Annotated in this window: 106 protein-coding genes, 1 tRNA gene and 6 pseudogenes (2 of these 113 running past the window's edge); 71 read left to right on the top strand and 42 right to left on the bottom strand. The window is 59.6% G+C overall.

The window, feature by feature from the left end:
- Positions 1–315 carry the end of a hypothetical protein gene (locus OKW35_RS31470; protein ID WP_184058069.1) on the top strand. Its footprint begins 462 nt before the window's first position, so 315 of the gene's 777 nt are visible here — the last part of the coding sequence; the start codon falls outside the window, past its left edge; the stop codon is at positions 313–315.
- 212 nt (positions 316–527) lie between these two features.
- Positions 528–746 carry a hypothetical protein gene (locus tag OKW35_RS31465; RefSeq protein ID WP_429356001.1) on the top strand — a complete coding sequence of 73 codons (219 nt, stop codon included), beginning with the start codon at positions 528–530 and terminating at the stop codon, positions 744–746.
- Positions 747–891: 145 nt separating this feature from the next.
- On the opposite strand, the gene OKW35_RS31460 is transcribed toward OKW35_RS31465, so the two are convergent.
- The 3 genes from OKW35_RS31460 to OKW35_RS31450 form a co-directional block, all read right to left on the bottom strand.
- A complete protein-coding gene (locus OKW35_RS31460; RefSeq protein WP_429554133.1) occupies positions 892–1,296 on the bottom strand; it encodes a RidA family protein in 405 nt (134 codons plus the stop codon).
- Between the two features lie 82 nt (positions 1,297–1,378).
- A complete protein-coding gene (locus OKW35_RS31455; RefSeq protein ID WP_090805429.1) occupies positions 1,379–1,609 on the bottom strand; it encodes a hypothetical protein in 231 nt (76 codons plus the stop codon).
- A gap of 214 nt (positions 1,610–1,823) precedes the next feature.
- The gene (locus tag OKW35_RS31450) at positions 1,824–3,044 is read right to left on the bottom strand and encodes a Bcr/CflA family multidrug efflux MFS transporter (RefSeq protein ID WP_429554132.1); all 1,221 of its coding nucleotides are present in this window, start codon (positions 3,042–3,044) and stop codon (positions 1,824–1,826) included.
- Positions 3,045–3,326: 282 nt separating this feature from the next.
- Between OKW35_RS31450 and OKW35_RS31445 the strand changes: the two genes are divergently transcribed.
- The 4 genes from OKW35_RS31445 (at position 3,327) to OKW35_RS31430 (ending at position 7,108) form a co-directional block, all read left to right on the top strand.
- Positions 3,327–3,818 carry a hypothetical protein gene (locus tag OKW35_RS31445; protein WP_184058075.1) on the top strand — a complete coding sequence of 164 codons (492 nt, stop codon included), beginning with the start codon at positions 3,327–3,329 and terminating at the stop codon, positions 3,816–3,818.
- Between the two features lie 140 nt (positions 3,819–3,958).
- A complete protein-coding gene (hemL, locus tag OKW35_RS31440) occupies positions 3,959–5,242 on the top strand; it encodes a glutamate-1-semialdehyde 2,1-aminomutase (RefSeq protein WP_429554131.1) in 1,284 nt (427 codons plus the stop codon).
- Positions 5,243–5,305: 63 nt separating this feature from the next.
- Positions 5,306–6,457, top strand: a complete 1,152-nt coding sequence (ribD, locus tag OKW35_RS31435; RefSeq protein ID WP_187617179.1) for a bifunctional diaminohydroxyphosphoribosylaminopyrimidine deaminase/5-amino-6-(5-phosphoribosylamino)uracil reductase RibD — start codon at positions 5,306–5,308, stop codon at positions 6,455–6,457.
- Between the two features lie 15 nt (positions 6,458–6,472).
- A complete protein-coding gene (locus tag OKW35_RS31430; protein WP_429554130.1) occupies positions 6,473–7,108 on the top strand; it encodes a riboflavin synthase in 636 nt (211 codons plus the stop codon).
- 166 nt (positions 7,109–7,274) lie between these two features.
- Here the strand turns inward: OKW35_RS31430 and OKW35_RS31425 are convergent.
- From OKW35_RS31425 to OKW35_RS31390, 8 genes and pseudogenes are all read right to left on the bottom strand, one after another.
- Positions 7,275–7,523 (bottom strand): annotated as a pseudogene (locus tag OKW35_RS31425) (hypothetical protein); the annotation flags it as partial.
- A 94-nt stretch (positions 7,524–7,617) separates the two neighbouring features.
- On the bottom strand, positions 7,618–8,553 hold the full coding sequence (gene catA, locus OKW35_RS31420; protein ID WP_429554129.1) for a catechol 1,2-dioxygenase: 936 nt from the start codon (positions 8,551–8,553) through the stop codon (positions 7,618–7,620).
- A gap of 78 nt (positions 8,554–8,631) precedes the next feature.
- Positions 8,632–8,922, bottom strand: coding sequence for a muconolactone Delta-isomerase (gene catC / locus OKW35_RS31415; protein ID WP_090801477.1), 291 nt, complete (start codon positions 8,920–8,922; stop codon positions 8,632–8,634).
- A 27-nt stretch (positions 8,923–8,949) separates the two neighbouring features.
- Complete coding sequence (locus OKW35_RS31410; RefSeq protein WP_429554128.1) at positions 8,950–10,086, bottom strand: muconate/chloromuconate family cycloisomerase; 1,137 nt, start codon at positions 10,084–10,086, stop codon at positions 8,950–8,952.
- Positions 10,087–10,391: 305 nt separating this feature from the next.
- Positions 10,392–12,062 (bottom strand): GMC family oxidoreductase, encoded by a 1,671-nt coding sequence (locus OKW35_RS31405; protein WP_429554127.1) that lies wholly within the window; start codon positions 12,060–12,062, stop codon positions 10,392–10,394.
- Complete coding sequence (locus tag OKW35_RS31400; RefSeq protein ID WP_184053248.1) at positions 12,025–12,690, bottom strand: gluconate 2-dehydrogenase subunit 3 family protein; 666 nt, start codon at positions 12,688–12,690, stop codon at positions 12,025–12,027. The genes OKW35_RS31405 and OKW35_RS31400 overlap by 38 nt, the downstream gene beginning before the upstream one ends.
- Positions 12,687–13,724: a hypothetical protein gene (locus tag OKW35_RS31395; protein ID WP_429356010.1), complete on the bottom strand. Its 1,038-nt coding sequence runs from the start codon at positions 13,722–13,724 to the stop codon at positions 12,687–12,689. Before OKW35_RS31395 ends, OKW35_RS31400 begins: the two co-directional genes overlap by 4 nt.
- 28 nt (positions 13,725–13,752) lie before the next feature.
- A complete protein-coding gene (locus tag OKW35_RS31390; RefSeq protein ID WP_429554126.1) occupies positions 13,753–14,874 on the bottom strand; it encodes an enolase C-terminal domain-like protein in 1,122 nt (373 codons plus the stop codon).
- Positions 14,875–15,203: 329 nt separating this feature from the next.
- Here OKW35_RS31390 and ribBA point away from each other — a divergent pair, with 329 nt between their 5' ends.
- The 4 genes from ribBA to OKW35_RS31370 all read left to right on the top strand — a co-directional run bounded on the left by ribBA (position 15,204) and on the right by OKW35_RS31370 (position 18,685).
- Positions 15,204–16,337, top strand: coding sequence for a bifunctional 3,4-dihydroxy-2-butanone-4-phosphate synthase/GTP cyclohydrolase II (ribBA, locus tag OKW35_RS31385; RefSeq protein ID WP_184058094.1), 1,134 nt, complete (start codon positions 15,204–15,206; stop codon positions 16,335–16,337).
- A gap of 48 nt (positions 16,338–16,385) precedes the next feature.
- Positions 16,386–16,898 (top strand): 6,7-dimethyl-8-ribityllumazine synthase, encoded by a 513-nt coding sequence (ribH, locus tag OKW35_RS31380; protein ID WP_184058095.1) that lies wholly within the window; start codon positions 16,386–16,388, stop codon positions 16,896–16,898.
- Positions 16,895–17,329, top strand: coding sequence for a transcription antitermination factor NusB (nusB, locus tag OKW35_RS31375; protein ID WP_187614105.1), 435 nt, complete (start codon positions 16,895–16,897; stop codon positions 17,327–17,329). Before ribH ends, nusB begins: the two co-directional genes overlap by 4 nt.
- A 159-nt stretch (positions 17,330–17,488) precedes the next feature.
- Positions 17,489–18,685, top strand: coding sequence for a pyridoxal phosphate-dependent aminotransferase (locus OKW35_RS31370; protein ID WP_429404727.1), 1,197 nt, complete (start codon positions 17,489–17,491; stop codon positions 18,683–18,685).
- 95 nt (positions 18,686–18,780) lie between these two features.
- Here OKW35_RS31370 and OKW35_RS31365 read toward each other — a convergent pair whose 3' ends face one another.
- Entirely contained in the window at positions 18,781–19,995 is a 1,215-nt protein-coding gene (locus tag OKW35_RS31365; protein WP_184058099.1) for a transglycosylase SLT domain-containing protein, read from the bottom strand.
- A gap of 615 nt (positions 19,996–20,610) precedes the next feature.
- Between OKW35_RS31365 and OKW35_RS31360 the strand changes: the two genes are divergently transcribed.
- Both OKW35_RS31360 and OKW35_RS31355 read left to right on the top strand, forming a co-directional pair.
- A complete protein-coding gene (locus tag OKW35_RS31360) occupies positions 20,611–22,185 on the top strand; it encodes a UbiD family decarboxylase (protein WP_429554125.1) in 1,575 nt (524 codons plus the stop codon).
- A gap of 46 nt (positions 22,186–22,231) precedes the next feature.
- The gene (locus OKW35_RS31355) at positions 22,232–22,912 is read left to right on the top strand and encodes a LysE family translocator (protein WP_184058102.1); all 681 of its coding nucleotides are present in this window, start codon (positions 22,232–22,234) and stop codon (positions 22,910–22,912) included.
- A gap of 70 nt (positions 22,913–22,982) precedes the next feature.
- On the opposite strand, the gene OKW35_RS31350 is transcribed toward OKW35_RS31355, so the two are convergent.
- From OKW35_RS31350 to OKW35_RS31340, 3 genes are all read right to left on the bottom strand, one after another.
- Entirely contained in the window at positions 22,983–23,948 is a 966-nt protein-coding gene (locus OKW35_RS31350; RefSeq protein ID WP_429554124.1) for a threo-3-hydroxy-L-aspartate ammonia-lyase, read from the bottom strand.
- A gap of 206 nt (positions 23,949–24,154) precedes the next feature.
- On the bottom strand, positions 24,155–24,466 hold the full coding sequence (locus OKW35_RS31345; protein ID WP_184058106.1) for a hypothetical protein: 312 nt from the start codon (positions 24,464–24,466) through the stop codon (positions 24,155–24,157).
- Positions 24,467–24,853: 387 nt separating this feature from the next.
- The gene (locus OKW35_RS31340) at positions 24,854–25,015 is read right to left on the bottom strand and encodes a hypothetical protein (protein ID WP_167368604.1); all 162 of its coding nucleotides are present in this window, start codon (positions 25,013–25,015) and stop codon (positions 24,854–24,856) included.
- Positions 25,016–25,291: 276 nt separating this feature from the next.
- Between OKW35_RS31340 and OKW35_RS31335 the strand changes: the two genes are divergently transcribed.
- From OKW35_RS31335 to OKW35_RS31325, 3 genes are all read left to right on the top strand, one after another.
- Positions 25,292–26,227, top strand: coding sequence for a Rossmann-like and DUF2520 domain-containing protein (locus OKW35_RS31335; protein WP_184058108.1), 936 nt, complete (start codon positions 25,292–25,294; stop codon positions 26,225–26,227).
- 85 nt (positions 26,228–26,312) lie between these two features.
- Positions 26,313–26,633, top strand: a complete 321-nt coding sequence (locus OKW35_RS31330; RefSeq protein WP_184058111.1) for an EthD family reductase — start codon at positions 26,313–26,315, stop codon at positions 26,631–26,633.
- A gap of 157 nt (positions 26,634–26,790) precedes the next feature.
- Positions 26,791–27,354, top strand: coding sequence for a YggT family protein (locus OKW35_RS31325; RefSeq protein ID WP_184058113.1), 564 nt, complete (start codon positions 26,791–26,793; stop codon positions 27,352–27,354).
- 58 nt (positions 27,355–27,412) lie between these two features.
- Here OKW35_RS31325 and OKW35_RS31320 read toward each other — a convergent pair whose 3' ends face one another.
- The gene (locus OKW35_RS31320) at positions 27,413–28,999 is read right to left on the bottom strand and encodes a methyl-accepting chemotaxis protein (protein ID WP_429554123.1); all 1,587 of its coding nucleotides are present in this window, start codon (positions 28,997–28,999) and stop codon (positions 27,413–27,415) included.
- A gap of 224 nt (positions 29,000–29,223) precedes the next feature.
- On the opposite strand from OKW35_RS31320, the gene OKW35_RS31315 reads away from it, so the two are divergent.
- Both OKW35_RS31315 and trmB read left to right on the top strand, forming a co-directional pair.
- Positions 29,224–29,297, top strand: a tRNA-Gly gene (locus OKW35_RS31315).
- Between the two features lie 126 nt (positions 29,298–29,423).
- Positions 29,424–30,230 (top strand): tRNA (guanosine(46)-N7)-methyltransferase TrmB, encoded by an 807-nt coding sequence (trmB, locus tag OKW35_RS31310; protein ID WP_429554122.1) that lies wholly within the window; start codon positions 29,424–29,426, stop codon positions 30,228–30,230.
- Between the two features lie 71 nt (positions 30,231–30,301).
- Here trmB and OKW35_RS31305 read toward each other — a convergent pair whose 3' ends face one another.
- The 3 genes from OKW35_RS31305 to OKW35_RS31295 all read right to left on the bottom strand — a co-directional run bounded on the left by OKW35_RS31305 (position 30,302) and on the right by OKW35_RS31295 (position 32,209).
- Positions 30,302–31,138 (bottom strand): undecaprenyl-diphosphate phosphatase, encoded by an 837-nt coding sequence (locus OKW35_RS31305; protein WP_184058119.1) that lies wholly within the window; start codon positions 31,136–31,138, stop codon positions 30,302–30,304.
- A 90-nt stretch (positions 31,139–31,228) separates the two neighbouring features.
- Positions 31,229–31,822, bottom strand: coding sequence for a DUF1439 domain-containing protein (locus OKW35_RS31300; protein ID WP_429554121.1), 594 nt, complete (start codon positions 31,820–31,822; stop codon positions 31,229–31,231).
- An 84-nt stretch (positions 31,823–31,906) separates the two neighbouring features.
- Positions 31,907–32,209 (bottom strand): YkgJ family cysteine cluster protein, encoded by a 303-nt coding sequence (locus OKW35_RS31295; RefSeq protein ID WP_429404707.1) that lies wholly within the window; start codon positions 32,207–32,209, stop codon positions 31,907–31,909.
- 178 nt (positions 32,210–32,387) lie between these two features.
- On the opposite strand from OKW35_RS31295, the gene hemN reads away from it, so the two are divergent.
- Together hemN and OKW35_RS31285 are read left to right on the top strand one after the other, a co-directional pair.
- The gene (hemN, locus tag OKW35_RS31290) at positions 32,388–33,773 is read left to right on the top strand and encodes an oxygen-independent coproporphyrinogen III oxidase (protein ID WP_429554120.1); all 1,386 of its coding nucleotides are present in this window, start codon (positions 32,388–32,390) and stop codon (positions 33,771–33,773) included.
- A gap of 2,751 nt (positions 33,774–36,524) precedes the next feature.
- Positions 36,525–37,298 carry a reverse transcriptase domain-containing protein gene (locus OKW35_RS31285; RefSeq protein ID WP_429554119.1) on the top strand — a complete coding sequence of 258 codons (774 nt, stop codon included), beginning with the start codon at positions 36,525–36,527 and terminating at the stop codon, positions 37,296–37,298.
- 170 nt (positions 37,299–37,468) lie between these two features.
- Here OKW35_RS31285 and OKW35_RS31280 read toward each other — a convergent pair whose 3' ends face one another.
- Entirely contained in the window at positions 37,469–38,914 is a 1,446-nt protein-coding gene (locus tag OKW35_RS31280; protein WP_429554118.1) for a hypothetical protein, read from the bottom strand.
- 280 nt (positions 38,915–39,194) lie between these two features.
- On the opposite strand from OKW35_RS31280, the gene OKW35_RS31275 reads away from it, so the two are divergent.
- Together OKW35_RS31275 and OKW35_RS31270 are read left to right on the top strand one after the other, a co-directional pair.
- The gene (locus tag OKW35_RS31275) at positions 39,195–40,922 is read left to right on the top strand and encodes an SIR2 family protein (protein ID WP_429554117.1); all 1,728 of its coding nucleotides are present in this window, start codon (positions 39,195–39,197) and stop codon (positions 40,920–40,922) included.
- Positions 40,923–40,924: 2 nt separating this feature from the next.
- Positions 40,925–42,370 (top strand): argonaute/piwi family protein, encoded by a 1,446-nt coding sequence (locus tag OKW35_RS31270; protein WP_429554116.1) that lies wholly within the window; start codon positions 40,925–40,927, stop codon positions 42,368–42,370.
- Positions 42,371–42,928: 558 nt separating this feature from the next.
- Here OKW35_RS31270 and OKW35_RS31265 read toward each other — a convergent pair.
- Genes OKW35_RS31265 through OKW35_RS31255 form a run of 3 tightly spaced genes read right to left on the bottom strand, consistent with a single transcriptional unit; the run spans position 42,929 to position 47,910 of the window.
- Positions 42,929–44,419 carry a phospholipase D-like domain-containing protein gene (locus tag OKW35_RS31265; RefSeq protein WP_429554115.1) on the bottom strand — a complete coding sequence of 497 codons (1,491 nt, stop codon included), beginning with the start codon at positions 44,417–44,419 and terminating at the stop codon, positions 42,929–42,931.
- Positions 44,416–45,849 carry a DEAD/DEAH box helicase gene (locus OKW35_RS31260; RefSeq protein WP_429554114.1) on the bottom strand — a complete coding sequence of 478 codons (1,434 nt, stop codon included), beginning with the start codon at positions 45,847–45,849 and terminating at the stop codon, positions 44,416–44,418. Before OKW35_RS31260 ends, OKW35_RS31265 begins: the two co-directional genes overlap by 4 nt.
- A gap of 39 nt (positions 45,850–45,888) precedes the next feature.
- Entirely contained in the window at positions 45,889–47,910 is a 2,022-nt protein-coding gene (locus OKW35_RS31255; protein WP_429554113.1) for a protein kinase domain-containing protein, read from the bottom strand.
- Positions 47,911–48,579: 669 nt separating this feature from the next.
- Between OKW35_RS31255 and OKW35_RS31250 the strand changes: the two genes are divergently transcribed.
- Entirely contained in the window at positions 48,580–49,218 is a 639-nt protein-coding gene (locus tag OKW35_RS31250; protein WP_429554112.1) for a sel1 repeat family protein, read from the top strand.
- 64 nt (positions 49,219–49,282) lie between these two features.
- On the opposite strand, the gene OKW35_RS31245 is transcribed toward OKW35_RS31250, so the two are convergent.
- The 6 genes and pseudogenes from OKW35_RS31245 to imuA form a co-directional block, all read right to left on the bottom strand.
- Entirely contained in the window at positions 49,283–50,185 is a 903-nt protein-coding gene (locus tag OKW35_RS31245; RefSeq protein ID WP_429554111.1) for an H-NS family nucleoid-associated regulatory protein, read from the bottom strand.
- 306 nt (positions 50,186–50,491) lie between these two features.
- Positions 50,492–51,061 (bottom strand): annotated as a pseudogene (locus tag OKW35_RS31240) (SOS response-associated peptidase family protein); the annotation flags it as partial.
- Between the two features lie 264 nt (positions 51,062–51,325).
- Positions 51,326–51,910, bottom strand: coding sequence for a GFA family protein (locus tag OKW35_RS31235; RefSeq protein ID WP_429554110.1), 585 nt, complete (start codon positions 51,908–51,910; stop codon positions 51,326–51,328).
- A 156-nt stretch (positions 51,911–52,066) separates the two neighbouring features.
- Positions 52,067–53,029: an SOS response-associated peptidase family protein gene (locus OKW35_RS31230; protein ID WP_429554109.1), complete on the bottom strand. Its 963-nt coding sequence runs from the start codon at positions 53,027–53,029 to the stop codon at positions 52,067–52,069.
- Positions 53,030–53,114: 85 nt separating this feature from the next.
- Positions 53,115–53,819 (bottom strand): annotated as a pseudogene (locus tag OKW35_RS31225) (Y-family DNA polymerase); the annotation flags it as partial.
- Positions 53,749–54,456 (bottom strand): translesion DNA synthesis-associated protein ImuA, encoded by a 708-nt coding sequence (gene imuA / locus OKW35_RS31220; protein ID WP_429554108.1) that lies wholly within the window; start codon positions 54,454–54,456, stop codon positions 53,749–53,751. The pseudogene OKW35_RS31225 and the gene imuA, both read right to left, overlap by 71 nt.
- 178 nt (positions 54,457–54,634) lie before the next feature.
- Here imuA and OKW35_RS31215 point away from each other — a divergent pair, with 178 nt between their 5' ends.
- From OKW35_RS31215 to OKW35_RS31180, 8 genes are all read left to right on the top strand, one after another.
- Positions 54,635–54,844: a hypothetical protein gene (locus OKW35_RS31215; protein ID WP_134138565.1), complete on the top strand. Its 210-nt coding sequence runs from the start codon at positions 54,635–54,637 to the stop codon at positions 54,842–54,844.
- Between the two features lie 72 nt (positions 54,845–54,916).
- Complete coding sequence (locus OKW35_RS31210) at positions 54,917–55,135, top strand: hypothetical protein (RefSeq protein WP_429554107.1); 219 nt, start codon at positions 54,917–54,919, stop codon at positions 55,133–55,135.
- A 307-nt stretch (positions 55,136–55,442) separates the two neighbouring features.
- Positions 55,443–56,348, top strand: coding sequence for a LysR substrate-binding domain-containing protein (locus OKW35_RS31205; protein ID WP_429554106.1), 906 nt, complete (start codon positions 55,443–55,445; stop codon positions 56,346–56,348).
- A gap of 115 nt (positions 56,349–56,463) precedes the next feature.
- Positions 56,464–57,657 (top strand): CaiB/BaiF CoA transferase family protein, encoded by a 1,194-nt coding sequence (locus tag OKW35_RS31200; RefSeq protein WP_429554105.1) that lies wholly within the window; start codon positions 56,464–56,466, stop codon positions 57,655–57,657.
- A gap of 13 nt (positions 57,658–57,670) precedes the next feature.
- The gene (locus tag OKW35_RS31195; protein ID WP_429554104.1) at positions 57,671–58,636 is read left to right on the top strand and encodes a hydroxymethylglutaryl-CoA lyase; all 966 of its coding nucleotides are present in this window, start codon (positions 57,671–57,673) and stop codon (positions 58,634–58,636) included.
- A 1-nt stretch (position 58,637) separates the two neighbouring features.
- On the top strand, positions 58,638–59,021 hold the full coding sequence (locus OKW35_RS31190) for a VOC family protein (RefSeq protein WP_429554103.1): 384 nt from the start codon (positions 58,638–58,640) through the stop codon (positions 59,019–59,021).
- 131 nt (positions 59,022–59,152) lie between these two features.
- Positions 59,153–60,469, top strand: a complete 1,317-nt coding sequence (locus OKW35_RS31185; RefSeq protein WP_429554102.1) for a dicarboxylate/amino acid:cation symporter — start codon at positions 59,153–59,155, stop codon at positions 60,467–60,469.
- 96 nt (positions 60,470–60,565) lie between these two features.
- Positions 60,566–61,546 carry a D-2-hydroxyacid dehydrogenase gene (locus OKW35_RS31180; protein WP_429554101.1) on the top strand — a complete coding sequence of 327 codons (981 nt, stop codon included), beginning with the start codon at positions 60,566–60,568 and terminating at the stop codon, positions 61,544–61,546.
- Positions 61,547–61,781: 235 nt separating this feature from the next.
- Here the strand turns inward: OKW35_RS31180 and OKW35_RS31175 are convergent, their stop codons facing one another.
- Positions 61,782–63,044 carry a putative Na+/H+ antiporter gene (locus OKW35_RS31175; protein ID WP_429554100.1) on the bottom strand — a complete coding sequence of 421 codons (1,263 nt, stop codon included), beginning with the start codon at positions 63,042–63,044 and terminating at the stop codon, positions 61,782–61,784.
- A 213-nt stretch (positions 63,045–63,257) separates the two neighbouring features.
- Here OKW35_RS31175 and OKW35_RS31170 point away from each other — a divergent pair, with 213 nt between their 5' ends.
- From OKW35_RS31170 to tnpC, 4 genes are read left to right on the top strand one after another with little or no spacing between them, the layout of a single operon-like run.
- Complete coding sequence (locus tag OKW35_RS31170) at positions 63,258–63,635, top strand: RDD family protein (protein ID WP_429554099.1); 378 nt, start codon at positions 63,258–63,260, stop codon at positions 63,633–63,635.
- A 41-nt stretch (positions 63,636–63,676) separates the two neighbouring features.
- Positions 63,677–64,210, top strand: a complete 534-nt coding sequence (locus OKW35_RS31165) for a transposase (RefSeq protein WP_429551151.1) — start codon at positions 63,677–63,679, stop codon at positions 64,208–64,210.
- Positions 64,186–64,542 carry an IS66 family insertion sequence element accessory protein TnpB gene (gene tnpB / locus OKW35_RS31160; protein ID WP_167368694.1) on the top strand — a complete coding sequence of 119 codons (357 nt, stop codon included), beginning with the start codon at positions 64,186–64,188 and terminating at the stop codon, positions 64,540–64,542. Before OKW35_RS31165 ends, tnpB begins: the two co-directional genes overlap by 25 nt.
- A gap of 30 nt (positions 64,543–64,572) precedes the next feature.
- The gene (gene tnpC, locus OKW35_RS31155; protein WP_429552617.1) at positions 64,573–66,153 is read left to right on the top strand and encodes an IS66 family transposase; all 1,581 of its coding nucleotides are present in this window, start codon (positions 64,573–64,575) and stop codon (positions 66,151–66,153) included.
- Positions 66,154–66,794: 641 nt separating this feature from the next.
- Here tnpC and OKW35_RS31150 read toward each other — a convergent pair.
- Entirely contained in the window at positions 66,795–67,001 is a 207-nt protein-coding gene (locus OKW35_RS31150; RefSeq protein WP_429554098.1) for a hypothetical protein, read from the bottom strand.
- Positions 67,002–67,281: 280 nt separating this feature from the next.
- Between OKW35_RS31150 and OKW35_RS31145 the strand changes: the two genes are divergently transcribed.
- The 10 genes from OKW35_RS31145 (at position 67,282) to glk (ending at position 79,607) form a co-directional block, all read left to right on the top strand.
- Positions 67,282–68,949 (top strand): GMC oxidoreductase, encoded by a 1,668-nt coding sequence (locus OKW35_RS31145; RefSeq protein WP_429554097.1) that lies wholly within the window; start codon positions 67,282–67,284, stop codon positions 68,947–68,949.
- A gap of 130 nt (positions 68,950–69,079) precedes the next feature.
- A complete protein-coding gene (locus OKW35_RS31140) occupies positions 69,080–70,294 on the top strand; it encodes an ROK family transcriptional regulator (RefSeq protein ID WP_429554096.1) in 1,215 nt (404 codons plus the stop codon).
- A 458-nt stretch (positions 70,295–70,752) separates the two neighbouring features.
- Complete coding sequence (locus tag OKW35_RS31135) at positions 70,753–71,880, top strand: porin (RefSeq protein WP_429554095.1); 1,128 nt, start codon at positions 70,753–70,755, stop codon at positions 71,878–71,880.
- A 155-nt stretch (positions 71,881–72,035) separates the two neighbouring features.
- The gene (locus OKW35_RS31130) at positions 72,036–73,322 is read left to right on the top strand and encodes an MFS transporter (protein ID WP_429554094.1); all 1,287 of its coding nucleotides are present in this window, start codon (positions 72,036–72,038) and stop codon (positions 73,320–73,322) included.
- Positions 73,323–73,426: 104 nt separating this feature from the next.
- Positions 73,427–73,894 (top strand): C-glycoside deglycosidase beta subunit domain-containing protein, encoded by a 468-nt coding sequence (locus OKW35_RS31125; RefSeq protein WP_429554093.1) that lies wholly within the window; start codon positions 73,427–73,429, stop codon positions 73,892–73,894.
- Positions 73,895–75,019: a sugar phosphate isomerase/epimerase family protein gene (locus tag OKW35_RS31120; RefSeq protein WP_429554092.1), complete on the top strand. Its 1,125-nt coding sequence runs from the start codon at positions 73,895–73,897 to the stop codon at positions 75,017–75,019.
- Positions 75,016–76,245 carry a lactonase family protein gene (locus tag OKW35_RS31115; RefSeq protein ID WP_429554091.1) on the top strand — a complete coding sequence of 410 codons (1,230 nt, stop codon included), beginning with the start codon at positions 75,016–75,018 and terminating at the stop codon, positions 76,243–76,245. The genes OKW35_RS31120 and OKW35_RS31115 overlap by 4 nt, the downstream gene beginning before the upstream one ends.
- A gap of 25 nt (positions 76,246–76,270) precedes the next feature.
- A complete protein-coding gene (locus OKW35_RS31110; protein ID WP_429554090.1) occupies positions 76,271–77,431 on the top strand; it encodes a Gfo/Idh/MocA family protein in 1,161 nt (386 codons plus the stop codon).
- A gap of 65 nt (positions 77,432–77,496) precedes the next feature.
- Entirely contained in the window at positions 77,497–78,510 is a 1,014-nt protein-coding gene (locus tag OKW35_RS31105; protein ID WP_429554089.1) for a sugar phosphate isomerase/epimerase family protein, read from the top strand.
- 80 nt (positions 78,511–78,590) lie between these two features.
- Positions 78,591–79,607: a glucokinase gene (glk, locus tag OKW35_RS31100; RefSeq protein WP_429554088.1), complete on the top strand. Its 1,017-nt coding sequence runs from the start codon at positions 78,591–78,593 to the stop codon at positions 79,605–79,607.
- Between the two features lie 72 nt (positions 79,608–79,679).
- Here glk and OKW35_RS31095 read toward each other — a convergent pair whose 3' ends face one another.
- The gene (locus tag OKW35_RS31095) at positions 79,680–80,567 is read right to left on the bottom strand and encodes a LysR substrate-binding domain-containing protein (RefSeq protein ID WP_429554087.1); all 888 of its coding nucleotides are present in this window, start codon (positions 80,565–80,567) and stop codon (positions 79,680–79,682) included.
- Positions 80,568–81,058: 491 nt separating this feature from the next.
- Here OKW35_RS31095 and OKW35_RS31090 point away from each other — a divergent pair, with 491 nt between their 5' ends.
- The 9 genes from OKW35_RS31090 (at position 81,059) to OKW35_RS31050 (ending at position 90,211) form a co-directional block, all read left to right on the top strand.
- On the top strand, positions 81,059–82,036 hold the full coding sequence (locus tag OKW35_RS31090; RefSeq protein WP_429554086.1) for a PDR/VanB family oxidoreductase: 978 nt from the start codon (positions 81,059–81,061) through the stop codon (positions 82,034–82,036).
- Between the two features lie 23 nt (positions 82,037–82,059).
- Complete coding sequence (locus tag OKW35_RS31085; RefSeq protein ID WP_429554085.1) at positions 82,060–83,232, top strand: Rieske 2Fe-2S domain-containing protein; 1,173 nt, start codon at positions 82,060–82,062, stop codon at positions 83,230–83,232.
- Between the two features lie 161 nt (positions 83,233–83,393).
- The gene (locus OKW35_RS31080; protein WP_429554084.1) at positions 83,394–84,779 is read left to right on the top strand and encodes an MFS transporter; all 1,386 of its coding nucleotides are present in this window, start codon (positions 83,394–83,396) and stop codon (positions 84,777–84,779) included.
- Positions 84,780–84,798: 19 nt separating this feature from the next.
- Positions 84,799–85,113 carry a 2Fe-2S iron-sulfur cluster-binding protein gene (locus tag OKW35_RS31075; RefSeq protein WP_429554083.1) on the top strand — a complete coding sequence of 105 codons (315 nt, stop codon included), beginning with the start codon at positions 84,799–84,801 and terminating at the stop codon, positions 85,111–85,113.
- Positions 85,114–85,125: 12 nt separating this feature from the next.
- Positions 85,126–86,301 (top strand): LysR family transcriptional regulator, encoded by a 1,176-nt coding sequence (locus OKW35_RS31070; RefSeq protein ID WP_429554082.1) that lies wholly within the window; start codon positions 85,126–85,128, stop codon positions 86,299–86,301.
- Positions 86,302–86,427: 126 nt separating this feature from the next.
- A complete protein-coding gene (gene fdhA, locus OKW35_RS31065) occupies positions 86,428–87,630 on the top strand; it encodes a formaldehyde dehydrogenase, glutathione-independent (RefSeq protein ID WP_429554081.1) in 1,203 nt (400 codons plus the stop codon).
- Between the two features lie 40 nt (positions 87,631–87,670).
- Positions 87,671–88,774, top strand: coding sequence for a porin (locus OKW35_RS31060; protein ID WP_429554080.1), 1,104 nt, complete (start codon positions 87,671–87,673; stop codon positions 88,772–88,774).
- A gap of 103 nt (positions 88,775–88,877) precedes the next feature.
- Entirely contained in the window at positions 88,878–89,972 is a 1,095-nt protein-coding gene (locus OKW35_RS31055) for an IS630 family transposase (protein ID WP_184069115.1), read from the top strand.
- Positions 89,969–90,211, top strand: a complete 243-nt coding sequence (locus OKW35_RS31050) for a DUF6429 family protein (protein WP_090812276.1) — start codon at positions 89,969–89,971, stop codon at positions 90,209–90,211. The genes OKW35_RS31055 and OKW35_RS31050 overlap by 4 nt, the downstream gene beginning before the upstream one ends.
- Positions 90,212–90,394: 183 nt before the next feature.
- Here OKW35_RS31050 and OKW35_RS31045 read toward each other — a convergent pair whose 3' ends face one another.
- From OKW35_RS31045 to OKW35_RS31030, 4 genes and pseudogenes are all read right to left on the bottom strand, one after another.
- A complete protein-coding gene (locus OKW35_RS31045) occupies positions 90,395–91,099 on the bottom strand; it encodes a substrate-binding domain-containing protein (protein WP_429554079.1) in 705 nt (234 codons plus the stop codon).
- A gap of 11 nt (positions 91,100–91,110) precedes the next feature.
- The gene (gene ligK / locus OKW35_RS31040; RefSeq protein WP_429554078.1) at positions 91,111–91,794 is read right to left on the bottom strand and encodes a 4-carboxy-4-hydroxy-2-oxoadipate aldolase/oxaloacetate decarboxylase; all 684 of its coding nucleotides are present in this window, start codon (positions 91,792–91,794) and stop codon (positions 91,111–91,113) included.
- Positions 91,795–91,796: 2 nt separating this feature from the next.
- Positions 91,797–92,822, bottom strand: coding sequence for an amidohydrolase family protein (locus OKW35_RS31035; RefSeq protein ID WP_429554077.1), 1,026 nt, complete (start codon positions 92,820–92,822; stop codon positions 91,797–91,799).
- 66 nt (positions 92,823–92,888) lie between these two features.
- A pseudogene (locus tag OKW35_RS31030) lies at positions 92,889–94,191 on the bottom strand (gallate dioxygenase).
- Between the two features lie 633 nt (positions 94,192–94,824).
- On the opposite strand from OKW35_RS31030, the gene OKW35_RS31025 reads away from it, so the two are divergent.
- Positions 94,825–95,040, top strand: a complete 216-nt coding sequence (locus OKW35_RS31025; RefSeq protein WP_429554076.1) for a hypothetical protein — start codon at positions 94,825–94,827, stop codon at positions 95,038–95,040.
- 308 nt (positions 95,041–95,348) lie between these two features.
- Positions 95,349–95,822 (top strand): hypothetical protein, encoded by a 474-nt coding sequence (locus tag OKW35_RS31020; RefSeq protein ID WP_429554075.1) that lies wholly within the window; start codon positions 95,349–95,351, stop codon positions 95,820–95,822.
- Positions 95,823–96,748: 926 nt separating this feature from the next.
- Here OKW35_RS31020 and fghA read toward each other — a convergent pair.
- The 4 genes from fghA to OKW35_RS31000 all read right to left on the bottom strand — a co-directional run bounded on the left by fghA (position 96,749) and on the right by OKW35_RS31000 (position 99,815).
- Positions 96,749–97,579: an S-formylglutathione hydrolase gene (gene fghA, locus OKW35_RS31015; RefSeq protein ID WP_429554074.1), complete on the bottom strand. Its 831-nt coding sequence runs from the start codon at positions 97,577–97,579 to the stop codon at positions 96,749–96,751.
- Between the two features lie 47 nt (positions 97,580–97,626).
- Positions 97,627–98,202, bottom strand: coding sequence for an S-(hydroxymethyl)glutathione synthase (gene gfa, locus OKW35_RS31010; RefSeq protein ID WP_429554073.1), 576 nt, complete (start codon positions 98,200–98,202; stop codon positions 97,627–97,629).
- Positions 98,203–98,271: 69 nt separating this feature from the next.
- Positions 98,272–99,381, bottom strand: a complete 1,110-nt coding sequence (locus OKW35_RS31005; RefSeq protein ID WP_429554072.1) for an S-(hydroxymethyl)glutathione dehydrogenase/class III alcohol dehydrogenase — start codon at positions 99,379–99,381, stop codon at positions 98,272–98,274.
- A gap of 137 nt (positions 99,382–99,518) precedes the next feature.
- Positions 99,519–99,815: a metal-sensing transcriptional repressor gene (locus OKW35_RS31000; protein WP_429554071.1), complete on the bottom strand. Its 297-nt coding sequence runs from the start codon at positions 99,813–99,815 to the stop codon at positions 99,519–99,521.
- A 129-nt stretch (positions 99,816–99,944) separates the two neighbouring features.
- Here OKW35_RS31000 and OKW35_RS30995 point away from each other — a divergent pair, with 129 nt between their 5' ends.
- Together OKW35_RS30995 and OKW35_RS30990 are read left to right on the top strand one after the other, a co-directional pair.
- Positions 99,945–100,808, top strand: coding sequence for a fumarylacetoacetate hydrolase family protein (locus OKW35_RS30995; protein ID WP_429554070.1), 864 nt, complete (start codon positions 99,945–99,947; stop codon positions 100,806–100,808).
- A gap of 23 nt (positions 100,809–100,831) precedes the next feature.
- Positions 100,832–100,960: pseudogene (locus OKW35_RS30990) on the top strand (GlxA family transcriptional regulator); the annotation flags it as partial.
- Between the two features lie 13 nt (positions 100,961–100,973).
- Here OKW35_RS30990 and OKW35_RS30985 read toward each other — a convergent pair.
- A pseudogene (locus tag OKW35_RS30985) lies at positions 100,974–101,492 on the bottom strand (alpha/beta hydrolase-fold protein); the annotation flags it as partial.
- A gap of 532 nt (positions 101,493–102,024) precedes the next feature.
- Between OKW35_RS30985 and OKW35_RS30980 the strand changes: the two are divergent.
- The 13 genes from OKW35_RS30980 to OKW35_RS30920 all read left to right on the top strand — a co-directional run bounded on the left by OKW35_RS30980 (position 102,025) and on the right by OKW35_RS30920 (position 113,095).
- Complete coding sequence (locus OKW35_RS30980; protein WP_429554069.1) at positions 102,025–102,486, top strand: nuclear transport factor 2 family protein; 462 nt, start codon at positions 102,025–102,027, stop codon at positions 102,484–102,486.
- Positions 102,487–102,512: 26 nt separating this feature from the next.
- The gene (locus OKW35_RS30975) at positions 102,513–103,496 is read left to right on the top strand and encodes a hypothetical protein (protein WP_429554068.1); all 984 of its coding nucleotides are present in this window, start codon (positions 102,513–102,515) and stop codon (positions 103,494–103,496) included.
- Between the two features lie 30 nt (positions 103,497–103,526).
- The gene (locus tag OKW35_RS30970; protein ID WP_429554067.1) at positions 103,527–104,234 is read left to right on the top strand and encodes an alpha/beta fold hydrolase; all 708 of its coding nucleotides are present in this window, start codon (positions 103,527–103,529) and stop codon (positions 104,232–104,234) included.
- A 60-nt stretch (positions 104,235–104,294) separates the two neighbouring features.
- Positions 104,295–105,353, top strand: coding sequence for a Rieske 2Fe-2S domain-containing protein (locus OKW35_RS30965; protein WP_429554066.1), 1,059 nt, complete (start codon positions 104,295–104,297; stop codon positions 105,351–105,353).
- A 124-nt stretch (positions 105,354–105,477) separates the two neighbouring features.
- Positions 105,478–105,714, top strand: coding sequence for a hypothetical protein (locus tag OKW35_RS30960; RefSeq protein ID WP_429554065.1), 237 nt, complete (start codon positions 105,478–105,480; stop codon positions 105,712–105,714).
- Positions 105,715–105,789: 75 nt separating this feature from the next.
- Positions 105,790–106,833: a Rieske 2Fe-2S domain-containing protein gene (locus OKW35_RS30955; protein WP_429554064.1), complete on the top strand. Its 1,044-nt coding sequence runs from the start codon at positions 105,790–105,792 to the stop codon at positions 106,831–106,833.
- Between the two features lie 21 nt (positions 106,834–106,854).
- Positions 106,855–107,778 (top strand): 3-keto-5-aminohexanoate cleavage protein, encoded by a 924-nt coding sequence (locus OKW35_RS30950; protein ID WP_429554063.1) that lies wholly within the window; start codon positions 106,855–106,857, stop codon positions 107,776–107,778.
- Positions 107,779–107,830: 52 nt separating this feature from the next.
- Positions 107,831–108,799 carry a PDR/VanB family oxidoreductase gene (locus OKW35_RS30945; RefSeq protein WP_429554062.1) on the top strand — a complete coding sequence of 323 codons (969 nt, stop codon included), beginning with the start codon at positions 107,831–107,833 and terminating at the stop codon, positions 108,797–108,799.
- Positions 108,800–109,047: 248 nt separating this feature from the next.
- Complete coding sequence (locus OKW35_RS30940) at positions 109,048–110,223, top strand: OmpP1/FadL family transporter (RefSeq protein ID WP_429554061.1); 1,176 nt, start codon at positions 109,048–109,050, stop codon at positions 110,221–110,223.
- Positions 110,224–110,261: 38 nt separating this feature from the next.
- Positions 110,262–111,047, top strand: coding sequence for an HpcH/HpaI aldolase family protein (locus OKW35_RS30935; protein ID WP_429554060.1), 786 nt, complete (start codon positions 110,262–110,264; stop codon positions 111,045–111,047).
- A gap of 15 nt (positions 111,048–111,062) precedes the next feature.
- On the top strand, positions 111,063–111,959 hold the full coding sequence (locus tag OKW35_RS30930; RefSeq protein ID WP_429554059.1) for a hypothetical protein: 897 nt from the start codon (positions 111,063–111,065) through the stop codon (positions 111,957–111,959).
- A gap of 104 nt (positions 111,960–112,063) precedes the next feature.
- Positions 112,064–112,696 (top strand): NAD(P)H-dependent oxidoreductase, encoded by a 633-nt coding sequence (locus tag OKW35_RS30925; protein ID WP_429554058.1) that lies wholly within the window; start codon positions 112,064–112,066, stop codon positions 112,694–112,696.
- A gap of 108 nt (positions 112,697–112,804) precedes the next feature.
- Positions 112,805–113,095: a cupin domain-containing protein gene (locus OKW35_RS30920; RefSeq protein WP_429555106.1), complete on the top strand. Its 291-nt coding sequence runs from the start codon at positions 112,805–112,807 to the stop codon at positions 113,093–113,095.
- 158 nt (positions 113,096–113,253) lie between these two features.
- On the opposite strand, the gene OKW35_RS30915 is transcribed toward OKW35_RS30920, so the two are convergent.
- On the bottom strand, positions 113,254–113,931 hold the full coding sequence (locus OKW35_RS30915) for a TetR/AcrR family transcriptional regulator (protein ID WP_429554057.1): 678 nt from the start codon (positions 113,929–113,931) through the stop codon (positions 113,254–113,256).
- Between the two features lie 60 nt (positions 113,932–113,991).
- Here OKW35_RS30915 and OKW35_RS30910 point away from each other — a divergent pair, with 60 nt between their 5' ends.
- On the top strand, positions 113,992–114,001 hold the 5' portion of the coding sequence (locus OKW35_RS30910; RefSeq protein ID WP_429554056.1) for an enoyl-CoA hydratase-related protein. The gene runs 329 nt beyond the window's last position; the window shows 10 of its 339 coding nt (coding positions 1–10); it begins with the start codon at positions 113,992–113,994; its stop codon lies beyond the right edge, outside the window.

The following is a 114,001-nucleotide window of genomic DNA, read 5'->3' as shown; positions in this document are numbered from 1 at the left end:
CAAACCCGGTTGAACGCTGCGCGGGCAGCCAGGGCTGGCGATAGAGGCTCATCAACGCTGCTCGGCGACGCGCAGCCGTTTGAGTATGTGCCTGATGCGTTGAGCGGCGATGTGGTTGAACTCGCCGAGAGCACGAACAACCCAAACTACGCGGCGAAGATGCTGGGGTATGACCGCAAGACCTTCGGCAGGATGATCCATATGATGAAAGAAGACAATCGAATGCGCGGGGACGACAACGTTATTTGGCACGACGATGGGAATGTCGAGTTCAGAGGCGCGATCATCGACAACATGCATAGCTGGGCACCCTGAGAGAAACAGAGATGGCACCCGAACACAAACTCGCCCACGCAGCGTTCACGATCTATCAGGACACCGAGCCGCCCGAATTCTGGACGAACTATTTTGGCGTATCACCATCTCGCGCGGGAGCCAAAGGGCAGCCCAGGTTAATGCCGTCCGGCATGATGAGCAGCATTCCTTGGCGGCAAGGCACATGGATCGTTTCGAGCGCGGAGGCAATAATGAGCGACGATCTGACGCCTCATCTTCGCTATCTGGTGGGCCACCTCGGGCTACCCCGTGCCGATTTGCGAGAACTCATCGAGCGCACTTGCGCGCAGATGCGCTTCTTCTGCTATTGGGACAACGAGAGCGGCGACCGCGTGCCTGACGTGCCCGACGATATTCGCACCATGATGGAAGCCATGGGCGGCACGGTCGAGATCGATGAATATCGATAGAGCCTCGCTCGAATGCACAAGCCGATGCTCGGGAATTGGCTTTTTTTGCAACCCTGCAAGGCACAGCGCGAGTGTTATGGGCCGCACTTCTGAATTAATCCTCTATGCTGCAAACAGGCACGGCCCCCGTACCCACCATCACGACCTAAACCACCGCCACCGCCTCAACCTCGATCTTGAACCCATAGTGCAACTGCGGCACCGGCACGACCGCGCGCGCCGGCCTTGCCTCGCCGGCCCAGCCCGCATAGATCTGATTGAAGCTCGCCCAATGTTCGACATCGACGACATACACGCGCACCTGCACCAGTTCCGCGACGCTGCTGCCGACGCTTTCGAGCGCCGCCTTCACATTGGCCAGAACCTGTTCGGCCTGCGCGTCGAACGACGCATCGGCGAGCTTTTCGCCTTGCGCGTTGATCGGCAACTGCCCGGACACGAAGACGAAGCCATTCGCGACCGCGACATGACTGTAATGGCCGCCCGGTTTCGCCAGCGCGGCCGGATTGTCGGTATGGGGCAAACGTGAGGCGTGCGTGCTATCGGTCATCGACCACTCCAGAAGTGAAAATCTCGGAGCGATTCATCGCCGTGCTTCATTCAGCACGAACCCGCGCACGACGCAACACGCATCACGCGTCCGCCATCTCGAGCTTTTCGCGCGCATCCGCGCAACGACGATTCAGATCGCGATGCATCAACTGGCTATCGAGCAGAGCCGATACATCCGTCAAACCGTGATCAAAGCGCAAGACGTATTCGATGTCGGTGTAATCGTAATAAGCGCCGCTGTCGGCCAGCCGTTGCGCTTCGGCGAATGCGGCAAATTGCCGTTCGCCGTTCATCAGGTCTTTGATCGCCATGAGTGCCGCTCCGAGGAACAGTGACTTCATCATAGCAATGCAAACCGCGACGCACGGTGGTGCGCGCGCAACACCAGGTGTTTTCCGGAGACGCGTCCGATGAACCCACGCGTCGGCCGATGCCCACAGCCGCAATAGCACGATCGTCATCCAGTTTTCACGCCGTTTTCACAGCGCTCGCGCAGCGCTCACCCTCGATATCCGGACAACACGCTCACACAGCCGCAACCGGCGACTTCGTCCCGTGCCAACGCATCACGAGCATGCGTCCGACAAAGCACAGACAGCCCGCCACGCCGACCACGATACCCATGCCCTTCGGCGTGCCGTCCTGCCACAGTCCGACCGCGAGGCTCGACAGTGCGCCGAGCGCGAGCTGCACCGCGCCGAACACGGCCGCCGCGGCGCCCGCGTTGGCGGGATAGCGATGCATCAGATCGGTCGTGCAGTTGGCGGACAACACGCCCACCACGCTGACGACGAAGAAAAGCCCGAACACGATCGACCATAAGCCGCCCCACCCCGTCAGCGACACGACGGACACGAACAGCGACGCGACGAAGCTCACGGTCGCCGCGAACGAGATGATCGGCACCGGCCCGAGCCGGCCGACGAGCCGCGTGTTCAGGTAATTGCCGACGATGATGCCGACGATGTTCAGCGCGAACAGGAAGCCGTAGTGCTGCGCGGACACGTGGAAATACTCGATGTATACGAACGGCGTCGCCGTGATGTAGGCGAACATCGACGCGAACGCCATGCCGCCGCACAACATGTGTCCCCAAGCGACCGGATCGCGCAGCAGCGTGCCATACGCGCCGAACGACTTCAGCAGCGCCGACTGCGCCCGCATCTCGCGCGGCCACGTCTCCGGCACCTTCAGGAATGCGGTCACCGCGCACACGGAACCGAACAGCGTCAGCGCGACGAACACGGCGCGCCAGCCGCCCAGCAGCAGCAACTGTCCGCCGATCAGCGGCGCGAGCAGTGGACCGATCGCCGTGACGATCGCGATCATCGACAGGACGCGCGCCGCGTCGCCCGGCTCGTGCGCGTCGCGCGCGATCGCGCGAGCCAGCACCGACGCCGCGCCCGCGCCCAACGCCTGCACGAAGCGGAAACCGACCAGCGAGCCGATCGAGATCGACAGCGAGCAGGCGATGCTCGCGAGCGCATACATGATGATGCCGCCAAGCAGGATCGGCCGACGGCCATACGTATCGGACAGCGGACCGTACAGCAGCATGCCGATCGAAAAGCCGAACATGAAGCTCGTGAGCGTCGATTGCGCGGCGCCCGTGCCGACCGCGAAGGCCTGCGCGATGGTCGGCAGGCTCGGCAGATACATGTCGATGGAAATCGGCCCGCACGCGGCCAGCGCGCCGAGCAACAGGATCAGCCGGCCATCGGGCCGGCGTCTGACGACGTGAGACATGGGAAATCCGGATGGAACGCCGCGCCGGCATCGGCAGCGGAACGGGTGAAGCGGGAACGGCCATCAGTTGACCGGCTCGATTGTACGCGACGGTTAATCCGCTGACGACGCTCGTGGCCCGCTGCGTGGACGTTGCGCGACAGCGCCGCGCGGCGCAATCCGCTTCGATCGGTTAAGCTGCCGCCAGCATGCCCAACGCGCTTCCGTATGCGCAGCTTGACGGCCCGACATAAAAGATCGACGTCGCGCAACGCCCTTCCCCTGATCCCGTTCGAACCCGCGATGACCGCCTTCCTGCTCATCTGGAGCCCCAAAAAATGGCCGTGGCCCGAGTTGCCCGACATCGCGAAACGCGTGGCGGCCGGCGACGCGGTGGCCGACGTGTGGGGCTGCGGCTTTGCGCGCGGCATCCTGCCCGGCGATCGCGTGTTCCTGCATCGCGTCGCGCAGGAGCCGAAGGGCATCTTCGGTTCGGGCTACGTGACGCGCGCGCCCTACGAAGTCCCCGACGCGTCGACCAAACGTGGCTACCGGCTGTGCATCGATTTCGTCTACGACTGGCTCGTCGATGCGCATCACGCGCCGGTCATCACGCGCGATCAGCTGCGTGTGCATCCGTTCTCGGTGCAGACGTGGGATGCGCAAAGCTCGGGCACGATCATCAAGCCGATCGCCGAAGGCGCGCTGGAGAAGCGCTGGGCCGAATTGACCGGCAGGCGCAAGCCGCCGACGATACCCGCACCGGGCAGCCAGGCGAAACACGCGCCGCCGTGACCGCCCGCCCGCACAGCCCGCCGGCGCCGACTCCGGTACAATTTCTCGATCCACCCCAGCATCGCGCGAAGGGTCCGCGGGAATCGTCCGAGGCCCTTTGCGCCGCTGCGCAACCCCTGCTCCCTATTCCAGCCATCGCCATGTCCAGAAACGAAACCCTCTTCGAACGCGCGCAACGCACGATCCCCGGCGGCGTGAATTCGCCGGTGCGCGCTTTCCGTTCCGTCGGCGGCACACCGCGTTTCATCGAGCGCGCGCAAGGCCCGTACTTCTGGGACGCGGACGGCCAGCGCTATACCGACTACATCGGCTCGTGGGGCCCCATGATCCTCGGCCACGTTCATCCCGAAGTGCTGGAAGCCGTGCAGGGCGCGCTCGTGAATGGCTTTTCGTTCGGCGCGCCGACCGAGTCGGAAGTCGAGATCGCCGAGGAAATCTGCAAGCTGGTGCCGTCGATCGAACAGGTGCGCATGGTGTCGAGCGGCACCGAGGCGACGATGAGCGCGCTGCGTCTCGCGCGCGGCTTCACGAACCGCAGCCGCATCGTCAAGTTCGAAGGCTGCTATCACGGCCACGCGGACAGCCTGCTCGTGAAGGCCGGCTCGGGCCTCCTGACCTTCGGCAATCCGACCTCGGCGGGCGTGCCGGTCGATATCGCGAAGCACACCACCGTGCTCGAATACAACAACGTCGCCGAGCTCGAAGAAGCGTTCAAGGCGTTCGGCAACGAGATCGCCTCGGTGATCGTCGAGCCGGTCGCTGGCAACATGAACCTCGTGCGCGCGACCCCTGAATTCCTGCAGGCGCTGCGGCGCCTGTGCACCGAGTACGGCGCGGTGCTGATTTTCGACGAAGTGATGTGCGGCTTCCGCGTCGCGCTCGGCGGCGCGCAGCAACTCTACGGCATCACGCCGGACCTCACCTGCCTCGGCAAGGTAATCGGCGGCGGCATGCCGGCGGCGGCGTTCGGCGGCCGGCGCGACATCATGGCTCACCTCGCGCCGCTCGGCGGCGTCTATCAGGCGGGCACGCTGTCGGGCAATCCGATCGCGGTCGCGGCCGGCCTGAAGACGCTGCAGCTGATCCAGGCGCCCGGCTTCTACGACACGCTCGCCGTGCGCACCACGCGTCTCGCGCAAGGGCTCGCGCGGGCGGCACGCGAAGCGGACGTGCCGTTCGCGGCCGATGCGCTCGGCGGCATGTTCGGCATCTACTTTCGCGAATCGATCCCGACGAGCTTCGCCGACGTCACGAAGAGCGATGTGCCGCGCTTCAACGCGTTCTTCCACAAGATGCTCGACGCGGGCGTGTACTTCGCGCCGTCCGCGTATGAGGCCGGCTTCGTGTCGAGCGCGCACGACGACGCGACGATCGACGCGACGATCGACGCCGCGCGCGGCGCGTTCGCAGCGTTGAAAGGCTGAAGCCGGGCCCGAAGCAAAGGCCGCAACTCGCACGACCCAGACACCGCACCACAACGGACACCGATGTTCTCGCAAACCGATTTCGTCCACATGGAACGCGCGCTCGCGCTCGCGAAGCGCGGCATGTATACGGCCGACCCGAATCCGCGGGTCGGTTGCGTGCTCGTCAGAAACGGCGAGGTGATCGGCGAAGGCTTCACGCAGCCGGCCGGCCAGGATCACGCCGAAATTCGCGCGCTGAAGGACGCACGCTCGCGCGGCCACGACCTGCGCGGCGCGACCGCCTACGTGACGCTCGAACCGTGCAGCCATTTCGGCCGCACGCCGCCGTGCGCGAACGCGCTGATCGAAGCGCAGATCGGCCGCGTGATCGCGGCGATGGAAGATCCCAACCCGCAGGTCTCCGGCCGCGGTCTCGCGATGCTGCGCGAAGCCGGTATCGAAGTACGCTGCGGGCTGCTCGCGAACGAAGCGCGGGAGCTGAACATCGGCTTCGTGTCGCGCATGACGCGCGGCCGTCCGTGGGTGCGCATGAAAGTGGCGGCGTCGCTCGATGGCCGCACCGGCTTGCCGTCGGGTGAGAGCCAGTGGATCACGAGCGCGGCCGCGCGGGCCGACGGTCATGCGTGGCGTGCGCGCGCGTCGGCGATCCTGACCGGCATCGGCACTGTGCGCGAGGACAATCCGCGCATGACCGTGCGCGCGGTCGATACGCCGCGCCAACCGCACCGCGTGCTGATCGACAGCCAGCTCGACGTGCCGCTCGACGCGCAGATCCTGGCCGGCGCGCCGACGCTGATCTTCTGCGGCGAGCTCGACGCGCGTCTCGAAGAACGCGCGAGCGCGCTGCGCGAGCGCGGCGCCGAGATCGTGCCGCTGCCGAACGCGTTCGGCAAGGTGGATCTCCCGCGCATGCTGAGCGTGCTTGGCGAGCGTCACGTCAACGAGCTGCACGTCGAAGCCGGCTACAAGCTGAACGGTTCGCTGCTGCGCGAAGGCTGCGTCGATGAACTGCTGGTCTATCTCGCGCCGAGCCTGCTCGGCGTGGACTCGATGAGCATGTTCAATCTGGACGCGCCCGACCAGCTCGAAGACCGCGTGAAGCTGAATTTCCACACGGTCGAGCGGATCGGCGACGATCTGCGGATCCTCGCGCGTTTCGCGCCGACAGCCTTACCCGGGACCGACACCGTGTCTCCCACCGTTTCGAAATGATCAAGGACTAGCACGATGTTTACAGGAATCGTCGCGGCAGTGGGCCGCATCGAATCAGTCAAGCCGCTCGGCACGGGCGGCGACGCGGGCGTGCGCCTGAACGTCGAGGCGGGCGGGCTCGACCTCGCCGATGTGCAGCTCGGCGACAGCATCACGATCCAGGGCGCCTGCATGACGGTGGTCGCGAAGACCGCTCATTCGTTCGAGGTCGACGTGTCGCGCGAGAGCCTGAACCGCACGGCCGGTCTCGGCGAAACCGGCGAGGTCAATCTCGAGAAAGCGCTGCGCGCGCATGACCGGCTCGGTGGACATATCGTGTCCGGACACGTCGACGGGCTCGGTATCGTCACGCGTTTCGCGCCAGTCGGCGAATCGCACGAGCTGCGCATTCTCGCGCCGCGCGACATCGGTCGTTATCTCGCGTACAAGGGATCGATTACGGTCAATGGCGTGAGCCTGACCGTGAACTCCGTCGTTGATCGCGACGACGGCTGCGAGTTTTCGATCAATCTGATTCCGCATACCGTGCAGGTGACGGCGCTCAAGCATCTGCACGACGGGGTACAAGTGAATCTGGAGATCGATCTGATTGCGCGGTATGTGGAGCGGATGCTCGGGGCGCCGCGCGATGGCGATCCGTCCTCGACGTAACCCGGACACTTCCCTCGATACCGTTACGCGATACCTGGAGCGCATGCTCGGTGCGTATCGGGACAGCGATCGATCTGCGCAGCAAGCCGGTTTGGGCGAGGCGAATCCGGGGCCGTGACCCAGCGCGCGTGCACGATCCGAAGCTGACAAACACAAGTGCGGTGATGTGCTCCTGCAGCGCGCGACGCGGCGCGCTCTTGTTGCACAGACACTTGACGAGTCCGCCGTCGACTTCGTCTTCCTCGTACTCGTCGCTACGCGTGACGACCGGCAGCAAAGGCTTGTTCCGGTGCAATTCGCGGCCGAGCTCGTCGATCTCCTGCACCTGGCCGGGCGACGTGGAGCTGGTGAGCCACAACACACCATCGGCGCTATCGGTGAAGCGCTGCGTCAACGCGGCGTTGTCCGGCGTCACAACTCCTCGACGCTTCAGGGATTCGGCCGGCAAGACCCCCGGCCGTTGGCAACGAAAGACGGCGGCCGTGTCGCCACGGCGCCGCCTCGTGCGATTACGCTTCGGCCGAAGCGCGCAGACGATGGACGAGCTGGTTGTCCTTACCCTGGACCAGCGGCGTGATCGTGAAGTTGAACTCGATCTCCTTGTACGTATCGGCCTTCAGGCCCAGCGCCGCGCCACCGCTTTTCTCGACGACCGGCGGAATCAGCTCTTCGCGCGTTGCATACGCGAAGTCGTCCCAGATCAGCGGATCGCCTTCGATGTTGAACTGCGTGGTCAGCTTGCGATGGCCGTCGCTGCTGACGAAGAAGTGCACGTGCGCCGGACGGTTGCCGTGACGGCCCAGCACGTCCAGCAGCTGCTGCGTCGAGCCGTGCGGCGGGCAGCCGTAGCCTACCGGCATCAGCGTGCGGACCTCGTACTTGCCGTCGGCGCCGGTCTTCACCGCGCCGCGCAGGTTGAAGTCGCTCTGCGCGCCGGTCGGATCGAAGTGCGAGTAGAAGCCCTTCGAGTTCGCGTGCCAGCACTCGACGACCGCGCCGGCGACCGGCTTGCCGTCCAGATCCTTGACCGTGCCGCGAATCACGAGCGGGCCCGCGTCTTCGTCCGGGTTGATGTCGATCTTCGAGACGCCCTCGCGCACCGTCGCGCCGGCGACGTACAGCGGGCCTTCGATCGTACGCGGCGTGCCGCCTTCGAGACCGATCTTCTTGTCCTCGGCGTCCATGCGGACGTCGAGATACTTCTCGAGACCGAGGCCGGCCGCGAGCAGCGCCGCTTCGCCGTCCTGACCGAGCTTGTTCAGATAGTTGACGCCGGCCCAGACTTCGTCGGGCGTGATGTCGAGGTCATCGATTGCCTTGAACAGGTCGCCCAGCAGACGGAAAACGATCTGCTGGAAACGCGCGTTGCCATTCCCGGCATCGACGTTGGAAGCGGCTTTCAGCAGATCCTGCACTTCTTTGGTTTCAAATACGTTGACGCTCACGATGACTGTCTCCAGTTGGTATAGGGGGAAAAGATGGCTTTGGATGCGCTCGCCGTCAAAAGCGCCTGGCCCCTGGGCTCAGATGTCGCCGTCCCGAATCGACGACGGGTGACGACACAGAGGCGTCACCGAAATCTTCATGTACGGGAACAGAGGCAAGCCGGACAGAATGTCGTGAAGTTCGGCATTGCTCTCTACATCGAAGATGCTGTAATTCGCGTACTCGCCAACGAGGCGCCAGATATGACGCCACTTGCCGCTACGCTGGAGCTCCTGCGAGTAAGCCTTCTCGCGGGTCTTGATTTCGTTCGCCACTTCGGCCGGCATGTCGACCGGCAGGTGCACGTCCATTCGCACATGGAAAAGCATCGTTGAATCCTCTTGATCAAAATCCGTTTAGCGGGTGACCTTCATCAGCCCGTCTCGCGTGAATCGCTTGACCTTCGCCTCGTCGAGTTCGATGCCGAGACCCGGGCCGTTCGGCACGGTCAGTTCGAAGTCGCTGTAGTCGAGCGGCGTGGTCAGAATTTCTTCGGTGATCAGCAACGGCCCGAACAGCTCAGTGCCCCATTGCAGATTCGCGAAGCTCGCGAACAGATGCGCCGACGCCACCGTGCTGAACGCGCCTTCGAGCATCGTGCCGCCGTACAGCTCGATGCCGGCGGCATCCGCGATCGCGGCCACGCGCTGCGCGGCGAACAGGCCCCCGCTCTGCTCGATCTTGATCGCGAACACATCGGCGCCGCCGTTCTTCGCGATCTCGAACGCGCTGTCCGGGCCTTGCAGGACTTCGTCGGCCATCAGCGCGACCGGGAAGCGGCGCATCAGTCGCGCGAGCGCCGCGGCGGACGCGACCGGCTGCTCGACCAGATCGCAGCCCGCGTCGGCCAGCGCCGGAATCGCCCGGGCGGCCTGGGTCTCGCTCCACGCCATGTTCACGTCGACGCGCACCGCGGCGCGCTCGCCGACCGCTTTCTTGATCTCGGCGACGTGCTTGATGTCGGTCTTCAGTTCCTTCGCGCCGATCTTCAGCTTGAAGACCTTGTGGCGGCGCACGTCGAGCATGTGCTCGGCTTCGGCGATGTCCTTGGCGGTATCGCCCGACGCGAGCGTCCACGCAACCGGCAGGCGCTCACGGCGACGGCCGCCGAGCAGTTCGCTCACCGGCACGCCGAGACGTTTGCCTTGCGCGTCGAGCAGCGCGGTTTCGAGCGCGCTCTTCGAGAAATGATTGACCTTGACCAGCTTGCCGAGGTGCGCCATCAGCGCCTGGATCTGCGTCGCGTCCTTGCCGATCATCGCCGGGGCGAAGTAGGCGTCGATCGCGAGCTTCATTGCTTCGGGGCTTTCCGGGCCGTAGGCCATGCCGGCGATCGTGGTGCCTTCGCCAATCCCGACGATGCCGTCGCTGCAGTAGACCTTGACCAGCATCAGCGTCTGCCCGTGCATCGTGGCGACCGACAGCTTGTGAGGACGGATCGTCGGCAGATCGACGAGGCGGGTTTCGATACGTTCGATGGTCGCGTGGGGCATGGCGGCTGCGGCGGGAAGTGAGTTCATTGGATGTTTTTATACCCTTCGCTCGTTTGGCCCGTCCAATACTTTTCCTGTCCTTTTTCATACCTGCAGGGTATGGTGAGGCCAGCAAGCCCGGCCTTTCTATGGATTTTGCATTGCACCATGCAGGTGGGGCATCGAAAAAGAGGCCGTTTTTGCGCCTCAAACATGACTTGGGTCAATGTTCGATGCATGGAGAGCATGTTGTGTAACCATCCGGATCGCGCAGTGAGTACTCCATCGTTTCGGACTGCGGTTCATGCGCGCGGGCAACACTGCCCCTACAACTCGCCGCGCGCGGCTAGCGCGGCGATGCGCTCGGCGGTGCGACACGCGATCGCCTGAATCGTCAGCGACGGATTCACGCCGCCCACGGTCGGAAACACCGAGCCGTCGCACACCCACAGGTTGCGGATGTCCCAACTGCGGCAGTCCGCGTCGACGACGCTCGTCGACGGATCGTCACCCATGCGCGCGGTGCCGTTCAGGTGGCAGGTGTCGTCGGTCTCGCGCCAGATCTCCTTGCCGCCGGCGGCCGCGAGCGCCTGCTCCATGAAGTCGAGCGAATGCGCGATGAGCCGCTTGTCGTTGTCGCACCATGAATAGGTGACGCGCGCGATCGGCAGCCCGTACTGGTCTTTCTCGTCGGCAAGCGTCACGCGGTTGCGCTCCTGCGGCAGCATCTCGCCGACGATCTTCAGCCCCGCCTGGTGGTTGTACTTGAGCATCTCCGCGCCGAGCGCGTCGCCCCACAAGCCGCGGCCATTCTGCACCGCGACCCATCCGTTCGGCAGCGGCCCCTGGCTCATGTAGCAGTAGCCGCCGAAAAAATCTTTGCCCTTGTCTTCGTAGTTCCAGTGCTCGGTGAGCGCGAGCGACGGCGGCCCCTTGTACCAGCGGATGTCTTCATCGAAGGTGCCGTAGACGGCCTGATTCGACTGCGCCATCAGGTTTTTGCCTACGAGTCCCGAACTGTTCGCGAGTCCGTCGGGAAAGCGGCTGTTGGCCGACATCAGCAACAGGCGCGGCGTTTCGATCGCGTAGCCGGCCACCACCACGTGCTTCGCGCGCTGGAAACGCCAGCGTCCTTCGCGCAGATATTCGACGCCGGTGGCGAGCCCCGCGTCGTTGGTGACGACGCGGCCGACCATCGCCAGATCGCGCACCTCGGCGCCGGCTCGCAGCGCACGCGGGATCCACGTGACGAGCGCGCTTTGCTTCGCGTTGGTCGCGCAGCCGGACACGCAAAAGCCGCGGTACACGCACGGATGCGCGCGGCCACGGGGCGCGGAGAGGGTCGCGAGCGGCGTCGGGCTCCAGCCGATGCCGAGCGCCTCGGCGCCGCGCGCGAGCACCAGCGCCGCCGCGTTCAGCTCATGCGCGCGATACGGATAGCGCGGCCGCTTCGGCCCCCACGGATAGTTCACCGGTCCGGAGATTTTCAGCGCGTCCTCGACCTCGCCGTAGTAGTGCCACATCTCGCGCCAGTCGAGCGGCCAGTCGGCGCCATAGCCGAGCACGCTGCGCGACTTGAACCACTCGGGCCGAAAGCGCAGCGACACCATCGCGAAATGGACCGTGCTGCCGCCCACCGCCTTGCCGCTGTTGTTGTTGCCGAGCTTCAGCGGATTGTCGCCGTCGCAGATGCGCTCGTCGGTCCAGAACAGTTTTTCCTGATGCGCTTCGTCAGACGCGAACTCTTCGAGCGGACGCCACCATGCGCCGGCATCGAACGCGACGACCTTGAAGCCTTTTTCCGCAAGCCGGCACGCAAGCGTGCCACCGCCGGCGCCGGTGCCGACGATCGCGAAATCGACCTCCTCGCCGTCAGGGTACGTGCGCATCGGCACCCAACCGCCGCGCTGGAACACGTCGGGTGCGCGGCCGTCCTTGCCGCGCGGCCGCTGCCGCGCGTCATCGGACACGGCGATTCTCCTTCGCGGCCTGCTCATGGGTGTCGGGCGTCGCTTCAACCGCCTCCCACGGATCGCGGCGATTCAGGTACATGCGCACATAGCCGCGCGGATTCGCCGGGCCGCCGAAGCCGATCTCGCTCCACGCGTGCGGGTGCGAGTAGTAGAGCCCGCAAATGTCGTGCAGCACGCGCTCGCCGAAGAATAGCTTCGACGGCATGCCGCGCCACGCGGGGTTCGTCAGTTCGCCGCGCTGCATCTCGCCGAGCAGCGCGATCTGCGTGTCCTCCGCGAGGCTCGCGAACGGCAGGCCGCCGCGCTCGCGGCACTCGGCATCGAGCGCGGCGAGGCCGATGCGCCAGGCGTCGCGCATCGGCGGCAAACGGGCGTCGCGGTAGCCGTCGTTGCCATTGCCGGCGAGCCGCGCGTCGAGCAGCGCGGCAAGCGGTACCACCGGTTGCGCATTCGCTTGCGGCACGATGCGGGCGCACAGCGACGTGACCGCGAGCCATTCGACCGCGTTGAAAAAGCGCGGCTCGAGTGGTGTCGCGAGGCGTTCGGCGATCACCGCGCGGGTGTGCGCGTCCCACGACGGCGTCGTGCGTTTGTCGAGCACGTCGTAGCCGGGATAGCGGGTGGCTCGGGTCGAGCGTGGTCGGTTGGTCATTTTTCAGTCTCCCGCAAACGCAGTGCGGCGAGCCCGGCGAGCGCCAGCGCGGAAAAGCTCGGCGGCGCGGGCAGCGGCGGCCCGTCGAACAGATTCTGGCTCCAGTTGCGCCAGCCGCCCTGACGACGCGCGATCCCCCGCGCGTGAAAACCCGCGCCGACAAAGCCGAGCACGGTCGTGATGCGTAACCAGAGCCGCGTGTACCAGCGCTCGCGCGGAGCGGACAGCGCGGCATGCGCGAGCAGCGCGGCGGTGATGGGCGGAATGCTGACCGGCGCGTACATCGCGCGATGCTGAAACGCGCCACGAAAATGCAGCAGCGCGGCCTCGCCCACCGTGCCGACGAGACCCGCCGCGACCAGCAGACCGAGCGCCTGACCGGCCGGCATGCCGAGCAGTTGCGGGTCGTCTGCGGGCTCGTCGCGCAAGCGTTCGGCGACGGCACCGAGCGCGCCTGACAGCAGCAACGCGCTGGGCGCGCCGAGCGGTGCCGCGTGAAACAGGTTGTTCCAGCTCCAGCCGCCCGGCCGCTTCATCACGTTGTAGAAATGGAAGCCCGTGCCGGCGATGCCCGTCGCCGCCGCGGCCAGATAGATCGCATGGCGCGCGCGATGCGTCTGGCCGCGACGATCCGCGCCACCATGCAGGCCCGCGGCGAGCGACAGACTCGCGCTGACGAGTGGCGTGAACATCGCGGGGTTGTCGAACGAGCCGCGGTAGTGCTCCATCGCGCTGTCGGCGAGCACGGACAGCGCGAGCAGCGCGGAGCTGTGGTTGAAGGTGCGGGCCGCTTCGACGTGTGCCTCCACCTCGGCGGTGGGTTCGCTCGCGTGCACGCGCGCCGGCGCGCGCTGATGGCTGCGGGCGGCACACGTCGGGAACGTCACGGATGCCCGACGCTCGTGGTGTTGCGGGCCGCTCTCACGCCGTTCGCGATGCGACTCAGGTCTTCCCGCGCCGCGCGCGGCCAACGCCGCGACGGCCGTCACCGCCGCCGCCGTGTACAGCAATCCGGGTACGCGTGAAGAGCCCATCGATATCGCTTCCTTGTCGTGGCCTGCTTTATTTGATGAGGTAGCGCTCGGCGTCACCATGCTTGAACTCGAGCCCGCAACCGGGCCGCGACAGGTCCGGCTCCATCTGGCCGTCGCGCAACCGCGGCGCACCGTCGAACAGCATGGCTTCGATCCGGGCGTGGTCATGGAACCACTCCTGATGGCGCAACCGCGGCGCCGCGCACGCGACGTGCAGATGCAACGCCGGTGCGCAATGCGCGGACAGCGGCACGTGATACGCGTCGCACAGCGCGGCGGCCTGCAGAAAGCCGGTGATGCCGCCGCAACGGCTCGCGTCGGCCTGCAGTACGTCGACGGCGCCCGCCGCGAGCAGGTGGCGGAAGTCGTCGAGCGTGTAGCCGTATTCGCCGGCGGCGATCTCCATGCCGGCCGGCACGCGCTCGCGTACGCCGCGCAGGCCCGCTTCGTCGTCCGAAGACACGGGCTCCTCGAACCAGCTCACCTCCTGCTCGGCGAAACGTTGCGCGTAGTACAGCGCCCGTTGCGGCGTGAACGCGCCGTTCGCGTCGACGAACAGGCCCGCGCCGCCGATCGCCGCGCGCGCCGCCGCGACGCGCGCCGGGTCCTTGTCCGGCTCGCTGCCGATTTTCATCTTTACCCACCGGCAGCCGTCCTGCGCGACCCAGCCGGCGAACTGCTGCTGCAAGCGCTGGTTCGTATACGTGGTGAAGCCGCCGCTGCCGTACGCCGGCACGGCCGGGCGCAACGCGCCGAGTAGCCCGACGAGCGGCACGCCGAGCAGCTTCGCCTTCAGGTCCCACAGCGCGCAGTCGATTGCCGAAATGGCTGTCGCGGCCAGTCCCGCGCGGCCGAGATTGCGCACCTGGCGTTGCAACCGTTGCCAATGCGCGCCGACGTCCAATCCGTCGTGATTCAGCACGCAGGCGGCGAGCGCGCCCTGGATCAGCGCGACGATGCAGGCATCGCTGTACGTGTAGCCGATGCCGGTGTCGCCGCCCGCGTCGACCTCGACGACGACCAGCGTGGTCGCGTCCCACGCGAACGTGCCGTCGGCCTCCGGCGCGTCGGTCGGAATGCGGTACGCGCTCGCACGCAGCGCGCTCACGGGCGCTTGCGACGAGCCCCCGCTCGTGGCGCCGCGCTTCATCGACGCGCTCCTTGCGCGCGCGCGTGACGCCCTTCATTGATGCAACAGCCGACGGTCCCCGACATTCCGGTCTCCAGGTGGTAGTGAGACGAAAGCTGCCTGCTGCGTCGCAAGTACCGTTCCGCACTATTGCAATCCGTAAAGCGGGCCGCGCAGGAGCACACTTCGCGTTGCCGCCAACGCCACTCGCGCGCTCGCCCACCGTTTCGACGAGCATGGCAACCCCGCCCGGCTCGTCACAGTCGGCCAAACGGTCTATGTCGTCTGGCGGAGGCGACTTGGGCTCGCGCGTGGCGTAAAATACGCGCTTTCCCGAAAAACTCGCCAACATGACGCTCGCCTCCACCCAAGAGATCATTGCCGAACTGAAAGCCGGCCGGATGGTGATCCTCGTCGACGAAGAAGACCGCGAGAACGAGGGCGACCTCGTGATCGCCGCCGAGTTTGTCACTCCGGAAGCGATCAATTTCATGGCTCGCTACGGCCGCGGCCTGATCTGCCTGACGCTGACCCAGGATCGCTGCCAGCAGCTGAACCTGCCGCTGATGACCTACCGCAACGGCACGCAGTACGGCACCGCGTTCACGGTCAGCATCGAAGCGGCCGAAGGCGTGACGACCGGCATCTCGGCGGCCGACCGGGCCCGCACGATCGCGGCCGCGGTCGCGCCGGACGCCAAGGCCGAGCACATCGTGCAGCCGGGCCATATCTTCCCGATCATGGCGCAGCCGGGCGGCGTGCTGGTGCGCGCCGGCCATACCGAGGCCGGCTGCGACTTCACGAGGCTCGCGGGCCTCACGCCTGCCGCGGTGATCTGCGAAGTGATCAAGGACGACGGCACGATGGCGCGTCTGCCGGACCTGCTCGAGTTCGGCAAGGAGCACGGCCTGAAGACCGGCACGATCGCCGATCTGATTCACTATCGCAGCCGCACCGAGTCGATCGTCGAGCGTGTTTGCGAACGTACGATGCAAACCGCGCACGGCGCGTTCCGCGCGGTCATGTATCTCGATCAGCCGAGCGGCCAGCCGCACATCGCGCTGGTGCGCGGCACGCCGATGCCCGATCGCGACACGCCGGTGCGCGTGCACGAGCCGCTGTCGGTGCTGGATCTGCTCGAAGTCGGCGAATCCACCCATTCGTGGACGCTAGACGCGGCCATCAAAGAAATCGCAGAACGCGATCTCGGCGTGGTCGTACTGCTGAACTGCGGCGACTCGAAAGACCATCTGATCGACGTCTTCAAGGCGTTCGACTCGAAGGAAAAAGCGGACGCGCTGAAGCGCCGGCCGGTCGACTTCAAGACCTACGGCATCGGCGCGCAGATTCTGCGCGAACTCGGCGTCGGCAAGATGCAGGTGCTGTCGAACCCACGCAAGCTCGGCAGCATGTCGGGTTATGGTCTCGAAGTCACGGGCTTCATTCCGATGCCCGGCAGCAAAACGCAAGCCCCGCAACTCTGATCCGGCCACTCACGCGCCTCGCGCCCACTCAAACACTACGGAATTCATATGGAAATCGGACAATACCAACCGAATCTCGACGGCGACGGACTGCGCATCGGCATCGTCCAGGCGCGCTTTAACGAACCTGTCTGCAACGGCCTCGCCGACTCCTGCATCGAAGAACTCGAACGCCTCGGCGTGACCGGCCAGGACGTGCTGCTCGTCACGGTGCCGGGCGCGCTGGAAATCCCGCTCGCGCTGCAAAAGCTCGCGGAAAGCGCGCAATTCGACGCGCTGATCGCGCTCGGCGCGGTGATCCGCGGCGAGACCTACCACTTCGAGCTGGTTTCGAACGAAAGCGGCGCGGGCATCACGCGCATCGGCCTCGACTTCGGCATTCCGGTCGCGAACGCGGTGCTGACCACCGAGAACGACGAGCAAGCCGTCGCGCGCATGACAGAGAAGGGTCGCGACGCCGCGCGCGTGGCTGTCGAAATGGCGAACCTCGCGGTCGCGCTCGAGCAGCTCGGCGGCGATGACGACGAAGATGAAGACGAAGACGACGAGGAAGAGGCATGAAGAGCGCACGCCGACGCTCCCGCGAACTGGCCACGCAGGGGCTTTACCAGTGGCTGCTGTCGGGCTCGCCCGGCGATGAGATCGACGCGCAACTACGCGGCGCGCAAGGTTACGACAAGGCCGATCACGAGCACCTGGACGCGATCCTGCATGGCGTGATGCGCGACTCCGAAGCACTTTCCGCCGCGATCGCGCCGTGCCTCGACCGTCCGATCGATCAACTGTCGCCGGTCGAACGCGCGGTGCTGCTGGTCGCCGCGTTCGAACTGAAGAATCACGTCGACATTCCGTATCGCGTGGTCATCAACGAAGCGGTCGAGCTGACCAAGACGTTCGGCGGCTCGGACGGCTACAAGTACGTGAACGGCGTACTCGACAAGCTCTCGGCGCAACTGCGCGCCACCGAGACGCAGGCGGCTCGCAAGAGCTGAGCGCGGCGCCGGTGGGGCCATGCCGCGCATCGGCTCCCTGCCACGTCGCGCTGCACAGGGCGAAGCACCTCGATCGCCCGCAAGGACGGCGCTGCGCGCATCGATGAACGCATCATTTGATGGGTAGGCGCCGTCCTGCTTCTGAACTGGACTGACCGTATGAACTCCGTGACCGAACCTCTCGTGCGGCTTGCCGCGCGCGTCGATGCCATCCAGCCTTTCTACGTGATGGAACTGGCCAAGGAGGCCGTGCTGCTCGAACGCGCGGGGCGCGACATCATTCACATGGGCATCGGCGAGCCGGATTTCACGGCGCCCGAGCCGGTCATCGAGGCGGCCGCGAGCGCGCTGCGCCGCGGCGTCACGCAGTACACCAGCGCGCTCGGCGTGCACGCGCTGCGCGATGCGATTTCCGCGCATTACGCCGAGTTCTACGGCATCGACGTCGATCCGGCGCGGATCGTGGTGACCGCGGGCGCATCGGCCGCGCTCTTGCTGGCGTGCGCGGCGCTCGTCGATCGCGACGACGAAGTATTGATGCCCGACCCGTGCTATCCGTGCAACCGCCATTTCGTGATCGCCGCCGAAGGCAAGCCGGTGATGGTGCCGAGCGGGCCGGCCGAGCGCTTCCAGCTGACCGCCGCCGACGTCGAACGCCTGTGGGGCGAGCGCACCCGCGGCGTGCTGCTCGCGTCGCCGTCGAATCCGACCGGCACGTCGATCGAGCCGGCCGAACTCGAGCGCATCGTCAAGGCCGTGCGCGCGCGCGGCGGCTTCACGATCGTCGACGAGATCTACCAGGGCCTCAGCTACGACGCCAAGCCGGTGTCGGCGCTGTCGTTCGGCGACGACGTGGTCACCGTCAACAGCTTCTCGAAGTACTTCAACATGACCGGCTGGCGCCTCGGCTGGCTCGTCGTGCCGCCCGCGATGGTCAGCGCGTTCGAAAAGCTCGCGCAGAATCTGTTCATCTGCGCGTCGGCGCTCGCGCAGCACGCGGCGCTCGCCTGTTTCGAGCCGGCGACGATCGCGATCTACGAAGCGCGGCGCCTCGAATTCAAGCGACGCCGCGACTTCATCGCGCCGGCGCTCGAATCGCTCGGCTTCTCCGTGCCGGTGATGCCGGACGGCGCGTTCTACGTGTACGCGGACTGCCGTGGCGTCGCGCATCCGGCGGCCGGCGACAGCGCGGCGCTCACGAAGGCGATGCTGCACGATGCCGGGGTCGTGCTGGTGCCGGGCATGGACTTCGGCACGCACGCGCCGAAGGACTACATCCGGCTGTCGTATGCGACCGCGTATCCAAAGCTCGAAGAGGCGGTCGAGCGGCTGGCAAAGCTGTTCGGGCGGCATTGACGCATCGGGATTGATTCGGCAGCAACCGGCCTGCCAGACGCAAAAAAGGACACCCGAGGGTGTCCTTGTTTTCATGCGGCACGGCAACGTCTAACTCAAGCCCCAAGCTCCGACGCCGACGCCACGTGGCGCGTCGTCGAATTGGCGTTCGCGTCGTCCTGATCGGCCGGCTGCGTGTGCACCGCCGACGTCGCCGGGCTCAGCGCGTGACCGCCTTGCAGCGTCACCTGAACGCGCTTGCCGTTGCCACCACTCGTCGCCGCGGCTGGCGCCGGCGTGGCCGACGCGGTCAGCACCGGAGCTTGCGGCGCATTGATCGGCACCTTACGGCCGCGCGCGACGTCGCGCAGACGACCGCGCTCGGCCATCACCTTCGCGCCGTACCCGCCGTCATCCGGCGTGGTCGAGCCGACGTACAGACGCAGGCCGCCCGGCAGCGAGCCGCCACGCGCGATGCAATCCTTCAGCACGAGCGCGCCGACCTTGATGTTCGCGAGCGGTTCGAGCGCCGCGCGTTGGCCGCCGAAATACTGGAATTTGTCCGAATGCACCTTCGACATCACCTGCATCAGGCCCTGCGCGCCGACGCCGCTCTCGGCGTACGGATTGAAGCCCGATTCGATCGCCATCACTGACAGCAGCAGCAGCGGATCGAGGCCGACTTCGCGGCCGGTGTCGAACGCGGCTTTGACGAGCTCGCCGACGGGCTCCTGAGCGACGCGATAACGCCGCGCGAGGTACGACGCGACCAGGTCCTGCTCGTGGCTCGACACGAGCACGCGGTCATCGCGTGCATCGGCGGACACGCGCTGCTGCGGAATCAGACGTGCGAGCGCGCTGACGCCCTGCATCGTGCGCGGATCGAGGCCGTTGAGCGCGGCGGCGCTCGTGCCCGACGTGCCGGCGCCGTCGAACGCGCCGTCGAAGCCGGTGGTGGCCGCGGTGAGGGTCATGCTGCCGTCGTTCGAGCCATCGGTGGGACTCGGCGTGGTCAGCGTGTTCGGCGAATTGGCCGACAGCGATTCGTCGGAGGATGCGTCGGCGTTTCTGGTCGGTCCGATGGCGGGCAGCGGATTGCCTTGCAGCAGGCGGGCGGGGCCCGCTTGCACGGCGGCGGAAATGACCGGCATCAGACGCGCGGCGAGCGCGCCGCGCCAGGTCGGCATCAGCCACAGTGCGAGAGCCAGCACCACGGCGATCCCGCCGACAATGCTGAACAGGTGATGACTCAGTCGCGTCCCGCTGCGCAGCGCACCGCGCACAACCTGCGCAATACGCTCATCGGGACGCCACGATAACCAGGCGTTCATTCAGATCTCCCATCTTGCATGATCCGCGAACTCCGCCGGGACAAATCAGGCGGTACGGCGCGCTCGCAGAGTCAAGACATCGCGTGCTCTCTGGTTGGGCAGCAGCGACGTCGGGAAAACGGCAACATATACCGTTTTGGGAGCCATCTCAAAAACAGCCCACACATACTCGATGTGTATCGGGCTTGGCTCCCACGCGAAAAACCAGCGTTGGTGGACGCTGGTGAGGGACTTCAATAATGCCGTTCTACCCTGCAGGGAAGCAAAACGGTGACGCGTTGCGTCTGAGGACCGGGGGCGACGGTAAAAAGGTTAACGCCCTGCAACCAATGTGGACGGATTCTATGCACGGTTTTATAGATCGTCAACACTATAGAATTCAAGAATGATAACTTTTCGTAATTATGAACAGTGTTCAGTCACCCGAGAACCGCGCTCAATGCGCGTTTCGGGCGATCCGACCCTGGCTGTTTGGACTAGACCATTTGGTTGATCTACGTGCGGTGGCTAACGCAGGTAAAATCGACAATCGTTTTTTGCGTCAGATAGGTACCAACGCCGTTCCTCCTGCCTCCCCGTCCTATGCGCCGTGCATGCGGCCCTGAACCGTCACAGATGAAATACAAAGACTTACGCGATTTCATCGGCCGCCTCGAGGCGATCGGTGAATTGCGCCGAATTTCGCAAAAAGTGTCGCCGAATCTCGAAATGACCGAACTTTGCGACCGTGTGCTCCGCGCGGGCGGCCCGGCTCTGTTGTTCGAGAACACCGAGCGGCACGCGTTCCCGGTGCTCGGCAATCTGTTCGGCACGCCGCGTCGCGTCGCGCTTGGCATGGGCATCGATGCCGAAGCGGGCGCGGGCGACCAGGCGGCGCTCGAATCGCTGCGCGATGTCGGTCGGCTACTCTCCGCGTTGAAGGAACCCGAGCCGCCGAAAGGGCTCAACGACGCCGGCAAGCTGCTGTCGCTAGCGAAGGCCGTGTGGGACATGGCGCCGAAGACGGTCAACGCACCGCCCTGCCAGGAAATCGTCTGGGAAGGCAATGACGTCGACCTTGCCAAATTGCCCATTCAGACCTGCTGGCCCGGCGATGCCGGGCCGTTGATCACTTGGGGTCTGACCGTCACGAAAGGGCCGAACAAGAGTCGACAAAACCTGGGTATCTATCGCCAGCAACTGATCGGGCGTAACAAGCTGATCATGCGCTGGCTGGCGCATCGCGGCGGCGCGCTCGATTTTCGTGAGTTCGCGCTTAAAAATCCCGGCAAGCCGTATCCGGTGGCCGTCGTGCTCGGTGCGGACCCGGCGACGATTCTCGGCGCGGTCACGCCGGTGCCCGACACGCTGTCCGAATACCAGTTCGCCGGCCTGCTGCGCGGCGGGCGCACCGAGCTCGCGAAATGCGTCACACCGGGCGTCGACGGTCTGCAGGTCCCCGCGCGCGCCGAGATCGTGCTCGAGGGCTTCATCTATCCGCAGGAAGGCGCACCCTCGCCCGCCCCGGCCGGCGCACCGCCGCGTCCGTCGAAAGGTGCGTCGGCCACGTACGAACACGCGCTCGAAGGCCCGTATGGCGATCACACCGGCTACTACAACGAACAGGAGTGGTTCCCGGTCTTCACGGTCGAGCGCATCACGATGCGCCGCGACGCGATCTATCACTCCACCTACACCGGCAGACCGCCCGACGAGCCGGCGGTGCTCGGCGTCGCGCTGAACGAAGTGTTCGTACCGCTGCTGCAGAAGCAGTTCACCGAGATCACGGACTTCTATCTGCCGCCCGAAGGCTGCAGTTACCGCATGGCGATCGTGCAAATGAAGAAGAGCTACCCCGGCCACGCGAAACGCGTGATGTTCGGCGTGTGGAGCTTCCTGCGGCAGTTCATGTATACGAAGTTCATCGTCGTCGTCGATGAGGACGTCAATATCCGGGACTGGAAGGAAGTGATCTGGGCGATCACCACGCGAGTGGACCCGACGCGCGACACGGTGCTCGTCGACCGCACGCCGATCGACTATCTCGATTTCGCGTCGCCGGTAGCCGGCCTCGGCTCGAAGATGGGGCTCGACGCAACCAACAAGTGGCCGGGCGAAACCGACCGCGAATGGGGCCGCCCGATCGTGATGGACGACGCGGTCAAACAGCGCATCGATAGCTTGTGGAACGAGTTGGGCCTCGGCCTGTAACGCGCGCGGGACAACACAATCAATAACGGATGGAGCGCTCGCGCGGATGCACGCTTTTTCAATGATGTCGGACGGCTTTTTTCTGTCCTTGTCGCTGTGCCTCGATATCGGTCTCGTCAACGTCGCGATCATTTCGCTGACGCTGTCGCACGGCTTCCGGCCGGGCTTCTGGCTCGGCCTCGGCTCGTGCGTCGGCGATCTCATTTACGCGACGCTCGCGCTCGCGGGCATGGCCGCGCTGCTGCAGTTCGAATCGGTGCGCTGGGTCGTATGGATCGGCGGCGCGGCGATCCTCCTGTTTCTCACCTGGAAGATGGCGTGTGAAGCGATGTTCCCGGCCACGGCGCAAGCTGTTGCCGGCGAAGGCGACGCGGCTGCGCCGCATCAGTCGGCATGGCGCGGGTTTGTGCGCGGCGTGCTGCTCGCGGTGTCGTCGCCGTCGGCGATCCTGTGGTTCGCAGCGGTCGGCGGCGCGCTGATCGCGAAGGCCGGCGCAACGAGCCCGACAACCGCGCTGATCTTCCTCGGCGGATTCTTTCTGGGCGGCCTGTGCTGGACGCTTTTCATCTGCGGGCTCGGCAGCCAGGGCCGCAAGCGCGCGGGCGCCGGTCTGCTGCGCGCGTGTCACGTTCTGTCGGCGCTGCTGTTCGCCTATTTCTCGTACAGCGTGATCGTCAACGGGTATCGCGACCTGATCGTGCAGAGCACCGCGCAAGTGGCAAGCTGAAGCGGCTCGCGAACAAAAAACGGCTCGCATCGGCGAGCCGTTTTTCTTCATGCGACTCGACGTGAGCCGCTCATGCGAGGTACTGCGCGAGCTTCGGCAGATCGACATTGCCACCGCTCACCACCACGCCGACGCGCTTGCCGTTCACCGGCACGACGCCGTTCAGCACCGCCGCCGCCGCGAGACAACCAGTCGGTTCGACGACGATCTTCATGCGCTGCGCGAAAAAGCGCATCGTCTCGATCAGTTGCGCATCGCTGACCGTTTCGATTCGCGCGACCAGCCGGCGGATGACCGCGAACGTGTAGTGGCCCAGATGCGTCGAGGCGGCGCCATCGGCAATCGTGCGCGGCGCGTCGATATGAACGATCTCGCCGCGTGCGAGCGACTGCTGGCCGTCGTTGCCCGCCTCGGGCTCGATGCCGATCACCGTGCAGGCCGGGCTCAGCGCGGCCGCCGACAATGCGCTGCCGCTGATCAACCCGCCACCGCCAAGGCACACGAACAACATGTCGAGCGGGCCGGTTTCGTCGATCAGTTCTTTGACCGCGGTGCCCTGGCCGGCGATCACGTGCGGATGATCGTACGGCGGGATCAGCGTCATGCCGCGCTCTTCGGCGAGCCGGCGGCCGATTTCCTCGCGATTTTCCTTGTAGCGGTCGTAGCTGATCACTTCGCCGCCGTAGCCTTTGGTCGCGGCGACCTTGGCCTCGGGTGCGTCGTGCGGCATCACGATCGTCGCGTGAATGCCGGCGAGGCGCGCCGACAGCGCGATCGCCTGCGCGTGATTGCCCGACGAATAGGTCAGCACGCCCGCCTTGCGCTGCTCCGCGTCGAAATGCGAAATCGCGTTGTACGCGCCGCGGAACTTGAACGCGCCCATGCGCTGGAAGTTTTCGCACTTGAAGAACACCGACGCGCCAGTGCGCTCGTCGAACGTGCTCGATGTCAGAACGGGGGTGCGGTGCGCGACGCCTTCGAGACGCGTGGCGGCGTCGAGGACGTCATCGAAGGTGGGAGCGGGAAGCGCTTGCATCGGCGAAACTCTCCTGGAGCGGTGGCGAAGCAGCCATTCTCCCAGCTTCCTCGATGCTTTGGAACGGCGCTCGCGCGAGCGCGCGACACCAGCCAGGAACGCTGCGGAAAGCAAAAACCAGCGACACAAAAAGAAACGACGTAACCCGGCACAAGCCGGCGTTACGCCGTCGACGTTCCCACGCGCGTCAAGCGCGCCCGCACTTCTTAATGACGATAGTACGAGTGCCCATAGCCGCGATAGTAGCCACGGTAGCCGTGGTAGTAGCCACGATAGTAAGGGCGGCCATAGCCGTAATAGCCTCCGACCACCACCGGAGCCGGTGCGAACACAACCGGCGGCGCGTACACCGGCGCAGGCGGCGGGGCGTAATAGACAGGCGGCGGCGCCGCATAGACCGGATAGGCCGGCGCGATCGGCACCCCAAGGCCGATACCGACGGAAACACCTGCCTCAGCGGCCCCGGCAAGTCCCAAGCCGAGTGCGGCTGCAACGACAAACGGAACGATCTTTTTCACTTCTATTCTCCTAGCGCGGCCTGCCAAGGTCGCCGACTGCGCATGCCTCGCATGCTGTGAAATCAATGTATCTAAAAAGCCCCAGCCGAAATGTTCGCATTTGTTGCAAATTGCAAGGGCGAGCCGAAGCGTTTTGCCGAGCGCGGCGCGAGCGCGCCTACGCGCCGCCGCGACCTGAGCGAAACCAGCCGGGAATCAAGGGGTTGCACGCGGGCGACGGGCCGCGCGTCACAAGTCTGATCGAGCGCGGGGGTTTGAGTTCGCGCATCGGTAATCTTTAATTACAAATTCGCTTCAATCCTGACAGCCGGAAGAAAATTCCCAACAAAAAATGCCCGGCTCAATTGCTCGAGGCCGGGCATTTTGTCACCTGCGAAGACCGCGCGACTAGCCGACCTTCACGTACACGAATTCGCGGGACACGTTGGGCGGCACGTATGCGCCGCTGATCCGCACGCGCGGCGTAAGGCGCTTTTTCTGATCCCACCAGCGACGGCGCTGGGCGCGCGTCAGGAACCGCAAGTGCTTTCGGTAAGAAAAAATACTCATCTCGACCCTCCCGAATTTCTGACTGCGAACGAAGTACGGAAAATACGACCGCCAAACCGGCTCATCGACCACTGTTCCTGTCACGTACGATTGTGAGCAGTTTTCACAACCGTGGGCGTCACGCCACCCGATGACCGACCGTTGGCGCCATATCGCCCGCAAACTTATCCGACGACCGCTGTCGAACCGTGGAAGGGGCCGGATCGCGGCCGCGCTTCGCCGGATGCGAGATACTGCTGCTTTCCCGTTCACACGATCCGTCTGGAGCAGGTGACCATGTCCCAGTCTTCCTTGCCGCGCGTCGGCTTCATCGGCGCGGGGCGGCTCGCGCGTTGTCTCGCGCTCGCGTTTGCGCGCGCCGGCTATCCGGTCACCGCGGTGGCGAGCCGCTCGGCCGATTCCGCGCGCCGGCTCGCCGCCCAGATCGCACACTGCGCGGCCACTGACGACCCGCAACAGGCCGTCGACGCCGCCGATATCGTTTTTTTAGCCGTTCCTGACGACAGCATCGGTACGACAGCGCACACACTCCGCTTTGGAGGCGATGCGGCAAGCCACCCCGGCAAAGCGCTCGTGCACTGCAGCGGCGCCTCGCCGGTCGAACTGCTCGCGCCAGCGCGCGATCAGGGCGCGGCGATCGGCGGCTTTCATCCGTTGTATCTATTTAGCGGCGAGCTCGCCGATCTCGAGCGTATCGTGGGCTGCTCGGTGACGATCGAAGCCGACGGCGAACTGAAGGAGACGCTGACCGCGCTCGCGCTCGCGCTGCGCTGCCATCCGCTGTCGATTCCGCCGGGCGGCCGCATGCTGTATCACGCCGCCGCGCACTACGCGGCGAGCTTCGCGCTCTGCAGCCTCGCCGAATGCGTGGCGTTGTGGCGCACGCTCGGCTTCGCCGAAGACGACGCGCTGCGCGCGCTGCTGCCGATGCTCGCGGGCACGATCGAAACCGCGCGCGACAAGGGCCTGCCGAACGCGCTCGCGGGGCCGGTATCGCGCGGCGACACGGGTGTCGTCGAGAAGCAGCTAGCGCTGCTCGAAGGCCTCGGCGGCGACCATGCCGCGCTGTATGGTCTGCTGACGCGCCGCGCGGTCAACCTCGCCCGACGTCGCGCAACGCCGGCCGCGACGATTGAAGCGATCTCCGAAGCTGTGGAAGAATCGCTGGGCCGCTCGCTGAATCAGGCCGCGGCAGGTGCAAGCGTCAAGTAAGCCGTGATAATGTGACGTCCGGCACGCCGGGCGAACCACGCGACGACCCGCGCCGCGCTTCGGGACCAACAGACGAGAACGCACAATGATCAAGGTCAGCATCCTCTACCCGTACCGGGAAAACGGCCGTTTCGACATGGACTACTACTGCGCGACCCATATGCCGCTCGCGGCGAAGCTGTTCGCGCCGGCGCTGAAAGGCTGGTCGGTCGACGCGGGCCTGAACGCCGGGCCGCCCGGCACGCCACCGCCTTACGTGGCCGCGGGACACTTCCTGTTCGATAGCGCGGACGACTTCTATAAAGTGTTCAAGCCCGCGTCCGAGCAACTATTAGCGGATATCCCGAACTACACCGACGGCGGCAACGGCACAATCCTGATCAGCGAGGTCCGGATTTCCGTGTGATGCCGGACAGACAGCCATCGGGAGGCGGCGCGCAATGACGTCGAACCTCCGGTTGGCTAACCGGGTAAATCCAGAAAACCGCCGGCACGCACCGATCGGGCGACGCCGGCAGCCCGCGGCCGGTCGGCGGCCGTCATCAGAAGCATAAGGACACGAGATGTTTGGCGATATCGCCCGTTTTCTGCTCAATACCGTTTTCACGCTGTTTGGCGCCGCGCTGCTGTTGCGCGCGTGGCTGCAGGTTGTGCGCCTGCCGCCGTACAACCCGGTCTCGAACGCCGTGCTGCAGGCGACCAACTGGATCGTGCTGCCGCTACGGCACATCCTGCCGAGCACGCGCAACATCGACTGGGCGAGCGTGGTCGCGACGCTGATCGCCGCGATCATCTACGTCGTCCTGATGATCGTGCTGACGGGCGCGGATCCGCTGACGCTCGTGCCGACGCTGCTGATCGTCGCGGTGCTCACCGCGATCAAGTGGGCGCTCAATCTGATCATCTGGATGACGATCCTGATGGCGCTGCTGTCGTGGCTCAATCCTCGTTCGCCCGCGATGCCGATTCTGTATCAGCTGACCGCGCCGTTTCTGAATCCGTTGCGTCGCGTGCTGCCGAAATTCGGCGGTATCGATCTGTCGCCGATCCTGCTGTTCGTGATCGTGCAGGTGCTGCAGATGGTCGTCACGCGCGCGGCGGTTCAGCTGACTTATTTTGTGATCTGAGCTGATTGCGCGGGAAAGTTGGGCTGACGCGCGGCGGCCGCTTGAGTCGGCGCGGCTTCTACACGGGTGCCGCGAAACCGCGGCTCTCCCCCGTCCGGAACACCGACACCGTCTGCTTCATCTTGCGCGCCTGCGTCTCGAGCGATTGCGCGGCCGCCGCGGCCTGTTCGACGAGCGCCGCGTTCCGCTGCGTGGTCTCGTCCATCTGCGTGACGGCCTGGCCGACCTGGTGAATGCTGCGGTTCTGCTCTTCGGAGGCCGTTGCGATCTCACTGACGATATCCGACACGCGATGAATCGCGGCCTTGATATCCGCCATCGTCGTGCTGACTTCGGCTGCCTGCTGCGTGCCGCCTTCGATGATCGCGACCGACGTCGTGATCATCTCCTTGATCTCCTTGGCCGCGCTCGCCGAGCGCTGCGCGAGGTTGCGCACCTCGCTCGCGACCACCACCGCGAAACCGCGCCCCTGCTCGCCCGCGCGCGCGGCCTCGACCGCCGCGTTCAACGCGAGAATATTGGTTTGGAACGCAATGCCCTCGATCACGCCGGTGATCTCCGAGATTTTCGTCGAACTGCCGCTGATATCACCGATGGTGCGCACCATGCCCTCGACAGCAGTGTTGCCGGTGTTGGCGACCTGTGCAGCCTCAGTCGCGAGCGCGCTCGCGTTGCGCGCGTTGTCGCTGTTGCGGGTGACGGTCTGCGTCAATTCCGACATGCTCGCCGCGGTCTGTTCGAGCGAAGCGGCCTGCTCTTCGGTGCGAGCGGACAGATCGATGTTGCCGCTCGCGATCTGCTGCGAAGCGATGCTGACCGACTCGGCGCTTTCGCGAATCGAACCGATCGTCGCCGCGAGACGCTCCTGCATGTGCGCGACCGCGCGCAAGATGCTGCCGTCGTCGGCGGCGCCGGTGTGCAGTCGCTGGCTCAAGTCGCCGCCCGCGATCTGCTCGACGACCTTCGCGACTTCGGCCGGTTCGCCGCCGATCTGCCGCACGACCGCGCGCGTCACCAGCAGCCCCAGGCCGATCGCAACCGCGACGCCGACGACCGCGCAGCTCACGATCCACCACGTCACCGAGCGAACCATCTCGACGCCGTTCGCGACACGCTGCCTGGCCAACTCGTCCCGCACATCGGACAGCTTGATCATCAGCGTGCGCAGCTTGACGTGCAGCGGGTCGGTGGTCGATTTGAGCTCGGCGAGCGCGCCGCTCTGATCGCCCTGATCGGCCAGCGCCATCACCTTCGCGACCGAACTCATATAGGCCGGATAGGCGGCGTCGAAGTCGCTCAGCAATTGCTTCTGCGCGTCGGTGGTCGCATGCTTGCGCTCGTAGTCGAATGCCGACAGGATCGCCGCTTCACCGCCGTGATTCAGGCGCACCGTATCGGCGCGGCCTGCCGGCTCCGGATTCAGGATGTACGAATAGAGGCGCCGGAAGTGCGAAGCCGCCTGCCACGCGGCGGTGCCGTCGTCGCGCACAGGCACGAATTCGCGGTCGTACATTTCGGTTTGCATCGTCGCGACTTCGCGCACCTTCAGCACACCGACCGTGCCGACGATGGCCGTTACGAACGCGCACAGCATCAAGGAGCCGACAAGCTTCTGGCTCAGTTTCAGATTGGAAAGCCACTGCATCTTGGGAAGATCTCTTGATCGGGATGGGAAGCGCCGGGTTCGTGCCGGCTTGCGGGTGCGCAAGCGCACGGTGTTGGGCAGTATTCGGATTAACGGCAGGCGCAGACAAAGTCTGAAGGCTCGCGCCGTTCGAACCGCAGAAGCGAAAAGACGGGTCGGCTGCTCGTGCGCGCGAGCCATACCCCTGCCCAAACGGCCCAAAAGCCTGTAAAATCGCGAGTTCTGCGGGCGTCGTATAATGGTAATACCCTAGCTTCCCAAGCTAGAGCCGTGGGTTCGATTCCCATCGCCCGCTCCACTTTCCCGCTGAGTGTTCAGCGGAATCCAGCAAGAGCCGCCTCCCTGAAGGCGGCTTTTTTGTAGTGGCAACGGCCCGGCACAGCGCGCAAGCCGCGCAGCCCTCACCCTTGCAGCAGCATCGACGATGATCCACGATCCAAACGACTCCGGTCTCCCGGACGACGCCCCGACCCCCACGAGCGCAGCCGATCAGCCCGCCGGCAACGAGACGAACGACGTCGACGGCACGCCGGGTGCAACGCCGGCAGACACGCTTCATCACCGCCGCATCCGCAGCTTCGTCACGCGCGCGGGTCGCGTGTCGACCGGCCAGCGCCGCGCGCTCGATGAGTTCGGCCCGCGCTTCGTCGTGCCCTATGCACCACAACAACCCGACTGGACCGGCGTGTTCGGCCGCGAAGCGCCGCGCGTGCTGGAGATCGGCTTCGGCATGGGCGCCACCACCGCGGAGATCGCCGCGCACCGTCCCGACGACGACTTCTTGGGCGTCGAAGTCCACGAGCCCGGTGTCGGCGCGTTGCTGAAGCTGATCGGCGAGCAGTCGCTGACGAACATCCGCATCATCCAGCACGACGCGGTCGAAGTGCTCGAGCACATGGTCGCGCCCGACAGCCTCGACGGCGTGCACATCTTTTTCCCCGACCCGTGGCACAAGGCGCGCCATCACAAGCGCCGGCTGATCCAGCCGAAGTTCGTCGCGCTGCTCGTGTCGCGTCTGAAGCCGGATGCGTATCTGCATTGCGCGACCGACTGGCAGAACTACGCCGAACAGATGCTCGAAGTGCTCGGCGCCGATCCGCTGCTCGAAAACACCGCCGACACCTACGCGCCGCGGCCCGACTATCGTCCGGTGACGAAGTTCGAACGACGTGGCCTGCGGCTCGGCCACGGCGTGTGGGACCTCGTGTTCCGCAAGCGCGGCGCCGCGTAACGCGACGAGACGGCAAGCCAACGAAAAAAGGTCCGCACATACGCGGACCTTTTTTCATCGCACGGCAAATCTCAATCGGCCCAGCTCAACCCGCCGCTATAACCGATCAGCAGGATCAGCAGGCCAAAGCCGATCCGATACCACGCGAACACCGTGAAGTCGTGCGACGCGACATAGCGCAGCAGCCAGCGGATGCAGACGAACGCACTGACGAACGCGGCCGCGAAGCCGAGCGCGAAGCTGCCGAGCGCATCGGTGGTGAGCAGGTGCCAGTCCTTGTACAGCTCGTAGGCCGTCGCGCCGAAGATGATCGGAATCGCGAGAAAGAATGAAAACTCGGTCGCGGCGCGGCGCTCGATGCCGAACAGCATGCCGCCGATGATCGTCGAGCCCGAGCGCGAGGTCCCCGGAATCAGCGCGAAGCACTGTGCGAGGCCGACTTTCAACGCATCGAGCGGGCTCAGATCGTCGATGCTGCGCACCCGCACCGCCGCGTCGCCGCGCGCGCGCTGACGCGCCTCCGCCCACAGGATCACGACGCCGCCCGCGACCAGCGCAAACGCGACCGGCACCGGTGAAAACAGCGCCTCCTTGATCGACTTCTCGAACAGCAGGCCGAGCACGACTGCCGGAATCGTCGCAATGATCACGTTCAGCGCGAAGCGGCGTGCCTCGGGCCGGCTCGGCAGCCCCACGATCACGTTGCCGATGCGGCGGCGAAACTCCCAGCACACGGCGAGAATCGCGCCGAGCTGGATCACGACATCGAAGGTCTTCGCGTGCTCGTCGGAGAAATCCAGCAGACTGCCGACGACGATCAGATGCCCGGTGCTCGACACCGGCAAGAACTCCGTCAAACCCTCGACCACGCCGAGAATCAGCGCCTTGCAAGCCAGTAACCAGTCCATCCGTGCCCCTTATCGCGGTAGGTTGTCGCAACGAAATGGGCCCGCACGGTCATGACTGGCATGCGCGGCCCACGTGGCCGCGCGTGCCAGTCATCTTTCGACGATCTGCACGCGTATGCCGTTTGTAAGGATCGTGATTGTACCGGGTTCGTAGTTGACGCCGGCAAATTGCAGTTGCTCGGGCTTGAACGTGTAGATCGGATAGTTGGTCAGCAATTGGGTCGCGAGCAGCGCCGCGGCCGCATTGATCTGCTGCGTGTAGATCTGCGCCTCGCCGCTCACGCTGACGTTGTCGACACTCGGCGACTTGAGGATCACCGAACGGCTCGCCGCGTCATATGCAAGTTCACTCGACAGCGTGAACACGCCATCGACCGGCTGCTGCAGGAACGGACTCGCGAAACGCGCGTCGAGCTTCACCTGCACGCGGTTCGCATCGGGCAGCATGCCCACCACCGGATTGCTCAGCGCGACATCGAACACCTGCGACACCGTGCGCTGATACGGGAACTTGCGCTGCACGGCCTCCTGCACCTGCTTCTGCGAGAACGTGTAGTGCGACGGCATGAACGGAAACGTCGGGCTCGCGCAAGCCGCGAGCGACACAGTGATGCCAAGCGCGCTGCAGCCGGTCAGCGCAGCGCGCAGAAAGCGGCGCCGGGCCGGCGCTGCGGGTCGAGTCATGCGAAATCTCCTGTGGAAGCCCTTGCGGACATCGGCTTGCGTTGACGGGTGTGGTCAGCGACGGCGTTTACCGCATGCCGCGCGTCATGGATGGGATGCCGGTTGTGTTTGCGCCTCGAGTAGCGTGAGCCACGCGAGCGCTTCGCCGCGATTCGCGCCGCACATCTCGAGTTGCGGCTGCAGACCCGAGCAGCATGCGGGCCGCTCCGGCCGGCCGAAGATCGCGCAGCGCAGATCGTCGCCGAGTTGCACGCAGCGCACGCCCGCCGGCTTGCCGTTCGGCATGCCTGGAATCGGGCTCGAAATCGACGGCGCGATACAACACGCGCCGCAAACGGGACGGCACGCGTGAGCGTCCACCCGTGCACTGTTCAACCTTTGATCCACGTCATCTTTCCTGAACTCACACCTTGGCAACGTGTTGCCAGACCCGCATTGTGCCACTGCCTGTCTGTGCGACCTCTTTACACAATCGGGTCCCATGGGCACGCACGTAAACTCGAAGCTGCTGACTGACCATGACACGCGGCACGCTGCGAGAGCCGCCCACCGTCCGACACTGCTCATGTCCCAAACCGACACCCTGTTCCGCCCCGACCTGCTCGCGCGCTACAGCGCGAACGGTCCCCGGTATACGTCCTATCCGACCGCGCCGCAGTTCCGCGAATCGTTCGACACCGCCGACTATCACCGCGCCGCCGCCGACCCGGGTGCCGCGTCGACCGATCTGTCTCTGTACTTCCACATTCCGTTTTGCGACACCGTGTGCTTCTACTGCGGCTGCAACAAGGTCGTGACGAGAAATCGCGCGCATGCGCGGCCGTACCTTGAGCGGCTCAAACGCGAAATCGGCTTGCAGGCGGCGTGTTTCGATACACAGCGGCCCGTGTCGCAATTGCATTGGGGCGGCGGCACGCCGACGTTTTTGTCGCATGACGAGATGGCCGAGCTGATGGCCGCGACGCGCGAGCACTTCAAACTTCTGCCCGACGATCGAGCCGAATATTCGATCGAGGTCGATCCGCGCGAGGCGTCGCCCGATACGGTCGCGCTTCTGCGCCGCCTCGGCTTCAACCGGCTGAGCCTGGGCGTGCAGGACTTCGATCCGCGCGTGCAGCAGGCGATCAATCGCATCCAGCCGTTCGAGATGACCGCATCGGTGATGCAGGCGGCGCGCCCGTACGGTTTTCATTCGATCGGCGTCGATCTGATTTACGGGCTGCCGCATCAAACCGTCGTGAGCTTCAGCCGCACGCTCGACACGATGCTCGAACTGGCGCCGGACCGGCTGTCGGTGTTCGCGTATGCGCACATGCCGCAGCTCTTCAAGATGCAGCGCCAGATGGATCCCGCGACGCTGCCGTCGAGCGAGGAGCGGCTGGCTCTGCTGCAACGGATCGTCGAACGGCTGACTGAAGCGGGCTATGTGTACATCGGCATGGATCACTTCGCGCTGCCCACCGACGAGCTCGCTCGCGCGCAGGCGCAGCGCACGCTGCATCGCAATTTCCAGGGCTATAGCACGCGGGCCGAGTGCGATCTGATCGGTTTTGGCGCCTCGTCGATCGGCAAGGTCGGCGACGTGTACGCGCAGAACGCGCGAGAGCTGCCCGCTTACACCGACTCGATCGATGCGGGCCGGCTCGCGATCGCGCGCGGCATCCGCCTGTCCGCCGACGACCGTCTGCGGCGCGACGTGATCACGCAGCTGATGTGCAACCTCGAACTGCGCTTCGACGAATTCGAAGCGGCGTACGGCATCCACTTCGCCGACACGTTCGCGCCGGAACTCGCGCGTCTGCGTTCATTCGAGGACGACGGGCTGATCTCGCTCGGCGCACGCAAGCTCGAAGTGCGAATGGCCGGCCGCATGCTCGTGCGCAATCTCGCGATGGTATTCGACCGCTATCTGGGCGAGCAGACGCTCACACGATTCTCGCGCACGGTCTGAGCACTGCTCGCCGCGAACGCGCTGTGGCGGGTGAAGGCAATCAACTTGCCCGTCTACCGATTTTCGGCCATAATCTGCGTCTTCCTCGCGCGCTGAACTCCCGATGCGCGCGCTGCAGTATCTGCCCAGGTGGTGAAATTGGTAGACTCGGTTTAGATACTTGTTCCCTACCGGTTAGTTGGGCAACCCGCGCCGATAGGCGATTTGCTAGAGCTTTGAAACCGGTAGCCCTACCGGTGGCGTTGTTCGAAGCACCAAGACAATTGGTCCGGAAGAAGTTGTTTTTAGTAGTATTCACTGGTATTGTCGCCAGCGAATTTGCGTCGCCCGGGTGGTGAAATTGGTAGACGCAGGGGACTCAGACCAAATTTGAGCCCTCTTGAAGAAATTCTTGAGGTGAAGCCCGTCAAACTCGGCGAAGGCCCTGGATGAAAAATCCGAGCTAATACCGAGCCAAGCTCCAGCGTGAAAGCGTCGGAGAAGGTGTAGAGAGCAGACGGCGGGCACCTAAAGCAGGATAACAACTGCCACGGTGAAGGCGTGCTCCAGACCACGAACAGAGGCAACTCTGGCGGCGAAAGCCGAAGTGGTAAGAAAATCCCCCGCCGCAAGGCGTGCCGGTTCGATTCCGGCCCCGGGCACCATCAGCTATATGCGACGAAGCCGCCTTATGGGCGGCTTTTTGCATTGGAGCCTTCGACGGGTTTAGCCGCATGAATGGCACAACGAGCAAGAAACTGGACAAACGAGCGTAAATACGGCGCTTAATTCTCGGCCCCTAGTAGACTAGGCGGTCCTTGGTCATCTGCTGCGCAACCGGCAAGGTACAGTATCAAAAACAGATTGTTCCGCACTCACTCGCCCGAGAGCGCCAAGTTCCGATGGTCTATCGCAACGTGCCTCAAACGAAGCACGAACCTCCAGATTCGCTCTTCAACACTCGTCCTCCGAGCATCGCTCAATGCGGCAATCCTGTATCGACCACCTTCGATGAAGGCGTGAAGTTCAAACTCGCCGGTCGGCTCGCTTCCAAACTCTTTCAAGCCGACATTCTGACCCGTACCTCCTGCTGCCGGACTCTTCTCCCGCAACCGGAACGAGTATCGCAAATCTAGGATTTGGACCGGGACGAGGTCGGATTGGCCAGAGGCTGCTGGCACGTAGTGCCCTGCGGCCCCTAGCGTTTCGAATAGCGCGTTGATTAACAAAAGACCACGAGCGGCGTATCGACCCGAAGTTTCGATTGTCGCAACCGTACCTGCGGAGTAAGCCGGCCAGCCCCGACCGTCTCTGGAAGCAGATGTCGCGTGCGCAGCAATTTGCTGCGTCACGGGCAGACATTCCGACAGTGAAATCGGCTTCGAGATGGGCGCGTAACGAACAAATCCATCATCGAGCATCTGGTTGACAGGTGCGAGAACATCGGAAGGTAGGTTCGTGACACATTTTTTAGTAAGTCGTCGCCTGTGATAGACCAAAGGCCCAGACGTCGACGGTAAATCCTTGCGTTGAACATTCTGGCCGGCCCTCACCCGCGCCCAGTAGCCTAGTGCCGGCGTCGGGACACCAAGCCGGTCACATATCTTCAGCAGGCCCGAATCGGATAATCCGTACCTCGGTGCGACTTTAACGACCGGCTCAGCCCACACCTCTTCGTACAGCTTTCTACGATGGATTGTCTGCAGTTCCGCCACCATGTCACCCTCCGCTCGCTTCTAGCACCCATGATAGTTCGCAGGTTCGAGTCATCAAGAACGCAAGTATTAACGCTTAGTTAATCGCGAAGTACGATTAATATGCGCACCCACATCATAAAAGAACAAACACGCAATTTCGATGGAAGATACGAATAGTCCAACCTATCGAAATATTTTACCGCGGACATTTGTTGCTTTCTGTAATCCTCACAGACAGCCTCATGTACCAACACAATGTTTCGAGTGTTCGCATTCGGCCCGAGATATTGGTTTGAATTCTTAACCTTTAGCGTCTAAGCTAAATGGACCGAGTTCGGTGCTCATCCGGATGATTGCGGAGAGGTATTGTGAACACGCCGAGCATTTCTAAAACTTATATGGAGATGTCTACGATGGGTACAAATCGCGACAATCGACGTGCGCTTGCCACACGATTTGGGCACGCAAACTTCGTGATGACTTTGTACTATCTAAAAAAAGGTACGCTTGCTGGCCCACAGCGTCCGGGAGTGACTCGCAGGCGTAAGGGCTGCTCCGTGAAGGGCAACGCCTCGACCAGACGGACATCTTAACCACGCGTCTCCCCTCGCCGGACTATGGTCTGACTCGGTCAGCGGTGCGCGCGAGTCACGGTACGTGCAAAAAGCTGCCCCTTGTAAAGCGAGTGGTGGACGCACTGGGGCGACCGTGTTTCTACTTTCAGCTCATTTTTGCCGGTCCTCCTTTTCAATACTGTCAAATCTACTTGCACCGCACTTTATATTTTGGTACTGTGCTTTTTCCCGGCGATAGGCGCTCTGGCGGCGCCTATCCTCCATTGCGTCACTATGTGATATCGCGATATAGCATTGCGGAATATTTCCTATATGCATATCAGTTTTGATTTGTGGTCAATGCGCAAAGCGCTAGACAAGCCGGGATAGAATGGAGAAAGCTGCTATGAAAAATCTTACTTTCGTTCAGCGTCTAGTTCTTGTTCTGATTCCCTTTGCGACCGAACTCGTTCGGCTCGCAGAGTTAATCTACAAGAACGTGACCATTAATTATAGAAATCATGGAACCTCGATGGGATTCCAAGTTTGAGCTGAAACCCGGGAAATGGGTGTTTGTTCCCAACGGTGACACACTACAACTTGGAGCGAAAATCAAAGACGAACTAAGTCAACGCTGGAAGGCGCCCGCGTACTACTACCATCTTCGTCAGGGTGGCCACGTTGCAGCGTTGAAGGCCCACCTTGGGCAGACCTGTTTTATTCACGTCGACATCGAGAACTTCTTTCAGCGTATAAACCGCAGCCGGGTAACTCGTGTCCTGAAAGGGATGTACAGCTACGCAGAGGCTCGAGATATTGCGAATCTCTCGACGGTCCGATTGCCTGAGGATGCGCCAAAGCGCTACATACTGCCGTATGGATTTGTTCAATCCACTTTGCTTGCAAGCATCTGCCTGCGTAAAAGTGCACTCGGCAATTACCTGAAACAGCTCTCTGCGACTGACGGCATAGAGGTAAGCGTTTATGTTGATGACATAATCATCTCTCTGAACGACGAAGCGCTGGCGGCAAATATTTTCGCTGACGTTAAGCGCATGGCCGAGAAGAGCGGTTTCGATTTAAATCCAAGGAAACAGCAAGGACCGGCTGACAAAATCAGCGCTTTCAATATCGAGTTGTCTCAGAATTCTCTGCACGTACTGCCTGACAGGTGGCACGCGTTTCTCGGCGCGATGCGTGGAGACGGGAATCCCCATCGACACCAAGCCATCCTCGGCTATGTCGACTCCGTGAACCCGGCTCAAGCCAATCAGCTCCAGGCCGAGATGCTCTGATACCTCGCGGGGATACTCCCCCCGGAGGGGCCGCGCGGCCGCGCAAGGCGTGGTCCCGCAGCCCCAGGTCGCCGGGATTTTCCGCATCGGATTAGGCGCGGCACCTTGGCAGACCGTGCCCGCGCCTCGAACAAGTTCAGCTAGTTCATGAGGCAAACGAGCCAATCCAATCAGGTTCCACCGGGAGCACGTGGCGGCTGCCAGCCTGCAACGGGCCCGACGTGGACATTTATGCCTTGCGTGAACTCCTTCTGCCGGTCAGGTGGGCCAAGATAGAGAATCGCGGTGCAGCTCTTCGCTAGCTCCCGATAGATTTCGGGGTCGGTCGCGCAGCTGAACAGCAGGCCGACATGTATTTCCGTGCCGCCACCTCTGGCTAGTACTTTCATCTGGAGCGCTTGCTCATCCGGTTCGCCCATTTCTACGTCCCATCCGGCATCTCTGAGCGGTCGAACCAGGTCTTTGATGCATTCATCGGTGAGATGAGCCTTGCGCAGGAGCGAACCATCGTCGGTGGGCCTCGGCGGAACTATCTGACCGTACTTCTGGTAGTTCTGCTGTTCAAGCATTCGTAGCGCCAACTGTCCCTGCGCCTGGAGTTGCGCCTGCTGCCAGAGTAGAACGCTGTCGTTGTTCATCTCCGGCAGTAACAGCGGGACGCTATTGCTTTCATCGTGCCAAGACTCAATGACGCCGAACGTGGCGAGCGCAACGACCAGGCGTCGGAAGTTTCCGTCGTTTGCCCAATCGGTCGAAGTCCCGTGGGCGAACAGGTGGCGATTGAGCCAGGTCACACCCTCGTACTTGTCGGTATTGCGAAAGAACACGTCCTTCAGCCATTGACGGAAGGTCTCAAAGATGAAAACTCGCTCGTCTTGACCATACAGATACTCCGTCGTCGTGTACTCGTCGGGCACCCAGTTGCGGTCGAAGCGAATGCGTGCCGCGAGCCCGCAGGCTCGGTCGATTACGCGGTCTATCTGTTCCGCCACATGCAAATTTCCGTTTTCCACTGAGATGCGCTGGAGCGCGCCCTCCATAACTGGAATGAGCGCAGCGATACTCGATGCACGGTGTCCGGCATAAAAGGCAAGATATGCTTCTCGAACAATCGGGTAAAACGGGGCGAGGGTACGCGACTTCGAGATGAATTGCGCGATGCAGACGGCCTGAAATGCGAGTGTGTAAATCGTGGAGGTGTGATAGTCGAACTGTTTTATGGCTTCCTCTTTCGAGCGGTGTTCAACAGCCACCAACAGGGGGAGGATTCGTCCTCGGGGCACCCAGAGAGGCTCGAACCATTCCGCTTTCGACCAAATCGCCGCGATACGCTCATGGGCTCTTCTGCTTTCGACCCAGGCAGGGTCATCGGTCGCCGAGACAGTCGGGAAATATGCTGTTTTGCCTCCGACGGTTAGCACGACCGCTGGGATGGGCCTGAACGCGCCAACCGGCTTTTCGACCACTTCCTGGGCATCAAGCCCGGCATCTTTCGCCCACAGTGCAATCGTTTCGGCATTGAGGGCGCTCAAATGCGAAAGCTTGAGGGCACGGCACCAAAGCCCTTTGAATTTCTTGGGCAGCATCGCATCGGCGTCTGTACTTTTTTCGGGCATGTTGTCGTCCGTTTAGTTCGCTTTTCGCGCAGCACTTTTATGGTACGTGACCTGTGAGGTCGCCCGCAGTGCTTTCGGTTTCGCTACAATCGTCCGATACGTACCCGTGAATTTCCGGGCGCGCGCTGGATATAAGCACAACTATTCGGGGGGCCGTTTGACAATTCAAACAGTTTCGGCCGCGCAGTTCGCGAGGATGTTCTGTCTGCGGCCGATGCAATACGCATGGTTCCTGGGGGCGGGCGCTTCTGCGTCGGCTGGCATCCCGACAGGCTACGCGATGATTACCGACTTCAAGAAGCGGATTTTTTGTGAGCTGTCTGGAGTAAAGCTTAAGGACGTCGATGCTGACGACCCGCTTTGGACCGAACGCATCAACTCGTACCTCGCCTCGCATTCGAATTTGCCGCCCGCCGGTGACCCGCTGGAATACGCCGCTGCTTTCGAAGCTGTTTACCCAACGCCGGATGACCGTCGCAACTACATCGCGGCCGCGGTTGAGAAGGGCACTCCGTCTTACGCGCATCGTGTTCTCGCTTCATTGATTACGACGCACCGGGTTCCCTGCATCTTTTCGCCGAACTTCGACCATCTGGTTGAAACGGCCGCGATGCAGACGGACCAGCTGGTCCCAGCTAGCGGGCGTGCGAATATCACGGTCGCTGGAATCGACAATGTCGGCCGCGCAACGCTGGCGTTGCGCGAGAGCCGCCCGCTTTTGGCCAAGATTCACGGGGACTACTTGTCGGTGCATATCAAGAACACCAATGAGGAGTTGCGACATCAGGACGAGCAGATGCGGCAGTTGCTTACCTCTGCGTGTGGTCGTTACGGACTTGTCATCGTCGGATACAGCGGGCGAGACGACTCCGTCATGGTTGCGTTGAGCATCGCGATTACGCAGCCGAACGCATTCCCCGGCGGCATCCATTGGGTGACCCGCTCCGCAAAAGATTGTCTGCCAGCGGTTCAACAGTTTCTCCAGGCGGCGGACGCCGCTGGGGTACGCACGTCTCTAGTCGAGTGTCACACTTTCGACGAACTCGCCGCTGATATCCTGGACAACTTGACGTTACCAGCAGAACTCAAGCGACACGTCGGCGAATTCAGCGCTCCGCAGGTTTTGCGCCCTGTCCCACTTCCTACGCAGGAGCACGCGCGGTACCCCGTTCTTCGCTGCGCAGCGCTTCCCGTTCTTTCGATGCCGACTATTGCTCGCCGAATCACAACAGAGAAGCCACTTTCCAGCGAAGAGGCGCGAACGCTCGCTCGTAATGTCAGTCCGTGGCTGATTGTCGCGAGCAGCGGTCGGGACCTCGCAGCCTTCGGTGAAGATGCTGCGCTTCGTGAGGCCTTTGCCTCGGTGGGTGGTCACGTTGCCGGCACGATTGCTCTGTCGCCGGAAACCGATAGCTGGGCGTTGGGATTGCTCTACGACGCCCTCACCCGGGCGGTGTGTCGGCGAAGGCCCCTCAAATCCAGGATGCGGCGCCAAGGGCACGCTGTTATTCCGCATGGCGATTCGGAGAAAGAGACACCGGAGGCGCGCACCCGACGCGTCGAGCGTCAGGCGAAGCTGAAACGGGCATATGCCGATTCGTTGTACGGGAAGACCTCGCACGGGTACCCGTTCTATGAAGGCGTCGTTCTTCGCCTTGAGCCGGTGGCGGACCGCTGGTGGTTGGCATTTGAGCCGACGACCTTCGTTGATGTGCCCCGTGACATTAATGAAGAACATGACGATGATGGAGTGGACGGCTTTGACCGAAAACGTTGGGTTGACCCGACCGTGGACTGGCGCCGCGAGCGCTGGGCGACGCGATATAACAACAAGTGGGACGCAATTATTGAAGCTTGGGCCAACATGTTGGCTGGTTCCGACAATACTGTCTTGCACGCGACTGGCGTAAATGACGGTGAGGGCGTTGATGCTCTTTTTAAACTCCCACCTGTGACCGCCTGGAGTCGGCCGGCGCACGACGCGCCGTACTTCCATCGGGGGCGCTGAAGATGGACTATCTGTCTTCCAGGATGCCGCCGTTCTCGCTGCTCGCAGAGCCGGAACTCACATTCAACAGCGAGAACACAGCGCTCGAGGTTAATCCATTACGGGGACTGAGTCGGTTTGGAGCGTACAACAGTTCCTCGTTTGCGGCCTACACGCCTGAGCTGCGCGTTGCAATCGTCGCTCCTGCTGAGGGCTGGAGCAAGATTCGTGGACTGGTCGAGACCATTCGCGCCAGTCATGCGCCAGGAGACCGGCCCAATTACGTTCCACCGTTTCCGGGGTTTGAAAAACTCTTCGATGTTCCAATTGTTGCGGCGCCGAAGGGTGTGCACATCAAGTGGCCCGACGACCTGATGGCGTTGGGCCGAGGTGGCGCACCCCACGAGCGACTCCTCGCAGCGATGTCCGCCGCCATGTTGCATTTGGATACAATGCACGACCAGTTTGATGTGGTCATGGTGCACCTACCGGATAAATGGCAAGTCGCCTTCACCGCGGCCGGCTTCGACGCACACGATGCGTTGAAGGCGTTGGGTGCGCAATATGCCATACCGACGCAGGTAGTGAACGACCGGGTCTTTGCGTTCAAATTCAAGGCGTCCCTCGCGTGGCGCCTCTCCATCGCGCTTTTCGTAAAGGCGGGTGGTGTGCCATGGAAGCTTGCCCCGCTAAACGGGGTACCCGACGGCACGGCTTATGTGGGGCTGGCATACGCGCTCCGAGGGGACCCGCGAGCGGCTCAATTCGTGACGTGCTGCTCTCAGGTATTCGACGCCGATGGCGGCGGTATGCAGTTCGTCGCCTTCGAAGCGCGTGACCCTGTTGCTGACCCACGTGAGGCACGCAGCAATCCGTTTCTCAGTCGCAGCGACATGCGCGCGGTGATGGCCCGCAGTCTCAACCTCTACCTCAAACGCAATGGTGGACGTCTGCCGCAGCGCCTTGTGATTCACAAAACGACGTCGTTTAAGGAAGAAGAGCTGCGAGGCGTGTTCGACGCACTGTCTACCGTGAAGGAAGTTGAATGCCTGGAAATTGGCAGCAGGGGCGCGTGGCGCGGAGTCTGGCTAGTTGATGGCCGCAGGCTGGGAGTGCGTAGCGAAGCAGATAAGGCTCCGGTTCCTCGTGGCGCGCTGCTTCAGCGGACGGGGAACTCTGCTCTCGTATGGGTCGCTGGTAACGCACCGACGGCGGGACTAGGTAATCCGCTTTTCTTCCAAGGCGGAAAGAGCATTCCGAAACCGCTCAGCATCATTCGTCATGCCGGTAGCGGGCCGCTCGAAATATCGGCACTCGAGACAGTTGGGCTCACCAAGATGGACTGGAATAACGACGCCCTGTATGACCCCGTTCCAGTAACGATTCGCTATTCGCAGAAGCTCGCGCGAACCATTGCGAACGTCCCTGGACTGCCGGGAAATCACTACCCCTATCGCATGTTCATGTGATTCTGGACGCACCGGGCCAAGAGATTTGGCCTGGTGCGTCCAGTAGCTTCGGTACGGTTATCTCACGGAATCCAGATGTCATTCCCGCGGACGACCAGTATCGAGTACCAGACCCGCTTGCCTCGTGCATTGTGGCCAAACTGGCCAAGAGCTAAAGGCCGTGCGACGCTATGCTTTCGGCAGCATTATGGCTACTCCCTGCAAAACGGCAGCGACGGCAGCGGCTTGGGCTGCAAAGGAGTTCAACACCCTGCCATGCCGTTGTGGCAGTTATATCGATAATTTTTCCACTCTTGGCTCTTTGGATTGGTCCGCGGCCGCCGTGGAATGTTAGGTACGTTACGCCTTGCGGAAACGCTCCATCGTAGTCCGATTCAACGGTAGCGATAGACGCCCACCACCAAAATAAGGCTGCCACAAAGGCCGCCAGCGCGCTAGCGTAGGTCACAATTGAGGTAACGGATTCCATTCTCATAGTGTTAGGTCGGGCAGCCACGCATGCTGGCCGCGACAGCGCATCATCAAGGAGATGCGCGTTGCTCAAAAATGCGGTAGATACTAATGTGCTGGATGGTCGTAACCTTGCTGCAGAAGTTCGATTCCATCTAAAAACAGCTTTTCGACGTGTTCCGGCTCAGTCACCATAAAACCAAGTTCATCGCGAGCGCGGTCATCGGGACTTCCCTTGAACGAGAGCCAGTTGAAGCTGGAAACAATCGCAAAGCGCTGGTCCGACACAAGATGCTTTCGATGTGTGTTTCCGACGAAGTACACCTTGAAGTTTGCGTAAGCCTTGGCCAGCCTCTCAAAATCTCGCCTTGTCGAGTCAGAAATTGGCACCTTCCCGCGTGCCGCGTCCTTCGGCTTTTTGTTTCCTTCGTCCTCCGCCAGTCCATATCCTATATGTACCTTGACTCCCTTTTTGAGCAGCCTTTCCAGTGACTCTCTGAACGGCTTATCCACAACTTGAGCCCTAACCCATGGAGAAATGATAAGTAGACGCTCCGAGGTTTCAGACAACGCCTTCTCAAGCATTTTAGGGTGCTCATGGCATCGAATGAATCGTTGCGTTAAGTCGCGAAGCCGCGACTGCGCCTTCGTCGCTTGGTCAACCTTGAAATCAATCGACGCCTCTGGCGGTGCTGCCTCAAGCTCTTGCGAAGAGGCGATTTCCTGCTCTAGCTCGGCGAGTTCGGCCATCTGCGCCGCGGAGTCTGTGTCTGGGAACACTGCGGCGAGATTTTCAACCTGCGCTGATTCGGATACATGCCGCGAGCCAATAAGCTCCGGCCCTCCCAGTCGACTGAATGCTAACTCGTAGCCCTCGTCGAAAAAGTCGCTGCTGCCGTCGAATCTATCCTCGAACACAAACGCAACTTGAACGTCGTTACCCGAAACAGCTCGGTAGTAGAGCGCGAGGCACGGAATGAAGTTGAGTTCCGCTCGCTCGATACGCTGAATACCCAGCAGATTAGGGACAGCCTCATCCCGACGTGGAAAGCGTTTAAGGATTTTGTCTACTTCGCTCAGGGATACTTCAGAAACTTCGGGTTTTCTGGCTCCGCAAAGAGGTAACTCTAATCTTCCGGATTCACGAATCTCAGCCGGCTTCCAAAGTGATGACGTCGGCGCAAATATCACTTTTTTAAGAACTGGGTCGTATGCCAATCGCACCATCCGTTCTTCGGGAACGATGGATATCAGCTCTGCAAGTGCGATGCGTCCCTTAGACGTGAGTGAAACTGACGCCGACACGGAGGATGTCGCCCTTGAATACTGAACGTATTCCTTGGCGTTCAAGGCTGCCAGCGTTCCGGTCAGGAGCTGCGAGGGCAGTCCTAAAAACTGTGAAATCTCGCCGGTGTTTGTAAGCCCAGCAGAGATGGCTCGCAGATAGCCCTCTTCGATGGGATTGAGCGGCTTCTTGGCCAGCGTCAGGACGCGAGCATTGAGCCTAAACACTGGTGCTGCGGCTTCCTTGAAGGTCGCCAGCACGTATCCCGGCCGCGCATAAGCAGCCGATTGAAGAATGTCCTCAAGCTTTTTCACTTTGTTGCCTCTTCGACCACGCAGTCCTGGGGATGCGCGCTCATATGTTCGAGAACAGCTTTCAAGGGATTTCTACGAGCATCGGCGCCTCGACAGAAAGCGTCGTCGCCGACTATCGCGACGTAGTCTTTGCCGCGCGACAGGGCAACATTGATTCGCTCGAGGTCTTTCAAAAAGCCTAAACCGTTCACTTCGGAACGCGTCACCGAGAATATAACCACGTCGGCCTCCCGCCCCTGGAACGCGTCGACGACATTGACGTAAATCTCGGAGAAGCTGGACCATTCCTTCTTGCGACGCTCAATCGCCGTTCGAAGTCTACGTCTCTGCTCGCCGTATCCGGTAAGCACAGCCACTGAGATGTTCTTTTTCTTGTCCGAACCTTTCGAGATTGAGAAATCAAACCTCGCCAACAGCTTTACGATAATCTGAATCTCGAGCTCATTGTAATGAGATGACCCAACGGTGTGAGATGCCCGATTTTGAAATTTGCTGGTCGTAAACCACGTGACCGGGCGACGCATCGCCGCTGCAAGATAATTGGGCGCATCCTTCCGACCACTTTGCAGTCCGTCATCGTAGAAGCACGCTGAAATCATGTTCCCGATTGCCGGGACCATACGATGTTGCGTCGCCAGCACTTTGCGCAGACCCTCGGTCAAACCGTTGCTCAAGTGGTCGAAGAGAGTGGCCTTCTGGTCTTCGGGAGTAAGCTTGTATTTTTCAAGCAGACCTTTGGCACTCAGCTCGGGGTCTTGAAACGGTGATAGCTGCTTGTTGTCGCCAACCAAGATGGTTCGGCGCGCTCGAGCCATTGGAACTAAAACCTCGGTGGGTGTAGCAATCGACGCTTCATCGACGATACAGAGGTCATATACAATTTCATTCCGTCCAGGTATTGCCATGACGCCGAGGCATGTTCCGGCAACAACTTGGGATGCGGAAATCACTGCTGCCCGAAATTCTGGAGCTCGTCCAAATCTACTCTCCCAGTCGGCATGCGCGGCGAGCAGTTTGCGGAGTTGAGCAGTCGCGTGGTCCCCGGGATTTGCGTACGCATCCGCCCACTCGCGGAGTTCCTTTGCGGCGCACTTTGAAAGATGCGACACGGCGCTTGCGTCAGATTCAAGCTGGCGAATCGCGGACACAGTCTCCTGAACGTCCTTGGTCAAGGCACGCTCCTCAGCCAGCAGGCTAGACATCTCCTGCTCAATCTCGACCAGTTCGTCCGGCTCCAATGCGCGTCGCTTGTCTTCAGAAAGCGCTGACTGAAGGTCGCTAAGGCGATGCATGACTACTTCATGGCGCTCAAGGAAGCCGGCACGTCGCTCCAACGCCATAGCGAGCCGGATGTCCTCCAAGCGTAACTGACGGGTCGCGGCCCAACTTTCAATGAACTGTTTTCCTGCGGCTATCGCACTTCGTCGCATCCCTGGCATCTTTCGGTCAATCAACAGACGCTTAGCAGACTAAGATATTCTGTCATCGTCGTCGTGTCCTATCCGGACCGCTCTAACGGAGTCCTCACTCAGTTTTGAAATTCGCTCTAACGAGTTATCCAACGCGACGTGCGTTTGCGAAGTTAAAAGAATCCGTGCACTCGGCTGTCGACGCAACGTCTGGAGGACCATCTCAGAAATGAGCGTGGTCTTACCGGTCCCGGGTGGTCCCTGAATCACCATCAATGCCGGCTCAGCGAGAGCAAGCCGAATCGCGTCCTTCTTATCGTCGTCGATTTCCGATTGGATGAAGTCGACATCGACTGGAACGCACGCAGGCACAGTTTCGGGTTCAACGATATAGTCGCCGAGAGATGCGTTGACAGCTCTGCCATAACGCACTGCGTCTAACGCGGTTTTCTGCTTGTCAAGAGCCGCGTCGGCTTTCGCAGTGTCAACGACCAGGTGGCCGTGTTCGGGAAGTTCATCAGGCGCAACCTTGTTTCTGTCGCTGATACGTACCACCAACGTGTCTTGAGCCACCGACACAATCTGGCCGAAGAAGTCTCCCGATTCTGGAAGGACAATTTTTACGTCAGCTTCTTCGAGCCCTTGGTCAGCCAGCGTTGAAGACAAGTCGAATTGGAGCACAAACGCGGAAAGAAGCTCGACGCCCGAATAGTAGATGCGACGCTCGCGCATGCGCTCAAGCTCTGTCTTCGCGGAAAGAAGGTCAAGCCACGTCCTGTACATACGGTGCTTTCTTTGCTGCAAAAGAACAACCTTTTGTTCAGCATCGAACTCATCGAGCTTCTCGATGAGTGTAGCGATGTTATGCTCAGAAAGATGCGCAGCAGCGCCTGCCGCGACCAACCGGAAAGGACACTGCAATGTTTCTTCTCGATACTTCTCGCTTTGGAATGCCGTCATGCCTACGGCAGCCGTCAGCACTAGCTTTTGCTCGTTATCAGATATCGCTGCGATATAACGATATTTTTCTCCGATGAGTCTCAATGCACCTTTCCCTGAAGCCGCAGGCCGACCCTCAGTACCGGCTATCGCCGGTTGACGTCCGCAGCTCGCATTCGCGAGCTCTGATTCGATGAAACGAACACACTCTGCATCGCTCCGCAGTCCTATGTCGAACTCGAGGACGGAATTAACCTTCTTCGTCAAACTAATCAACACAGTTCCCGGCTTCTCCTCCACGCGCCGTGGCTCCAGTCTGCCGAACTCAATCAGAAGACTTGCGGCGTCGGAAGGCCGTTCTGCCGGATTTTCCAGCGCAAGGCAGCGCTTCAACAGCACCCGAACAGGCTCCGGGACACTAATCGTGTCTGCAGCAGCGACTAATGCAGCGTGAGTGGAGCAAGGCGTAGTGCAGAGAGAGAAAACGCTCAAGGCTGCGAAGCCGAACACGTCGCGGCTGTATGTAAATGAGCCATCATCGAGTTCGGGTGGGGCAAAAGGCATTGAGGCGTACTGAGCCAAGGTGATGCCTGGCTCAAGAAAATCCCTTATCTTCGAAATCCCAAAGTCGCAAACCCGAACCGTTCCGTCGAGGTGGATTAAGATATTTGACGGCTTAATATCGCGATGTGCTGTTGCGCGGGTGTGGGCAAAGGCAAGAGCTTCCAACACTGGTCGCCCGATGGATGCGAAATAGTTTCCCCACTCGTCGTAGCGCTTCCTGTCCAAGACAGACGAGAGTTCGTTCTCTACCCATTCCATCGCGATAAAATGTTCACCGGTCTCGTCATCGACACCACAGTCGAAAATATTCACGATGTTGGGATGTCGGAGGTCCCGCAGAGCCTGCGTCTCGCGCCGAAATGACTCCTCGACCACCTCGTCTGTCGGGTCTGCCCTGAAAATTTTAACGGCGACATGAGACTCGGACTGGGTATCGTATGCCTTGAATACCGAGGCTAGTCCGCCACGGCGTGGAGCGCCCTTGATTACATACCGTCCATTCGACAAAAACCTGGGGCTGGCGCCCGCAAGGGATATTGTCGACCTAAAGGTTGTCCCGTTTGAAGTGTCGCCGCTCATTAGCTGTGCCCTTTTTATCAGCGTTGGATTTTTCACTGAACACGACTTATATTGTTGCAGAATCGGGCGGTCTCGCGAAATGGAACCGACATTTTATTTTCGCTGCCACGTTTCGAGAATCAATGTTTTGAGCGATTCTTGGCATGTGCATTTCTGGCAAGTCGAGCCCAGCGGCCGCGCTTGAGCAGATTGACGCTATTTCGATGCGTCTGGAAAAGCGTTCGAAATATCCGTTTCCGTCCATCGGGCGACGCGGTTCTCGGTCTCAATCAGACTGACCAGATAACTTCATCAAAGATTCGAAGTCAAGACACCCGTGCCTTTTCAGAGAAAGGTGAGGGACGGAATTCGGTTTCGCTTATCGGTCTGCGCCAGTGGTCGGCTAGTGATTTCCCAACGGCTGCGACCGCAGACATGGCTGTCGGCGCGGCCCCGTTCACCCTACCAAACTTTGTCCTGCCCTTAGCATCAGCCAACCACCCCGGCGCCCGGCCACGGCCGCCCCACGTCGCACGCGACTTGGGGTCACGACAAAGCGCCGGCTGCGGACCTCTGGGTTGACCAGCGTTGCCCGGGCAAGTCGGGGCCTCGCCCGGCCTGCGGCGTCAGTCGACAGTAGCGGTGAGGTATCATCGCTCCCGTCACTCACCAAAAGGACGCGCAAATCTGATGTCCGTAGATTCCAGCTGGTTTAGCCAGATTGAACTCGAGTGGGCACAACTTCGCCAAGGTGACCCGTCACTCGACGTGGAACGATTCTTCCGCCACGTTGTGTCGGCAAACAAGGTGGGCTTCCTTTCCCTTGAATCTGTCGCGGCCATTGCGAATGGGCTGCTCACAAGCCCGTTGTCGGGCGCGCCTTTGCTCGGCCGGCGGCTGCTTGAACGGGTTGGCCCTGACCGGCATCCTTCCCTCCGGGTCGCGCTTGCACTGTCTCTTGTCACGGAGACAGGTGGGCCCGCGAATTACGAAAGCGGACACGTCATTCTGGGCGATGTCCTCAAGGACGATTTGGCGAGCGAGCCGCTGCGCGGCATGGCGGCAGCGGCTCTTGCGGACAGCGCGAGGCTTGGTCGTGGCATGGACGCCGACCTTGAGATGGCCAAGGACATGTATGCCACGGCCTTGGAGCTTGGACACCGGTCGGCCGCGTATAACTTGGGCTTGTATTGGGAGGGACGCTGGGGTACGAGTGCTCCCGGCGACGTCGTCCCCGACAGCACAAAGGCGGCACAGGCCTACAAGCGCGGTGGTTCGAACGCAAAATGCGCCGCCCGCTTGGGCGCATTGCGGACCCGTTCGAGGTAAACCACGCCAATCGCGCGTGCCGACGCAAAAAAAACGAGCTCTGTGTGCTCGCTTACACGGTCGATTAAGCAGCCGCGGCTTCCGGCGCAGCCGCGACATTCGTCGTCGTGCCCACCTTTTTGGCGCCAACCAGTTTCTTCGCCGGCGCCTTCTTCGCTACCGCCGCCTTTATCGCGGGTTTCTTCGCGACGACTTTCGGCTTGCTCGCAGCGCCAGAATCTGCAACTCCGCTAACGCTAGCAATCAGAAACTTTGCCCGGTCTTTCGCACCGGCTAGCCACGCCGGAGCCGGACCGCGTCCGCTCCAGGTCGCGCCGGACTTTGGGTCGCGATACTTAGCCGGTTGCGGACCTTTCGGCTGACCCTTGGTAGAGGTCGCACCAATCGCCTTCGGGGTCTTCTTCACCGCAGTCTTTGCCTTGCTCGTCCCACCCGCGTTCGCCGCAACTGTCGCTTCAGCACCACTTGCAATCAGGAACTTACTCCTGTCTTTGGCTTCAGCAATCCACGCCGGCGCACGGCCGCGTCCACTCCACGTCGCGCCTGACTTTGGGTTCTGGTACATCGCTGGTTGCGGCCCACGGACAAAGTTGCCAGCCGCCTTCGCCTTGCTGGCAGGAGCCGGCTTCGCCGTCGCTGTACTTCCGTCAACCAAGAATTTGTCTCGGTTCTTCGCGGCGGCAATCCAGCTTGGTGCCCGACCGTGTCCGGTCCAGGTTGCACTACTCTTCGGGTCGCGATACTTGACCACAGCAACACTGCCTTTGCTCATGGTCTTAACAACTGCCTTCGTGGCGCGCCGCTTGCTGCCAACGTGCGCGTAAATGTCAGCGGCGGTCAGGCCGTGCTTCGCCATCAACTCGCGAATCTTTTCGATGACGCCCGACGATTGCTTTGCAATCAGCGCATCCGCTTGGGCCTGCAATTTTTTAACCTTCGCCTGCATTGCTTCCAAAGTCGTTGCCATCAAGTGGCCTCCTCATAAATGTGGTCGCAATATGCCACGGTCGCGCTAGAAAAGGCTAGTGCATTGACTAAAGCGGTGTATCACCAAAAATCACAACACCGCGTCGCCGCCCTCCCGGCTCTTCAATGGGGCCCGCTCACGGCTTGTCCTTGCCGCGAACATTGCCTGGTGGTTCTCCGGTACTTCCACCGCTCCTCCTTCGGCGTTGGAAGAGAGCGCCGAATCCAACCGCGACAAGCAAGGCCGTCATCAGGCCGGCGCAGGCACCTCTGGTTCGCCGGGGTACGATGTCTGCGTAGACAATCGCTATGCCGCAAGTCGGTGCTCGTAGAATGGCCGGTCCCGGTCATCAAGAATTCCGTACATCGCCACCAGGTTCTTCGGGTCTGGGTTGACCCATGCATCTATGTTTTCCGGCTTGATAGGAATGATGCACCGGTCATGTCCTGCGGCGGCTACCTCTGGAGGAGGTTCACCCGTTTTGGCGGCAAATGAAAGCAGGTCTGGCTGCCCCGGCACGCTCCATCGTGACCACAGACACGCGACATGCATCAGCTCGCCGTTGCTCGGACGAAACTCGAGAACGACATTTTCATCCCGCTCGTGAGTCTCCAGTAACGTGCCTTCGAACTTCGCCTTGCTCACATTTTCGTAGAAAACTTCGGCAAGAAGGACGGCATGCGTGCGTCCAAAGCATGGCGCCCAGAAACCTTCGAGGCTATCCCGGCGCGCATTGTAGGTGCCAGGATACTTCACATCGTACGACGCCGGCTTGCCCGCAATCCGACATTGATAGCGCATCGGTTTGACGACGACTCGCCCGTTCTCCATGACCATGGCGGGGGGCATAGTGGCCGGAAATATGCGCGAGTTTCTCGGCTACGGCTCTGCGCGCCGGCTGACCACCGACACAAGTCGATTTACACGCTCGTAAATCAGTGTAAGTCTCCTCCACATGGTCTGACCTCCTACGAGGCGCATTCTTTCTGTATGAGAGACGGCACTCTCATACAGCCACTGCCTGTCGATGGTCTGGATGCCTGATTGGGTTATCACGAATCGACGATGTTGCAAATCGCCGGACCTTCAGGACCACCGCGGCCGAGAATGCTGACGCTTCATTGGACTCAATCAACCGGCCTACCGTTGCGCAGCGAGCAGCGCATCCTCGATTGCGTCGGGCTCCATCATGAGCGCATTGACACCCATGCGTGGCTCACGTCCGTCCATCGCTCGCCAATGCGTGACACAGCCGCACCGGCGGCATCGATTAAAGGTCAGCGTGCGCCCGTTGCACATACCAATGTAACTTTCGGTCTCGCCGTTGTCGACGGCGAACGACACATCCTGTTCGTCGTAGTATGCCCACAGCGCACCGTATCTCCAGCACGTGGCACATCCGCACCGGTCGAGTTCCGTAGGTGCGGCGTCGACAGCAAAGTGAACGGCACCACAATTGCAGGAAGCACCAATCGGCACATGTACAAGTTCCTCGGGGTTATCGGACAACCAGTTCAAAAGATTCTTTCGACACTGCACCCCTAGAGCGGGCGCAGTTCTATCCTTGTCAAGAATGCGATTTATATGTTCGCGAGCGTGGCCTATGGGAAGTTCTTTAAAGAATGCATCAATTGCTTCTACGTCCAATTCCCCTTCCGCCCTCGCGCAGTAAATTTGAAATTCCAAGAAGGTCCGCTGCTTCACCAATTCTTCATAGCTACTCATTTTGCTACCTCCAACATCGCAAGTTGCGCCACCCCGGATACCAAAATTAGCGTAATAGCCCCTGCAGCCGAATGGAGAACTTAGTCTCTAAAATTCCCTTCGTTGAGCCGCTGCACCGCCCGGTCATTGCAGTATTCACACACGATGCTCCTCGTCTCAAGCTGCGAGTTTGTGCTCGTAGTAGGGACGCACCTTCTCGTCGAGTATCGCGTACTGCGCAGCAACGTCTTCTGGATTGGGGTTGAGCCACGCATCGACGTTCTCCGGCTTGATGGGAATGATGCACCGGTCATGCCCTGCTGCGGCTATCTCCGGAGGAGGTTCGTCCGTAATGGCGGCAAACGAAAGGAGGTCGGGCTGGCCCGGCGCGCTCCATCGTGACCAAAGACAGGCCACATGCATCAGCTCGCCGTTGCTTGGACGGAATTCGAGAACGACATTTTCGTCGCGCTCGTGAGTCTCCAGTAACGTGCCTTCGAACTTCGCCTTGCTCACATTTTCGTAGAAAACTTCAACAAGAAGGACGGCATGCGTACGTCCAAAGCATGGTGCCCAGAAACCTTCAAGACTATCCCGGCGCGCATTGTAAGTCCCGGGGTATTTGGTGTCGTAAAACGCGGGCTTTCCAGCAATCCGGCACTGGTAACGCATGGGTTTCACGACCCGTTGGCCATTTTCCATAACCATCACGGGTGCGTAGTTGCCCGGAAAAATGCGCGAGTCCCGCGGTTGCAGGTCGGTTCGTTGCAAGTCTTCAAGTTTTCCCTTGGTCCATGCAATTTTGTCGGTGGCGATTCGCTGGCTTTCAGTCGCTGCTTTGGTGATTTTTGTCTGCAACGTCCGTTCGGCGTCGGCTAGTCGCTTGCGCTGTTTGAACAGGTCCTGCTCCAGTGTCGTCGCCTGCGCCGATTTGAACCGGGCAATGAGAGCGTTGATTTCGCGCTCCGCATCATCCTGTGGTTCGGAAAAGGCATCTTCCATGGCTTTTGGTATCTTCGCTCTGCTGATGCCTTCGGCGCGCTCAAAAAACAGACGGGCGAACTCGTGAATGTCCATTAGGGCGCCAAAGGCGCGCACGAATTTCCGGTAGTCCGCCAGAACCTGGGCTGAGTAGCACATGAATGCCTCCGTTTTGTCCTTTCATGATACGCATTTGCATCCGCTCAGCAGAAGTTCCTGCTCGCGGTCATGAGGCCGCCCAGTAGGTGAACGTCGGCGGCAACTCAAGCCAGTCGAACAGTTCGGGCGCCGTGCCGAAGGCCCGGTCGAGAGAATCCAGAAGGTGCTCGCCACACCGGCGTTGCAGCCCTGCGCGAGGCAGGCGCCGTATGTCGGCGATGGTCTCGCAGCCAAGGCCATTGAACCAGTCGAAAAAGCGACGGACCTCAGGGACCGCGACCATCGGCAGTGCGGAAAGACGATGGTCAAGCGACGCGAGTTTCAATACCCGACGATTCCCGTACTTCGCGAGCAACCAGGCGCCCTGGCCCGTCGGGGCCGCGCTGATGCGCGCGGTGAAACCGAGAGCACCAAGGACGGCTTTCGCTTCACGACTCAATGCAAGCAAGCCACCGAAGAGGCGCAAACTCGCGCCGACCTCGACCACGACTGTGGCCTCATCGAGCAGTGCAACCTCAGGCGAAAAGCGCATCAGTGCGATGCCAACCTCGCGCTGCGCGGCGCCTTCGCGACCCATGTCGCGCTCGTGCATTTCCGTTTCGGGCGACAAAGTAAGCACCCCGCCGCGCTTCATCCCAAGACGCACACCTGCCGTGCGGGCGGTAGCGTCCGCAATAATGACCTTGTCTTTCTCGAGCACGGCGCTGCCGTGAGCAGGCTCAGGTGACCACTTCGGTCTGAAGACCTCGAGCGGCAACTTCGGCAGATGAACGGCGAAAAAGACGCGCATGTCGTGAAATCAGAACAGGGGTTGGTTGAAGGGGAATCGACAAGGGCTCTGCGCGTGAAGGCCCTCGTCGTTTCACAATGTCCACAGTCAGGCCATCGGCTGATGGTCTGAGTGCTAGCCGCAACAACGCAGGTGACGCATCCTGCGCAGAGGCCAGTGGCCGCACCATGATGAAAAGCGTTTCCGATGACTGGGCAGCGAGGTGCAGACGTCGAAGCGATGAAGCCTGTGCGTACTGCGTCCAGAAAATCAGCGCGCCGCAACTGCCGGCACGAAGAATCTGCTCCGCCGACCACAATGCATCCGCGGTTTTCGGCGTCTTTACGCGAAGCACCTGGTCCAGAGAAAGCCCGATGTAACTCAACCCCAGTCCGTCAGGGGTATGAGGCGGCTGCACGAACGCGACCGGTCGATGTCCAGCCGCGCTGAGCGCCGGACGCAGCAGCCGGAGTTCGCCTACGCCGGCCTGCTGGACGAGCAGGTCGACTAGCGCGCCAACTGGCCATCCACCACCCGGCAGTTCCGCTGACAGCGCCGGATACCCAGTCTCGACGACCCTGCCGCGACTACGGGCGAGCTGCGACGCCCGCCACAGCGATGGGTGTATTTCCTCAGCAAGCACGGTAGCGGTAGACATTGGCAGCACAAAAACCTGTATATTTATACAGTATCGTACACGCAAATCCATGCGAGTGAACTGACACTTTTTTGCGGTTGAACGATGGACGTGCCCAGAAACAGTCCGACAATGCAGCAGATGCGTTCGCTCGGAGGCGGATGTTGGCCGCGTGCTTTATCCAGAGGGAGACTTCAACATGAGAGCAGACGAATGGGTTCGGGAAGCCGAACGGGAATCAAAGCTTGTGGACGCCCTGTTCAAAGCGCGTCATCTGATTTCGATGCATAACGGCATGACCGTACGATGCGACGGTGAGGAATGGCCGCTTGATTTCGGCCAAGAGCTGAAGGTGATTGACGCTACGTTGAAGATGGCAGGAATCGACACTGCACGGCTCAAGCAGTAGATACTTGTCGAGCCGCTCGAGTTTAGGCAATCATTGATGAGAAGCGGACGGAGGACCGACAAGGGTCGACAGATGCAGACTGACAAATACCGTGGATACACCCTGTGGGGGCATGCCATCCTTCAGCAGGACGACATCTTGCGACCGGAGTGCTTCGCCAGCAGCGGCACAATTATGCGCGACTCGAAGGTCGTGGCGGCGTCTGGGGTGCTCGACGCATTCGATACTGATGAAGAGGCAGAATCAGCAGGTCTTGCGTGGTGTCGCGCGTGGATTGACAACCACGGCTAGCGCGAAAGAAGCGGAACTCGGTCCCTTGCGCGGAGTGCCGGCGCCGCGGCCAGCACGACGCGACGTTCTGCCGTGCGAGGTGAAAAGTTAGTTTTGAACCACAATGGGCGCCAGAGAACGAACTTCCTTGTCGGCCAAAGTCCTTCGTTGCATCGTCGTAGACGGCTCGGTATGGTTTCTGAGGCTTCTCGCTGAGCCACTCTTCTTGGGTGCGGTTCCATACCTCGAATAAGACCAGCGACCGTAGGTCAGAGTGTGAGGACTACAATGCGCTTTCCCTCGGCTACCTCACGCGGTTCGCCTGACCATGTCGAACTACTTCCATTACGACCTGCAATCGCTGCGGCTCTTCATTGTGGTCGCCGAGCTCGGGAGCCTTACGAAGGCGGCTGAACGTACAAACCTTACGTTAGGAGCGGTGAGTAAGCGGGTTGCCGACTTGGAGCGAAGCACCGGGTGCTCCCTTCTGGTCAGGCAACCTCGGGGAGTGGAACTAACGGGTGCGGGCAAAGGCCTCTTGGCGCATGCACGGCACGTCGTTGAACGCGTCAATCGCATGGCCACAGAGATGAGCGATTACGCGACGGGAGTCCGAGGACATGTACGAATGTGGGCGAACACATCCGCTATTGTGCAGTTCCTCCCACGCGACGTTCGAATGTTTCTCACTGACAACCCTAGCGTCAAGATTTCGCTTGAAGAGCGCCTGAGCGGCGACATCATCGCAGCAGTGCGTGGCGGCGAGGCTGACATCGGCATCTTTGCCGACAATGTTCCAGCTCTGGGTATCGAGAAGGCTGTCTACCGACGCGACAAGCTGGTGCTTCTCGTACCGAATAATCATCCCCTTGCAGCTCAGCAAAGTGTCTGGTTCGTCGACACTCTCGACTATGAGTACGTCGGCCTCAACGAAGGCAGTTCACTGCTGGCCCGACTGCTAGCCGCTGCATTCTCCGCTGAGCGAACGCTTAAGGTACGTATTCAGGTCAGCAGCTTCGACGGGATATGCCGCATGATTGAGCAAGGGTTGGGCATCGGCGTTCTGCCGGAGGCCGCAGTTCGCAACGAAATCCTAGCCGCCGGACTACGCCAAGTTCATCTTTTAGACGATTGGGCGGACAGAACGCTGTTCATCGGTGCTCGCTCGGTCGACGCTCTGTCGCCCGAAGCTACCCGCCTTTTCAACTTCATGGCCGGGCGCACCGACGCGTAGTGCGCGCCGACCCTTTCCAAACCGGAAAGGGTGCTTGAAAATTCATCGATTTTCAGTTCACGCGGATTGTCCCACAGTGAAGCATCGGTTATACGACGCTTCACAGGAGACAACCGTGACGAAAAAGCCGCTTGAAGGCATTCGCGTGCTGGAGATGGGCCAGCTCATCGCTGGCCCTTTTGCAGGAAAGATGCTCGCCGAATTCGGCGCTCATGTAACCAAGATTGAGCCGCCGGGAACCGGTGACCCACTGCGCAAATGGCGTCTGCTGCATGAGGGAACGTCCGTCTGGTGGGCTGCACAGTCCCGCAATAAAGAGTCCTTGGCACTCGACCTGCGCTCGCCGGAAGGGCAAGACGTCGCTCGCAAGCTCATCGCCGTGAGCGACGTTCTCATCGAGAACTTCCGCCCTGGAACGCTCGAAGGCTGGGGGATGAGCTGGGACGAACTCCATGCTCTCAACCCGCGTCTGGTCATGCTTCGGGTATCCGGCTACGGCCAAACTGGTCCCTACCGTGACCGACCGGGGTTTGGCGTTGTGGCAGAAGCAATGGGAGGCCTGCGCCACCTCAGCGGTGAATCGGGTCGCACGCCCGTTCGTGTCGGGGTGTCCATCGGCGACTCTCTTTCGGCGCTGCATGGCGTAATCGGCATCCTCTTGGCATTGCGTCATCGCGACCAGAACGGTGGTGAAGGGCAAATGATTGATGTGGCTCTCTACGAGTCAGTCTTCAACATGATGGAGAGCCTCCTGCCCGAATTCTCCGCATTCGGTGCAGTACGCCAGCCGGCCGGTAGCAGCTTGCCGGGTATCGCTCCGTCCAACGCGTATCGCTGTGCCGACGGCAAGTATGCGCTCATCGCCGGTAATGGCGACAGCATTTTCCGGCGCCTGATGGAACTCATCGGACGTCGCGACCTCGCAGACGACCCCGCACTTGCCCAGAACGATGGTCGAGTGAAGCAAGTGGAGCGAATCGACGTGGCTATTGGCGAATGGACCAGTCGGCAGCCGCTCGACGATGTTCTCGCCGCCCTTAACGAGGCGCGAATTCCTGCCGGCAAGATTTACGACGTCGCCGACATCGCGGCGGACCCGCACTACCAAGCACGAGACATGATTCTCGAGACCAAATTGCCCGATGGGACGCCGGTCAAGGTTCCCGGAATCGTTCCCAAACTCAGTGCGACTCCCGGAACGGTTGACTCTCCTGCGCCAATGCTCGGCGAGCATACGGACGCCGTGTTGGAGCGAGTTGGCATTGACCAAGTGACGCGAGACGCATGGCGCTCGCGAGGCATTATCTAAAAGGACAGCCGCGATGAATGGCAAACGTGTTTATATCCAAGAGGTCGCTACTCGCGACGGCTTTCAGAATGAAGCGCAGTTCGTTGACACCGACGCAAAAATTGCGCTGATTGACCGGTTGAGCGCATGCGGCTACGCCAAGATTGAGGTCACCTCCTTTACATCGCCAAAGGCGATACCCGCACTGCGTGACGCTGAGGCCGTCATGCATGGCATCAAACACCATGAAGGCGTGATTTACACGGTGCTCGTTCCGAACATCCGAGGCGCCGAGCGAGCTCTTTCGTGTGGCGTGGACGAAGTCAACCTCGTCATGTCGGTAAGCGAAAACCATAACCGCACGAATCTGCGCATGAGTCGCGAGCAGTCGTTCGCCCAGCTTCGTGACGTAATCGGCGTTGTGAAGCAGACGAACGTAGCAATTAACGTCTCGCTCTCCACAGCGATGGGCTGCCCGATGGAAGGTGACATCGAACAGACAGAAGTGCTTCGCTGGATGGAGCGCTTCGCCGCGGAAGGCGTCCACGGTGTGACTCTCTGCGACACAACTGGGATGGCCTTCCCTTCCCAAGTCGGCGCGCTGTGCAGCGCCGCGCGCGCTCAGTTCCCGCAGCTCGAACTCACCCTACACTTCCACAATACCCGTGGGATGGCTCTTGCAAACACCCTGGCTGCTCTAGGGGCAGGTATCGACCGGTTCGACGCGTCGCTCGGCGGACTTGGCGGTTGCCCATATGCGCCCGGCGCGACGGGCAATGTATGCACGGAGGAGTTGGTGCATATGTTGGAACTCGATGGCTATGACACCGGGGTGAACCTAGCCGAACTGCTGTCCGCCTCGGCGTCTCTTCCTCATCTCATCGGCCATGACGTTCCAAGCCAACTACTGAAGGCTGGCAGACGTTCAGATTTGCATTCGATGCCATGCCTGTCGAACGACGGCCTCCCGGAGCAACGAGCTTTTGCCACGGGAGTGTGAGATGACCTTTATCGACCACCTCGACCATCTCGTACTGACCTGCGTCGACCTCGCCGCCACAAAGCAATTTTATGTCGAGGTGCTGCAGATGCAGGTTGAGACATTCGGCGAGGGACGCACCGCCCTCAAATTTGGGAATCAGAAAATCAATATCCACGTCAGAGGAGCGGAGGTCGAGCCCAAGGCGCATCTACCTGTACCTGGTTCGCTTGACCTCTGCTTCATCGCTGCGGTGCCTTTGGACGACATCATCTCGCATCTAAAGCAATGCAACTGGCCAATCTTGGAGGGCCCAGTGGAGCGTACTGGTGCCGTTCAGAAGATTCGTTCTGTCTATGTTCGCGACCCCGACCTCAACCTCATCGAAATTTCGGAACTTATCTGATTAACGCAGTAAGCAGATTCACCTGAGTTCGGCCCGCATGCAATGTGGGGCGATGCGCAGGAGTCGCTTTCAGACGGTGAACGGCGAATAAGCCGACCCGAAATCTCTTAAAGTCCTAGTAGGAGACAGCAATGAGCATCGCAACCGAAGCCACCGTCGAGCCGCAAGCGGCCCGTCCGCACTCCAGAAAACGGTGGTACCAACATCTCTATATTCAGGTCCTGATAGCGGTCATCCTCGGTATCCTTCTTGGCCACTTTTACCCGTCCGTTGGCGAGGCGATGAAGCCGCTGGGAGACAACTTCCTCAAGCTCATCAAGCTCATGATTGCTCCGCTCATCTTCTGCACAGTGGTGCATGGCATCGCCAGCATGAAGGACATCAAGTCGGTTGGTCGCGTTGGTGTGAAGTCCCTCATCTACTTCGAGCTGATGACCACGCTGGCGCTTGCAATCGGACTGATTGCGGTCAACGTCATGAAACCCGGAAGCGGGATGCACATTGACCCTAAGACACTGGATGTCTCCTCGATTGCGGCGTACACGAAAGCTGCTCACGACCAGACCGTCGTCGGCTTCCTGTCACACATCATCCCGTCGACTGTCTTCGGGGCCTTTGCACAAGGCGACATCCTGCAAGTGCTGTTCGTCTCAATCATCTTTGCATTTGCTTTGCAGATGCTCGGTGAACGTGGCAGGCCGTTGCTCTCAGTCATCGACGCCGGCGCGAACACCTTCTTCAATATGGTTCGCATCGTCATGTACGTGTCGCCCATCGGCGCGTTTGGCGCGATTGCTTTCACTATTGGGAAATACGGAATCGTATCGCTGACTTCTTACGGTCAGCTACTGTTCACCTACTATCTGACCGGGCTGGTTTTCGTGTTCGTGATTCTGGGGTTGGTCTGCCGGTTGGCCGGCTTCAGTCTCATTGCTTTCCTTCGATACATCCGCGAGGAGCTGCTGCTTGTTCTCGGCACGTCCTCTTCCGAATCGGCGCTTCCTCGACTCATGGCGAAGCTCGAACGACTCGGATGCGAGAAGTCCGTTGTTGGTCTTGTCGTTCCGGCCGGTTACTCGTTCAATTTGGACGGTAGCTGCATCAACATGACTGTACTCGCGATGTTCATTGCACAAGCCACTGACAGTACCCTCAGCATCGGCCATCAACTCACCCTCCTGTTGATTCTACTGCTCACTTCCAAAGGCGCAGCAAGTGTCAGCGGTGGAGCGTTCATTGTTTTGGCAGCAACGCTGAGCTCCGTCCCGGGTATTCCCGTTGCGGGGCTGGTTCTGGTCCTCGGTGTCTACAGATTCATCTCGGAAGGCGGCGCACTCATCAACGTCATCGGTAACGGCATCGCAACCATCGTAGTCGCGAAATGGGAAAAAGCATTGGACCGAGATACGTTCAAGCTTGAACTCGCTCACGGCCCCAGCGACGACTAGCGGCTCGTCTACAGCGAAGTGAAAAGAGCGTGCCCTCGACTGTCACCGGTCGGCACGCCCCCACGACAAACACTCATCTTTCTGAACGAATCTACCATGACAACGGTTAGCAATTCACGGGTAGTCTTCCTTGACAAAGCAACAATTCCCACCTCAACGAAGCTGAAGGAGCTCACGTTCCCCCACACGCTCGAGTTGCACGAGAAGACGAATCAGGCAGAAGTTGCTGAACGCATCCGGGACGCAGACATTGTCATCACAAACAAAGTCAAGCTCGGCGGCGAGGCAATCGCACAGGCAAAAAACCTAAAACTGATTGCGATAGCAGCGACGGGCTCCGACAACGTCGACTTGCCGGCATGCAACGAGCGAGGCATTACCGTGTGCAACATTAGGAACTATGCTCGCAACACGGTCCCAGAACATACCTTCGCATTGATTTTCGCTCTTCGCAGAAGTATTGCGCCGTATCGCTCAGCGGTCCAAGCTGGCCGGTGGCAAGAGTCCGGCCAATTCTGTTTCTTCGATTATCCAATCAGCGATTTAGCGGGTTCAACACTCGGCATTATTGGCGACGGGGTGTTAGGTAAAGCCACCGCCGAAATCGGTAAGGCCCTCGGGATGACGATATTGTTCTCGGCCTTCAAAGGACGCAGCGACATGGGCGCCCTTTATGCTGAGTTTGAGCAAGTGCTCGCCGAGTCCGACGTCATCACCTTGCACTGTCCGCTCGTTGATGGAACTCGCAACTTGATAGGCGATGCCGAGTTCGCGCAGATGAAGCGCCGGCCGCTTCTCATCAACACCGCTCGGGGAGGACTTGTCGACGAGTCAGCTCTCGTCCGCGCGATGAAAAGCGGTCAGATTTCTGGCGCTGGCTTCGACGTCGTAACGCAAGAGCCGTTATCGGACGACAACCCGCTGACCGAGATTCTCAGCCACCCTGGATTCATTTTGACTCCCCATATCGCGTGGGCCAGCAAAGAGGCAATCCACTCGCTCGCTGACCAACTCATGGACAACGTCAACGCCTATGTTCAAGGGATGCCCATAAACGTTGTAAACAACCCTGCATGAACGCGTTGCCATTCAACAGCATCAATTGGACGCGAACGGCCCCGCGGCTACTGTTCGCCCTCGGCCCGTGACTCGGTCTTCACAAATCCGCATCGAGGTCGGCAGTGCGCCTTGTTCTGGATGGCATGAAGGATGGTGCCGCGGAGCGAATTGAAGCAGCGAGAGCCGGCAGGCTGTTAATACGGTAAAGGTGTCTAAATAGGGCACGGCAATGCCAATCAACCACCGAACCTGCCTATAAAACCAGAAAGTCTAGGCCTGCGATTATGGTTGGCATGAGCGCGGCGCCGAGCAGTTTCATCGGGCTCACTGCGCCTCCTGAAAACCGGTTTCCAAGTATCGCGAGGCCGGCCGGGTTCGGAGCATTTGCAATCACCGTCAATCCTCCGCCCGTCACCGCTCCTGCCACGAGCAGGTACTTTGCGCTGTCTGATAACCCAGGTATGAGCGACCCGAGATACGTGATGGCAGCGTTGTCCATGACTGCCGTCAGGCCTGTTGCGCCGAAATACAGTGTCAACGCATCCATGGAACGCACAATCGGCTGAAGCCACCATTGCTGCAGTCCGCCGAGCACAACCAGGCCCCCAAGGAAGAAAGCGACCAGAAGGCTTTCGCGCAGCATGAGAGGCGACTGGTGGCGCTCGTAAGCGTGCGTGTAGCCCAGGAAAAAGAGGAACGCCCCGACGAACACGACAGCGTGATGCGAGTTGATGACGACCAGCGCGAGAAACGCGAGATGAACTAGCGTGACGCCAACCGGAACGTGTTGGGACGGTGAGGTTGTACCACCCTCGCTCCCTCGGGAGGTCGGCACGCTCCTGGCAATCAGGGCGACGAAAGCCGTAGCATTGAAAACAACTGCAAGCGCTGCTTTCCATCCGAAGGTGGCTGCCATAAATCCGGTGCTCCAACCCCAGGCACTCGCGACCATCAACACCGGCGGTGCTGCATACGCCGTCATGACCCCACCGATGGACACATTCACGAAAAGCAACGCCAGGCCGAAATACTTTACCCGCTCGGAACTTCGCGCGGAGAACAGCGTGTCGCGCAGCAATAGCGCAGCGAGTGTCATCGCCGCAGGCTCTGTGATGATGGAGCCCAGGAGGGGAACGGCGGACAGGGAGAACCAGATAACGGCAACCTCGGTGCGCACAGGCAGAAACCGCGCGAGCCGCATCACAATGGTCGTTACCAGTACGAGAATGGGTCGACTCGCGGCGACCACCATAATGACAAAGACGAACAGCGCCTCCGTAAACTCACGATGCTCCAGGTACTCGATGGTCACGTGTGACCCGACGAGCGCCCACATCACGAGACACAGAATCAGCGCCCAGAATCCGAAGACGACCTCCACCTCCGCGAGGAAGTGGAAGACACCCGCATGCCGCGGGAAACGGTGCGAGAGCTTCTCAATGCGTGCTACGGCGAACGTATGAATGAGAGCAAGAGCAAAGATAACGGCGGCAGAAATTTCAACAGAATTGGGCATTGAACAGGGTGCTGGAGACGCTTTGGTGTTGACGACTCCGCCATAATATTACAAATACCCTACGCACCAATTGTTTCGGCGGCGACGACGTTGCATTCGCAGCACCTGCTCAGGCTAAGATGAAACGCCGGACGAAGGCCAACTGACTGATGCTGCAATCGCCTGGCGAATCCGACATTACCATGCGCTACGCCACCTATTCCCAGCGCGCCCGTGCCTTGTTCATTGATTCGCTTTGGTGGACCGTCATTGTGCTCTTTGTGCCTCTCGGACCGTCAACTCAAGACCTGCTGCTGGCGCCTGGCGCCTGGCGCCTTTGCTTCGACCCTTGTCCTATGGCTGCTGGTAGGCCAGTGTGTCCCGATTCTCGTGACTGGCATTCTTTGGGCCGTATGGGGCACGTCTCCCGGTAAGCGCGTCTTGCGATTGCGAATCGTGGATGCGGATACAGGTCAGCCAATGACGGTCAGGCAAGCTTTCTTGCGCACAGCGGGCTACATGCTTACCTTCGCGACGTGCGGAGCGGGATTTCTATGGGTTCCGTTCAATCGTAAGCGGTCCATCTTCGACGTCTATCGGCTGGCGGCATGAGCGAGGAGCATTGGTGTCCACCTACGTGGAGGTGGACACCAATGGCTGGCAATGACTCAGAGTTAAGAGTAGTTCGTCTAAGCCGCGACGGGCGCCGTCGCTATGACGAAAACGGTAAGCGCGCGCTGGTCGAGGCTGCATTGCGCCCGGGCGTGTCGGTAGCCCGTCTGGCACAGGAGCATGGGATCAACGCCAACCTGCTGCGCAAATGGACTACGAAGTACCTGATGGAGCGTGAGAAAGGCATCTCATTGGCATCGCTGAAGGACGACGCCGACGAGCGCGCCCCATCACCACCCGCAGTCGAAGTAATGGATGGCAAAGCCATCGATATGCCGGATTCACGTAAGCGGCCCGCGCCGGCAGAATCCTCCTCTGCATTTATTCCTGTCGTGCCACTACCACCGGCACTGCCGCCACCACCCGTATCTCCGGCACCGCCGATGACGCTCTCACTGCATGTATGTCTGTCGAACGGCGTGGAGCTCGATCTCAGTGCAGCGAGCATCGACGAGCTGAGCACCGTGGTCCAGATGTTCGGGAGGATGCCGTGTTCCGGTTCGACGAAAAGCTGACGGTATACCTGCACCGCGATCCCGTCGACTTCCGGTACGGAATGAACAGTCTGTCGATTCTCGTCGAACAGGCGATGCGCCTGAATCCGATGGATTCCTCGCTCTACGTTTTTACCAACCGGCGATGCGATCGCGTCAAGATCCTGGGTTGGCAGCACAACGGTTTCTGGCTGATGCTCAAGAGACTCGAGGCCAATGATCGCTTCGTCTGGCCTGACAGCAAAACCGAAGTCGTGACGTTGACCGTCGATCTGCTGCACTGGCTTCTCGAAGGTGCCGACATTGCTGCTCTTCAGCGGCATCCGAAACGCCACTATGCTCGCGTGAGTTGAACACGGCATCGGCGTGCCGGTCTAAGTGGCATGCCGATCAACGTGACCATCGACGCTGACGAACTCAGGGCGCTCCTCGCGATACGTGAGGAGCACGACGCCCTTCAGTCAGAGCGTGACGGGTTACGCAGCGCACTGCGTCTCGTGACTGCGGAGCGCGACCTGGCCGAGGAACGACTGCGCGCTTACCGGCGCGAGCTGTTCGGCGCGAAGAGCGAAGCCCGCGCATCGGATCAGCCCGGTCTGTTCAATGAAGCCGAAGTGCTCGGCACGAACGCAACACCCGCGCAGGAAGATACTCGCGAAACCACGATCGCAGCGCACACGCGCAAGAAGCGCGGTCATCGCAAACCGCTCGATCCCAGTCTGCCGCGCGAAGTCGTTCGGCACGAACTTCCCGAAGCCGAACGCTTCTGCAACCACGACGGACACGCGCTCGTCGAGATCGGCGTCGAAACGAGCGAGCAGCTCGACGTGATCCCCGAGCAGGTTCGAGTCATCCAGCACCAGCGCGTCAAATATGCCTGTCCGTGCTGCGACCTCGGCATCAAGGTTACGCCGGCGCCGGCGCGCATCATCCCGCGTGGGCTGCTGACGGAATCGGCACTCGCGTGGGTCGCCACCGGCAAGTATCAGTTCGGCATGCCGATCTATCGCCAGGCTGGTCTGCTGCGACGCTTCGGTGGCGACATCTCGTCGAACACGCTCGCCGCGAGCATGGTCCGCGTCGGTCACGCGACGCAGCCCGTTATCAATCTGATGCGCGACGCGTTGCTCGATGCTGACGTGATCTACTGCGACGAGACGACGTTCCAGGTCCTGAAGGAAGAAGGGCGCAAGCCGCAAACGAAAAGCTATCTCTGGGCGCAAATGACCGGATCGGGAACGCCTATCCGCTGTTTCGCCTATACGGCTGGTCGCGGCGCGAAGCTGGCCGACAAACTGTTCGCCGGCATTCGCAAGGGTGCGGTTCTGATGACCGACGGATACGAGCCCTACAACGGCATCGCGCAACAGTATCAGCTCGTGCATCTCGGATGCTGGGCTCATGCGAGACGGTATCTGGTCAAGGCCGAAGATAACGTGCCCAAGGCGGCCCGCTCCCCCGATCTGCTCGCCACACGCTTCATCAAACTGATCGGCAAGCTGTTCGCAGCGGAGGCGCGCAGTGAAACGTGGCCGGCTGAACGACGACAGCGATTGCGACGACGATACAGTGCGCGCGTACTCGATACCATCGAAAAGCTGATGCTCGAACAGTCGCCCGGCGTCGTGCCGCAAAGTTTACTCGGCAAGGCGCTGACCTATCTGCATGGGCAGTGGCCCAAGCTGATCCGTTACGTCGAGAACGGCAACTGGCCCATATCGAACAATCCCTGCGAAAATTCCATTCGCCCGTTTGTCGTCGCACGCAAAAGCTTCCTGTTTGCCGATACAGTTGCTGGCGCACATGCGAGTGCGAATCTTTATTCGCTGATCGAGTCGGCAAAAGCCAACGGCATCGACCCGTACTGCTACCTCACCTGGCTGTTCCAACGTCTGCCACTGGCGAAGACCGTCGACGACTACGACGCGCTGTTGCCGTGGAAGATGCCCGCCAATCTCCGCTGACCCTTCTCCCTGCCACACAATTTACGCTTCAGAGCACCTCTGAGTGGCGTCGTTCGTGGACCGCATACGTTCAATCCGCGAAGGCAGGCGCTGCATGACCGGATAGCAAATACTGTTGTCGTGAACGAATACCTTGTTTCATCATAGACTAGCAACCCGTCACATCTTGATTCCCTATGGTGAAGCACCCCCGTTCTTTTGCTGGCCTATAGGAAAGCAAACCAGCCCTCCGACGCACGTTGCTCGCTGGTTTCGCACCTCTTCAAATTCCGTAGAGCTTTCCTCCATCGCCTGCTCGCCGCGAGTCCGCCTGAATTTTTCTTCAGCCAAATCTCTAATGCTCGCGGCCACAATTCCGAGTGCGTCCTTCCCATGTGAAAACATCACCCCTATTGCGCGGTATACATACTGCTGCCTGCTCCGCGGTGCAGCCGCGCGACTGGTCGGACATCAACGGCAGCGGTCGCGGGATAACCGGTACTGTGGGATAGCCTTGAGACACCGGACAGGGTGGCGAAGTTAGCGCCCTGAGGCGAACGGCTGACGGGCGACGCTGGCTCCGAGGGGCATCTTACGATGCTTGGAACGTGTCTGAAGGCCCCGCTCAGGATAAGGCGGGGCTCAACTTCACCAAGGGGCATTCACAGAAACAAGAGATGCACCCTAGAGAGAATGCTGAAGCGCACCAAGGTGAAACAAGGGGCTAACGGGTTGGAGCCGTCTTCCGACAACTGGCCGATATTTAGCAGCACAAGCGTCAGCTCTATGCCGCTGACGGTGACCTGTTCTATGTGCAAATCGCTCAGCGCGCGCACCTCATCGGCAAACAGAAGTTGCTGGAAGACCATCCCGGCTTCCGCGGGCCGTATTTAGCGATTGCCGCGCGAACGATGCATCCATCATTTTCGTCGCAGTCAGGTCGCCCTACGTCTCGTAGCGTCACCGCGGATGAGGAACGTTACCATGTTCGAATTGAAAACGTTCAAAATATGAATGATTGACGTGTATATTCCTCCGATATCGTTGCAAATATGTTGGATTGCATGGTACATATACGCCACGGAGACAGGGCGATAGCATCAAAATGGAAGGTTTCGCCCTCTGAGACTCACACTAAAGGATGGCGAGATGGACAAGAAGCACTACGACGCATTGGTTATTGGTTCAGGGGCTGCAGGAAGTTTCGCGGCCAAAGAGCTTACGGAGCAGGGACTGGAAGTCCTGGTTCTGGAGGCAGGCAGGAATGTGACTGAGGACGATTTCAAGACCGACTTCAAAGGTCCTCGGGAGAAAGGCATTCAGCTTTGGGCACGTGCTCGGGCAGCTGTCACCGGCCAGCCCATTCAGTCGAAGGTCGCGTTTTACGGCAAGCAACTGCGGCATCTCTTCGTCAATGACCGGGAGAATCCGTACAGTACTCCGGACGACAGTCCCTTCTTGTGGATTCGTGGCAAGCAACTCGGAGGACGGCTTCATACATTTGGCCGTGTGTTAATGCGCTGGTCGGACTACGATTTCAAGGCAGCGAGTCGTGATGGATTCGGCGAGGACTGGCCGATATGCTATGAAGACCTCGCGCCATACTACGAAAAGGTTGAAGAGTTCCTAGGCATCTACGGGTGTCCGGACCACGTTCGGAACGTCCCCGACGGCAAGTTCGTAGGGCCATCAAAACTGACTGTCGCCGAAAAGCAATTCAAAGCCAAAACGGAAACGAGATGGCCCGAGCGTACGGCAATCGCTTGGCGGTACATGCCGCCGAATATCAAACGCGTTCCCCAGCCCATTCTTGCCGCCAGAAGCACGGGTCGCCTCACCGTCCGTACCGACGCAGTCGTGAAACGCATTACCACTGACCCGTCGAACGGAAAAGCAACCGGGGCTGAGTTCATTGACCGGCTGACAAAGCAGGTCGAAGCAGTGACCGCAAATGTTGTCGTGGTTTGTGCTTCCACGATTGAGTCGTCTCGTCTGTTGCTGAGCTCAACGTCGTCAAAGCATCCCAACGGCCTTGGGAATAGTTCTGGCGTCCTAGGGCGGTACTTTATGGACCAGGTGCCTAGCCTTATCATCGGCTCGGTTCCGGGTGTTAAAGGCTTCGAACTGGACGATACGCTTCCGGCCGACCCGTTCTATGGCGTGTCAGGTGGCGTCTACATCCCCCGATACGAGAACCTCGACCGCATCACCAATACGAACTTCGCACGAGGCTTTGGCTATCAGGGGACGATAGGCAGGCTGTTTGCGCGCGAAGATAAGCCGGCGAAATTCGGAGTGATGGGATTCGGCGAGATGTTGCCGCATTATCAAAACTGCGTCACGCTGAATAGCGGAAAAAAAGATGCCTGGGGGCTCCCGGTCCCGCACATTTCCTGCTCGATGACACAGAACGAAGCCTCCATGCTCCGGGAGCAGACACGGGCCATCAAAGAAATGATAGAAAGTGCCGGCCTGGCAATCGAATTCAATGGTTCATCGTTGGGGCTCGAGGAGAGCGGCGAAGGTGCTTTCCCGGAAGCCGATGCGTTTAGCCGGTTCCTCTTTCGGAAAAGCTTCACCAAGAGCATGTCGATGGGGGCCGCAATTCATGAAACAGGTGGCGTGCGGATGGGGGCAGACCCGAGCAAGTCGGTACTGAACTCCTACAACCAATCCTGGGACGTTCCGAATCTGTTCGTAACTGATGCAAGTTCGTTCCCGTCAGGAGGTTGCTCGGGGGCTACGCTCACGGCAATGGCGCTGACCGTTCGCGCATGTGAATACATCGCCGACCAGTACAAGTCTGGACGCCTGTAACAGCTATCGCTTGCGTCGTTGAGTGCCGGAACAACGAAGTAGGTTGCGCTGCCCCGTCTCATCGGATTATGCATAGTCGCAGGCGGCGGCCTGCCTTGATTGTTCATTTTCCAAACGGTACTATGGGCTCATGCCCAAAACCAAAATAGAAACCACCGAAGAGACAACGTCGTCGGCACGGCGCGGAGCACGCGGTGCGAACGTCCAACACGTGCTCGACGTGCTTCGCAGCGACGGCCCCTCTTCGCAGGCGGCCATCGCGCGCCGAACCGGTCTGGCCCCTGCCACGGTCAACAACATCGTCCAGGCTTTGCGAGCCGATGGTGTCGCGGATGTTCAGTGGATAAACGGGCGGGAAGCCCTGGTTCAGCTCGTCCCGAAGCAGGGGGCAATCGTTTCTATCTGCGCAGGCCCTGAGTCTGTGCAAGGTTCGGTCTTCAATTTTGCGAAGGGCACCCGAACGAATCGCACTCGAAAATTGCTCAAGGACGACCGACCGGGTGCCAGTCCGGAAGCGGCAATTGAGCTAATCCGTACGCTCGCCGGGGATGCCGGCGTCGCTGTCTCGGACCTGGCAGGCGTCTCCATCGCAATCCAGGCCCCCATCGACCGTGTATCAGGCTCTATCGCACCATGGGCAGCGAACCGGATGCCTGTCTGGCGAAACGTGCCTATCGCACAAGTCATCAAGGAAGCGCTTGGGGTCCCGGTCGTGGTGGACAACGACGCCAACCTTGCCGCACTGGCCGAGTGGACTTGGGGTACGGGTCGTGGTTCGGATTGTTTCCTGTATGTCACCTGTTCCGGCGGCATCGGCGGTGGACTCGTCATTGACGGCAAAATCCATCACGGCGGAAACGGCATGGCGCTAGAAATTGGGCATATCGTTATCGAGCAAACAGGTCCCGTGTGCTTCTGCGGTAGCCGGGGGTGTTTGTCGACACTTGCATCGGAGCGCTCCATCCTGGCGGCACTCCAAGGGTCAGAGAGCCCGAAGCGCTCGTTGGTCGAAGTGATTGAAAGCGCCAAGGATGGTGACCCCGCGTGTCAGCGCGTGCTCTATGAGGCGGGTCGCAACCTCGGGCGAGCTTTGGCCAATATGTCCAAAATCCTGGCGCCGAGCGTCGTTGCTGTCGGAGGCGTCCTGTCAGAAGCCGGTCCGCTGGTATTTGATAGCCTGCATTCTTCGATTGAAGAGAACAACGTGCCGGCGTTTTGCCCTTCCATCAAATTCAAGCGGGCACTGATTGCGGATGCGACATCGCTCGGCGGGGTCGCTGCAATCATGTCAGAACTTGGGCAAGGCGTTAGCGAATTGCCTGGTTGGATGGGCGCGGCATCCTGACACGCCGCCCGTGTCAAAGCTCGGTCTCCCTGAAAGCCTATTTGAATAAATTCGAATAATTAAGGGTTTTTACTAACAAAATATGGTCTGTTAGCGCGTAAATCATTCACAAAATGAACGATAATATAAATATATTGCGCAAATGATTCGGACAATGCTAACTTAGTCTCCAAGGCAAGGAGCCGTGACTCAGCTCCCAGAAAAAAACTTGGAGTGAGACGCTCTTGCAGCAGAACTGGTCGTAGGCACAGCGAACGCGTGCGCGACCAAAATTCTAAATCGCACTCAACTCCACTTGATTTTCTGAGCCGCACGCTGCGAACGCGCGTGCGAGCGATAAGTCGTGTGTACAGACGCAAACCATTTTCGTGAAAGCGTCTTTTTCGATTAGTACAACGATTTATTTGTCTGGTTTTACGAAAACCCATGAGCCTTACAAAGACAGGCGGAGACGAAACATGTTCAATAAGAAGTCCTTACTAGCTGGCTCTGTGATTGCAGCGACCGCTGTTACTCCGGGGTTAGCAGAGGCTCAAAGCAGCGTACAGATGTATGGTCGAATTGACGCTGGGTTGGAGTATGTCAGCGGACAACCCACCGGCCCAAACGCGAACGGCGCTCCGACGGGCACGGCAACTCGGTTCTCTCAGGAAAGCGGGGACGGCGGAGTCAGCATGTTCGGATTGAAGGGCACGGAGGACATTGGTGGAGGAACCAAGATTCTCTTCCATCTGGAGCTGCAGTTCCTTGCGAACAACGGCACGCTCGCGGGCGCCGGCCTGTTCAACCGATTCTCGACCGTTGGCATCTCAAATGATAGCTACGGTACCTTGACGCTCGGACATCAGCTCTTCATTTCAAATGCCGTCTGGGACTTCGACCCATTCGGGCAATCCCCATGGGCTTCAGCCTCCCTTGTGCGCGGCCGGAACTGGCCGTTCACCAACAACGCTGTCAACTACGACTCGCCGAAGTTCGGTGGATTCGACTTCACTGGCCAGTACGCGCTCTCGAACGCAACCAGCTGGAACGGCAACGGCACCACGTCGTCGGGGCGCAATGCAGGTTTCTATGTCACCTACACGAATTCGGTGTTCCAGGTCCGGGGGTTGTACGACGAGACGCGCAATCCAACGACCGGAAAGCTGGACGACCCATTCCTGTACTCCCGGGAATACACCTTGGCAACGAACGTGTTCCTTGGGCAGGTTAAGCTCATGGCAGCCTACCAGGCCTCGCGTACGTCCGGTATCGCTTCGCTGACGGGCGGTCAACCGACGACAACCGACCATTTCTGGGGCGGGGCGACCTGGCAAGTCACGCCTGCATTCTCGTTGACTGGTGCGGCCTATCACATCAATGCCAACAACAACGGCGGCAACGCAACGATGTATAGCGTCGGCGCGTCTTACAGCCTGTCAAAACGCACAGTTCTGAGCACCCAGTTTGCAACCGTTCGAAACAGCAGCACCGCGAACTTTTCGCTATTCGCAATCAACCCTGCGGGCGACTCTGTGGCCACCGGCAACCCGCCCAAAGGTCACAGTCAGTCGGGTGCTTACATCGGCATGATGCATTACTTCTGATGGTAGCTTGGCCAGCTAACGGCCTTCACTTAAGAGCGCCCCGCAATAACCCGAAGGACCGAACATTAACCTTGCCATGAAGTTTCGAAACGTTCATAGTATAGGCATATAAACAATGTAAATCATTCACACAATGAATGATTCGGAGACGCGAAATGCTTCACGCCACTAGCGGCACCTCGTCATCAGACTCTTCCTATCATGAGCACGCGCCTCTCGCGAAGGTGACGTTCCTTCGCCTGAGCGTGATGATGCTGCTTCAATTCATTCTTTTCGGCTCGTGGTTTGCCACGCTTGGGCTGGTACTTGCGACCTACAAGCTGCCGGGCATCATCGGTGCCGCATACACGCTCAGCGCGATTGCAGCCATTGTGTCGCCTGTCTTTCTGGGTGCAATTGGAGACCGCTACCTCGCGTCCCAAAAGGTGCTTGGACTTGCACACCTGGTGGGCGCTGCATTGATGTTGACGCTGCCATCTCTCGTGAAAGCCGGCGACGCCAACATGACGCTCGTGGTCATCTTCGTCTACATGATGTGCTTTCAGCCGACGCTTGGTTTGTCGAATTCGATTGCATTTCGACATCTCGGGAAAAGTGACAAGGCCTTTCCATTCCTCCGCGTGTTTGCGACGGTCGGATGGGTGATTGCCGGCTTGACGGTTGGAGCTATGGGTCTCTCGGCATCAACGGGTGTCTTCACATTTGCTGCCGTCGTTAGTCTGTTGCTCGGCTTGTATTCGTTCACACTTCCTGCTACCCCGCCGTGTGCCAAGGGGGCAAAGTTTTCGATGGGAGACCTCATCGGTGCGAAGTCGTTCGTTCTCTTCAAGGACCGCAACTTCGCGGTATTGATTCTATGCGCGTTTCTCACTTCTATTTCACTAGGCGTCTATAACACGTTTGCTTCGCCATATCTCGGCGTGCTCGGCATTTCGAACGTAGCTGGTGTGCTTGCGATTGGACAAGCGTCTGAGGTGCTCTTCATCATCAGTGTTCCATTCGTGCTGCACAAGCTCGGGCTGAAGTGGGCGTTGCTTCTTGGTATGGGGATGTGGGGCGTCCGATTCGTGCTCTTCGCGATGGCGGCGGACGGTCATCCGTCTCTGGCGGTCATTGGTGTGGCGCTTCATGGCATCTGCAACGACTTTTTCCTGATTCTCGCGGCAATGTTCATTGATGCCGTGGCGCCGCCCGAACTGAAAGTACAGGCACAGAGCTGGTTAATTATCGCAATCTCTGGCTTCGGTAGCGCGGCTGGCTCTTTCATCTCCGGAACCATCTTCGGAGCAACGGTAGCTCAACATCCAGAGGCAGGCGCCGCCGCGTGGAACTACATCTGGCTGGTTCCGATTGTTTCGGCCGTGATTACTGCCGTCATCTGGATTGCGTTCTTCCGTTCGCGCACGGCTGATAAGCCTCTCGAACCCGGCTCGGTCGCTTAAGCCTTCCGTGCCCCGTCTTCGCGACGCCGAAGCACCTTGAGGCAGCGCCGTGTTTGCTCCGGACCGTCTCGCCGCAACAATCATATTTGAACGAGGTACCCAGAATGTTTGACACCTTTTTGATTCGTCCAGACAGTCTTCGCAACGAGGAGAAGGACGGAAAGACCATCGGATTTACGCTCGCCGTGCGGCACGCAAATTATCGCGGCTGCTATCTGTCGCTCCACAACGGTTACTACATTTCGGTTGATGGCGTTGACTATCCGGTCAGCGCTCAATCGTTCGAAATCAACGGGCAAGCGGCTCGTGGCTTCAACGAAATCCGTACGGCGGTGCATGAGCACTGGGACTACGATGACGAGGCCATTCTGCACGTGAGCGCGCCGGGCGGCCTTTCCGAAGGCGAACACATTATTCGCTTTCAACAATCAGTGCTCGCGGCATATGGGTACTTGCCCACCGACGAAGAGTGGGTACGCAATCCTCCCACGCCCGGCTCGGGTGCAGGTTCGGACAAGGCACCTCAAATCGTGACGTACCGATTGAAGCTGAATGCGCAGGAGAAGGTTTAAATGGCTATTAAACGTGGTGTTTCGCTTTACAGCTACCAGCAATCGCAGTTCTTCAAGGAACTGGATTTGGAAGCACAAATTCGCGAAGTCGGAGACAACCTTCATGGCGCGGACGGCGTTGAAATCATCGATGAAATGTCCCTTCGCTACCCGAATCCGGGTGACGCCTTCACCGCCCAATGGTTCGGCTGGATGGAGAAGTACGGAACTACGCCGGTTACGATGGACGTGGGTATGGACGTCCTCCAGTTCCGTGACCACGTAATGACCTACGAAGAGTGTGCGGACCGCCTACGCCACGATATCCGTCTGGCGAAGTCGCTTGGCTTCAAGAACGTTCGAGTGCTCTCAGTAGTGCCCATCGAAATCCTGATTAGCGCGCTGCCCCTGGCCGAATCGCTCGACATCCGGCTCGGCAAGGAAATCCATCAGCCAATGCGGCTCGAGGGACAGCAGGTCACCGAGATTCTGGACTACGTCGCCAAGACAGGTACCAGGCATCTTGGCATCGTACCGGACCTGGGCATTTTCCAGACCCGTCCCTCAGAGGCGTTGCTCGGCTCCTTCGAACGAAAAGGTGCGCAGCCGGCTGCATGCGAAGCGTCGGTCGAACTCGCGAAGAAGATTGACTCGGGCGACGTGCCCTTCGATGTGCGCGATGTGATGAACTACACCGCAGGAAACGTGCGTTCGGCTTTCACCCGATATCTTAAGACGGGGGAGCGCGACGACGGCATCGCATCAGTCTTCGACGGAGTAAAGCGTTTCGCTGATGAGCAGCTGGATAACCCGCAAGAGCTCGATTATGCCGTCGTTGCCGAGGCACTGATGCTCTCTCGGACATCGCCGGACACGCTTCGGCAAATCGCCGGCAATGTGGTCGGCGTTCACGGCAAGTTCTACAACATGTCCCCTGTTCCTGGGAAGAATGGACAGTTTCAGGATATCGCCATTGACTATGAGTCCGCGATTTCAGCGCTGAAGGACGGTGGCTTCGACGGTTACATTAACTCCGAATATGAAGGTCAGCGCTACTATCAGGACCGTGGCCGCGAAGACATGATGAGCGAAATTGACCAGGTTCGCCGGCATCAGGAGATGCTGGGCCGCCTCTTGAGCCAATGAGCGAGTCTGCAATGACTGAGTCGAAAACCCAATCATCTGCGAGATTGGTGGCGTATGTGGGCTGTTATGCCACTGACGGACGTGAGTCCGGTGGCATTCACGTATTTGATGTCAGCGCCGATGGTCGTAGCCTCACTGAGACAAGCGGGGTAACTGAGCCCCAACAGGCTGGCTATCTAGTCTACTCGCCCTCACTGGGGGCGTTGTATGCGGTGGATGAACGCAAGACTGATGGTCGTGGGCCCGTAGGCCCTGCAGCCAGCGTTCACGCATTCTCGGTGAGCCCGACCGACGGTCGGCTCACATGGCTGAATTCTCACCTGGCCCCGGGTCCGATGCCGACGTATCTGTCGATGGACGAGACCCGAAGAATTCTTGTCACCGCCAATCACGGAGATTTCGCCCACGTTGAACGTGTAGTCCAATTACCGAACGGTGGATGGGGAACCGAGTACGTCTACGACGACTCGACCGTCATCATGTTCGGCATCGCAGCCGATGGTCTTATTGAGCGCATTCAAGACATCAAAGTGCTGCCAGGTCATGGCAAAGACCCCAACGGGTCGCCGCAGGCCGGTGGCCATGCCCAGTCAAGTGCACATGCTCATTGCGCAGTAGTCGACCCTAGCGGCCAGTTCGTTCTGGTGTGCGACAAAGGCACGGACCGAATTTATGTCTATCGCATGTCTGACGCTCTCGAACAGGTAAGCATCTACCAGTTCGAGGACGAAATCGGTCCACGACACGTCGCATTTGAAGCGTCCACAGGACGCGCTTTCGTAACGTGCGAATTCTCCTCGGAACTGGCTTCATTTGACTTTGACACAGCCACCGGCCGCTTGCGCCTGCTGGACCGAGTGTCGACAGTCGACGAAAAGCACGCTGGCCTGAATGAACCTGCAGACGTGCGCGTTCATCCGGACGGCGGCTTCGTATACGTGAACAACCGGGGGGAGGATTCCGTGGCCTGGTTCGCGGTTGGGAAGAATGGTGAGCTAGACCGGCGTGGTCATGTCTCCATCAGCAAGTCCATACATCCCGGGCTCGCCGCCAGGAGCTTTGCGTTCGACCCCACGGGAAACTTCGTGCTCGTCGCGGACAGGCCGGCAAACCTCGTCAAGTCTTATGCGGTAGACCGTTCAAACGGAAGCCTTCATCTCCTAACAGAAGCGTCCGTCGGCGACCCCGCGTTCATCGAGTTTGTCGCATTGGCTCCCAGCGAGTAATCGCGCAACCATAGTGGTTTTTATCATGCAGCAACCAGACACATCGCGCGTTGACGGCAGGTCCACCCTTCGCGTCGCTATTATCGGCACCGGGATGATTGGAGAAGTACATCGTCGCGCGGCGCTTCTCGCGGGAGCCGAAATCGTCGGCGCGATGGCTTCCACACCGGAGCGCTCTGAGGCAATCGCCGGCCGTTGGAAAACCGCACCGATTAGGTCACTGGATGAGCTAAAAGCGCTCGCTCCAGACCTTGTCCACGTGTGCAGTCCAAATGCTCTGCACGCTGAGCACGTAGAAGCGGCTATCGATGTCGGCTCGCATGTCATTTGCGAGAAGCCGCTCGCTGTGAACAGTGCAACCGCGCACCGTCTTTATGACCTGGCACAGAGCCGAAATCGGGTGGCTACCGTACCGTTCGTCTATCGGTTCCATCCTCTCGTGCGCGAAATCCGGGCTAGAGCTGTTTCGGGCGAATTCGGACGATGGCAGCTCCTGCACGGCAGCTATCTTCAGGACTGGCTGCTGTCGCCGTTCGCCACGAGCTGGCGCGTCGACTTAGCGCAAGGCGGCCCATCCCGAACCTTCGCTGATATTGGCTCTCACTGGTGCGACCTCATGGAGTTTGTCACGGGAGAAAGAATCGCATCACTGTGCGCCGCCATGTCAACAACGGTTCCGGAGCGCCCCGCGACATCCACTTCGACATTCGGAAGCGGTTCGGCTGATACAACAATGAAGGCCGTTGACACCGAGGATGCGGCAGCCGTCCTGTTCCGAACTGTCTCGGGTGTGCTTGGCTCGGTGACGGTCTCGCAGGTTTCTGCGGGACGCAAGAACCGCCTGTGGTTTGAATTCGATGGCGAAAAGCAATCTGCGGTTTTCGACCAGGAAAACCCCGAGACCGTCTGGATTGGGTCGGAAGACTCAGCGCAAATCCTGCACCGAAGCCCTTCCTCCGGGTCACCGGAGCAACGGCGCTTGTCGACGCTGCCTCCTGGTCATGCGCAAGGCTATGCCCAGTGTTTTGAGAACTTCGTGGCTGATACCTACGCGAGCGTGTGTGGAGAGCAAAGAGACGGCCTTCCGACCTTCGCCGACGGAGTCCGGTCTTCGCGGATTGTCGATGCCGTGGTCACGTCCGCGAAATCAGGCATGTGGGTCGACGTGGCGAGCGCGTCCAATTAAGCGTCTCGCCTGCACCCGCATTACCGCTTCACTCGATTACGGATTCTGCATTGAACGGAGAATCAATGAAAAACGCAAACACGCCTGTGACCTTGTTCACGGGGCAATGGGCTGACCTTCCCCTCGAAGAGGTAGCGAAGCTCGCTTCCAGTTGGGGTTATGACGGCCTCGAACTGGCATGCTCCGGTGACCATCTAGACATCTGGCGAGCTGCCGAGGACCAGACCTACCTCGATAGCCGTCGCGAAATTCTTGACCGCAACAACCTTCAGCTCTTCGCTATCTCGAACCATCTCACCGGGCAAGCAGTGTGCGATGACCCCATCGACTTCAGGCACCAGGCAATCGTCCGCTCGAGGGTCTGGGGCGATGGCGAAGCAGAAGGCGTCAGAACGCGCGCCGCTGATGAACTCAAGCTCACGGCACAGATAGCTCGCAAGCTTGGTATCGACACTGTAGTGGGCTTCACTGGCTCGAAAATCTGGCCATACGTGGCGATGTTTCCGCCAGTCCCGGAGTCGGTCATCGACGCAGGTTTCGAGGACTTCGCGAACCGGTGGAATCCGATTCTTGACGTCTTCGACGCAGAGGGCGTCCGATTCGCTCACGAAGTCCATCCAAGCGAAATCGCATACGACTACTGGTCGAGCGTCCGGACGTTGGAAGCAATCGACCAACGGAAAGCATTCGGTTTCAATTGGGACCCGTCGCACATGATGTGGCAGAACGTCGACCCCGTCGGTTTCATTCTCGATTTCAAGGACCGCATCTATCACGTGGACTGCAAAGACACTCGACTGCGTCCCAGAAATGGCCGGGCGGGTGTGCTGGGGTCTCACCTTTCCTGGGGAGACCCGCGTCGGGGATGGGACTTCGTAAGCACCGGGCATGGTGACGTGCCCTGGGAGGATTCATTCCGTGCACTACGGTCGATTGGGTACAAGGGACCCATCTCAATCGAATGGGAAGACGCCGGTATGGAGCGGAAGGAAGGCGCAGCTGAGGCGGTGAAGTTTGTTCGCTCGCTGTTGTGGCAGCCCTCCGCGGCGAGGTTCGACGCAGCTTTCGGACCGGGTTAATAACTGTCCAAGACCCCACGATTCCTGAACAGCTTGGGCCTTGCAAGGTCAGCAGCATCAAATCCGACACTGCACAACTTATGAACACTCACTTCGCTTCAACCGCGGGACCGGACAAACTTGTCGCGGCCCCAGAGTATGCGGATGGTCCCCGGTTGCTTGCGGACATCGGCGGGACAAACGCACGCTTTGCGCTAGAACGGCGGCCGGGCGCCGTCACGGACATTCGCGTCTATCCATGTGCAAGCTTTGCCGGCGTAACGGAGGCCACCAAGCAATACCTCGCGGACATGGGCACCCCTCACGTCCAAAATGCCGGCATCGCGATTGCCAATCCAGTGGACGACGATATGGTTCAGATGACAAACCTGGACTGGGCGTTCTCCAGAGCGGAAATGCGCGCGACGCTTTCCCTGGCTCGTCTCACGGTTGTCAACGACTTCACGGCCCTCGCCATGGCACTGCCGGGATTGTGTGAGACGGACTACGTTAAGTTTGGGTTGGGCGAGCCAACCGCGAATGAACCGATTGGGCTTCTGGGACCTGGCACGGGGCTCGGAGTCTCAGGCCTTGTTCGAACAGGAAATGGATGGGTGCCACTCGCGAGCGAAGGCGGCCATGCATCGTTCTCTCCGGTCGACGAACGCCAGGAAATGGTCCTCGCGTACGCAAAGAAAAACTGGACCCACGTCTCGTTTGAACGAGTTGCCGCTGGCCCCGGACTCAGTGTTATTCATAGTGCGTTGGCGGCGCTGCATCGTAAGGACGGCCGCACAGTCGTTCCGGCCGAGGTCACGCGACTCGCGCAGGCCGGTGATTTGCACGCGCTGGATACGGTCGCTTGCTTCTGCTCAATACTCGGCAACCTGGCTGGGAATCTCGCGCTCACACTGGGCGCGAAGGCCGGCATCTTTATCGGTGGTGGCGTCGTACAGAAGCTCGGCACTCAATTTAATACGTCTGTATTTCGTCGCAGCTTCGAAAACAAAGGGCGGTTCAACGAGTATCTTAAGCGTATCCCAACGTACCGGATTACAGCCGACTACCCCGCCTTCGTGGGCATCGCTGCAATTCTGGCGCAGCAGTCAGCGCACTGATACCTTCCGTCAGAACGGTGTCGGCGCCTCGACGCAGACGACGAGTAGCCCGAGCGACCGTCCATTCTGATTTCATGCATCAGTTGGCACCCATTCCGAAGTCATCCAGTCGAGGAACGCCTTGACTCTAGCCAGGCTCATGCGTCGGCGAGGCACATAGGCTTTGAACCAGCTTTCCTGGGGCGAATACTCAGGTAGTACCCGCACAAGCTCGCCCGACCTGAGGGCCGACGCCGAGATATATCTGGGCAACAGCGCAATGCCTAAACCCGATTTGGCGGCCTGAAGCAAAGTCAGATTGTCATCAGCCTGCAGCCGAGGGGGTACGTCAACTGAGACCACTCCCCGGCTAGACTGAAAGTGCCAAGTTACTCCAATCGGAGCAAATACTAGACACGAATGCGTAACCAGGTCTCGGGGATGTGTCGGCCGCCGCGTGGCTTCGACGTATCCCGGCGCGGCGCATAGCACTGAATTAACTGGCTGTAACGGCACGTCCACGACGCCTTCGTAGCTGGCGAGACGCCCACTGATTGCGATATCAAACCCGGACTCAGCAGGGTTTGCGGAACGGTCGACGAGCGCCAGTTGCATGGTTATTCGCGGATGGCGGGCTAGGAACGCGCAGAAGACCGGCGCTAATTCCTGCGTGGCGAGCGTCGTCGGCGCCATCACGCGTAGGTGACCCTCGAGCTTGCCCGCGTCTCGCTCGACCGATGTCAGAAGTTCGTCGAACTCTGCAACGAGGTCGACCGCGCGGGCATAGAATTTCTCGCCCGCTTCGGTCAGCGCCACGCTGCGCGTGTTTCGTTCAAAAAGTCGGGTATTCAGTTCCTGCTCGAGCTGCGCAATACGGCGCGCCACAACTGATGGCACAACGTCGAGACCTCGCGCGGCGTCGGCGAAAGTGCCGAATTTCACGACCGCGACGAATGTCCGAACGTGGGTAATGACGTCCATGGTGCCTCTTTATCAGTCTGATTAATGCAAAAAATCGATTACACAAATCCGAAATTTACTTTAATCGAGCTAGTTTTGCATCAATAGAATTGTCACATGCGAAATCGACAAACATCGTCGAACGCCCCACATACAAACAATTCCGGAGACAGCCATGGACCACCGGCTTTGGCAAACCATGCCGGCGGATAGCCAGCACGAACCTCTCGAAAACCCTGAGCGCATTGCAATGCCGTCGAAGACGAGCGCTGCCGCGCTCCGCCGTTCGTCCGTCGGCGCCAGGAAATCCCCGGCAGATTGGAAAAGCGACCAACTTATTTTCGCCCCATGCAGACAGGCGCGGACCGGCAACGGTCCCGCACTGGCTCGCGCGCGGTCCCGGCAATCCATGCCGTCATGTAGGTCCGCCGCTGCTACGGCCCATGCGACTTCAAAGTGCGCTGGGTCCGGCCGGCCGCATCAATCGTATTGGTAGCAAGCGAGGTAGAGAGATGGCACAAAGCAATATCAGCGTAGAAGTCACTCGAGTTCGGCAGCTCACGGAACGAGTGAGGGAATATCTCCTTACCTCGGTCGATGGTCGGTTCCTTCCCGAGTACGCACCTGGGGCGCACGTAGCGCTGCACACGGTGTCTCCCGAACGTGGACTAATCGTTCGACATTATTCACTCATCGGTGGCAGCGACAGCGAATCTGACCCACGCACAACTTATCGGATTGCCGTCCAGCGAGACAGCGATACGCGAGGCTCAGCTCATATTCATGCCACGTTCGTGCCGGGGACACGGCTCGAAATCGCTCCTCCGACGAACAACTTCCCGCTGGACCGCAGGCCGGGTCCTATCCTGCTCATCGCTGGCGGCATCGGTGTCACGCCCATCTTCTCGATGGCTCGCAGTCTCGTGCGCCGGCAGCGCTACTTCAAGCTCCTTTACGCAGGTCGCAATCGGGACTCGATGGCCTACCACCGCGAACTCAGTCGCCTCGCGGCAGAGTCCGCGACCTTTCATTACAGCGATGACGCGGGCGTGCTCGACATGGTCAAGCTGCTCCGTGACCAGGAAGACGGCACCACGGTGTATGTATGCGGTCCTGGTGCAATGATTGCCGCCACTCATGCCGCCGGAAAAGAATTGGGTTGGAACCCTGACCGAGTCCGCAGCGAGGCGTTTGGCGCTTCTCGTGGCGCCGACGCGAATGCTTTCGATGTTCGACTCCTCCGCAGTGGCCGCACGGTTCGCGTTAGCGCGGACGCTAGCATCCTCGACGCATTGAATGCGGCAGGTGTTCCCGTACTCTGGGATTGCAGGCGTGGCGAGTGCGGTCTGTGCCCGCTCAAGGTCGTATCGAGCGATGGCCCGCTCCAGCACAACGACCTGTATCTGACTGAAGAAGAAAAGGCTGCCGGCGACACGATGTGCATCTGCGTTTCGCGAACAGCAGGTCGCGAAATCGTGCTGGACGCCTGAGCGGCCCCATCTTGGAGAAAGTGATGAGTTTCAAACTTACGGTTGCTCATCAAGCGCCGGAACACGACTTCGACGTGCCTGGATTCACTCCGGGTGGATTCGCCGACCATTCGACGCCTCTGGTTCGAAACAGCTGGTATGTCGCTGCGAGGAGTTCGGATGTTTCCCGCGACATCATCAGTCGGCGCCTGCTTGGCGTCGATGTTGCCCTCTACAGGACGATGGCAGGCGAAGTCGTGGCAGTGCGCAATCGATGCCCGCACCGGTCGTTCCCGCTCGCGAAAGGCAAGCTGATTGGCGACGTTCTCGTGTGCGGCTATCACGGAATGCAGTTCGACCCTTCAGGCCGCTGTGTGAACATGCCGGCAATGCCCATCATCCCTACGAATGCGAATGTCCGTAGCTTTCCCACCGTCGAACGCAGCCCACTCATCTGGATTTGGATGGGCGACCCCGATGCAGCGGACGAGAACCTCGTACCCAACACCGACTGGTTGCCCGACCCGGAATGGAAGAGCGTCGGCGATACGTTCCACATGAAGTCCGACTATGTGTCGATGCACGAGAACCTTCTCGACCAGACACACTTTCCGTTCCTTCATCCGGGCGCAATCGGTACCCCCGAATACGCTCGCTCGCGACTAAAGGTTCGTGTCGAAGGCGATGTCGTCGTGATTGACCGTGAATTGCTTAATTCGCCGCCGCCTGGAGTCTATGGTATCCCGACAGGCTTGATGGGGAAACCGGTCGACCGCTTCTCGGAAGCCCGATTTGTGTCGCCGTCGCTTCACACTGCGTACGCCCGTATCGTCGACAACAATGACCCGAGCGGGCAGCCTCGCACTTATCGCTTCAATATCACGCACGTCTTCACCCCGGAGACAAACGGAAGCATCCACTACTGGTGGTTCTGTAGCCGCAACTTCAAGCTTGATGACAAGGAAATCGACGCTCATCTCTACGCAGCTTCTTCAAAGGCGTATCAGGAAGACGTCGATGCTCTCGAGTGGATTCTTCAGACGGTGTCCTCCGACACACAACCGCAGTTCGACCTGAACTTTGCGCCCGACAAACCGGGCTTGCTGATGCGCCAGGTTCTCTATCGGCTGGCAGCTCAGGAAGCGGGTCCGCAAGGAACCAGCCCTTGCGCAACCACGGGGCAATGCACTGACGCAAATAAGCAGAACCCGGCGTAAGCAATACGAGTTCTCTTTTTTGTGCAGGCGCTCGCCAGCCCCTAGGCTGAGGCGGGCGCCCTGAAAGTCCGAAGTCAATGTTCATCCAGGCAATCAAGTTTCGGCCCGACCCACATTCTAATAAGACGTACAACTAACGTTATGACGTAGGAGACATTCCCGTGATTAGCCACAAGTCCCCGGCCGCACCGTCGAGCCAAAGCACCATAGACGTTCAGTCGTTTATCGACGGACGAAAAATGTCGTTTTACCAACTGAGCGTCATCGCGATATGCGTCGCCGTGCTCGTACTGGACGGCTTTGACGCAGTCATGATTGCGTATATGGCCCCGTCGCTGGCTGGCATTTTGCACCTCGCACCGAAAGAGCTTGGGCCACTCTTCGCGGCGGGCTTGGGCGGTCTCACTGTGGGTGCGTTCCTTTGTGGGCCGCTCGCAGACAAGGTGGGCCGAAAGCGCGTTCTTATTGCCTCGGTGGCGATTTTCGGTGGCTTCACGCTGCTCTCTTCGCTTTTCCACAGTCTCTCTTCGCTAACCACGCTTCGCTTTCTTGCAGGACTGGGACTTGGGGGCGCGGGCCCGAGCGCGATGGCGCTGATTGCAGAAATGTGTCCGCGCGACCGACGTTCTTCCCAACTGGCGTGGCTCGGCTGCGGTATCCCATTAGGCGGTGGTATTGCGGGTTTCGTTGCCGCCAAGATGATTCCGGTCTACGGCTGGTCTTCGATGTTTGTCATCGGCGGCGTCTTGCCTTTGCTCCTGCTGATTGCCATTGCGATTCGGGTTCCCGATTCCGTACGCTTCCTTCTGCTGCATCATGCCGGACAGTCAAAAGTGCGACGCGTCATGTCGAAGATTGCGCCTGAGCAGGATTTCTCTTCAGCCACGTTCTCATCGCGCAATGAGAAGGAAAGCCGCGCGGTCGTCTTGGACCTGTTCAAAGATGGACTCGCCAGCTCGACATTGCTCCTTTGGCTGGCATCGTTCTGTACGTTGATGGTCGTGTATTTCCTGACGAACTGGTTGCCCATTCTCCTGCACTCAACGAAACATTCGCTGGGTGAAACGTCACTTCTTCTTAGTCTGTTCCTCATTGGTTCGCCGTTCGGCAGTTTAACCGTGGGATTCCTGATGGACCGTTACAGCCGCCATCTCTGCATGGTCGTCAGCGCGTTTATTGCTGCGGTCTGCCTCATAGTAATTGGGAATGTCGTGAGTGACCTGTTGCCGGCAGCTGTCGTCATCATGGCGGTCGGTGCTTCGTGCGGCGCTTGTGTGACTGGTTCAAGCATCCTCGCGAGCTTTATGTACCCCACAGCTGTTCGGGCTACGGGTATTGGCTGGACGGCCGGTTGTGGCCGTCTTGGTTCCGTGTTTGGAACGATGAGCGGCAGTGTTCTGCTTGCGACCGGAATGGCCGTGCCGTCGCTCCTCAAGGTCGCTTCAATTCCGTGCTTCCTTGCCAGCGTAAGCTTCTTCGCGCTGATGCTAGCAGCGCGCAAGCGCCCTGAAAACCTGATAGCCGTATCGGCGAAAGGCAGCGCCTAATCTCGCGACGGAGGCCGACATGCTCGAGGCAAGACTCATCAACCGCACCCGTACAGTGGGGCCCGCAGACTTGCCATTCGAGATTGAATTTGCCAGCACTGGAGAAGTGATTACGGTCCGGTCAGACCAGACCGTTATCGAGGCGCTGATGGAAAACGACGTGGTGATTCCCTCGTCCTGTAACCAAGGTAGCTGCGGAACCTGTGTGATGCGTGTGCTGGATGTCACCCCCATCCATAGAGACGTATTCCTGACTGACTCAGAGCACGCGGAGAACGACCAGTTCACCCCATGTTGCTCTCGGGGAGTAAATCGCCTCGTGATTGACATCTAAGGTGGTGATTTCATGTCAATGAATCTTGCTTATCTGCGTACATTCCTCGCGGTCGCAGACACCGGAAGCATTTCTGGCGCATCCAGGACGTTGTTCCGGGCGCAGTCTGCGGTCACTCGAGCTGTCCAGGAATTCGAACTGCTCCTCGACACACAGCTGTTTGAGCGACGTCCCAGCGGTATCGTGCCAACTTCTGCAGCCGAAGCAATATTGCCTCGGGCGCATGCGGTCATGCAGGAACTTGCCGCCTGGAGCAAAGACAAGGTTCCCACTGCACAGCCAGAGGCGATGTACCGATATGTTCCCCCGGCCGTGCTTTGTGGAAGGCGTCTTGAAATGTTCTCGAGGCTTCTCCGGTGTCGCCATATGCCCACCGTGGCGAAACAGGTTGGTGTGAGCCAACCGGCAGTCAGTGCGGCAATATCTAGTCTCGAAGCATGCATCTCGGAACGCCTCTTCGTTCGAACAACCCGAGGTCTCTCTCCGACTGACCACGCCGCGCTTTTAGGGCAGTCGACTCGTCGGGCCCTCAATGATGTCGCGCGATTGCGGAGCGATATTGCGTTGAGAACGGGCGAGATTACTGGTGAGGTAGCCGTTGGCGCTTTGCCGCTTGCACGCGCGTCAATCCTTCCAGAAGCCATCGCCCAACTGGTAGCAGCGCATCCGAACGTGCTGGTCAGTACAGTGGAAAGCCCATTCGAAGACTTGTGCGCCGCTCTACGTGCGGGCGAACTTGATTTCATCGTCGGCGCACTCAGAGACGCGGAACAGGCTCCAGATTTTGAAACACGAGAGCTCTTTCGTGAACCACTCGCAATCGTCGTGCGACGCGGGCATCCGCTTACGCAGAGCCGCAGTGTCGGCTTGAAAGACCTTGCTGGCTATCGATGGATAACGCCTCGGCGGGACACGCCCGCACGAACGCTGCTATCCAGTGCCTTCGCAGCATTGAATCACCCAGAGCCTACGGTCGTTGTCGAGACGGGCGATGCAGCCATCGTCCGTCGTCTTCTAGCGCAAACCGATTTGCTAGCAGCCGTGTCGGCTAGCCAGATGTCGGCCGAAATCGGTCCGGAGAAGTTACGGCCCTACCTGTCAGTTTGTCCGGAACGGTTCGCTCGATTTGAATCACACGGCGCGCCGGCGTTCTCGAGTCGCCGGCGGCGACGAGATTGGCGCAAATGATTGCGGCGAATGTATCGGTGAACACGAGTCAGATGGCACGCGACCCGGACACGCCCTTAATTCTTTCTGCACCCGGCAGAAGCTTCACGCATTAGGGATTAATGCGCTCGTATCTATGGAGATGAGATGAGTCAAAATCGCGGAGTTGTATACATCGAGCCAGGCAAAGTAGCGGTCAAGGATATTCCGTTTCCCGAGATGGTGAACCCTGCGGGACGTCGCGCCAACCACGGTGTCATCCTGAAAGTTGTCTCAACGAACATCTGCGGGTCCGACCAGCATATGGTCCGGGGACGAACAACTGCGCAGCAAGGGCTTGTCCTCGGGCACGAAATCACCGGTGAAGTTATCGAAGTCGGTTCCGACGTCATTACCCTGCAGAAGGGTGATTTGGTATCCGTTCCCTTCAACGTCGCTTGCGGCCGTTGTCCGATGTGCAAGGCACAGAACACGGGCGTTTGCCTTACGGTGAATCCGGCTCGTCCTGGCGGCGCCTATGGCTACGTCGACATGGGCGGGTGGATTGGCGGTCAGGCCGAGTACGTTTTTGTACCGTTCGCCGACTTCAATCTATTGAAGTTCCCTGACAGGGACCGCGCGATGGAGAAGATTCGCGACCTGACGTGCCTGTCGGACATCCTCCCGACGGGGTACCACGGGGCTGTGACCGCAGGCGTTCGCCCGGGTGCCAGCGTATATGTCGCGGGCGCTGGTCCTGTTGGCATGGCAGCAGCCGCTTCCGCGCGGCTGCTTGGTGCAGCGGTCACGATTGTTGGCGACGTTAACCCGGCACGCCTCGAACATGCCAGAGCAGTCGGCTTTGAAACCGTAGACCTGTCCTTGGATGCGCCCTTGACGGAGCAAATCGCGGCCATCCTCGGTGAACCGGAGGTCGATTGTGCGATTGACTGCGTCGGCTTCGAAGCACGCGGCCATGGGCACGACGGGTCACGTCATGAAGCACCGGCGACAGTGTTGAACTCGCTGATGGAAGTCACCCGCGTTGCCGGCCAGATTGGCATCCCCGGCCTGTACGTAACGGATGACCCGGGTGCAACAGATTCTGCCGCGAAACAAGGCAGCTTGTCCGTGAGGCTTGGCTTGGGCTGGGCGAAGTCGCACAGCTTCTTCACGGGACAAACGCCGGTCATGAAATACAACCGCGACCTGATGCGCGCAATTCTCTGGGACCGCATCGACATCGCTCGTGCTGTTAATGTCCAGGTCATCTCGCTCGATGACGCTCCGACCGGATACGCGCAGTTTGACGCCGGAGCGCCTAAGAAATTCGTCATCGACCCTCATGGGACGCTGCGCAAAGCGGCGTAGTCGACAGAATTAATAATAAAGCAGCGTTTGGAGACTAAAAATGAAAACGAAACTGATTGCCGCCAGCTTGGTGACAGTGCTGGGGAGCGTTGCTCTCAATGTCCAAGCACAGAGTAGCGTGACGCTTTTTGGCACAATCGACACGGGTATTTCGTATGTGAGCAACCGTGGCGGACATAGCGCATGGCAGACCGACGACGGCATCAATGGGCCGAATCTTTGGGGTTTTATTGGACGGGAAGATATTGGTGGCGGCACGAAGGTTATCTTTAATCTCGTAAGCCAGTTCGTTTTGAACTCTGGCTCTTTGTTGCCCGGCCAAAGCCTTTTCAGCCGGAACGCCTATGTCGGCCTGACCAATGGCCAGTACGGGACGCTTACTTTAGGCAATCAGTATGATTTTATGGTCGACGCGCTGTACAACACGAAGGATGACCCAGCCATCTACACGGGCCATCTTTATGGCCAAGGTGCAGGTCCCTTCCAGGCTTTAGGGCTGCCCAGTAATCCCACGGGCAACTTTGACTGGTACCGCGCGGCGGGACGCATCGCGAATTCGGTCAAGTACACCACGCCAGTATTTGCGGGCTTGAGTGCCGGGGCAATGTATGGTTTCGGAAACGTTGCGGGCTCGTTGGGAACCGGCAATGCAACGAGCTTCGCCGTCAACTACGCAAACGGTGGCTTCGGAGCTGATGCGGCATACACGTTCGTTAAATATCCGGCCACCGCCGGAACTATTGGGCCGCAGGTCGGAGTGCGCAACTGGGGTGCCGGCACGCGTTACCAGTTCGGCCCTGTTCTGGTCAGCGCCCTGTTCGTCACCGTCAAAAATACGGCGAACGGGGGCGGCATCTGGCAAGGTTCGACGGGCATCGACTATTTCGTTCGCCCCGACGTCAGTCTCAGTGCAAGCTATGCTTACATGAAGGGAAACGAGGTGGTGAGCAACAATCACGCACACCAGATTGACCTCACTGGGGAATACTTTCTTTCCAAACGAACCAGCGTTTACGCGATGACGGTCTATCAACGAGCAAATGAAGGAGCGCACGCGTTGATTATGGGTCTTACAGGTGCCAACGCGGCATCGAGCGGGCCCAATCAATTTATCGGCCGCGTAGGATTAAAGACGAAGTTTTGACCTCGATGACGGCCCTCGCTAGTGTCCTGAGTTAAAAATTCATTGAATGATGCCGATCACGTACTAAAGTGTCCTGTGTAGCACTTGATACGCGGAGGCAACGATGAGTGGACGGTCCAAAGGGGAACTCGTGCTGAGCGATTCGGAGCGCGAAGACCTGCAAGCGCTGACGATGCGACGCAAGACCGCGCAGGCCCTGGCATTGCGGGCGCGCATCGTGTTGGCCTGTGCCGATGGCATGGACAACAAGACAGTTGCGGCGAAACAGCGGGTCACACAGCAAACGGTTTCGAAGTGGCGGGCGCGATTCGTGAGCCATCGTGTGGACGGCCTGCTTGATGCACCACGGCCCGGCGCACCGAGGACGATTGATGACGCGCGCGTCGATGCGGTCATCGCGAAGACGCTCGAGTCCGTGCCTGTCGGAGCGACTCACTGGAGCACGCGCACGATGGCTCGCGAAATGAAATTGTCGCAGACAGCGGTCACACGAATCTGGCGTGCTTTTGGCTTGCAACCGCATCGGCAGGAGACGTTCAAGCTCTCCAGCGATCCGATGTTCGTCGACAAGGTGCGGGATATCGTCGGGCTTTACCTGGACCCGCCGCTCAAGGCCATGGTGCTGTGCGTGGACGAGAAGAGCCAGATTCAGGCGCTCGATCGCACGCAACCCATGTTGCCGTTGGCACCCGGCATCCCTGAGCGACGTACCCACGATTACATGCGCCACGGTACGACCACCCTGTTCGCGGCGCTGGACATCGCTACTGGTGAAGTAATCGGCGAGGTACATCGGCGCCATCGCAGCAGCGAATTTGTGCGCTTTCTGCGCACCATCGAAGCCAGCGTGCCGTCTTACCTGGAGGTGCATCTGGTAATGGACAACTATGGCACGCACAAAACGCCCTCGATCAAAGCCTGGTTCGCTCGTCATCCTCGCTTCCATGTTCACTTCACACCCACCTCGGCGTCGTGGCTTAACCAGGTCGAACGATGGTTTGCCGCGCTCACTGAAAAATACCTTCGACGCGGTACGCATCGGTCGACACGTCAACTCGAAGACGCGATCCGTCATTATCTGGATGTCTATAACGCGAACCCCAAACCGTTTGTCTGGAGCAAGTCGGCCGATGAGATCCTGGCCAGCCTCGAACGGTTTTGTGTGCGCGTCCGCAAGGCTGCGGCAGGAGCATCATGAATATCAATACCGACGCAATTGATGAAGTTTCCCTCGCGCTCCTCTACCTGACCCTGCATGACCGATACCGTGCATGGAAGGGCTTCGACTGGGATGTGCTGAACCGGCTCCATGAACGAGGCCTCATCGAAGACCCAGTCAACAAGACGAAGTCCGTGATCTTTACGGAAGAAGGACTGCGCGAGTCCGAGCGACTTTTTAATCAGCACTTTGTCATTCCGGAAAGAACAGAGAATTGATTCAACGAACTTCTAACTCAGGACACTAGCGCGAGGCCGTCATCGTTCGCGACGCTGGTCTGCACAGATTTTGTCGAGTGCAATATCGGCCGACAATGTTTGATTCCACGACATATCCGAGATACATCGATTCGACAAAGAAAATACTATAGAACTCTGCGCAGACCGATGCGTCCGTCGACGTCAGACCGGTTCCATGCCGTGCGCAATTTTGGCCGAATCGGCCTCGGGCGAGGACAGGCATTCAAGGAAACCAGCGGCCGCTTCGCGTCGTTCCGATGTCGCGCAGATGGCAGCGGAGAAAACCGTGGCAGCTTGAATATCTGGAGGAAGCATCCCTATCACATCAATGCCGGGCTGATGGATAAGCTCACTGAGTTGCTGAAAGCCAATTTCGACAGTCCCGTCGGCCACGAGATTCCCCACTGGCACGCCTGGTGAGGCCTCCACGATTCTCGATGCTACGGCGTCGAGGATGCCCCATCTGCGAAGTAGACCGATAAGGTGAACCCCGCTTGGTCCCGTCGAATATCCGATGGTGCTAGCGCGCAGGATGGTATCGCGTACGGCCGCTTCTGAACTGATGTCGCGACGCGGCTCGCCGAGCTTGACCGCAACCGCAATCCCCGAACGCGCCACATCAATTTGACTTCCAGGAAGGAGGTGACCACTTTGGCTCAGTCGCTCAAGAGCGTCCGACGCGAGGACCACGATATCAAAGCGCTCGCCATCGTGAACGCGGCGAGCCGCCTCCACACCGCCAATTGATAAGACCGAGACAGTCTGCTCCCGCTGTCGCTCGTATTCGTCCGCAAGCTTCGTCAGCACGTGACGCGTGGCCATGGACGAAATGACTGTCAGGGGAAGATTCAGAGTATCAGTCGACATGCTGGTTCCCGTCAGTCAATGTAGCGCAGCCCAGCCTGTTTTAGCGGCTCTCGCATGTTGTACATGTCGAGCCCGAGTACTCCCGAGGCCAGCCTGGCTCGCTTCTCGGCTTCATTTGCCTCACGAGCGGTGGCTTTCTCAAGCACCGCGCTAGCGGCGGAGGCGGGAACGGTCACGATACCGTCCAGGTCGGCGACAACTACATCCCCGGGAGTGACCAGTGCACCTGCGCAGACTACGGGGATATTGACCGAACCCACCGTCGCCTTAATCGTTCCCTTTGCGGAAATCGCTTTGCTCCACACTGGAAAGCCCATTTCTTCGAGAACCCTTGCGTCGCGCACGCCCGCATCAATGACTAGGCCTTTGGCGCCCCGTGCCTGGAAGCTGGTCGCCAATAGGTCGCCAAAGTAGCCGTCGGTGCAATCTGCCGTTATCGCTGCAACAACGATGTCTCCAGGCTGAATCTGTTCAGCGGCGACGTGCATCATCCAGTTGTCACCAGGATGAAGCAGAACGGTGACTGCCGTGCCGTACGCCTGTGCGTGAGGAAATATAGGACGCATATACGGCTTGAGCAAACCCGTTCGACCCATCGCCTCGTGGACAGTGGCCGAGCCCAGCGCACCAAGTTTGCCGGCCACCTCTTTGTCTGCGCGCTTGATGTTGCGGTAGACGACTCCCATCTCATACATAGTCAAACTCCCTTCGCTTTGAGTGCGGCGTCTAGGCGCGGGTAAACTCGACGTGCGTTGCCTTCGAAAATCTTGTGCCGGGCTTCCGGGCTGATATCCGCTGCTTCGACATAACGTTTCGTGTCATCGAAGTTGAAGCCCGTCTCGGGGTCGATACCACGAACTGCCCCAATCATTTCGCTTGCGAAAAGAACATTGTCGACAGGTATGACGCGGGTCAACAAGTCAATACCCGGCTGGTGATAGACGCAGGTATCGAAAAACATGTTGTTGAGAAGATGGTCTTTGAGCAGCGGCTTTTTCATTTCCTGTGCGAGCCCACGGAAACGTCCCCAGTGATACGGGACGGCGCCACCGCCGTGTGGAATGACGAAGCGTAGCGTCGGGAAATCCCGAAACAGGTCCGACGTCAGGCACTGCATGAAAGCAGTCGTGTCCGCGTTCAGATAGTGCGCGCCCGTCGTATGAAAGCAGGCGTTGCAACTTGTGCTCACGTGAATCATCGCCGGGATGTCGTACTCAACCATCTTTTCGTAGATGGGGTACCAGTATTTGTCGGACAGCGGCGGACTTGTCCAGTGACCGCCCGACGGGTCGGGATTCAGGTTAATCGCGACATTGCCATACTGTTCGACGCACTTCACGAGCTCAGGGATACAGGTCCTGACGTCGACACCGGGACTTTGCGGCAGCATCGCTGCTGGCGTGAAGTGGTCCGGAAAGAGCTGACTCACGCGGAAACATAGTTCGTTGCAAATTGCGGCCCACGTGTTCGAAATTTCGAAGTCACCGATGTGATGGGCCATGAAACTGGCCCGGGGGCTGAAAATGGTCAAATCGAGGCCACGCTCCTCCATCAGTCGGAGCTGGTTGCTCTCAATCGATGCACGCAGTTCATCGTCGCTAATCTGTAGCTCGGATACGCTCGGCATCTCTGCCGGATTTTTGATGCCTGCAATCTGCCGGTTACGCCAGTTTTCCAACGCCTTTGGCGCGGTTGTGTAGTGGCCGTGAATGTCAATAATCATCTTGATATCTCTGACGGGTTAGGGACCGCGCCGGCGGCGGCAGCAGTTGTTTCTCGCCGAGCGCGCCTATTGCTTCGGCGGCGCAGACTTGTCCCACGAAACGTTCTGACCGCCTTTCCCTGCGACCGAATAAAGCGCCCCGGGCGCGTTGCGCGTCTTCTGAAATGCTTCCAATGTCTCACCGCGCATCGCCGCATAAATATGCAGATTTGACACGGCCCGTCACTGCGCCAAGCTTCTCCAGCATGAAGAAGATGACGCCGTAGTGGAGGAGTCCGCGCCAGTCCCGGCGACGGATGAGGTCGCGCTCCTGCTCCGTAAGTCCGGCCGCCTCGAAGCTTGCCTCCTCATTGCTCTTGAAGGCTTCGCGATGTTCGGGTTCAATCATGCGATGGAGATAGTCGTTGATGCGATACGCGCGCACCGCCATTTCAATCGAGAACGGGTACGTTCCTTCGAGTTTCTCGACATCGGTCAGTTGAATTGCCATCTTCTGGCGATGACGTTCGACGATTGCAGGATTGAGCTCACTGTCTTCGCCTTCGTAGATGGCGGTCGCGATGCCGGCCATCGACGGCAGGTAATAGCTTCGATGCTTACACAGTACGTTCGAGGACAACGCCCCTCGCATGGTGAGCCACATGACGACTTCAGCACCTTCGTAGCCGCCTAGCTCAGCGAATTCGGCGATTGTCATGTTTGCAAGCTGCTCCGGGTCGCGTTCGAACAGGTCGAGGAAGCGCTGGTCCCATTCGGTGTTGTTGAAGCCGGAGCGCTCGCCGTGTACCTGGTGCGAAAGGCCGCCCGTCGCCAGGATTGCGACCTTGAGGTCTTCCGGATAGCTCTCGATGGCGCGTCGCAGTGCCTGGCCGAGCTTGTAGAAGCGTCGCGCGCTCGGGACTGGCAACTGAAGGACACCCATCTGAAGTGGCACGAGTTTGATTGGCCACTCCGGCTTGTGCGGGCACAGCATTGACAACGGCGAGAAGCAACCGTGGTCGAGTGGTTTGTTCTGAAAGAACGACATGTCGAATTCATCGGTCATCAGCGACTTGCCGATGTGAGCGGCAAATTCGGGATGGCCTTGTACGGGGGGCAGGTCTCGCGCGCCTCCACCCTCATCTGCGACGTGCCACTCCTGGCCCACGCCGAGTGCGAACGCCGAATAGTGGTCGAAGAAGAAGGAAGTAACGTGGTCGTTGTAGATGGCCAGCACGACGTCGGGACGTTTCTCAGCGAGCCAATTCGCTAGTGGCGCGAAGTTTTCGAATATAGGCGCCCACACCGGGTCGTCGCGCTTGTTCTTGTCGAACGCGAAGCCGATTGTCGGGGTGTGTGAAGCGGCAAGTCCGCCAATGATTTTTGCCATTACTTGGAACCCAGTGACATGCATAGCGGCGCTGTACGCGACCTCAGCAAGGCGCGCTCAGCGTTGAATAAGCGCATGAGATAACACCCTGCATGGGTGTGTCAATCGGCGTTCCCAGCGAATCAGTCCCGTGTTAATGCAGAAGATTGACAGAAGACACAGTCGCCTAAGCGCTCCCCGCCTCGCGGCGCGCACCCATTCCGATAGACAGTTTCGATAACCTACCGGCTCGAAAGCAAGGGGCATTCACAAAAACAAGAGATGTACGCTAGAGAGAATGCTCAAACACAGGAAGGTGAAACAAGGGGTTGAAGGGGTTGGAGCGCTTAGTCCGCGAGATGAAGTCTGCACTTCGGCCGCTGCCGGGTGTCTGGGATAGCCGAAGGCGAATCAAAGCTTGTGGATGCCGTGTCTAAGGCTCGCGGCCTGACTTCAATGCACAAAGGCATGACCGTACGGTGTGATGGCGAGGAGTGGCCGCTCAATTTCGCCCAAGAGCAGAAGATGATTGGCGCTGCGCTGAAGTCAGCCGGAATCGACACTCGGCGTATCCGGCAGTAGACAAAGGTCGGCGGCCCGAACTGAGGCGTATATTGGTGAGTAGCGGCACTGACGACCTCCTGAGCTAAACGCATGCAAACTGAAAAATATCGTGGATATACGCTCTGGGGACATGCCATCCAGCTCCGAGAAGACATCCTGCAACCGGAACGATTCGCGGGAAGCGGCACAATCACGCGCGACACCAAGGTTATAGAGGTGTCTGGAGTGCTTGGCACTTTCGAGACTGACGAAGAAGCTGAATCGGCGGGCCTCTCATGGTGTCGCGCGTGGGTCGATAGCCACTAATGACAAAGCGGAATACGTCTGACTGCAAGCCGAAACTTGAGCCCTATTGCCGCCTACTTCAACGTATAGTGGCAGGTCGCTCGTGCTGACAGCAGTCAACCTGTATCCGGTCTCTCTGAGCGCCGCGCGTTGATTGATAGAGGTCGCTGTCCGAAACAATGGCGTAACCTCGAGGCCCTCTCGACACTCAAACGCCCTTTGATGTCAGCGCTATGTGCCTTCTGGCACATTTCAGCGCGTCAAGTCCTTGTTTGGAGCTCGTAATCATCTATCGTTCAAAGGTTAATCCGAATGACCAGGAGACGCTCGTGACTACGATTCCATCGGTTCCTGCGCGCAAGACGTTCAACTATCCCAAGCTTGCCGTTTCCGCAACAATCGCTTCTAAGAGCAGCATTGGGTTCATTTTCGAGGCCGGGGAAATCAACGCGGTATTGTATGCATGTGTGACCGACATACAAGGCAATTCTCTACCACCAGAACACCTGCCGCCACGTGAGCATTTCAAGCTTTTCGAAATCGAGCCGGATGTCGGAATCAGAGAGGTGACCTTTTTAAACACAGGCAATGCGCTTGAGTTGCCCGCGAATGTTGGTGCCTTAAAACAAGTAATTTTTCAATTTGAGTTCAAACATACACCTACCCTATCAACATTGGAGCAGGGAGATATACGCCAAGTGCCCTTCATGCTTCTGGTGTCGCCGACGGGAATGTTCGCACCGTTTGATGAACTTGCCGGCTACACGCTGTTATCTGCAACCGTCCTTAACCCTTACCAATGAAACGCGTTGGAGGGCGATGAAGCGAATTTGCCTGACTGCGGACTACCGGTCAGGGACTAGGTTCTTCAGCAAACTTAAACTCCTTGTTTCATCATAGACTAGCAACCCGTCACATCTTGATTCCCTATAGTGAAGCACCATCGTTTTTTTGCCGGCCTATTGGAAAGCAAACCAGCCCTCCGACTTTCACTTGCACGTTGCTCGCTGGTTTCCCACCTCTTCAAAATTCCGTAGAGATTTCCTCCATCGCCTGCTCGCCGCGAGTCCGCCCGAATTTTTCTTCAGCTAAATCTCTAATGTTCGAGGCCACATTTCGAGCGCGTCCATCCCATGCCGAAATCATCACCCCTGTTGCGCGGTATACATAGTGCTGCCCGTTCCGCGGTGCAGCCGCGCGACTGGTCGGACATCAACGGCAGCGGTCGCGGGGCAACCGGTACTGTGGGATAGCCTTGAGACACCGGACAGGGTGGCGAAGTTAGCGCCCTGAGGCGAACGGCTGACGGGCGACGCTGGCTCCGAGGGGCATCTCATGATGCTTTGGAACGTGTCTGAGGTCTCGCTCAGGATAAGGCGGGGCTCAACTTCACCAAGGGGCATTCACAAAAACAGCGGATATTCGCTAGAGAGTAAAAACTCGAACCAGCGAAAGTGCTCCGTGGGCGAAGTTAAGTAAGAGCGTCGAGTAGTGCGGTCCCGGTTTCCTGGCAAATTGGCTGACGGCGCTCACGGGCGTGCTCCGTGCAATCGGATAAATGCTGCAAGTTCCCCGGGTGCCCGGAATTGAGTCAGGAGGCCATTAGCGACTTCCGCCCGCCATTCCCGGAATGAGTTTCTCCCAAATCCGCCGTAGCCAACCTCGGCTTCCGCTCCACGTGCAAAGCTGGAGCCCCTCCGCGGTATGGCGCCAGTCAGGGACAACCGGCTCAGACGTTCAGTGCCGCAGCATGGTGGGCGATATGCTCGCCAATAAAGCTCGAGATGAAGTAGTAGCTGTGGTCGAAGCCCGGTCGGAAACGCAACAATAATGGATGTCGGGCCGCCTCACAGGCGTCCTGTAGCAGTTGTGGCCTGAGTTGCACCTCAAGAAATTCGTCAGCACCGCCCTGGTCGACAAGCAGCGGCAACCTTTCCTTGGCAGACTTGACGAGTTCACATGCGTCATACTGCTTCCAGTCCTCCTTGTTGGCCCCAAGGTAAGCGCTGAACGCTTTTTCGCCCCACGGCACTTGCGAAGGTGCGACGATTGGCGAAAATGCAGACACGCTCCGGTACCGGCCGGGGTTCTTCAAGGCAACGACCAGCGCTCCGTGACCACCCATGGAATGGCCGCTGACTGAGCGGAGGTCCGAAACCGGGAGTGCAGCCTCGATGAGCGACGGCAACTCGTTCACGACATAGTCGTACATGCAGTAGTGAGCGGCCCACGGTTTCCGGGTAGCGTTCACGTAAAATCCCGCACCTTTACCCAAGTCATATCCGGCTTCGTCGGGTACGGTGTCGCCGCGCGGGCTTGTGTCTGGCGCAACGAGGACAACCTGGTGTTCGGCCGCGTATCGCTGCGCGCCAGCTTTCGTGATGAAGTTCTGTTCCGTGCAGGTCAGTCCCGAGAACCAGTAAAGCACTGGTAGGCGTCTTTCGTGTGCCTCTTTAGGCAAGAACACGGAGAAATTGATGGGGCAGCCAAGCACGTCCGACTGGTGACGGTAGACGTCTTGCCAACCGCTAAAGCAGGCGTGATGTTCTATGCGTTCCATTATGGCCTCGAATATGCGGGTCGCAAAGCGCGACCCGCTCGTCGTTCTTACTTCAGGACGCCATTGCGCTTCGCGATGTGAGTGGCCATCGCGTCCATTAGCGGCGGATTCAGCGCGTCGTACGGCGGAAGACCCAGTTCATTAAGGCGGCCGCGCACGTCGGCCATCTGGTCCGGCTTTGCGCCACCACCTTCGATAACTGAAGACACGAAAGCAGCGAATCGGGGCTCCTCCCATCCTTTCTCACCGGAGAGTTCGACATGGATGAAGTCAAGGCCATAGAACGGGTGGTCCTTGTTCTCGATGCGTCCATACAAATGCGTACCACAGTCCTTGCACGCATGACGCTGGATAGCTGCTTTCTCGTCGACGACCATCAGCTTTTTCGCGTGTGCTGTCACTTCGACGTTGTCGCAGGAAACGACACCTATGACCGCGAACGCTGCGCCTTCGGGCTTCCAACACTTGGTACATCCACAGGCGTGATTGTGCGCGACGTTGCTGCTTACCTTGACTTCGACGGGCTCACTGTTGCAACGGCACCTAAGCGTTCCGCCCTTAAAATCAGCCTTGCCTTTAATGACACCGTCGTCAACTGACGGATGAATCGCTACTGCACTCATGGATACCTCCAGTAAGGAAAACGAGAATTTGGAGCGCTAGCGCCTTGAAGGCGCTGCAGAATTGGCGATTTAGAAGTTGATGACGGTCCGAATCGACTTGCCTTCGTGCATGAGGGTGAAGGCATCGTTGATTTCGTCAAGTGGCAACGTATGCGTCACGAACGGCGACAGCTGGATGTCTCCACGCATCGCGTCTTCGACCATGCCGGGCAATTGCGAGCGACCTTTGACGCCACCGAAAGCCGTGCCCTTCCAGGTACGACCAGTGACCAGTTGGAACGGCCGAGTGGAGATTTCCTGGCCGGCTCCCGCCACGCCGATGACGACAGACTGTCCCCAGCCACGATGCGCACACTCGAGCGCCGCCCGCATGACATTCACGTTGCCGATACATTCGAACGAGTGGTCAACGCCCCAACCAGTCATCTCGACAATGACCTGTTGAATCGGCTTCTCGTGGTCTTTGGGGTTCACACAGTCCGTCGCGCCGAATACCTTCGCCAGTTCGAACTTTGAAGGGTTCATATCTACTGCAATGATTCGGCCAGCTTTGGCCTGGCGCGCGCCTTGAATGACAGCAAGGCCAATTCCTCCCAGCCCGAACACCGCGACGCTGTCGCCTGGCTGCACCTTTGCCGTGTTGTGAACCGCGCCAATGCCGGTCGTCACGCCACAGCCCAGAAGACAAATCTCCTGGTGATTCGCTGCGGCATTCACCTTGGCTAGCGACACTTCTGCGACCACGGTGTATTCACTGAACGTCGAGCAACCCATGTAGTGATAGACGGGTTCCCCGTTGTATGAAAAGCGCGTCGTGCCGTCGGGCATCAAGCCTTTACCCTGCGTGGCGCGGACAGCGACGCACAGATTCGTCTTGCCAGACTTGCAGAAGAGGCATTCACCGCACTCAGCCGTGTAGAGCGGAATGACGTGGTCACCTGGAACAAGAGACGTAACACCCTCGCCAACTTCGACGACGACTCCAGCTCCCTCATGACCCAGGACACATGGGAATAGTCCCTCTGGGTCATCTCCTGAAAGGGTAAAGGCGTCCGTGTGGCAAACGCCCGTGTGTGTAATCTGAATTAGGACTTCGCCCTTTCTTGGCGGGTCGACGTCGATTTCGACAATCTCAAGCGGCTTACCCGGTGCAAACGCAACGGCTGCACGTGATTTCATAAATTTCTCCTCCAGACAACGATAAGCACAAGATTCGCAACTAGGTAGCAAGCACGCGAACCTACCGCAGGTAAGTGCGTACGAGCCCGATGACGCTGTCGATAGACGCATCTGCGTCTGCCGATGTGCGCTTGACGTTAGAGAATTCTTCCCTGAGCTTGACTCTCCAGAACGCCTGCCATCAAACCATTAACCGCGCCTCTGACCGCTGCAATCTGCTGCAGGACAGGCGCGCAATCAACACCAGCGTCCAGCGCTCGCTCAAGCGCATCTACCTGGCCGCGTAAGCGTCGAACGCGGGCGAGGACCAGCTTCTTCTCTTCAGGTGAATTTGGCACATAGCCTCCGGTAAGTAAGGCCCCGGTATATACAGGTACTGTGTTGGGGCATACAACCGACAGTTGTGTCCACCGTTTCGATGCGGCGTCGAGCATGCGCACCGAACGGGCAAAGAAGGTTATAGGCCACAGTCAGGTTTCGGACCCTCCGTATTCACGAGGATACCAAAAATGAACATGATGTAAAAGAATGAAGCGGTTGCGAGTTTGATACAGGAGTCAGCCATGAAGCTTGGAAGCGTGTACTTCGAAGGTGACGCGAGAATCGCGGTGGACATGGGACACAACCAGGTGGCCGTGGTTGGCCGCTCCGGCGATACATGCCCGTCAGCTATGAAAGTACTGGTGAAAGATTGGCCGGCAATGTTGCCGAGACTTCTGGAATGCCTCTCGACGGCACCACGAATCGAAGCGGGAAATCTACGTTGGCTCCCTCCGCTACCCGACCCGACGAGGCTCCTGTCTGTTTCAGTTTCCTGCTCGGACGGCCGGCCTAGGCGTCTTGTCTGGAAAAGCGCCGCGAGTCTCATCGGACACCGTCAACCCATCTCGTTGAAGGCGGCGTTTGGCTCAGTAACCGCGAATGCCGCGCTCGCCCTTGTGATAGGCGAGCACACAATGCAGCGGGGATTGCACGGCATGACTGTTCCCGTTTTTGGCTTCGCCCCCTTTACCAACTTGTCGGGGCGCAACGTCGCCACGCTCGAAACCCATGTCGGCGGGTACGCCGCCGTCGAAGCGGATGCATTTGCTTGCGGGCTCGAGAATTTCGCTCCGATGGGTCCTTTCATGGTAGTCGATGAAGACATCGCCGCGCAGGTCGCTTCTTCGATGGTCCGTGTGAGCGTTTCGGAACACGAAGAGATACAAGGCGAAACTTCTCTGCTGCTCGAAAGCGCTCGAATGTGGCTTCCTGGCATTGCAAGGCTTGCAAATCTCCACGCCGGTGACGTGGTCGCCTTTTCATTCGAACTGACTCGTTCGAGCGAACTCATGGAAGCGAGAGGCGACTTTACAACCACCATAGACGGCGTCGGTGCGCTCAGTAACCCATTACAGCAGTTACCGATTCGCGAGCACGCGCCCTAAGAGGATTCAGCGTCTTTTTTCAGATGAACCTGGCCGACCGTTACCTCATCCGCACCGTGGATATAGTTATTTTCCCGGGTTGCAAGGCAGTCGAGGCTGTAGCGATGGTTCACATCTTCGATGATGCGAACGCTCGCTTAACTGCTGCGGGGCAGCGGGCGCCGCGATAGGAGCAAACGCCGATATGGACTTGAAGACGTGACGATTTCTAAGTCCTAGCACCAGTGCTCCGTGCCCGCCCATCGAATGTCCGCAAATCGCCATCCTCGAAGTATTGATGGGCAGGGAAGACGCCAATGTGTCCAGAAGCTCGTGCAGGATGTAGCTGAACATCCAGAAGTGACTTGACCATGGGGTCTGGGTCGCATCGACGTAGAAGCCTGCTCCGAGCCCCAGTCCCCGCTCCTCCGGCGCGTCGGGCACTGAGGGCCCGCGTGGACTTGTGTCGGGGGAGATGAGAGCGATGCCAGCCTTTGCTGCGTAGCGCTGGGCGCCCGCCGTCATAGGAAATGTCTGCTCGCTGTCTCCAATGCCCCCGAGAAATAGCATTCCCGCTACCTTCCCGAGGGACGCCTGAGGAGGCAAGAAAACGCCAAACTTCATTGGCCCCCTGACAGCCGATGACTCGTGCCTGTAGAAACGCTGGACTCCACCAAAGCAAAAGTGTTCAGAGAGTAACTCCATGACACGGCTCTTTCTATCTGCCAGGAAAGCCCGGCTTAGCGAACACGAGCAGCACTGCCTCGCTGGAGCGAGACCGGCTATCGCACTTTGCAGGCAACGAGCGTTGCTCTGTCCCACAAGCAGGCCAACGTTATTTGTTCTTCGCGGAAGTCGATAGTGCTACCGGTGAGGCATGGCACAAAACGGCGTTTATTTGTCAGTCCCAACAGGTTGGGTCCCGGCTTCGCGCGGCCACAACGATTAGGACTTTCCCGTAAGGACCGTCTCATCGAGAAGTATCAAATGCGCACGAAAGCCATATCCCGCGAGCGTTAGCGGGCGATGCCCATCGCGTCGCCTGCTGCGCCGCCGCGAAAACACTTCCTTGACGAGTGGTTGACATCTGGATACCTTGTTCGAAAATGTACACCACGTCAATAAATGGTCGTGATGTAAAGCCGGAGACGATGGATGTGGCAGTTCGCAACATCCGGGCAGACAAGCTGCGCGTCCTGGTATCCATAGAACTGGTACCCACAATCGAAGGCGCACGATGTCTGACACATCACCGATTTCATTCGCCGACTATCAGGCGCTGACAAATCTTGACGCCCTCTATTGGGCAATTGCGGACGGCAAACATCAAACCGGTGCAGAGCAACTGTTCATCGCAAACGGCATGTTGGCCCTCGGAAACCTCGAATTGCAAGGGCGCGACGCTATCGCGAAATTCTTCGCCGACCGCGAGACACAGAACAAGGCATCTGGTCGAGTGACACGTCATGTCGCCGGCTCGCGCGCAATCGAAATGACCAATGCTGATTCGGCAGTGTTGCGCTCGGTAGTGCTCGTGTTCGCAGGCTCAGGAGAGTTTCCGCTTGAAGCCGGCGCGCCGTCCACCATCGCCGACGTCACGGACCGTTGTGTCAGGCACAACGGCAACTCATGGCACTTTCAAAGTCGCATCGTCAAGCCGGTTTTCGTTGGTGCCGGCGCCGCAAAATTTGCGCGTTGAGCGCGTCATTCCGTCAGAGGCAATAAATGTCAACCACATCCAGCAGCGCTAACCAGACCAGCCGCGCTTACCTTGCCTGTGTTCCCCATGTGCCGCTCACATCGGTTCAGGAGCGCAAGGACAACCCTGATTTCTGGCGCGCGTATGACGAGCGCGTTCGGGAGTTCCGCGAATTCGACCCTGACCTCGTCGTTGTCTTCGGCGGTGACCATTACGACGGCATGCATTTGAAACTCATGCCGCAATTCGTTGTGGGCCAGGTAGCCGAGGCGTTGAATGACTGCGGTGGCTATCCCGGGCCGCTCAACATCCCGCTGGACATTGCTGGTCGTGCGGTCAATCACCTGGTGGAACACGAATTCGACGTTGCTGCGTCTTACGCGATGGAAGTCGACCACGGATTTTCGAATGTGCTGCACTGGTTTCTCGGTGAACTGAACGCGAAGCCCGTGCTTCCAATCCATATCAACTCACTCGTCGACCCGCGTCCGACATTCCGCCGATGTCGTTTGCTGGGCGCCGAAATCGGTCGCTTCGCCCGCACGCTCGGAAAGAAAGTGGCGTTTCTGGGCTCTGGCGGACTATCGCATCAGACGGACTTCATTTTCCCGCAATTTCACACTGCGCCCAACGAAGATGTGAAGGAATACATCGTTCACGGTGGCGCACGTGGCGGAGCCATCTCGCGTGACAAGTGGATGCAGGGCATCCGGGAAGGCATGGACAAACTCAGCGGGCAGCTGCTGGATGGCAGCTTCCACGCATCGTGGATTAACGAAGCCTGGGACCGGCAGTTCCTTGAAGTCCTGGCAAGCGGCAACCTTGAGCGCTTCGACAGCTGGACCGATGCAGAAGTTCTCAAGGCGGCGGGTTATGGCGGCAGCGAGGTCCGCCAATGGATTGCTGCTGCGGCCGCGCACCAGGCGTTCGACCGCGGCGCGACCCTTCACATCGACTATTACTCTCCCGACACCACGCTCGCCGTCGGCGTGGGCGTCGTTCACGCCTGACGGCCAGCAACAATTAACGGCGAGGCCGGCATGAACTCCACACAATCCAACAAAGTCCTGCTACTGCATGGGTGGGGCGGCAATTCTGAATCCGTCTGGGCGGCCAGCGGGTGGTACGAAGCGCTTGAAGCATCCGGATTTGCGCCCTTGCCCGTCGACCTTCCGGGCCACGGGGTGGCAAGCGGCTCGCACGACGCGCTCGACTACGCTGACCTCACCGCTTATGTGCTCGATGAACTCGGAGACGTGGGGCCGGTTTCCGCTATCGGTTATTCCCTCGGCTCCAAGGTGCTGCTTGAGCTTGCGATACGTCGGCCTCAAATGTTCAAACGCCTGGTGATTGGTGGCCTGGGGGCGAATGCCTTTGCACCCGAACGTGCCGGAGAGCTCGTTGCAAAGTGCCTGGTAGACGGACCGAAGGAGGACACACCACCTGGGGTTCGGGCACTCGCGCAGTACGGGATTGCTGCCGGTAACGACCCGCTCGCGATTGCCGCCGTCCTTCGGCGCCCGCCCAACCCGGTGCTGTCGCCCGAGCGAGTCTCAGCTGTCGCTTGTCCTGTGCTCCTCATTAGCGGCGACGCGGACCAAATAGCTGCGCCCTTGGCTCCTCTCGCGGAAGCACTGCCCAACAGCCATGTTTTGATGCTGGAGGCTGTCGACCATCTTTCGCTGCCCGCGTCGCAGGGGTTCCAGGACGCAGCACTAAGCTTTTTGTCCAGCGGTAACGAGCTTTGATGAATGAAACCTATACGTCGACAACACGCGAAGCGTCGACATGGAGACTCTGAGGAAAATATGAAATTCTTGAGAAACGCATGGTATGCGGCTGGCTGGAGCGAAGAAATCGGCCGGGAGCTTTTTCAACGGAAGATGTTGAATGAGGCGGTGCTGCTCTATCGCACGGAAGACGGACGCGCAATCGCGATGTCGGACTACTGTCCTCACAGATTTGCGCCGCTGCACCTGGGCAAGCTTATAGGGGACACCGTCGAGTGCCCCTATCACGGACTCCAGTTCGACTGCAGCGGCCAGTGCGTCGACAACCCGCACGGTGACGGCGTCATCCCGAAAGCGGCACAGGTGCGCACGTATCCCGTCGAAGAGCGGTACGGCCTCGTATGGGTGTGGATGGGCGACCCGGCGAACGCCGATGCGACGAAGATTGCTGACTACTCGTGTCTGACCGATACATCCAAGTTCAAGGCCGTGCACGGCTACATCAAGCTTAACGCGAATTACCAGTTGGTAATGGACAACCTAACGGACCTCAGTCACGCGTCCTTCGTCCACGAGACCACGCTGGAGCCGCGCGAGACAGCCAAGCACAAGTTTCACGTAAGCGAAGAGAACGGAGTCATCTTCACCCGACAGTGGTGCGCGAATAATCCGATTACGCCGTTGTTCAAGGCCGTGCTCGGCATGGACGGTCCGGTCGACCACTGGCTCGAGATGCGCTTCGTTCCGCCGGCAAACACGATGACTTACTACGGAATTACGCGACCTGGCGCGACTCGCGAAGAGGGTTGGGATACGCACAACCCGAACATCATCACGCCCGAGACCGAGACGACCACGCACTACTTCTGGGGCACGGCGCGGACCTTCGACCTGGAAAACGAGCAACTGACTGAAATGTTCCGCGCAGGCGCAAGTCACGCATTCGAAAATGAAGACCGGCCGATGCTCGAATCGCAGCAGGCGCTGATTGGGTCAACTGACTTAATGACGCTCAAGCCGGTGTTGCTGGTGAACGACGCGGGTTCCGTACGTGTTCGCCGCATGCTGCAACGAATGATTGATGAAGAAGACACCCAGCCCAAGGTGATTCCAGTGACGCCCGTGAGCGCCACCTGAAGCGAGCCCCCTCGGGTCGTGAGCTTGAAATTCGCAAGTGAACATCCGGTAGTCGATTTGTAGTCTTCAACAGGGCCGGGGAACGTAGCTGCATCAGCGGGATGCGAAGTTTGGGGAGGACTCGATGAGCACGATGAACAGTTCTTTGCGCTTGCTGGTCGAAAAGTGGCTCGGGCCAAATCCGGCCATGGCGGTCCGCGTGACGCAGTTCGGTCGCATGAACTCGAATCAGCGGCGCTTTGTATGTGTTGAGGTGTTGCGGCCTGCAGGCAAGCTCGCAATTTATTTTTTCCGTCACGATGACGGTGTGTGGTGCGTCTTTCCGCCTACAGTCAAACGTCCTGCGATGAGCGTTCACTGATTCGAATGGGATTACGGCCCGTTGACTACCTACCGAATTTATAACTGATGACACAAGGGAACCTGGAGACAAAGCATGCAATTCGTTCGTAACGTTTGGTATCCGTTTGCGTGGGACGAAGAGGTCGGAACGGGTCTCTTCACTCGTACGCTCCTTGGTGAGCCGATTGTCGCGTACCGAAAGCAGGACGGTCGGGCGGTCGCTCTCGAGGACACCTGCCCGCACCGTTTCGCGCCCTTGCATATGGGCAAACTGGTCGACGACTGCGTCCAGTGCCCGTACCACGGTCTCACTTTCGAGAGCAGCGGTGCCTGTATTCGCAACCCGCACGGCGACGGCAAGATTCCTACCGCCGCGAAAGTGAAAAACTATCCGCTGGTCGAGCGCGACACCTTGCTCTGGATTTGGATGGGGAAGCCTGAAGAAGCAAAACCTGACCTCATCCCCGACTTCAGCTTCCTCAACAACACGGAAGAGTTTGACTACACGAGCGGCAACGTCATGCGTATGCCGCTGAAGCTCGAACTCATTACCGACAACCTCATGGACCTGACGCACGCAGCCTATCTGCATCCGACCAATCTCGGGAGTGCAGCGGTAGCCCACGGAAAGATGACAGTCACGCAGACGGGCAATACCGTCCTGTCCCAAAACCTCTATCCGGACGGGCTTCCGGCAGCGGTATTTTCAATGACAGGCGCATGCCCGCCGGACAAGCACGTCGACTACTGGGTAGACGTTCGCTGGGACCCGCCCGGTGCGATGTACTTCTACGCCGGTGTCACACCGGCCGGGCGGCCCCGGTCCGAAGGCGCGCAGCTTTCCAGCGCGCAGTTGCTCGCGCCCGAGTCTGAGTCGACCACCCATTACTTCTGGAAGATGTACCGGAACTATCAACGCAATCAGCCGGAGCTCACTGCGGGTATCGAGGCTGCTGTCGAGCAGGCCTTCAGTACGGAAGACGAACCCATGATTGCGGCTGTGCAGCAACGGATGCGCGGTCGCGATTTGTGGTCCATGAAGCCGGTGCTGCTGAGTACCGATGGCGGCGCAGTACGCGTACGTCGACTGCTCGAGCAGATGGCGCTGGCGGAGGCCGCCCAACCGGCATCGGCATGAGAGAGAGAGCAAAGACAAGCCATGAGTAAAGTCATCATTACCTGCGCCATCACCGGCTCGATTCACACGCCGTCGATGTCGCCCTTTCTGCCCGTCACTGCCGACGAAATTGCAACCGCAGCTATTGGCGCTGCAGAAGCTGGTGCATCCATGGTGCATCTGCATGCTCGTGACCCGAAGGACGGCCGTCCCTCGCAGGACCCTGAACTGTTTCGCGAGTTTCTTCCGCGTATTCGGGAGGCATCGAACGTCGTAATTAATCTCACGACGGGCGGCTCGCCAGCCATGTCCGTCGAAGAACGGCTGCAGCCCGCTCTTCAGCTCAAACCGGAAGTCGCCTCCTTGAACATGGGCTCAATGAACTTCGGCCTCTACCCCATGTTGGGGCGCTTCAAGGAGTTCAAGCACGACTGGGAACGACCTTACCTCGAAGGGAGTAACGAGCGCATCTTCAAGAACACGTTTAAGGACATCGAGTACATCCTTTCTTGTTGTCGTGAGAACAACACCCGGTTCGAGATTGAATGCTACGACATCGGCCACCTGTACACGGCCGCGCACTTCCTGGAACGCGGCCTCGTCAAACCGCCTTTGTTCATCCAGTCGGTGTTCGGCATTCTCGGTGGCATCGGGCCCCATCCAGAAGACGTGCTTCAGATGAAACGCACCGCCGACAGGCTGTTCGGGCGCGATTACGTTTGGTCCGTGCTCGGCGCCGGAGCGAATCAGATGCGCATCTGCACGATGGCCGCGACGCTTGGCGGCAACGTACGCGTCGGTCTCGAGGATTCGCTCTGGTCCGGTCGTGGGCGGTTGGCGGAAACCAACGCGGAACAGGTACGGAGAATTCGCACCGTGCTTGATGCGCTCTCGCTCGAAGTGGCGACGCCGGACGAAGCAAGAGAGATTCTGCAATTGAAGGGCGGAAAAAACGTGGCTTTCTGATGTAACCGCTTTTGCTTTTGATGAAAGTCATACATTGATTTAGGACAACAAAATGCAACACGCTACTCTGGATGTCAAAGTCCTGCGAAAAAGGGTCGAAGCTGAGGGTATCGCGAGCTTCGAATTGGCGTCACCCGATGGCAAGCGGTTGCCGCCCTTCAGCGCAGGCGCACACATCGACGTATTTCTTCCTAACGGCATGGTTCGACAATATTCGCTATGCAATGCTGCTGGGCAGGACGACGTTTACCAGATTGCTGTGTTGCGCGACCAGAATAGCAGAGGAGGTTCGGTCTGCATTCACGACGTGGTGCAGGAAGGTCAAGTCCTCAAGATAAGCGAGCCGCGGAATCATTTTCCTCTCGCCAATGGTGCATCTCACTCGGTGCTGGTTGCTGGCGGGATTGGCGTGACTCCCATACTTGCGATGGCAGAGCGGCTCTCGCACACGGGCTCATCTTTCGAATTTCACTATTGCACCCGCAATCGTGAACGAACCGCATTCCAGGCACGAATTGCTGGGTCTCCGTACGCATCGCGTGTTCAATTTCATTTCGACGACGGCCCCGAAGAGCAGCGATTTGACGCAGATGCGGTACTGCGTGCATCCCTGGCGCCGGACGCACATCTCTACGCTTGTGGGCCCGGAGGATTTCTCGATTTCGTCCTGGGTCGAGCTCGCGAGGCAGGCTGGTCAGGAGCTCACCTCCATCGGGAATATTTTACTGCCTCTCCGGTCGAGGCGTCGCAAACGGGAGCATTTGAGGTTGAGATAGCCAGCACCGGAAAAGTCATCCCGATAATGCCAGACCAGAGCGTCGTCGAAGTCCTCGCAGAGCACGGCGTTGAGATACCTGTTTCCTGCGAACAGGGCGTCTGCGGTACGTGCATTACGCGAGTGTTGTCCGGTGAGCCCGACCATCGCGACATGTTCATGACGGACGAGGAGCACGCCAGAAAAGACCAATTCACTCCGTGCTGTTCGCGCGCGAAATCAGCCCGACTGGTGCTCGACCTGTAGACGAAAAGGAGACGAGGTGGATTTCATACGCAAAGCCATGGTGCTGCTGAGGCCAGTTTTTGTGTGCATGAGCGTCGCCGAAATTGCTCGACGATGGGCGGAACTTGGCGAGTTCCTGTGCTCGGCACTGGATTGGGATGGAGGAAGTCGGTAGCCGTTGGACTGGCGAGCCAAGAGTTGCGTCAAGACGACAAAGCAGACGGGCCTACCCCGCTCATGCTGACAAAAAAGCCATATCGGAGACAGAAATGAAGACGACGCGTCATCGTATCACCTTGCTGTGTGCAGTCTGCACGGCCGCTGTATCAGGAAGTGCGTGGGCAACGAATGGGTCATACACTACAGCGAACGGTCCGTTTGCAGCGGGGATGGGCGGCGTCGCCATCGCGTTTCCTCAGGATGCTGTGGTGGCCGCAGACAATCCGGCAGGCATGGCGATGGTTGGCAATCGCGTAGACCTCTATGGCCTCTTGCTGGTTACCCAATCGGACTCGACGTTCGGTTCGTATCAGAACCACTTCTACTCCCGGGCTATCGTTCCCGCGGTAGGGCTCGGTTTCAACTACCAAATTGCGCCGCAGTGGACCGTCGGCGTATCGGTAACCGGAGTCGGCATCGCCGACAACTATGGGCGGCCGGTTCTGCCGGTTCCGGGTGCCGGACCCGCGAAATCCAGCCTGATTGGCATCAACGCACTGCCTACTGTTACCTATAAGCCACTACCAAATCTCGCAGTCGGCGCGTCTCTCGTACTGGGACTGGAGCAGTTCCGCAGCAACGGCGTCGTCGCGGCCACTCCCGGTGGGGACGTAATTGCGCTGCCTAGTCATGGCACGCAGTACGCGACGGGTATCGGCGCAGGAGTAGGGGTGCTGTGGACGCCCATTCCAATGGTCGATTTGGGTGCATCGTACTACACGAAGACTTGGTTTTCGGCGCTTCCCGGCTATCGAGACGATTTGCTTGCAGCAAGTAACGGACACCTGAATCTGCCGTCTCGCTATGGCGCGGGTGTCGCAGTGCATCCCATGCCAAAGCTGACTATCGCGGCTGACTACATGCGTATTCAATGGTCGGGCGCGGCGGGCTACAACATCGCAAGCAGCTTCAACTGGCACGACCAGAACGTGTTTCGCTTCGGCTTCTCGTACGACATCACCAGCAAATGGACTGTACGGGCTGGCTACAGCATCGCCAACAGTCACTTCGATTCGGACCATACCCTTGCAAACTTCTACGCATCAGGCATTAACGACCGAGCGGTGACTGCCGGTGTCACGTATTCATTCGACGCGAAGAATTCGATTACGGGGGCCATTGAGTACGACATACCGCGGTCGGTTCAAGGTACGGGCCCGAGTACCGGAACGAGTATCAATACAAACTTCCAGGTGTACACGATTGGTTACACGCACAAGTTTTAAAAATGCGCACAGACGTTCGTGCAACGACAGGAGGTCTTATGCCTGACGCAACTGGTCGGCCAATCTTGAGAAGCAGATTGTCGGTTACTGAGCGGCCGCTCCTTGGCACATTTGTCAAAACGCCATCGGTCCACGTTGTCGAAATACTAGGTGCAGCGGGCTTCGATTTTCTCGTCATCGACGGGGAACACGCTGCGTTCGACCGGCAGTCGATAGACCTCGCGCTGCTTGCTGCGCGCGCTGCAGGCGTACACGCGGTGGTGCGCGTGCGGAACTGCGACGCGACCGAAATCCTGGCTGCACTCGACGACGGTGCCGATGGAGTGCTTGTACCTCATATATCAAGTCGCGAGCAGGCAGAGGCGTTGATACGCGCCTGCCGCTACTCGAGAGGACGAGGTTTCTCAAATTCGCCCCGTGCGGGAGCCTACGGCGCAAAGGCGATGTGGCGGCACGTTGACGATGAAGATGGGCGTGTCGCCGTCATTGCAATGATTGAAGACCCGTCGGCGGTTGAATGCATTGAGGATATTCTCTCCGTCGACGGCATAGACGCTATCTTCATTGGGCGCGGTGACCTGACCGTTGCGATGGGCGACCGTGAGGTCGGCGCACCTTTGGTTCAAGCTGCCGCAAACCGAGTTATCGAAGCTGCCGTTCGGCAATCTAAGCCAGTCTGGCTGCTGCCCTCAAGCCCAACGGAAGCAGCGGCATTTGCGGAGAGGCAAGTCAAAGGTTTCATCATCTCATCAGACCAAGGTCTAATGCGCTCGGCCGCGCTCGCGACCTTGAGCGAGTTCAGAGCACCGTTCGATAAGACTTAGGTTTATGGAGGCAACATGTACGACAAGAGCGACCCACGTGCCGGATTGCCGACAAGCGCTGCGGTAGCCACCGATTTTGCTGGCGCCGAATATGCAAAGTTTTACGATTTGCCGCCGCAGAAACAATCTGCGCAGTTGAAGGCTTGGATAGCGCGGGGCCAGAACTTCGTGACCGTGTTTATCGAAGCCGAGGAAGGCGCAACCTTTGCGCGAGAGTCGCAGCCGGACGAGTTTGTCGTTCTCGTGCCGGACCCGACTGGCGCCGCACAGGTCCAATGGGACGGTAAAACATCGGAGCTGCCGGGCGCTTCCGTAACTTTCGTGCCCAATGGCGCCAGCGAGATTACTTTCACGAGGCCGGGCCGCTATCTGTTGCTATTCACGTCACAAAGCGGCGATTTGGCAGCGGCCAGCGCGAATGCCGCGTCGTACTCGAGCCCGCATCCCAATATCCCGGCATGGCAGCCGTGGCCTGAGCCCGTCGACGGCTGGAAAGTTCGAACGTATAGCCTCGATGTGCCTGACGAACCGGGGCGCTTCGGACGCATCTGGCGGTGCTCGACCTTCATGGTCAACTTCTTGCCCGCGCAGATGGGACCCCGCGATGTGACGAAGCTTTCGCCGCATTCTCATGATTCGTTTGAGCAGGGGTCTTTCGCGCTCGACGGAGCGTTCACGCACCACATCAGATGGCCGTGGACACCGAACATGCACGCGTGGCGTCCGGACGACCACGAACTTTGCGCCGCGCCTTCCATCGCTGTCATTCCGCCGCCGGCCATCCATACGTCTCGCGGAATGGACGCAAAGGTAAATCAGCTCGTCGACATCTTTGCGCCACCTCGAGTCGACTTTTCGCTAAAGGACGGTTGGGTGCTCAACGCCGCCGACTATCCCATGCCAAAAACGTAGCGCAATCCGCTGTTTCAGCATAGCCCGAGCGCCGTTAGCCGGCGCGGACTGCGACGCGAAGGCAGCGGTTGACTCATTTTCAAATTTTGCGAAGGTCATGACCCGTGAATACGAAGACAAAGCCTCTCGTTATCCTCGCCCATCCCGACATGCGTATATCGCGTCTGAATGCATGTCTGGCGAGGGCTTTGAGCGAGACTGATTCAGCAACAGTGCACGACATCTATCAGGCATTTCCGAGTGGGGTAATAGACGTGTCCGCCGAACAGAAACTGGTTGAAGCGCACGACCGCATCATTTTTCAATTTCCGCTCACCTGGTATTCCTGTCCGCCGTTTCTTTCGACCTGGCTGGTCGAGGTTTATAAGCGCGGATGGGCGTACGGGCCCGGTGGTCGTGCACTGAACTTCAAGACCTTTGGTGTGGCAGTTACCACCGGCTCAAACGGTCGCGACTATACCCGGCAGGGACGCTACCGCCGCAGCATGGAGGAAGTCCTCGTACCGTTCGAGTTGCTTGCCCGGCACTCTGGCATGCACTATTTGACGCCGTTTGCCTTGACCGCAGCGCGTGAACTTGCGGACGAGGAACTTGCCGTCAAGGCGGCTGCCTATCGCCAGCACGTCGTCTCGTCGGCACCCATTTCGACATTCGAGGGCAAAGATGACGACCGGGCGAAAACGGTGTATGCCGCTCACCATTACAGCAGCGAATCGAGAGGGAACGCAAATGAATGAGTTCGATGACCGCCGTTTCGTTAGCCTTCCCCAGCTGATGAACTGGAACAGCATCCCTCGTGAAACGCTACGGCGCGGAATTGAGCGGGCGGGCTTTGGCGGGAAAACATCCTCTGCCAGTTCGCGTGGGTTAGCCCGGGAGCGGAGCTGCGTCCACATCGGCACGATTTCGAGCAGGTGGTGATTGTGCTTGACGGGGAATGTCTATTTCATGTGGGGAGCGTTCCACACCGCTGTGGACCCGGTAGTTTGCTACGCGTCCCGCCGCATACGGAACACTACATTGAAGTGCTTGGCGACAAACCCGTCTTCGAAATCGACATATTCGCGCCGGTGCGGGAGGACTATGCGCACCTGCTTGACCATCAACGAAACGAATGGACGCCTTCATCGGAATGACTAAACGAGAGAGACGGCGCAGGGCGTCTCCCCTGTAGATTGAAGTGTACCGACGGAGAGCGATAGCTTCCAACTTCCGCTCCGCGAAGCTCTTGCGTAAGACAAGAGTTGTCCTATTGTGCTTCGCTCAAGAGTTCACTGCGTACAAAGCCGGAGCACTAATGCGACGCGGTCCAAGCTTCACCCGTGAAGGGCGCGGCGAAAGGCGGCAACGGTGGTAATGGAGCGGTGGCGATTTTCTTGGCCTTCAGCGAGGAAACGCCGAGTCCTCTCAGGATGATGGCTGTGATTTCGCTAGCGTAAGACGGGTTCGGGCTCCGGTGCAGGATATGCAAGAACGCGGTAAGTATGGTCCCGAGGAGCAGGTCTCGTCCAGTTTCCGGGTCATCGAGGCTAAAGGCACCGGAAGCGATGCCTTCGACTATTGTCTTACTCGCCTCGTTGAACGTTTCTTCGCCGAACAGTTTGGGTCCGTTCAGGCTGACGTTGACCATCGCCCACCCCCACTTAGGGTCCTGCTGGGCTTTGTTCAGGTAGTAACGTGTGGCGACGCCGGCGCGACGTGCCGCGTCCGCTTCCGCGTTCACGATTGGAAGCAGCGCGGAGTTGAAGTGATGGCTCAGTTCGTACGCGACGATGTCGAAGATGTCCTCACGGCTGACGAAATAGTTGTAGAACGTCGTCCTCGTCATGCCTACGCTTTGAACGATGTCTTCCACGCGTGCCAGGCGGCCGTTTTCATGCCCGAGCAGGTCAACAGCGGCGCGAAGAAGCGCCAGTCGGGTGCGGGCCTTTTTCGGTAACTGTCGGGACGCGGGTTTGGTTCTCGCGAGCACGGGTAGCGGCCCTTTTATGAAGATGTCTGATGGTACCAGTTTCACATCTTGGAGAGGTAAATGACAGATA

Origin of the sequence: Paraburkholderia sp. MM5477-R1 (assembly GCF_050436385.1) — a bacterium.
Taxonomy (GTDB): domain Bacteria; phylum Pseudomonadota; class Gammaproteobacteria; order Burkholderiales; family Burkholderiaceae; genus Paraburkholderia; species Paraburkholderia tuberum.
Note: the sequence above shows the minus strand (reverse complement) of the source record. Positions and strands in the feature narration are given on the sequence as shown.

What these genes read in the sequence shown, in the direction of transcription:
- OKW35_RS30960 (WP_429554065.1), top strand. Translation starts at nt 105,478, where the DNA reads ATGAGCACGATGAACAGTTCTTTGCGCTTGCTGGTCGAAAAGTGGCTC.
- OKW35_RS31305 (WP_184058119.1), bottom strand. Translation starts at nt 31,138, where the DNA reads ATGGACTGGTTACTGGCTTGCAAGGCGCTGATTCTCGGCGTGGTCGAG.
- OKW35_RS31280 (WP_429554118.1), bottom strand. Translation starts at nt 38,914, where the DNA reads ATGCCCGAAAAAAGTACAGACGCCGATGCGATGCTGCCCAAGAAATTC.
- OKW35_RS31400 (WP_184053248.1), bottom strand. Translation starts at nt 12,690, where the DNA reads ATGACCAACCGACCACGCTCGACCCGAGCCACCCGCTATCCCGGCTAC.
- OKW35_RS31060 (WP_429554080.1), top strand. Translation starts at nt 87,671, where the DNA reads ATGAAAACGAAACTGATTGCCGCCAGCTTGGTGACAGTGCTGGGGAGC.
- hemL (WP_429554131.1), top strand. Translation starts at nt 3,959, where the DNA reads ATGTCCAGAAACGAAACCCTCTTCGAACGCGCGCAACGCACGATCCCC.
- OKW35_RS31110 (WP_429554090.1), top strand. Translation starts at nt 76,271, where the DNA reads ATGCAGCAACCAGACACATCGCGCGTTGACGGCAGGTCCACCCTTCGC.
- OKW35_RS31325 (WP_184058113.1), top strand. Translation starts at nt 26,791, where the DNA reads ATGTTTGGCGATATCGCCCGTTTTCTGCTCAATACCGTTTTCACGCTG.
- OKW35_RS30930 (WP_429554059.1), top strand. Translation starts at nt 111,063, where the DNA reads ATGTACGACAAGAGCGACCCACGTGCCGGATTGCCGACAAGCGCTGCG.
- OKW35_RS31300 (WP_429554121.1), bottom strand. Translation starts at nt 31,822, where the DNA reads ATGACTCGACCCGCAGCGCCGGCCCGGCGCCGCTTTCTGCGCGCTGCG.
- OKW35_RS31235 (WP_429554110.1), bottom strand. Translation starts at nt 51,910, where the DNA reads ATGAGTAGCTATGAAGAATTGGTGAAGCAGCGGACCTTCTTGGAATTT.
- OKW35_RS31120 (WP_429554092.1), top strand. Translation starts at nt 73,895, where the DNA reads ATGGCTATTAAACGTGGTGTTTCGCTTTACAGCTACCAGCAATCGCAG.
- OKW35_RS31370 (WP_429404727.1), top strand. Translation starts at nt 17,489, where the DNA reads ATGAACTCCGTGACCGAACCTCTCGTGCGGCTTGCCGCGCGCGTCGAT.
- imuA (WP_429554108.1), bottom strand. Translation starts at nt 54,456, where the DNA reads ATGTCTACCGCTACCGTGCTTGCTGAGGAAATACACCCATCGCTGTGG.
- ribD (WP_187617179.1), top strand. Translation starts at nt 5,306, where the DNA reads ATGTTCTCGCAAACCGATTTCGTCCACATGGAACGCGCGCTCGCGCTC.
- OKW35_RS31075 (WP_429554083.1), top strand. Translation starts at nt 84,799, where the DNA reads ATGCTCGAGGCAAGACTCATCAACCGCACCCGTACAGTGGGGCCCGCA.
- OKW35_RS31320 (WP_429554123.1), bottom strand. Translation starts at nt 28,999, where the DNA reads ATGCAGTGGCTTTCCAATCTGAAACTGAGCCAGAAGCTTGTCGGCTCC.
- OKW35_RS31230 (WP_429554109.1), bottom strand. Translation starts at nt 53,029, where the DNA reads ATGTGCTACTCAGCCCAGGTTCTGGCGGACTACCGGAAATTCGTGCGC.
- OKW35_RS31465 (WP_429356001.1), top strand. Translation starts at nt 528, where the DNA reads ATGAGCGACGATCTGACGCCTCATCTTCGCTATCTGGTGGGCCACCTC.
- OKW35_RS31130 (WP_429554094.1), top strand. Translation starts at nt 72,036, where the DNA reads ATGCTTCACGCCACTAGCGGCACCTCGTCATCAGACTCTTCCTATCAT.
- OKW35_RS30955 (WP_429554064.1), top strand. Translation starts at nt 105,790, where the DNA reads ATGCAATTCGTTCGTAACGTTTGGTATCCGTTTGCGTGGGACGAAGAG.
- OKW35_RS31180 (WP_429554101.1), top strand. Translation starts at nt 60,566, where the DNA reads ATGACAACGGTTAGCAATTCACGGGTAGTCTTCCTTGACAAAGCAACA.
- trmB (WP_429554122.1), top strand. Translation starts at nt 29,424, where the DNA reads ATGATCCACGATCCAAACGACTCCGGTCTCCCGGACGACGCCCCGACC.
- OKW35_RS30980 (WP_429554069.1), top strand. Translation starts at nt 102,025, where the DNA reads ATGTCTGACACATCACCGATTTCATTCGCCGACTATCAGGCGCTGACA.
- OKW35_RS31125 (WP_429554093.1), top strand. Translation starts at nt 73,427, where the DNA reads ATGTTTGACACCTTTTTGATTCGTCCAGACAGTCTTCGCAACGAGGAG.
- OKW35_RS31335 (WP_184058108.1), top strand. Translation starts at nt 25,292, where the DNA reads ATGTCCCAGTCTTCCTTGCCGCGCGTCGGCTTCATCGGCGCGGGGCGG.
- OKW35_RS31460 (WP_429554133.1), bottom strand. Translation starts at nt 1,296, where the DNA reads ATGACCGATAGCACGCACGCCTCACGTTTGCCCCATACCGACAATCCG.
- OKW35_RS31000 (WP_429554071.1), bottom strand. Translation starts at nt 99,815, where the DNA reads ATGCTCGACGCCGCATCGAAACGGTGGACACAACTGTCGGTTGTATGC.
- OKW35_RS31090 (WP_429554086.1), top strand. Translation starts at nt 81,059, where the DNA reads ATGGCACAAAGCAATATCAGCGTAGAAGTCACTCGAGTTCGGCAGCTC.
- OKW35_RS31350 (WP_429554124.1), bottom strand. Translation starts at nt 23,948, where the DNA reads ATGCAAGCGCTTCCCGCTCCCACCTTCGATGACGTCCTCGACGCCGCC.
- OKW35_RS30970 (WP_429554067.1), top strand. Translation starts at nt 103,527, where the DNA reads ATGAACTCCACACAATCCAACAAAGTCCTGCTACTGCATGGGTGGGGC.
- OKW35_RS31005 (WP_429554072.1), bottom strand. Translation starts at nt 99,381, where the DNA reads ATGAAATCACGTGCAGCCGTTGCGTTTGCACCGGGTAAGCCGCTTGAG.
- OKW35_RS31455 (WP_090805429.1), bottom strand. Translation starts at nt 1,609, where the DNA reads ATGGCGATCAAAGACCTGATGAACGGCGAACGGCAATTTGCCGCATTC.
- OKW35_RS31185 (WP_429554102.1), top strand. Translation starts at nt 59,153, where the DNA reads ATGAGCATCGCAACCGAAGCCACCGTCGAGCCGCAAGCGGCCCGTCCG.
- OKW35_RS30945 (WP_429554062.1), top strand. Translation starts at nt 107,831, where the DNA reads ATGCAACACGCTACTCTGGATGTCAAAGTCCTGCGAAAAAGGGTCGAA.
- ligK (WP_429554078.1), bottom strand. Translation starts at nt 91,794, where the DNA reads ATGTATGAGATGGGAGTCGTCTACCGCAACATCAAGCGCGCAGACAAA.
- fdhA (WP_429554081.1), top strand. Translation starts at nt 86,428, where the DNA reads ATGAGTCAAAATCGCGGAGTTGTATACATCGAGCCAGGCAAAGTAGCG.
- OKW35_RS31035 (WP_429554077.1), bottom strand. Translation starts at nt 92,822, where the DNA reads ATGATTATTGACATTCACGGCCACTACACAACCGCGCCAAAGGCGTTG.
- OKW35_RS31275 (WP_429554117.1), top strand. Translation starts at nt 39,195, where the DNA reads ATGATTACCGACTTCAAGAAGCGGATTTTTTGTGAGCTGTCTGGAGTA.
- OKW35_RS31095 (WP_429554087.1), bottom strand. Translation starts at nt 80,567, where the DNA reads ATGGACGTCATTACCCACGTTCGGACATTCGTCGCGGTCGTGAAATTC.
- OKW35_RS30940 (WP_429554061.1), top strand. Translation starts at nt 109,048, where the DNA reads ATGAAGACGACGCGTCATCGTATCACCTTGCTGTGTGCAGTCTGCACG.
- OKW35_RS31105 (WP_429554089.1), top strand. Translation starts at nt 77,497, where the DNA reads ATGAAAAACGCAAACACGCCTGTGACCTTGTTCACGGGGCAATGGGCT.
- gfa (WP_429554073.1), bottom strand. Translation starts at nt 98,202, where the DNA reads ATGAGTGCAGTAGCGATTCATCCGTCAGTTGACGACGGTGTCATTAAA.
- OKW35_RS30965 (WP_429554066.1), top strand. Translation starts at nt 104,295, where the DNA reads ATGAAATTCTTGAGAAACGCATGGTATGCGGCTGGCTGGAGCGAAGAA.
- OKW35_RS31165 (WP_429551151.1), top strand. Translation starts at nt 63,677, where the DNA reads ATGGCTGGCAATGACTCAGAGTTAAGAGTAGTTCGTCTAAGCCGCGAC.
- OKW35_RS31390 (WP_429554126.1), bottom strand. Translation starts at nt 14,874, where the DNA reads ATGAAGCGCGGCGCCACGAGCGGGGGCTCGTCGCAAGCGCCCGTGAGC.
- OKW35_RS31205 (WP_429554106.1), top strand. Translation starts at nt 55,443, where the DNA reads ATGTCGAACTACTTCCATTACGACCTGCAATCGCTGCGGCTCTTCATT.
- catC (WP_090801477.1), bottom strand. Translation starts at nt 8,922, where the DNA reads ATGCTTTTCCATGTGCGAATGGACGTGCACCTGCCGGTCGACATGCCG.
- tnpC (WP_429552617.1), top strand. Translation starts at nt 64,573, where the DNA reads ATGCCGATCAACGTGACCATCGACGCTGACGAACTCAGGGCGCTCCTC.
- nusB (WP_187614105.1), top strand. Translation starts at nt 16,895, where the DNA reads ATGAAGAGCGCACGCCGACGCTCCCGCGAACTGGCCACGCAGGGGCTT.
- hemN (WP_429554120.1), top strand. Translation starts at nt 32,388, where the DNA reads ATGTCCCAAACCGACACCCTGTTCCGCCCCGACCTGCTCGCGCGCTAC.
- OKW35_RS31050 (WP_090812276.1), top strand. Translation starts at nt 89,969, where the DNA reads ATGAATATCAATACCGACGCAATTGATGAAGTTTCCCTCGCGCTCCTC.
- ribBA (WP_184058094.1), top strand. Translation starts at nt 15,204, where the DNA reads ATGACGCTCGCCTCCACCCAAGAGATCATTGCCGAACTGAAAGCCGGC.
- OKW35_RS31150 (WP_429554098.1), bottom strand. Translation starts at nt 67,001, where the DNA reads ATGGTCTTCCAGCAACTTCTGTTTGCCGATGAGGTGCGCGCGCTGAGC.
- ribH (WP_184058095.1), top strand. Translation starts at nt 16,386, where the DNA reads ATGGAAATCGGACAATACCAACCGAATCTCGACGGCGACGGACTGCGC.
- OKW35_RS31145 (WP_429554097.1), top strand. Translation starts at nt 67,282, where the DNA reads ATGGACAAGAAGCACTACGACGCATTGGTTATTGGTTCAGGGGCTGCA.
- OKW35_RS30950 (WP_429554063.1), top strand. Translation starts at nt 106,855, where the DNA reads ATGAGTAAAGTCATCATTACCTGCGCCATCACCGGCTCGATTCACACG.
- OKW35_RS31025 (WP_429554076.1), top strand. Translation starts at nt 94,825, where the DNA reads ATGCAAACTGAAAAATATCGTGGATATACGCTCTGGGGACATGCCATC.
- OKW35_RS31135 (WP_429554095.1), top strand. Translation starts at nt 70,753, where the DNA reads ATGTTCAATAAGAAGTCCTTACTAGCTGGCTCTGTGATTGCAGCGACC.
- OKW35_RS31250 (WP_429554112.1), top strand. Translation starts at nt 48,580, where the DNA reads ATGTCCGTAGATTCCAGCTGGTTTAGCCAGATTGAACTCGAGTGGGCA.
- OKW35_RS31175 (WP_429554100.1), bottom strand. Translation starts at nt 63,044, where the DNA reads ATGCCCAATTCTGTTGAAATTTCTGCCGCCGTTATCTTTGCTCTTGCT.
- OKW35_RS30995 (WP_429554070.1), top strand. Translation starts at nt 99,945, where the DNA reads ATGAAGCTTGGAAGCGTGTACTTCGAAGGTGACGCGAGAATCGCGGTG.
- OKW35_RS31395 (WP_429356010.1), bottom strand. Translation starts at nt 13,724, where the DNA reads ATGGGCTCTTCACGCGTACCCGGATTGCTGTACACGGCGGCGGCGGTG.
- OKW35_RS31255 (WP_429554113.1), bottom strand. Translation starts at nt 47,910, where the DNA reads ATGAGCGGCGACACTTCAAACGGGACAACCTTTAGGTCGACAATATCC.
- OKW35_RS31330 (WP_184058111.1), top strand. Translation starts at nt 26,313, where the DNA reads ATGATCAAGGTCAGCATCCTCTACCCGTACCGGGAAAACGGCCGTTTC.
- OKW35_RS31115 (WP_429554091.1), top strand. Translation starts at nt 75,016, where the DNA reads ATGAGCGAGTCTGCAATGACTGAGTCGAAAACCCAATCATCTGCGAGA.
- OKW35_RS31055 (WP_184069115.1), top strand. Translation starts at nt 88,878, where the DNA reads ATGAGTGGACGGTCCAAAGGGGAACTCGTGCTGAGCGATTCGGAGCGC.
- OKW35_RS31190 (WP_429554103.1), top strand. Translation starts at nt 58,638, where the DNA reads ATGACCTTTATCGACCACCTCGACCATCTCGTACTGACCTGCGTCGAC.
- OKW35_RS31360 (WP_429554125.1), top strand. Translation starts at nt 20,611, where the DNA reads ATGAAATACAAAGACTTACGCGATTTCATCGGCCGCCTCGAGGCGATC.
- OKW35_RS30935 (WP_429554060.1), top strand. Translation starts at nt 110,262, where the DNA reads ATGCCTGACGCAACTGGTCGGCCAATCTTGAGAAGCAGATTGTCGGTT.
- OKW35_RS31285 (WP_429554119.1), top strand. Translation starts at nt 36,525, where the DNA reads ATGGAACCTCGATGGGATTCCAAGTTTGAGCTGAAACCCGGGAAATGG.
- OKW35_RS30975 (WP_429554068.1), top strand. Translation starts at nt 102,513, where the DNA reads ATGTCAACCACATCCAGCAGCGCTAACCAGACCAGCCGCGCTTACCTT.
- OKW35_RS31450 (WP_429554132.1), bottom strand. Translation starts at nt 3,044, where the DNA reads ATGTCTCACGTCGTCAGACGCCGGCCCGATGGCCGGCTGATCCTGTTG.
- OKW35_RS31260 (WP_429554114.1), bottom strand. Translation starts at nt 45,849, where the DNA reads ATGCGACGAAGTGCGATAGCCGCAGGAAAACAGTTCATTGAAAGTTGG.
- OKW35_RS31245 (WP_429554111.1), bottom strand. Translation starts at nt 50,185, where the DNA reads ATGGCAACGACTTTGGAAGCAATGCAGGCGAAGGTTAAAAAATTGCAG.
- OKW35_RS31355 (WP_184058102.1), top strand. Translation starts at nt 22,232, where the DNA reads ATGCACGCTTTTTCAATGATGTCGGACGGCTTTTTTCTGTCCTTGTCG.
- fghA (WP_429554074.1), bottom strand. Translation starts at nt 97,579, where the DNA reads ATGGAACGCATAGAACATCACGCCTGCTTTAGCGGTTGGCAAGACGTC.
- OKW35_RS31410 (WP_429554128.1), bottom strand. Translation starts at nt 10,086, where the DNA reads ATGCCCCACGCGACCATCGAACGTATCGAAACCCGCCTCGTCGATCTG.
- OKW35_RS31270 (WP_429554116.1), top strand. Translation starts at nt 40,925, where the DNA reads ATGGACTATCTGTCTTCCAGGATGCCGCCGTTCTCGCTGCTCGCAGAG.
- OKW35_RS31045 (WP_429554079.1), bottom strand. Translation starts at nt 91,099, where the DNA reads ATGTCGACTGATACTCTGAATCTTCCCCTGACAGTCATTTCGTCCATG.
- OKW35_RS31085 (WP_429554085.1), top strand. Translation starts at nt 82,060, where the DNA reads ATGAGTTTCAAACTTACGGTTGCTCATCAAGCGCCGGAACACGACTTC.
- OKW35_RS31405 (WP_429554127.1), bottom strand. Translation starts at nt 12,062, where the DNA reads ATGAGCAGGCCGCGAAGGAGAATCGCCGTGTCCGATGACGCGCGGCAG.
- OKW35_RS31430 (WP_429554130.1), top strand. Translation starts at nt 6,473, where the DNA reads ATGTTTACAGGAATCGTCGCGGCAGTGGGCCGCATCGAATCAGTCAAG.
- OKW35_RS31070 (WP_429554082.1), top strand. Translation starts at nt 85,126, where the DNA reads ATGTCAATGAATCTTGCTTATCTGCGTACATTCCTCGCGGTCGCAGAC.
- OKW35_RS31210 (WP_429554107.1), top strand. Translation starts at nt 54,917, where the DNA reads ATGCAGACTGACAAATACCGTGGATACACCCTGTGGGGGCATGCCATC.
- OKW35_RS31140 (WP_429554096.1), top strand. Translation starts at nt 69,080, where the DNA reads ATGCCCAAAACCAAAATAGAAACCACCGAAGAGACAACGTCGTCGGCA.
- OKW35_RS31195 (WP_429554104.1), top strand. Translation starts at nt 57,671, where the DNA reads ATGAATGGCAAACGTGTTTATATCCAAGAGGTCGCTACTCGCGACGGC.
- OKW35_RS31365 (WP_184058099.1), bottom strand. Translation starts at nt 19,995, where the DNA reads ATGAACGCCTGGTTATCGTGGCGTCCCGATGAGCGTATTGCGCAGGTT.
- OKW35_RS31215 (WP_134138565.1), top strand. Translation starts at nt 54,635, where the DNA reads ATGAGAGCAGACGAATGGGTTCGGGAAGCCGAACGGGAATCAAAGCTT.
- OKW35_RS31445 (WP_184058075.1), top strand. Translation starts at nt 3,327, where the DNA reads ATGACCGCCTTCCTGCTCATCTGGAGCCCCAAAAAATGGCCGTGGCCC.
- OKW35_RS31340 (WP_167368604.1), bottom strand. Translation starts at nt 25,015, where the DNA reads ATGAGTATTTTTTCTTACCGAAAGCACTTGCGGTTCCTGACGCGCGCC.
- glk (WP_429554088.1), top strand. Translation starts at nt 78,591, where the DNA reads ATGAACACTCACTTCGCTTCAACCGCGGGACCGGACAAACTTGTCGCG.